This is a genomic window from Streptomyces sp. NPDC088732, from assembly GCF_044751205.1.
Lineage (GTDB): Bacteria > Actinomycetota > Actinomycetes > Streptomycetales > Streptomycetaceae > Actinacidiphila.
This window is the reverse complement of the sequence record NZ_JBIVLI010000018.1, coordinates 54154-167136: the sequence shown is the minus strand read 5'-3', so window position 1 is coordinate 167136 and position 112983 is coordinate 54154. Positions and strand designations below refer to the sequence as shown.

The 112983-nt window shown below is 71.4% G+C and carries 105 protein-coding genes, 2 tRNA genes and 1 pseudogene; 70 read left to right on the top strand and 38 right to left on the bottom strand.

Features of this window, described 5'->3' with window-relative positions; genetic code table 11:
- A complete protein-coding gene (locus ACIP9H_RS28825; protein ID WP_401597495.1) occupies positions 1-1203 on the top strand; it encodes an RtcB family protein in 1203 nt (400 codons plus the stop codon).
- Positions 1204-1260: 57 nt separating this feature from the next.
- On the opposite strand, the gene ACIP9H_RS28820 is transcribed toward ACIP9H_RS28825, so the two are convergent.
- The 4 genes from ACIP9H_RS28820 to ACIP9H_RS28805 form a co-directional block, all read right to left on the bottom strand.
- Positions 1261-2016 carry an SDR family NAD(P)-dependent oxidoreductase gene (locus ACIP9H_RS28820; protein ID WP_401597493.1) on the bottom strand — a complete coding sequence of 252 codons (756 nt, stop codon included), beginning with the start codon at positions 2014-2016 and terminating at the stop codon, positions 1261-1263.
- A gap of 151 nt (positions 2017-2167) precedes the next feature.
- A complete protein-coding gene (locus tag ACIP9H_RS28815) occupies positions 2168-2905 on the bottom strand; it encodes a hypothetical protein (RefSeq protein WP_401961561.1) in 738 nt (245 codons plus the stop codon).
- 537 nt (positions 2906-3442) lie between these two features.
- Positions 3443-4285, bottom strand: a complete 843-nt coding sequence (locus tag ACIP9H_RS28810; protein WP_401597488.1) for a bifunctional 5,10-methylenetetrahydrofolate dehydrogenase/5,10-methenyltetrahydrofolate cyclohydrolase — start codon at positions 4283-4285, stop codon at positions 3443-3445.
- Positions 4282-4902 carry a cyclodeaminase/cyclohydrolase family protein gene (locus tag ACIP9H_RS28805; RefSeq protein ID WP_401961558.1) on the bottom strand — a complete coding sequence of 207 codons (621 nt, stop codon included), beginning with the start codon at positions 4900-4902 and terminating at the stop codon, positions 4282-4284. The genes ACIP9H_RS28810 and ACIP9H_RS28805 overlap by 4 nt, the downstream gene beginning before the upstream one ends.
- Before the next feature lie 65 nt (positions 4903-4967).
- Between ACIP9H_RS28805 and ACIP9H_RS28800 the strand changes: the two genes are divergently transcribed.
- Positions 4968-5951, top strand: a complete 984-nt coding sequence (locus tag ACIP9H_RS28800) for a phosphotransferase family protein (RefSeq protein WP_401597483.1) — start codon at positions 4968-4970, stop codon at positions 5949-5951.
- 2 nt (positions 5952-5953) lie between these two features.
- Here the strand turns inward: ACIP9H_RS28800 and ACIP9H_RS28795 are convergent, their stop codons facing one another.
- Together ACIP9H_RS28795 and ACIP9H_RS28790 are read right to left on the bottom strand one after the other, a co-directional pair.
- Entirely contained in the window at positions 5954-6436 is a 483-nt protein-coding gene (locus ACIP9H_RS28795) for a hypothetical protein (protein ID WP_401961556.1), read from the bottom strand.
- A gap of 146 nt (positions 6437-6582) precedes the next feature.
- On the bottom strand, positions 6583-8409 hold the full coding sequence (locus tag ACIP9H_RS28790; RefSeq protein WP_401961553.1) for a LamG-like jellyroll fold domain-containing protein: 1827 nt from the start codon (positions 8407-8409) through the stop codon (positions 6583-6585).
- A 510-nt stretch (positions 8410-8919) separates the two neighbouring features.
- On the opposite strand from ACIP9H_RS28790, the gene ACIP9H_RS28785 reads away from it, so the two are divergent.
- The 5 genes from ACIP9H_RS28785 (at position 8920) to ACIP9H_RS28765 (ending at position 15724) form a co-directional block, all read left to right on the top strand.
- Complete coding sequence (locus ACIP9H_RS28785) at positions 8920-12846, top strand: Pls/PosA family non-ribosomal peptide synthetase (RefSeq protein ID WP_401595892.1); 3927 nt, start codon at positions 8920-8922, stop codon at positions 12844-12846.
- Entirely contained in the window at positions 12843-14207 is a 1365-nt protein-coding gene (locus tag ACIP9H_RS28780; RefSeq protein WP_401961551.1) for a M1 family metallopeptidase, read from the top strand. The genes ACIP9H_RS28785 and ACIP9H_RS28780 overlap by 4 nt, the downstream gene beginning before the upstream one ends.
- The gene (locus ACIP9H_RS28775) at positions 14204-14482 is read left to right on the top strand and encodes a glutaredoxin domain-containing protein (protein ID WP_401961549.1); all 279 of its coding nucleotides are present in this window, start codon (positions 14204-14206) and stop codon (positions 14480-14482) included. The genes ACIP9H_RS28780 and ACIP9H_RS28775 overlap by 4 nt, the downstream gene beginning before the upstream one ends.
- Positions 14483-14758: 276 nt before the next feature.
- Positions 14759-14917 (top strand): hypothetical protein, encoded by a 159-nt coding sequence (locus tag ACIP9H_RS28770; protein ID WP_401961547.1) that lies wholly within the window; start codon positions 14759-14761, stop codon positions 14915-14917.
- 204 nt (positions 14918-15121) lie between these two features.
- The gene (locus tag ACIP9H_RS28765; protein WP_401961545.1) at positions 15122-15724 is read left to right on the top strand and encodes a hypothetical protein; all 603 of its coding nucleotides are present in this window, start codon (positions 15122-15124) and stop codon (positions 15722-15724) included.
- A gap of 65 nt (positions 15725-15789) precedes the next feature.
- On the opposite strand, the gene ACIP9H_RS28760 is transcribed toward ACIP9H_RS28765, so the two are convergent.
- Complete coding sequence (locus tag ACIP9H_RS28760; RefSeq protein WP_401961542.1) at positions 15790-16371, bottom strand: hypothetical protein; 582 nt, start codon at positions 16369-16371, stop codon at positions 15790-15792.
- Positions 16372-16477: 106 nt separating this feature from the next.
- Here ACIP9H_RS28760 and hemL point away from each other — a divergent pair, with 106 nt between their 5' ends.
- From hemL to ccsB, 8 genes are all read left to right on the top strand, one after another.
- Positions 16478-17791: a glutamate-1-semialdehyde 2,1-aminomutase gene (gene hemL, locus ACIP9H_RS28755; protein ID WP_401595910.1), complete on the top strand. Its 1314-nt coding sequence runs from the start codon at positions 16478-16480 to the stop codon at positions 17789-17791.
- Positions 17788-18462, top strand: coding sequence for a histidine phosphatase family protein (locus ACIP9H_RS28750; protein ID WP_401595913.1), 675 nt, complete (start codon positions 17788-17790; stop codon positions 18460-18462). The genes hemL and ACIP9H_RS28750 overlap by 4 nt, the downstream gene beginning before the upstream one ends.
- Positions 18463-18666: 204 nt before the next feature.
- Complete coding sequence (locus tag ACIP9H_RS28745) at positions 18667-19989, top strand: hypothetical protein (RefSeq protein ID WP_401595915.1); 1323 nt, start codon at positions 18667-18669, stop codon at positions 19987-19989.
- Positions 19990-20039: 50 nt separating this feature from the next.
- A complete protein-coding gene (locus tag ACIP9H_RS28740; protein WP_401961538.1) occupies positions 20040-20612 on the top strand; it encodes a type 1 glutamine amidotransferase domain-containing protein in 573 nt (190 codons plus the stop codon).
- Between the two features lie 87 nt (positions 20613-20699).
- Positions 20700-21314, top strand: coding sequence for a TlpA family protein disulfide reductase (locus tag ACIP9H_RS28735; protein ID WP_401595920.1), 615 nt, complete (start codon positions 20700-20702; stop codon positions 21312-21314).
- A 1-nt stretch (position 21315) separates the two neighbouring features.
- Complete coding sequence (locus ACIP9H_RS28730; RefSeq protein ID WP_401595923.1) at positions 21316-22074, top strand: cytochrome c biogenesis CcdA family protein; 759 nt, start codon at positions 21316-21318, stop codon at positions 22072-22074.
- Positions 22075-22077: 3 nt separating this feature from the next.
- Entirely contained in the window at positions 22078-23874 is a 1797-nt protein-coding gene (locus ACIP9H_RS28725) for a cytochrome c biogenesis protein ResB (RefSeq protein WP_401595926.1), read from the top strand.
- Complete coding sequence (ccsB, locus tag ACIP9H_RS28720; RefSeq protein ID WP_401595929.1) at positions 23871-24950, top strand: c-type cytochrome biogenesis protein CcsB; 1080 nt, start codon at positions 23871-23873, stop codon at positions 24948-24950. The genes ACIP9H_RS28725 and ccsB overlap by 4 nt, the downstream gene beginning before the upstream one ends.
- A gap of 17 nt (positions 24951-24967) precedes the next feature.
- Here ccsB and ACIP9H_RS28715 read toward each other — a convergent pair whose 3' ends face one another.
- The 3 genes from ACIP9H_RS28715 to ACIP9H_RS28705 are packed head-to-tail and all read right to left on the bottom strand — an operon-like array spanning position 24968 to position 26800.
- Positions 24968-25921: an isopenicillin N synthase family dioxygenase gene (locus ACIP9H_RS28715; protein WP_401961533.1), complete on the bottom strand. Its 954-nt coding sequence runs from the start codon at positions 25919-25921 to the stop codon at positions 24968-24970.
- On the bottom strand, positions 25918-26364 hold the full coding sequence (locus ACIP9H_RS28710) for a nucleoside deaminase (protein ID WP_401961532.1): 447 nt from the start codon (positions 26362-26364) through the stop codon (positions 25918-25920). The genes ACIP9H_RS28715 and ACIP9H_RS28710 overlap by 4 nt, the downstream gene beginning before the upstream one ends.
- Before the next feature lie 22 nt (positions 26365-26386).
- Positions 26387-26800 carry a PLD nuclease N-terminal domain-containing protein gene (locus ACIP9H_RS28705; protein WP_401961530.1) on the bottom strand — a complete coding sequence of 138 codons (414 nt, stop codon included), beginning with the start codon at positions 26798-26800 and terminating at the stop codon, positions 26387-26389.
- An 88-nt stretch (positions 26801-26888) separates the two neighbouring features.
- Between ACIP9H_RS28705 and ACIP9H_RS28700 the strand changes: the two genes are divergently transcribed.
- Positions 26889-28340 carry a menaquinone biosynthesis decarboxylase gene (locus tag ACIP9H_RS28700; RefSeq protein ID WP_401595938.1) on the top strand — a complete coding sequence of 484 codons (1452 nt, stop codon included), beginning with the start codon at positions 26889-26891 and terminating at the stop codon, positions 28338-28340.
- The gene (mqnP, locus tag ACIP9H_RS28695) at positions 28337-29260 is read left to right on the top strand and encodes a menaquinone biosynthesis prenyltransferase MqnP (RefSeq protein WP_401595940.1); all 924 of its coding nucleotides are present in this window, start codon (positions 28337-28339) and stop codon (positions 29258-29260) included. Before ACIP9H_RS28700 ends, mqnP begins: the two co-directional genes overlap by 4 nt.
- Before the next feature lie 40 nt (positions 29261-29300).
- Here the strand turns inward: mqnP and ACIP9H_RS28690 are convergent, their stop codons facing one another.
- The 3 genes from ACIP9H_RS28690 to ACIP9H_RS28680 form a co-directional block, all read right to left on the bottom strand.
- Entirely contained in the window at positions 29301-29990 is a 690-nt protein-coding gene (locus ACIP9H_RS28690) for a DUF4870 domain-containing protein (protein WP_401595943.1), read from the bottom strand.
- Between the two features lie 46 nt (positions 29991-30036).
- Positions 30037-30573 (bottom strand): rhomboid family intramembrane serine protease, encoded by a 537-nt coding sequence (locus tag ACIP9H_RS28685; protein WP_401961580.1) that lies wholly within the window; start codon positions 30571-30573, stop codon positions 30037-30039.
- 212 nt (positions 30574-30785) lie between these two features.
- On the bottom strand, positions 30786-31859 hold the full coding sequence (locus ACIP9H_RS28680; RefSeq protein WP_401595945.1) for a hypothetical protein: 1074 nt from the start codon (positions 31857-31859) through the stop codon (positions 30786-30788).
- A 103-nt stretch (positions 31860-31962) separates the two neighbouring features.
- Between ACIP9H_RS28680 and ACIP9H_RS28675 the strand changes: the two genes are divergently transcribed.
- The 5 genes from ACIP9H_RS28675 (at position 31963) to ACIP9H_RS28655 (ending at position 35535) form a co-directional block, all read left to right on the top strand.
- The gene (locus tag ACIP9H_RS28675) at positions 31963-32697 is read left to right on the top strand and encodes a UbiX family flavin prenyltransferase (RefSeq protein ID WP_401595947.1); all 735 of its coding nucleotides are present in this window, start codon (positions 31963-31965) and stop codon (positions 32695-32697) included.
- Between the two features lie 97 nt (positions 32698-32794).
- Positions 32795-33250 carry an Lrp/AsnC family transcriptional regulator gene (locus ACIP9H_RS28670; protein ID WP_360902850.1) on the top strand — a complete coding sequence of 152 codons (456 nt, stop codon included), beginning with the start codon at positions 32795-32797 and terminating at the stop codon, positions 33248-33250.
- 68 nt (positions 33251-33318) lie between these two features.
- Entirely contained in the window at positions 33319-34482 is a 1164-nt protein-coding gene (gene mqnE / locus ACIP9H_RS28665) for an aminofutalosine synthase MqnE (RefSeq protein WP_401595950.1), read from the top strand.
- A gap of 124 nt (positions 34483-34606) precedes the next feature.
- Positions 34607-35125 carry a GNAT family N-acetyltransferase gene (locus ACIP9H_RS28660; protein ID WP_401595952.1) on the top strand — a complete coding sequence of 173 codons (519 nt, stop codon included), beginning with the start codon at positions 34607-34609 and terminating at the stop codon, positions 35123-35125.
- A gap of 113 nt (positions 35126-35238) precedes the next feature.
- Positions 35239-35535: a DUF4229 domain-containing protein gene (locus ACIP9H_RS28655; RefSeq protein WP_401596065.1), complete on the top strand. Its 297-nt coding sequence runs from the start codon at positions 35239-35241 to the stop codon at positions 35533-35535.
- A gap of 185 nt (positions 35536-35720) precedes the next feature.
- On the opposite strand, the gene ACIP9H_RS28650 is transcribed toward ACIP9H_RS28655, so the two are convergent.
- On the bottom strand, positions 35721-35924 hold the full coding sequence (locus ACIP9H_RS28650; RefSeq protein ID WP_018558781.1) for a cold-shock protein: 204 nt from the start codon (positions 35922-35924) through the stop codon (positions 35721-35723).
- Positions 35925-36233: 309 nt separating this feature from the next.
- Between ACIP9H_RS28650 and ACIP9H_RS28645 the strand changes: the two genes are divergently transcribed.
- The 10 genes from ACIP9H_RS28645 (at position 36234) to ACIP9H_RS28600 (ending at position 45103) form a co-directional block, all read left to right on the top strand.
- The gene (locus ACIP9H_RS28645; RefSeq protein ID WP_401595956.1) at positions 36234-37094 is read left to right on the top strand and encodes a menaquinone biosynthetic enzyme MqnA/MqnD family protein; all 861 of its coding nucleotides are present in this window, start codon (positions 36234-36236) and stop codon (positions 37092-37094) included.
- A gap of 81 nt (positions 37095-37175) precedes the next feature.
- The gene (locus tag ACIP9H_RS28640; protein ID WP_401961523.1) at positions 37176-38828 is read left to right on the top strand and encodes a protein kinase; all 1653 of its coding nucleotides are present in this window, start codon (positions 37176-37178) and stop codon (positions 38826-38828) included.
- A 53-nt stretch (positions 38829-38881) separates the two neighbouring features.
- Positions 38882-40081, top strand: coding sequence for a cyclic dehypoxanthinyl futalosine synthase (gene mqnC / locus ACIP9H_RS28635; protein WP_401961521.1), 1200 nt, complete (start codon positions 38882-38884; stop codon positions 40079-40081).
- A 19-nt stretch (positions 40082-40100) separates the two neighbouring features.
- Positions 40101-40505, top strand: a complete 405-nt coding sequence (locus ACIP9H_RS28630) for a hypothetical protein (RefSeq protein WP_401961519.1) — start codon at positions 40101-40103, stop codon at positions 40503-40505.
- 62 nt (positions 40506-40567) lie between these two features.
- Positions 40568-41623, top strand: coding sequence for a calcium-binding protein (locus tag ACIP9H_RS28625; RefSeq protein WP_401595964.1), 1056 nt, complete (start codon positions 40568-40570; stop codon positions 41621-41623).
- A gap of 55 nt (positions 41624-41678) precedes the next feature.
- Positions 41679-42368, top strand: coding sequence for a demethylmenaquinone methyltransferase (locus ACIP9H_RS28620; protein WP_401595966.1), 690 nt, complete (start codon positions 41679-41681; stop codon positions 42366-42368).
- Between the two features lie 62 nt (positions 42369-42430).
- The gene (locus ACIP9H_RS28615) at positions 42431-43723 is read left to right on the top strand and encodes a geranylgeranyl reductase family protein (RefSeq protein WP_360902823.1); all 1293 of its coding nucleotides are present in this window, start codon (positions 42431-42433) and stop codon (positions 43721-43723) included.
- Positions 43724-43855: 132 nt separating this feature from the next.
- Complete coding sequence (locus tag ACIP9H_RS28610; protein ID WP_401961515.1) at positions 43856-44311, top strand: helix-turn-helix domain-containing protein; 456 nt, start codon at positions 43856-43858, stop codon at positions 44309-44311.
- Entirely contained in the window at positions 44308-44670 is a 363-nt protein-coding gene (locus tag ACIP9H_RS28605; RefSeq protein ID WP_401595971.1) for a DUF4180 domain-containing protein, read from the top strand. The genes ACIP9H_RS28610 and ACIP9H_RS28605 overlap by 4 nt, the downstream gene beginning before the upstream one ends.
- A 136-nt stretch (positions 44671-44806) precedes the next feature.
- Positions 44807-45103: a hypothetical protein gene (locus tag ACIP9H_RS28600; protein WP_401595973.1), complete on the top strand. Its 297-nt coding sequence runs from the start codon at positions 44807-44809 to the stop codon at positions 45101-45103.
- Between the two features lie 164 nt (positions 45104-45267).
- Here ACIP9H_RS28600 and ACIP9H_RS28595 read toward each other — a convergent pair whose 3' ends face one another.
- The gene (locus tag ACIP9H_RS28595) at positions 45268-46083 is read right to left on the bottom strand and encodes a C40 family peptidase (RefSeq protein ID WP_401595975.1); all 816 of its coding nucleotides are present in this window, start codon (positions 46081-46083) and stop codon (positions 45268-45270) included.
- A 555-nt stretch (positions 46084-46638) separates the two neighbouring features.
- Here ACIP9H_RS28595 and ACIP9H_RS28590 point away from each other — a divergent pair.
- From ACIP9H_RS28590 to ACIP9H_RS28495, 20 genes are all read left to right on the top strand, one after another.
- Positions 46639-46998, top strand: a complete 360-nt coding sequence (locus ACIP9H_RS28590) for an NADH-quinone oxidoreductase subunit A (protein ID WP_360902808.1) — start codon at positions 46639-46641, stop codon at positions 46996-46998.
- 15 nt (positions 46999-47013) lie between these two features.
- Entirely contained in the window at positions 47014-47568 is a 555-nt protein-coding gene (locus ACIP9H_RS28585) for an NADH-quinone oxidoreductase subunit B family protein (protein WP_319658399.1), read from the top strand.
- Positions 47565-48302, top strand: a complete 738-nt coding sequence (locus tag ACIP9H_RS28580) for an NADH-quinone oxidoreductase subunit C (RefSeq protein ID WP_401595979.1) — start codon at positions 47565-47567, stop codon at positions 48300-48302. Before ACIP9H_RS28585 ends, ACIP9H_RS28580 begins: the two co-directional genes overlap by 4 nt.
- A complete protein-coding gene (locus ACIP9H_RS28575; RefSeq protein WP_360902801.1) occupies positions 48299-49645 on the top strand; it encodes an NADH-quinone oxidoreductase subunit D in 1347 nt (448 codons plus the stop codon). Before ACIP9H_RS28580 ends, ACIP9H_RS28575 begins: the two co-directional genes overlap by 4 nt.
- Positions 49646-49671: 26 nt before the next feature.
- Positions 49672-50499: an NADH-quinone oxidoreductase subunit NuoE gene (nuoE, locus tag ACIP9H_RS28570; protein ID WP_401596067.1), complete on the top strand. Its 828-nt coding sequence runs from the start codon at positions 49672-49674 to the stop codon at positions 50497-50499.
- A 2-nt stretch (positions 50500-50501) separates the two neighbouring features.
- Positions 50502-51833 (top strand): NADH-quinone oxidoreductase subunit NuoF, encoded by a 1332-nt coding sequence (nuoF, locus tag ACIP9H_RS28565; protein ID WP_360902979.1) that lies wholly within the window; start codon positions 50502-50504, stop codon positions 51831-51833.
- A complete protein-coding gene (locus ACIP9H_RS28560; protein ID WP_401595981.1) occupies positions 51830-54313 on the top strand; it encodes an NADH-quinone oxidoreductase subunit G in 2484 nt (827 codons plus the stop codon). The genes nuoF and ACIP9H_RS28560 overlap by 4 nt, the downstream gene beginning before the upstream one ends.
- 26 nt (positions 54314-54339) lie before the next feature.
- Positions 54340-55638: an NADH-quinone oxidoreductase subunit NuoH gene (gene nuoH / locus ACIP9H_RS28555; protein ID WP_401596069.1), complete on the top strand. Its 1299-nt coding sequence runs from the start codon at positions 54340-54342 to the stop codon at positions 55636-55638.
- Positions 55631-56269: an NADH-quinone oxidoreductase subunit NuoI gene (nuoI, locus tag ACIP9H_RS28550; protein WP_401595984.1), complete on the top strand. Its 639-nt coding sequence runs from the start codon at positions 55631-55633 to the stop codon at positions 56267-56269. The genes nuoH (ACIP9H_RS28555) and nuoI overlap by 8 nt, the downstream gene beginning before the upstream one ends.
- Complete coding sequence (locus tag ACIP9H_RS28545; RefSeq protein WP_401595987.1) at positions 56266-57072, top strand: NADH-quinone oxidoreductase subunit J; 807 nt, start codon at positions 56266-56268, stop codon at positions 57070-57072. Before nuoI ends, ACIP9H_RS28545 begins: the two co-directional genes overlap by 4 nt.
- Entirely contained in the window at positions 57069-57368 is a 300-nt protein-coding gene (gene nuoK / locus ACIP9H_RS28540) for an NADH-quinone oxidoreductase subunit NuoK (protein WP_319658407.1), read from the top strand. Before ACIP9H_RS28545 ends, nuoK (ACIP9H_RS28540) begins: the two co-directional genes overlap by 4 nt.
- A gap of 12 nt (positions 57369-57380) precedes the next feature.
- On the top strand, positions 57381-59279 hold the full coding sequence (gene nuoL, locus ACIP9H_RS28535; protein ID WP_401595989.1) for an NADH-quinone oxidoreductase subunit L: 1899 nt from the start codon (positions 57381-57383) through the stop codon (positions 59277-59279).
- An 82-nt stretch (positions 59280-59361) separates the two neighbouring features.
- The gene (locus tag ACIP9H_RS28530) at positions 59362-60957 is read left to right on the top strand and encodes an NADH-quinone oxidoreductase subunit M (protein WP_401595991.1); all 1596 of its coding nucleotides are present in this window, start codon (positions 59362-59364) and stop codon (positions 60955-60957) included.
- Entirely contained in the window at positions 60954-62606 is a 1653-nt protein-coding gene (gene nuoN / locus ACIP9H_RS28525; protein WP_401595993.1) for an NADH-quinone oxidoreductase subunit NuoN, read from the top strand. The genes ACIP9H_RS28530 and nuoN overlap by 4 nt, the downstream gene beginning before the upstream one ends.
- A gap of 425 nt (positions 62607-63031) precedes the next feature.
- Positions 63032-64162, top strand: a complete 1131-nt coding sequence (locus ACIP9H_RS28520) for an ATP-grasp domain-containing protein (protein ID WP_401961509.1) — start codon at positions 63032-63034, stop codon at positions 64160-64162.
- Complete coding sequence (locus ACIP9H_RS28515) at positions 64159-65367, top strand: NAD(P)-binding domain-containing protein (protein WP_401595997.1); 1209 nt, start codon at positions 64159-64161, stop codon at positions 65365-65367. Before ACIP9H_RS28520 ends, ACIP9H_RS28515 begins: the two co-directional genes overlap by 4 nt.
- Positions 65368-65869: 502 nt before the next feature.
- Positions 65870-66856, top strand: a complete 987-nt coding sequence (locus ACIP9H_RS28510) for a polyprenyl synthetase family protein (protein WP_401596071.1) — start codon at positions 65870-65872, stop codon at positions 66854-66856.
- Positions 66857-67104: 248 nt separating this feature from the next.
- Positions 67105-68379, top strand: coding sequence for an outer membrane lipoprotein carrier protein LolA (locus tag ACIP9H_RS28505; RefSeq protein ID WP_401961506.1), 1275 nt, complete (start codon positions 67105-67107; stop codon positions 68377-68379).
- Between the two features lie 72 nt (positions 68380-68451).
- Positions 68452-69417, top strand: a complete 966-nt coding sequence (locus ACIP9H_RS28500; protein ID WP_401961503.1) for an ABC transporter ATP-binding protein — start codon at positions 68452-68454, stop codon at positions 69415-69417.
- A complete protein-coding gene (locus tag ACIP9H_RS28495) occupies positions 69404-70276 on the top strand; it encodes an ABC transporter permease (RefSeq protein ID WP_401961501.1) in 873 nt (290 codons plus the stop codon). Before ACIP9H_RS28500 ends, ACIP9H_RS28495 begins: the two co-directional genes overlap by 14 nt.
- A 21-nt stretch (positions 70277-70297) precedes the next feature.
- Here ACIP9H_RS28495 and ACIP9H_RS28490 read toward each other — a convergent pair whose 3' ends face one another.
- The 4 genes from ACIP9H_RS28490 to ACIP9H_RS28475 all read right to left on the bottom strand — a co-directional run bounded on the left by ACIP9H_RS28490 (position 70298) and on the right by ACIP9H_RS28475 (position 73569).
- Positions 70298-70879: a flavodoxin family protein gene (locus ACIP9H_RS28490; protein ID WP_401961578.1), complete on the bottom strand. Its 582-nt coding sequence runs from the start codon at positions 70877-70879 to the stop codon at positions 70298-70300.
- A gap of 114 nt (positions 70880-70993) precedes the next feature.
- Positions 70994-71443 (bottom strand): VOC family protein, encoded by a 450-nt coding sequence (locus ACIP9H_RS28485; protein ID WP_401596008.1) that lies wholly within the window; start codon positions 71441-71443, stop codon positions 70994-70996.
- A 126-nt stretch (positions 71444-71569) separates the two neighbouring features.
- Positions 71570-72514: an EamA family transporter RarD gene (rarD, locus tag ACIP9H_RS28480; RefSeq protein WP_401961498.1), complete on the bottom strand. Its 945-nt coding sequence runs from the start codon at positions 72512-72514 to the stop codon at positions 71570-71572.
- A gap of 197 nt (positions 72515-72711) precedes the next feature.
- Positions 72712-73569: an SDR family oxidoreductase gene (locus tag ACIP9H_RS28475; protein ID WP_401961495.1), complete on the bottom strand. Its 858-nt coding sequence runs from the start codon at positions 73567-73569 to the stop codon at positions 72712-72714.
- Between the two features lie 106 nt (positions 73570-73675).
- Between ACIP9H_RS28475 and ACIP9H_RS28470 the strand changes: the two genes are divergently transcribed.
- Positions 73676-74068 (top strand): winged helix-turn-helix transcriptional regulator, encoded by a 393-nt coding sequence (locus tag ACIP9H_RS28470; protein ID WP_401596017.1) that lies wholly within the window; start codon positions 73676-73678, stop codon positions 74066-74068.
- Between the two features lie 40 nt (positions 74069-74108).
- Here ACIP9H_RS28470 and ACIP9H_RS28465 read toward each other — a convergent pair whose 3' ends face one another.
- From ACIP9H_RS28465 to ACIP9H_RS28445, 5 genes are all read right to left on the bottom strand, one after another.
- The gene (locus tag ACIP9H_RS28465) at positions 74109-75203 is read right to left on the bottom strand and encodes a 2-oxoacid:ferredoxin oxidoreductase subunit beta (RefSeq protein ID WP_401961492.1); all 1095 of its coding nucleotides are present in this window, start codon (positions 75201-75203) and stop codon (positions 74109-74111) included.
- Positions 75196-77121: a 2-oxoacid:acceptor oxidoreductase subunit alpha gene (locus tag ACIP9H_RS28460; RefSeq protein ID WP_401961489.1), complete on the bottom strand. Its 1926-nt coding sequence runs from the start codon at positions 77119-77121 to the stop codon at positions 75196-75198. Before ACIP9H_RS28460 ends, ACIP9H_RS28465 begins: the two co-directional genes overlap by 8 nt.
- A 208-nt stretch (positions 77122-77329) precedes the next feature.
- On the bottom strand, positions 77330-77989 hold the full coding sequence (locus ACIP9H_RS28455; protein WP_360902967.1) for a response regulator transcription factor: 660 nt from the start codon (positions 77987-77989) through the stop codon (positions 77330-77332).
- 122 nt (positions 77990-78111) lie between these two features.
- Entirely contained in the window at positions 78112-79431 is a 1320-nt protein-coding gene (locus ACIP9H_RS28450; RefSeq protein ID WP_401596075.1) for a sensor histidine kinase, read from the bottom strand.
- A gap of 162 nt (positions 79432-79593) precedes the next feature.
- Positions 79594-80754: a sensor histidine kinase gene (locus ACIP9H_RS28445; protein ID WP_401961487.1), complete on the bottom strand. Its 1161-nt coding sequence runs from the start codon at positions 80752-80754 to the stop codon at positions 79594-79596.
- Positions 80755-80954: 200 nt separating this feature from the next.
- Here ACIP9H_RS28445 and ACIP9H_RS28440 point away from each other — a divergent pair, with 200 nt between their 5' ends.
- The 12 genes from ACIP9H_RS28440 to ACIP9H_RS28385 all read left to right on the top strand — a co-directional run bounded on the left by ACIP9H_RS28440 (position 80955) and on the right by ACIP9H_RS28385 (position 91919).
- Positions 80955-81323: an NADH-quinone oxidoreductase subunit A gene (locus ACIP9H_RS28440; RefSeq protein WP_319658426.1), complete on the top strand. Its 369-nt coding sequence runs from the start codon at positions 80955-80957 to the stop codon at positions 81321-81323.
- Complete coding sequence (locus tag ACIP9H_RS28435) at positions 81314-81919, top strand: NADH-quinone oxidoreductase subunit B (protein ID WP_401596029.1); 606 nt, start codon at positions 81314-81316, stop codon at positions 81917-81919. The genes ACIP9H_RS28440 and ACIP9H_RS28435 overlap by 10 nt, the downstream gene beginning before the upstream one ends.
- Positions 81916-82974 carry an NADH-quinone oxidoreductase subunit C gene (locus ACIP9H_RS28430; RefSeq protein ID WP_401596031.1) on the top strand — a complete coding sequence of 353 codons (1059 nt, stop codon included), beginning with the start codon at positions 81916-81918 and terminating at the stop codon, positions 82972-82974. The genes ACIP9H_RS28435 and ACIP9H_RS28430 overlap by 4 nt, the downstream gene beginning before the upstream one ends.
- Positions 82971-83933 (top strand): NADH-quinone oxidoreductase subunit NuoH, encoded by a 963-nt coding sequence (gene nuoH, locus ACIP9H_RS28425; protein ID WP_401596034.1) that lies wholly within the window; start codon positions 82971-82973, stop codon positions 83931-83933. The genes ACIP9H_RS28430 and nuoH (ACIP9H_RS28425) overlap by 4 nt, the downstream gene beginning before the upstream one ends.
- Positions 83933-84478: a NuoI/complex I 23 kDa subunit family protein gene (locus ACIP9H_RS28420; protein ID WP_401596037.1), complete on the top strand. Its 546-nt coding sequence runs from the start codon at positions 83933-83935 to the stop codon at positions 84476-84478. Before nuoH (ACIP9H_RS28425) ends, ACIP9H_RS28420 begins: the two co-directional genes overlap by 1 nt.
- On the top strand, positions 84475-85047 hold the full coding sequence (locus ACIP9H_RS28415; protein ID WP_401596039.1) for an NADH-quinone oxidoreductase subunit J: 573 nt from the start codon (positions 84475-84477) through the stop codon (positions 85045-85047). The genes ACIP9H_RS28420 and ACIP9H_RS28415 overlap by 4 nt, the downstream gene beginning before the upstream one ends.
- Positions 85047-85427 (top strand): NADH-quinone oxidoreductase subunit NuoK, encoded by a 381-nt coding sequence (gene nuoK, locus ACIP9H_RS28410; protein WP_389254158.1) that lies wholly within the window; start codon positions 85047-85049, stop codon positions 85425-85427. The genes ACIP9H_RS28415 and nuoK (ACIP9H_RS28410) overlap by 1 nt, the downstream gene beginning before the upstream one ends.
- Positions 85424-87427: an NADH-quinone oxidoreductase subunit L gene (locus tag ACIP9H_RS28405; protein WP_401596043.1), complete on the top strand. Its 2004-nt coding sequence runs from the start codon at positions 85424-85426 to the stop codon at positions 87425-87427. Before nuoK (ACIP9H_RS28410) ends, ACIP9H_RS28405 begins: the two co-directional genes overlap by 4 nt.
- 3 nt (positions 87428-87430) lie before the next feature.
- Positions 87431-88996, top strand: coding sequence for a NuoM family protein (locus ACIP9H_RS28400; RefSeq protein ID WP_401961480.1), 1566 nt, complete (start codon positions 87431-87433; stop codon positions 88994-88996).
- A complete protein-coding gene (locus ACIP9H_RS28395) occupies positions 88996-90495 on the top strand; it encodes an NADH-quinone oxidoreductase subunit N (protein ID WP_401596048.1) in 1500 nt (499 codons plus the stop codon). Before ACIP9H_RS28400 ends, ACIP9H_RS28395 begins: the two co-directional genes overlap by 1 nt.
- 119 nt (positions 90496-90614) lie before the next feature.
- On the top strand, positions 90615-91475 hold the full coding sequence (gene htpX, locus ACIP9H_RS28390) for a zinc metalloprotease HtpX (protein WP_401596078.1): 861 nt from the start codon (positions 90615-90617) through the stop codon (positions 91473-91475).
- Between the two features lie 57 nt (positions 91476-91532).
- Positions 91533-91919, top strand: a complete 387-nt coding sequence (locus ACIP9H_RS28385) for a YccF domain-containing protein (RefSeq protein ID WP_401596051.1) — start codon at positions 91533-91535, stop codon at positions 91917-91919.
- A gap of 16 nt (positions 91920-91935) precedes the next feature.
- Here the strand turns inward: ACIP9H_RS28385 and ACIP9H_RS28380 are convergent, their stop codons facing one another.
- The 4 genes from ACIP9H_RS28380 to ACIP9H_RS28365 form a co-directional block, all read right to left on the bottom strand.
- Positions 91936-93318, bottom strand: a complete 1383-nt coding sequence (locus ACIP9H_RS28380; RefSeq protein WP_401596054.1) for an FAD-binding oxidoreductase — start codon at positions 93316-93318, stop codon at positions 91936-91938.
- An 88-nt stretch (positions 93319-93406) separates the two neighbouring features.
- The gene (locus ACIP9H_RS28375; RefSeq protein WP_401596057.1) at positions 93407-93859 is read right to left on the bottom strand and encodes a flavodoxin family protein; all 453 of its coding nucleotides are present in this window, start codon (positions 93857-93859) and stop codon (positions 93407-93409) included.
- A 1-nt stretch (position 93860) separates the two neighbouring features.
- On the bottom strand, positions 93861-95180 hold the full coding sequence (locus ACIP9H_RS28370) for a radical SAM protein (RefSeq protein ID WP_401596059.1): 1320 nt from the start codon (positions 95178-95180) through the stop codon (positions 93861-93863).
- 252 nt (positions 95181-95432) lie between these two features.
- On the bottom strand, positions 95433-95921 hold the full coding sequence (locus ACIP9H_RS28365; protein ID WP_401596061.1) for a YajQ family cyclic di-GMP-binding protein: 489 nt from the start codon (positions 95919-95921) through the stop codon (positions 95433-95435).
- A 187-nt stretch (positions 95922-96108) separates the two neighbouring features.
- Between ACIP9H_RS28365 and ACIP9H_RS28360 the strand changes: the two genes are divergently transcribed.
- Positions 96109-96190 (top strand) — tRNA-Tyr (locus ACIP9H_RS28360).
- Between the two features lie 162 nt (positions 96191-96352).
- Here ACIP9H_RS28360 and ACIP9H_RS28355 read toward each other — a convergent pair.
- From ACIP9H_RS28355 to ACIP9H_RS28330, 6 genes and pseudogenes are all read right to left on the bottom strand, one after another.
- A pseudogene (locus tag ACIP9H_RS28355) lies at positions 96353-97686 on the bottom strand (tyrosine-type recombinase/integrase).
- 392 nt (positions 97687-98078) lie between these two features.
- Entirely contained in the window at positions 98079-98447 is a 369-nt protein-coding gene (locus ACIP9H_RS28350; protein WP_401961474.1) for a mCpol domain-containing protein, read from the bottom strand.
- Between the two features lie 26 nt (positions 98448-98473).
- Positions 98474-99376, bottom strand: coding sequence for a hypothetical protein (locus tag ACIP9H_RS28345; RefSeq protein WP_401961472.1), 903 nt, complete (start codon positions 99374-99376; stop codon positions 98474-98476).
- Positions 99377-99927: 551 nt separating this feature from the next.
- Positions 99928-102882, bottom strand: a complete 2955-nt coding sequence (locus ACIP9H_RS28340) for a tetratricopeptide repeat protein (RefSeq protein ID WP_401961470.1) — start codon at positions 102880-102882, stop codon at positions 99928-99930.
- The gene (locus tag ACIP9H_RS28335; protein ID WP_401961467.1) at positions 102879-103397 is read right to left on the bottom strand and encodes a hypothetical protein; all 519 of its coding nucleotides are present in this window, start codon (positions 103395-103397) and stop codon (positions 102879-102881) included. Before ACIP9H_RS28335 ends, ACIP9H_RS28340 begins: the two co-directional genes overlap by 4 nt.
- A gap of 77 nt (positions 103398-103474) precedes the next feature.
- Positions 103475-105517, bottom strand: coding sequence for a PA14 domain-containing protein (locus tag ACIP9H_RS28330; protein WP_401961464.1), 2043 nt, complete (start codon positions 105515-105517; stop codon positions 103475-103477).
- Between the two features lie 419 nt (positions 105518-105936).
- Here ACIP9H_RS28330 and ACIP9H_RS28325 point away from each other — a divergent pair.
- From ACIP9H_RS28325 to ACIP9H_RS28310, 4 genes are all read left to right on the top strand, one after another.
- Positions 105937-106034, top strand: a tRNA-OTHER gene (locus ACIP9H_RS28325).
- Positions 106035-106246: 212 nt separating this feature from the next.
- The gene (locus ACIP9H_RS28320) at positions 106247-106840 is read left to right on the top strand and encodes a hypothetical protein (RefSeq protein ID WP_401961463.1); all 594 of its coding nucleotides are present in this window, start codon (positions 106247-106249) and stop codon (positions 106838-106840) included.
- A gap of 140 nt (positions 106841-106980) precedes the next feature.
- Positions 106981-107907, top strand: a complete 927-nt coding sequence (locus ACIP9H_RS28315; RefSeq protein ID WP_401961461.1) for a hypothetical protein — start codon at positions 106981-106983, stop codon at positions 107905-107907.
- A gap of 70 nt (positions 107908-107977) precedes the next feature.
- Positions 107978-109951, top strand: coding sequence for a S9 family peptidase (locus ACIP9H_RS28310; protein WP_401596811.1), 1974 nt, complete (start codon positions 107978-107980; stop codon positions 109949-109951).
- A 33-nt stretch (positions 109952-109984) separates the two neighbouring features.
- Here the strand turns inward: ACIP9H_RS28310 and ACIP9H_RS28305 are convergent, their stop codons facing one another.
- The 4 genes from ACIP9H_RS28305 to ACIP9H_RS28290 form a co-directional block, all read right to left on the bottom strand.
- Positions 109985-110773 carry a hypothetical protein gene (locus ACIP9H_RS28305; protein WP_401596813.1) on the bottom strand — a complete coding sequence of 263 codons (789 nt, stop codon included), beginning with the start codon at positions 110771-110773 and terminating at the stop codon, positions 109985-109987.
- Entirely contained in the window at positions 110770-111333 is a 564-nt protein-coding gene (locus tag ACIP9H_RS28300) for a SigE family RNA polymerase sigma factor (RefSeq protein ID WP_401596816.1), read from the bottom strand. The genes ACIP9H_RS28305 and ACIP9H_RS28300 overlap by 4 nt, the downstream gene beginning before the upstream one ends.
- 33 nt (positions 111334-111366) lie before the next feature.
- Positions 111367-112053, bottom strand: a complete 687-nt coding sequence (locus tag ACIP9H_RS28295; protein ID WP_401596818.1) for a hypothetical protein — start codon at positions 112051-112053, stop codon at positions 111367-111369.
- Positions 112054-112324: 271 nt separating this feature from the next.
- The gene (locus ACIP9H_RS28290) at positions 112325-112870 is read right to left on the bottom strand and encodes a hypothetical protein (protein ID WP_401596821.1); all 546 of its coding nucleotides are present in this window, start codon (positions 112868-112870) and stop codon (positions 112325-112327) included.
- Between the last annotated feature and the right edge of the window lie 113 nt (positions 112871-112983).

Below are 112983 nucleotides of genomic sequence, written 5' to 3'. Positions count from 1 at the left end.
ATGTCCACATCCACCTACACCGAGGTCCCCGGCGTCCGGGTGCCGATCCGCATGTGGACCGACCCGGCCGCGGTCGAGGGCGTCGCGATGCAGCAACTGCGCAACGTCTCCTCGCTCCCGTGGATCAAGGGCCTCGCGGTCATGCCCGACGTCCACTACGGCAAGGGCGCCACGGTCGGCTCCGTCATCGCCATGCACGGCGCGGTCTGCCCCGCCGCGGTCGGTGTCGACATCGGCTGCGGCATGAGCGCCGTCAAGACCTCTCTGACGGCCAACGACCTGCCCGGCGACCTGTCGCGGCTGCGCTCCAAGATCGAGCAGGCCATCCCGGTGGGCCGGGGCATGCACGACGAGGCGGTCGACCCGGGCCGCCTGTACGGCCTGCCGGCGAGCGGCTGGGACGGATTCTGGGACGGCTTCGACGACCTCGCCGAGCCGGTCAGGTTCCGGCAGGAGCGCGCGGTGAAGCAGATGGGCACCCTCGGGTCGGGCAACCACTTCATCGAGGTCTGCCTCGACGAGGAGGGCTCGGTCTGGCTGATGCTGCACTCGGGTTCGCGCAACATCGGCAAGGAACTCGCCGAGCACCACATCGGCGAGGCCCAGAAGCTGCCGCACAACCAGGGCCTGATCGACCGCGACCTGGCCGTCTTCATCGCGGACACCCCGCAGATGGCGGCGTACCGGCGCGACCTGTTCTGGGCGCAGGACTACGCGAAGCGCAACCGCGCGATCATGATGGCCCTGTTCCAGGAGGTGCTGCGGCGCGAGTTCCGGAAGGCCAAGGTCACTTTCGACCAGGTCATCTCCTGCCACCACAACTACGTGGCGGAGGAGCGGTACGAGGGCATGGACCTGCTCGTCACCCGCAAGGGCGCGATCAGGGCCGGCAGCGGCGACTACGGGATCATCCCCGGTTCCATGGGCACCGGTTCGTACATCGTCCGCGGCCTCGGCAACCCCGACGCCTTCAACTCCGCCTCGCACGGCGCGGGCCGCAAGATGAGCCGCAACGCGGCGAAGAAGCGGTTCTCCACGCGGGACCTGGAGGAGCAGACCAGAGGCGTCGAGTGCCGCAAGGACTCGGGTGTCGTGGACGAGATCCCCGGCGCCTACAAGCCGATCGAGAAGGTCATCGAGCAGCAGCGGGATCTCGTGGAGGTCGTCGCGAAGCTCAAGCAGGTCGTCTGCGTCAAGGGATGACGCGCGTGCCCCCGGGCCGGCGCCGCCGGTCCGGGGGACGGCCGTGTCCGGCCCGGGTCACGGCTCGCGGTGCACCCGGTGCTGGGCGGCCTGGGCGCGGGGGCGGACGACCATGAGGTCGACGTTCACATGGGCGGGGCGGGTGACGGCCCAGGTGACGGCGTCGGCGATGTCGTCGGAGGTGAGGGGCTCGGCGACGCCCGCGTAGACCGCGGCGGCCTTCTCCTCGTCACCGTGGAAGCGGGTGAGGGCGAAGCCCTCCGACTTCACCATGCCGGGCGCGATCTCCACGACCCGGACGGGCTGCCCGAGCAGTTCCAGGCGCAGGGTGCCGGCGAGGGCGTGCGTGCCGTGCTTGGCGGCGACGTAGCCACCGCCGCCCTCGTAGGGCGTGAGGGCCGCGGTGGACGACAGGATCACCACGGTGCCGTCACCGGAGGCGACGAGCTTCGGCAGCAGCGCCTGCACGGTGTGGAGCACACCCAGCACGTTCACCTCGTACATCGTCCGCCACTCCTCGGGATCGGCGGTCGCGACGGGGTCGGCGCCGAGCGCGCCCCCGGCGTTGGCGAAGAGCACGTCGCAGCGGTCCAGGGACCCGGCGAGCGCGTCGACCGCGGCGCGGTCGGTGACGTCGAGGGCGACGGCGGCGGCGGAGTGGCCGGCCGCGGTGAGCTCCTTGGCGAGGGCGTCGAGCCGGTCGGCGCGGCGGGCGGTGAGCACGACGTGGTAGCCGGCTTCGGCGAGCCGGCGGGCGGTGGCGGCGCCGATGCCGCTGCTCGCTCCGGTGACGACTGCGGTACGGGGGCTCATGTCGTGCTGCCTTTCGCTCTCGCCGGTACGCGGCTGCGCTGCCTGGCCATGAGGGGAGCATAGGCGGGCCGCCGCTGGGGGAGCGCACGGTGGTGGGCCGCCCGAACCACCCGCGCGGGACCGGCGGGGCGCGGCAGGTGGGGCGGCGGGGTCAGGCGCTCTGGTCGCCGGTGGCGGAGGTCGACGCCTTGGCGAGTCCGGCGAGGGCGTCCTTGGCCGCGGCCAGCGCGCCGTCGCGCACCTCGGAGACGCCGGGCGCCTTCTTGGACTCGAAGTCGCTGCCGTTGTAGGTGACGGTCACGACCGCGTTGTCCTTGCGGAAGACCACGACGGCCTCGCGCGTCTGCTGCCCGTCCTCCGTGGTCACCTGGATGGACATGGACGCCTCGTCGCCGATGCCCGCTGCGGTGTTCGGCTTCTTCGAGCGGTCGTACGAGGCCTGCGCCGCCTTCTCGGCGCTCTGCCCGTTGCCGCTCGAGGCGACCTCGAAGGTCACGTCCAGCCAGCGGTAGTCGAAGCCCTTGAGCGCGTTCCAGGAGCAGCCCGTGCGGTGCGAAGGGTCGGTGAGGGCGAGCGACTTGCCCGCCGTCTTGGCCTCCGGCACCAGCTTCTTGATCGTGGCCGCCGTCATCGCCGTGCAGGGCGCGGGCGGTTTGGTGTACGTGATCGCCGGGGCCCCGGAGCTGCCGGGGGACTCCGCTGCGCCGGAGGGGCCGGAGCCGTTCGAGGAGCCGGAACCGCCGGAAGGCGCCGACGGCCGTGACGGGGAACCGCCGGCGGCCGACGGGCTCGCGGCGTCGTGCTGGGACGAGGCCATCGTCCAGCCGACGATGGCGAGTACGGCGGTGGGCAGCAGACGAGCCGCGAGAGTGAGGGGCAGGGGCGCCACAGCGGTCTTCTCTTCGTCGGTCCTGTGAAACAGCGGGACAACAGCCGGGGGAACGCAAGGGAGGGCGGAAAGGGGCGCACGAGGCCGGTGGGGCCTGAGCGTACGACGTGTAGATGAGATTGCCATACGAAAGTAGTCCGGGAACAGAGCAAGTGCGTAGGGCTTGTGCCACCCGGCGTGACGGGTGTAGCCGCGCGCCCCCGTACGGGAGGTCCTGCGGACCGGCTCCACCGCGGCCCCGGGCACCCCGGGGAGGCGCCGCGGTGCCGTCGGCGTGAACTCCCGTACGTAGAACGCCTCGACGCCCCCGCGCGCCACCGGGTCCATGTGCGGTGCGGCGGGCTTTGGACAGAGCGCGGTGCCGCGGGCCGCCGGGGCCCGGCCGGCAGCACCAGCAGGGCGTTGAGGACGCCGCGCGTGCCTGCGGAGCAGTGAGGCGGCGGCCTCCACCTCCGGGGTGGGCGCGTCGCCGGCGCAGGGCAGGACGACGTGCCGAGCGCACGGAGGACGGGCACCCTCCCCTCCAGGGGGAGGACGTCAGTCCGCCGCCCGCACCACGTGCTGGAGCAGGAGCGCGGTGGTCACCGGGCCCACACCGCCGGGGACCGGGGTGAGCGCGCCCGCGTGCGGCATGACCGAGGCGGCGTCCACGTCGCCGACGAGACCGCCCTCGGGGGTGGGGTTGGTCCCGACGTCGATCACGACGGCCCCGGGACGCACATGCGCGGCCGAGATCAGTCCGGGGCGGCCGGCCGCCGCGACGACGACGTCCGCGCCGGCGGTCACGGCGGCCAGGTCGGGGGTGCGGGAGTGGCAGACGGTCACCGTGGCGTCCCGGTCGAGCAGCAGGAGCGCCGCGGGCTTGCCGACCACCGTGGAGCGGCCGACGACGGCGACGTGCCGGCCGGACAACTCGATCCCGTGGTGCTCCAGGAGCGCCACGACCGCCTCCGCCGTCGCCGGGGCGAACGCGGGCAGCCGCGCGGCGAGCCGGCCGAGGCTGACCGGGTTGGCGCCGTCGACGTCCTTGCCGGGCGGAACGGCCGACGCCAGGTCTTCCAGAGCGGCGCCCGCCGGCAGCGGGGTCTGCAGGATGACGCCGTGGACGGCGATGTCCTCGCCGAGCCGGGTGAGTTCGGCGCGCAGGGCGGCCGCGGTCGCCTCCGGGCCCAGGTCGTGGATGTCGCAGACGATGCCGGACGCGGCGGCGGCGCGCGCGATGGAGCGCACGTACCAGGCGCTGGACTCGTCGGCGGTGGCGACGACGACCGCGAGCCGGGGCGGCCGTCCCGCCGCCGTCAGCGCGGCGGCGCGGGCGGTGGTCTCCTCCCGCAGGGCGGCGGCGAGTTCCCTGCCCGACAGGGTGCGTGCGGGGCTCATCGCGCGATCTCCCGGCGTACGGCGGCGGTCACGCGGTCGGCACGGTCCATGAGCGGGCCGGCGGCGCCGGCGGTCGCGGAGAATCCGGCCCGGACGGTGCCGTCCTTGATGCCGCCGAGGTTGATCTCGATGTTGACCCGCGCGGTTCCGGCGGCGGCGCGGGCCGCCTCCGTGGCGGCGGCGACGTCCGACAGGACGTTGCGGTTGCAGATCGGCAGCAGTTCCTCGGCGAGCGCGACCACGCGCTCCGCGACGCCGACGACCTCGGCCGGCGGGCGGGCCGCGCCCTCCAGGGCGGCGGCGACGGCGGCCGAGCGGGCCGTCTTCTCCTCGTCGGTGCCCTTGGGCAGCCGGTAGGCGTCGGTGACGGCGGTGAAGGCGGTGGCGTCCTCGGCGCCCAGGCGCAGGGCGGTCTCGCGCAGTTCGTCGGCGGCCGCGGCGATCCGCCCGACGGCGGCGGCGTGCGCGGCGTACCGCTCGCCCGTGGTGTAGCGGGCGACCATCGCCACGAGGGATGCGCCCTGGGCCGCGTGCAGGGCCGCTGAGGCGCCCCCGCCCGGCGCCGGCACCCGGGCGGACAACTCCTCCAGGAACTCACCGATCGTCTGGTCGCGCATGCCCGCGATCCTTTCACGGCGGCAGGGCCGGACGGATGTGGGAGCGCTCTCCTACGATGCGGGTCATGCGGAGCCTCACCAAGCGCACTCTGACGTCCGATCAGCTCTCCGCCCTGCTGCGCGCGTCGGCCGGGACCGGCTGCCGCGTCGAGGCCGAGCTGACGGACGGCTGGTTCAACGCCGCCTACCGCGTGCGGCTCGACGACGGACGCCCCGCCGTGGTGAAGGTCGCGCCCCCGCCGGAGGCCGCCGTACTGCGCTACGAGCGCGGCATCATGGCGACGGAGATCATGGTGCACCGCCGGGCCGCCGCCCTCGACGGCGTTCCGCTGCCCGAACTGCTCCACGCGGGGCCGGACTTCATGGCGCTGTCCGTCCTGCCCGGAACGCCCTGGGACAAGGCCGCCGACCGCCTGCCACCCGGGCGGCAGGCCGCACTGCGCCGCGAACTCGGCCGGATCGCGGCGCGGCTGCACACCCTGACCTCGCAGGACGGCCGCTACGGCTACCCCGCCCCCGAGGCCGGGCTGTCGGCGGCGGACTGGCCGTCCGCCTTCGCCGCGATGGTCGAGGCGATGCTGGAGGACGCCGCGCGATGGCACTCCCCGCTCGGGGTGCCGGCCGGGGAGATACGGGAGCTGGTCGCCGCCGGCGCGTCGGCGCTCGCCCGGGTCGACCGGCCGCGGCTGGTCCACTTCGACCTGTGGCCCGGCAATGTCTTCGTCTCCGGCGACGGCACCGCCGTCACCGGCCTCATCGACCACGAACGCGCCTTCTTCGGCGACCCGGCGGCCGAACTGGTCTCCCTCGGCCTCGGCGGCGACACCGGCCCGGACAGCGATCTCGTCGCCGGCTACCGCGAGGCCGGCGGGCACCTGGACTTCGGGCCCGGCATGCGGCAGCGGCTGGCGCTCTACCGCCTCTACCTCGGCCTGATCATCGTCGTCGAGTGCGGTCCGCGCGGCTACGGCGCCGACCACCTGCGCAGCTGCCGTGCCGCGCTCGGGCGGTGGGCGGAGGAGGCCAGGGCCGCCGCGGCCGCCCGCTGAGGTCAGCCGGCGGAACCACCGGGCTGCACGACCATGTTGCGGCCGCCGAGCGGGCCGACCCGTCCGGCGTGGTCGGGCTGGTGCGCCGCCGGGGCCGCCCCCGGACCCGTACCGGTGCCGGTCCCGGTCACGACAGGGGGCGCCGCGTGCGCCCCCGAGGAGTGCTGCGCCGTGCCCGGGGTGATCGCCATCGGCGCCGCGGTGGTCGGCACGGCGGCGGCCGGTGCCGTGACAGCGCGGGTGGCGTCGGCCTTGGACTGCTCGTCCTTCTCCGGCGCGTGCGTCACCCCGAACCGGGTCCGCAGATGGTGCCCCGCCGCCTCGTCCAGACTCACCGGGCGCTGCAGCCGCACCGCCAGCCGGCTCGCCTCGCGGCCCAGTGCCGCCAGGTCCTCCCAGCGGAGGTGGACGACCAGGGGCAGTTCCGCCTCGCCGTCGGGAAGTGCCTGAAGTGCCTGGAAGGAGACGTTGCTCTGACTGTTCATCGGCCGGTCCTCACCCTCGTGACGATCTCGGGCAGCTTTTGTGCGGCACCCGCTACGCGAGGGGATACGCAGACCGCGCCCGCGGCGTTCACCCGGCCCGCCCCCGCCCTGTGCGGGCGGGGACGGGCTCAGGGGCGGCCGAGCGGCTACCGCGCGTTCATGAACTCACCGGGCTCCAGGGCGCGTTCGTTGATGCGGACATCGCCGATCCAGCCGTGCAGGAGCTGGTCGAGCTTGCCCCCGTACTCGTAGCCGCCGAGCATCCAGGGCAGGCCCAGGGCGGTGAGGCCGGAGGCGCGGGTGGAGGGGTTGCGGGCGACGGGGCAGCCGTCGACGTACATGGTGGTGTGGCGGCCGTCGTTGACGACGGCGACGTGCCACCAGGTGTCCAGCGGCAGCTCGTGGCCCCAGTTGGTGACCGAGCCGGCGGTGTTCAGCGGGTAGACGCACCACTGGAGCTCGCGCCCGCCGGACAGGCTGAGCGTCACGACCGGCTCGTCGGGGTCGCCCGCGGTCTTGCCGGCCTCGCGGCTGAGCCCCCAGCGGCTGAGCAGGGCGGCCCAGGCGTTGCGGCCCTCGTCCCAGTCGGCGGGGAGCTTGAAGAACGCCTCGAAGGTGTAACCGGAGCGGAACGTCGCCGAGTTGAGCGGGGCGTGGTCGCCGGTGGTCAGGTGGGCGCCGCGCAGCGGGCTCTTGTCGCCGGCGAAGTACAGGCTGGCGTGACCGGGCTGGTCGGGGTGGTGCTCGGCGGACCAGGTCAGGGCGGTCGCCGGGTCGGAGCCGGGCGCGACGACCTTGGTGAGGTCGTTGCCGCGGCCCGTCAGGTCGCGCACCCGGTCGGTGTCGTGGGAGGCGTCGAAGCGCCAGTACGCGACCGTGCCGGGGATCAGCATCCGCGAGGCCGGACGCGACGGGCGCGCGGCGACCGGGGCGAAGCCCGCGAAGCGCTCGGCGAAGTCGATGTCGACGGCGAAGCGGTCCTGCGGGCCCGTCAGCTCGACCTCCTCGCGCTCCAGTGCGTTCAGGCCCTCGCCGGCCCGGCCGAGGATCCAGGGGGAGACGGTCTCGACGTCGATGGTGTTGCGCGCCAGGTCGAAGCGGTAGAGCCGGATCATCGCGGCGCCGCCGTAGTAGCGGTTCTGGTAGTTCGTGATGTGCAGGTGGGTGGCATTGCCCGCGGCGTTGGTGCGGGTGGTCCGGGCGGGCGGCCAGAAGTGCCCGTTCAGGGTGAGGAAGATCTGGTCCGTGTCGTTGATCAGCTCGTCCCACAGCTCCTGGCCGTGGTCGGACAGCTGCGCCTCGTCGCCGTAGGTGTTCGCGTACACGACCTCGTGGGTCGTGAGGACCACCGGCGTGCCGGGGTGCCGCGCGACGACGTCCTTCGCCCAGGCGATGCCGCCCGGCGAGGGCCGCCAGTCCAGGGAGAGCACCATCCACTCGCGGCCGCCCGCGCGGAACAGGTGGTAGTGGTTGTAGCCGTCCGGGCTGGCGCCGCCGAACGTGGGCGCGTCGCGGTAGCGGTCCGGGCCGAAGACGTCCAGGTAGGGGGAGTCGCCCCGCTGGTCGTCGGTGGAGGAGTTGATGTCGTGGTTGCCCGCGACGACGCTGTAGGGCACGCCCTTGCGGTCCAGGATGCGGAACGCGTCGCCGACGGCGGCGAATTCACCGGCCTGGCCGTTCTGGGTGACATCACCCAGATGCGCCATGAAGACGATGTTCTCGTCCTTGCCGTGGTCCAGTAGGTACCGGAACGACGCCTCGACGGGGGCCGGGTGGATGCTCTCGCCGTCGAAGAGGTACTGCGTGTCCGGCATCACGACCAGCGTGAAGCGCGCGTCGTCGGTGTCGGGGCGCCAAGAGCCGCCGTGGCTCGTGCCGGCCGTCGCGGGGCCCGCCAGCCCCGCGCCGACGAGGACGGAACGGCGGCTCGCGCCGAGCTGAGGTCCGTCCGGTCTGTGGTGTGTGTCGCACATGGTGATCCCGCTCTCGGCCGTTGGGCAGCGTCGCCCGGACGCTACGGGCGGATCGCGGGCCCCGGCCCAACCGCCGGGGAAGGACGGGTGAACGGCGTCGGGACCGTCGTGTCGCCTGCGGAAAGGAGGGGTTGACCGAGTGTCGCCGGCTGACGGCCGGTTGTGAGACCAGCCACTTGGCGCCCGTTTCGGCGAGCCGTGCGGATTAACAGCAGGTAAACTCGCTGTTCGCTATTTGTGACGCCAGGTGAAAGGGCCCGTCGCCGTCCGGAACGGACGGGAGCGGAACGGGGATGTGCCAGGCGTATGCCAGTCGCGGGAGTAGCCCGCGAGCGGGGACAGCGCAGTCCCCGGCCGGCCGGTCGAGGTGTTGCCGGCACCGCAGTGGTCCTGAGCTTTTGGAGGGTTTGACATGCGTCGGTTCACGGCCATGAGTGACCGGATCGACCTGTTTGGAGCGTGCTTCGCCGCACCACCGGTGTCCGGTTCGCCCGAGCCGGGGAGCCACGCGTGACACTCGTCGACTCACCGCTCCCGCAGCTGCCCCTGCTGGACGACGCCCTCCACGGCGCCGACGCCGCGCCGGACGAGCCCGTACCGGCGCTCTTCCGCGCCGGCGACGCCGCCGCGGAGCGCACCCTGCTGGACATCCTGGCCGCCACGGCCCGCGCGCACCCCGCCGCGGCCGCCGTCGACGACGGCACCACCGCGCTGAGCTACCGCGCGCTGGCCGCCGAGACCGAGCGGCTGCGCCGCCGCCTGGCCGACGCCGGGATCGGCGCCGGCGACCGGGTCGGCGTCCGTGTTCCCTCGGGCACCGTCGACCTGTACGTGTCGATCCTCGCCGTCCTGGCCGCGGGCGCCGCCTACGTGCCCGTCGACGCCGAGGACCCCGACGAGCGCGCCGAGCTGGTCTTCTCCGAGGCCGGCGTCTGCGCCGTCATCGGCGAGCACCGCACGGTCACCCCGCACGCCGCGCCCCGCGGCGAACCGGGCCGCCGCCCCGGGCCCGGCGACGACGCGTGGATCATCTTCACCTCCGGCTCCACCGGCAAGCCCAAGGGCGTCGCCGTCACCCACCGCTCCGCCGCCGCCTTCGTCGACGCCGAGGCCCGGCTCTTCCTCACCGAGGAGCCGCTGGGGCCCGGCGACCGGGTGCTGGCCGGCCTGTCGGTGGCCTTCGACGCCTCCTGCGAGGAGATGTGGCTGGCGTGGCGGCACGGCGCCTGCCTGGTGCCCGCGCCGCGCTCCCTCGTCCGTACCGGGCTGGACCTCGGCCCCTGGCTGGTCGAGCAGGGCATCACCGTGGTCTCCACCGTGCCGACGCTGGCCGCCCTGTGGCCCATCGAGGCCCTGGACGACGTCCGCCTGCTGATCTTCGGCGGCGAGGCCTGCCCGCCCGAGCTCGCCGAGCGCATGGCCGTCGAGGGCCGCGAGGTGTGGAACACCTACGGCCCCACCGAGGCCACCGTCGTCGCCTGCGCCGCCCAGCTCACCGGCGAGGGCCCGGTCCGCATCGGGCTGCCGCTGGACGGCTGGGAACTGGCCGTGGTGGACACCGCCGGCGTGCCGCTGCCCATGGGCGCCACCGGCGAACTGGTCATCGGCGGCGTCGGCCTGGCCCGCTACCTGGACGCGGCCAAGGACGCCGAGAAGTACGCCCCCCTGCCCTCCCTGAACTGGGAGCGCGCCTACCGCAGCGGCGACCTGGTCCGCGCCGAGCCCGAGGGCCTGCTCTTCATGGGCCGCGCCGACGAGCAGATCAAGCTCGGCGGCCGCCGCATCGAACTCGGCGAGATCGATGCCGCGCTCCAGGCGCTGCCCGAGGTCGCGGGCGCCGCGGCCGCCGTCCGCACCACCCGGGCCGGCAACCAGATCCTCGTCGGCTACGTCGCCGGCACCGACGCCTTCGACCAGACGGACGCGCTGGCCCGGCTGCGCGAGGCGCTGCCCGCCGCCCTCGTGCCGCTGATCGCCGTCGTCGACACGCTGCCGACCCGCACCTCCGGCAAGGTCGACCGCGACGCGCTGCCCTGGCCGCTGCCCGCGCTCGACGCCGCGGCGGCGCTGCCCGGCGACCTCACCGCGACCGAGACCTGGCTCGCCGAGCAGTGGGGCGAGATCCTCGGCGCGCCCGCCACCGGCCCCGACGCGGACTTCTTCGCGCTCGGCGGCGGCAGCCTCACCGCCGCCCGGCTGGTCTCGCAGCTGCGCAGCCGCGTCCCCAGCGCCTCGGTCAGCGACATCTACCAGAACCCCACGCTCGCCGGTCTCGCCGCCCGGCTGGACGAGGCCGACGCCCGCCGCACCGCGGCGCGCACCATCGCGCCGGTGCCCCGGCGCGCGGCCGCCGTGCAGCTCGCCCTGATGCTGCCGCTGCTCACCGTGGCCGGACTGCGCTGGGGTGTGGTGGCCGCCGCCGTCGGCAACGTGCTGACGCTGCTCGGCGCCCCCATCGGCGTGCCCGCGGTGTCCTGGTGGGGGATCGCCGCCGGGTGGGCGCTGCTCATCAGCCCGGCGGGCCGCCTGGCGATCTCCGCGGGCGGCGCCCGGCTGCTGCTGCGCGGCGTGCGCCCGGGAACGTACCCCCGCGGCGGAGGCGTGCACCTGCGGCTGTGGACGGCGGAACGCCTCGCCCACTTCAGCGGCGCCACCCAGCTGACCGGCGCCTGGCTGACCCACTACGCGCGGGCCCTGGGCGCCCGCATCGGCGACGGCGCCGACCTGCACTCCCTGCCGCCGCTGACCGGCCTGCTCAAGCTCGGCCGGGGCAGCGCCGTCGAACCCGAGGTGGATCTCGCCGGCCACTGGGTGGACGGCGACCTGCTGCACATCGGCAAGATCCGGATCGGTGCCGGGGCCACCGTGGGCTCGCGCTCCACGCTCTTCCCCGGGGCCCGGGTCGGCAAGCGCGCCGAGATCGCGCCGGGCTCCGGAGTGAAGGGCGCCGTCCCCGCCGGGCAGCGCTGGGCGGGCGTGCCCGCGACCCGCAGCGGCAAGGCGTCCCACCGCTGGCCCGACAGCCGGCCGCCGCGCAGGCGGCGCTGGGCGCTCGCCTACGAGCTGGCCTCGTTCGCGCTCGGTCTGCTGCCGACCGCGGCCGCGGTCCCCGCCGTGCTCGTCCTCGCCGCCTTCCTGCGCGGTGCCGGGCACGCCTCCCTGGGCGCCGCGCTCTCCGCCGTGCCGCTCGCCACGCTCGCCTGGCTGCTGACGTACGCGCTGCTGGTGCTGGGCGGCGTACGGCTGCTCGGCCTCGGGCTGCGCGAGGGGCACCACCCCGTGCACAGCCGGGTCGCCTGGCAGGCGTGGGCGACCGAACGCCTCATGGACATGGCCCGCGGGCACCTGTTCCCGTTCTACGCGAGCCTGTTCACGCCTGTGTGGCTGCGGGCGCTGGGCATGAAGGTCGGCAGCCGCGTCGAGGCCTCGACCGTGCTCGCGCTGCCCTCGATGACCACCGTCGGCGACGGCGCCTTCCTGGCCGACGACACCATGGTCGGCTCCTACGAGCTGGGCGGCGGCTGGATGCGCATCGCCGGTGCCCGGATCGGCAAGCGGGCCTTCCTCGGCAACTCCGGCATGACCGCCCCCGGCCGCTCGGTGCCCAAGAACGGCCTGGTCGGTGTGCTCTCGTCGACCCCCAAGGGCGCCAAGGCGGGCAGCTCCTACCTCGGCATGCCGCCGATGAAGCTGCCGCGCACCCCCGAGGCCGCCGACCAGAGCCGCACCTTCGCGCCGCCCCGGCACCTGGTGATCGCCCGCGGGGCCGTCGAGCTGTGCCGCGTCGTCCCGCTGATGTGCGCGGCCGCGCTGGCCGTGCTGCTGCTGGCCGGGTACGCCGTGCTGGCGAGCCGGTTCGGCGTCGTGGTGGCGCTGCTCGCCGGAGGGCTGCTGCTGACCGCCGCGGGCGCGGTGGCGTGCGCGGTGGCCATCGAGGCGAAGTGGCTGCTGGTCGGGCGGTTCCGGGCGGTCGAGCGGCCGCTGTGGAGCTCGTTCGTCTGGCGCAACGAACTGGCCGACACCTTCGTCGAGGTGCTGGCCGTGCCGTGGGCGGTCGGCGCGCTCGGCGGCACCCCGCTGATGAGCCTGTGGCTGCGGACCATGGGGGCCGGGATCGGGCGGGGCGTATGGTGCGAGACGTACTGGCTGCCGGAGGCCGACCTGGTCAGGGTCGGTGACGGCGCCACCGTCAACCGCGGCTGCGTCGTGCAGACGCACCTGTTCCACGATCGGATCATGCGCATGGACGAGGTCGTCCTGGAGCCGGGCGCCACGCTCGGCCCGCACGGCATCGTGCTGCCCGGGGCGACCGTCGGCGCGCGCACCACGATCGGCCCGGCCTCGCTGGTCATGCGCGGGGAGAGCGTTCCCGAGGACACCCGGTGGCTGGGCAACCCGATCTCCGCCTGGCACACAGAGGGGGCCCGCAGAGGGTGAGCAACGGCAAGCGCGTGCGTGGCGGGGAGGGCGTCCCCGCCACGCCGGGGGCGGACGTGTCCGCCGACTCCTACTTCCCCGAGCACGGCAACGGCGGCTACCAGGTCGCCCACTACGACCTCGAGCTCGACTACCGCCCGGCGGCCAACCGGCTGTCGGGCCGCGCGCGGATCTCGGCGGTCGCCACCCGCGCGCTGTCCGGGCTGAGCCTCGACCTCGGCCCGTTCCGACTGGACCGGGTCCTCGTCGACGGCCGGCCGTGCCGCTACAGCCACCGGGCGGGCAAGCTGCGGATCAAGCCGCTGAAGACGCTGCCGGCCGGCCCGTTCGAGATCGAGGTCCGCTACGTCGGCAACCCCCGGCCGGTGCGCACCCGCGACTGGGGCGACCTCGGCTGGGAGCAGCTGGAGGACGGCGCCCTCGTCGCCAGCCAGCCGATCGGCGCGCCCTCCTGGTTCCCCTGCAACGACCACCTCGGCGACAAGGCCAGCTACCGGATCACGGTGGCCGCGCCGTCGGCGTACGCGGTCGTGGCCAACGGCAGCCTGGAGTCGTACCGGGTCGGCGCCTCGAGCACGACCTGGGTGTACGAGCAGGCCGAGCCGATGCCGACGTACCTGGCGACCGTCCAGATCGGCGCGTACGAGCTGATCGACCACATCGGCGGCGAGGTGCCGCAGCCCGCCGCCGTCCCCGCGGCGCTGGTGGCGGACTTCGGCCACGACTTCGGCCGGCAGCCGGAGATGATGAGGGCCTTCACGGGGATGTTCGGTCCCTACCCGTTCGCCGAGTACGCGGTCGTGGTGGTCGACGAGGAGCTCGACGTCCCCGTCGAGGCGCAGGCGCTGTCCATCTTCGGCCGCAACCACGTCGACGGCCGGCGCGGCTTCGAGCGCCTCGTCGCCCACGAGCTCGCCCACCAGTGGTTCGGCAACAGCGTCAGCATCGCCGACTGGCAGCACATCTGGCTCAACGAGGGCTTCGCCGCCTATGCCGAGTGGCTCTGGTCGGAGGTCTCCGGCGGCATACCCGCCGCCCGCCACGCCGCCCGCACGCACGCCCGGCTCGCCTCCCTGCCGCAGGACCTGCGCCTGTCCGACCCCGGCGTACGGCGCATGTTCGACGACCGGGTGTACAAGCGCGGCGCGCTCACCCTGCACGCGCTGCGCACCGCCATGGGCGACGCCGCCTTCTTCGCGCTGGCACAGGACTGGACCAGGACGCACCGCCATGGCAGCGTGACCACCGACCAGTTCATCGCACTGGCCCACCGGCACAGCGACCGCGACCTGGACGCGCTGGTGTTCCAACCGTGGCTGCACGGTACGCGGCTGCCACGCCTGGTGAGCGGGGAAGCATGACCGGAGCGGAAGCGCACGGCGACGACGGGGTCGTCGTGTACTGGCGGCCCGGCTGCCCCTACTGCATGCGGCTGCGGCTCTACTTGTTCGTGACCCGGCTGCGCCACTCCAAGGTCAACATCTGGCGGGACCCGGACGGCGCGGCCTTCGTCCGCTCCGTCGCCGGCGGCAACGAGACCGTGCCCACGGTGACCGTCGCCGGCCGCGCCATGGTCAACCCCTCCCCGCGCCAACTGCGCGACGCTGTGCGGACGCACGCCGCGCGACCGCAGTGAACGGCTGACGCCGGGGCTGCGCCTGCGGGCACGGCGGGACAGGACGCGGATCCGGAGGTCATGCGCTTCCTCGGGGCCGGCTCGGCCCGTACCCCGAAGTCGAGGTCCGCGGCACGGATGAACTCGCGGGCAGGGCAGGGCCGGACCGCGCTGACGGTGCCGGCCTTCCTGCCCGGGGTCCGTCCGGGGACGGGCCCGCCGGGGCCGCGGTCGCGCGACCGAAGCCGCCCGTCGGCAACGGAGTTCGCCTTCGCCGGGGCCGGGCCGGACCGGCTCGTGAGCATCTGCCGTGTCGACCGCCACGCCTCCGCCCGCGTCATGGCCGAGCTCGGCATGGCCTTCGAGCGTACGGCGACGGCGCCCGCGCACGGGCAGCCGGTACGGGGCTCGGCGATCACGCGGGAGCAGTGCGCGGCGGCGTCGCACCGGGCGTGACGTCCGGCGCCCCGTCAAGGCCTCCGCACCGGCGACGGATTGGGACCGGGGCGACTGCCCATCGGCCGGGGAACTGCCATAGGGTCGGCGCGGACCGGCCCGTTCGGTCAGTTGCCTTACAGCATTGCGCAGTTCGGGTCAGTACAGGTCAGATCAGGTCACAGTCAGGCAGTCGGCCGACAGGCACGTGCAGGGGAGCACAGCGTGAGTCTCATCAAGAAGGCATTCGAGGTCATCGAGAAGGGCTTTGACGCGGGCGGTGACGCCATCCACGACTTCACCGTCAACCGCCGCACGGCCGAGCTCTTCCTGAAGCTGGGCGTCGCGGTCTACGCCGAGCAGCGCCTCGGCGGCTCGCACGAGCCGGTGGAGAGGATGTTCGAGGCCCTGGAGGGCCACGTCGCCGAGAACGGCGAGGTGGAGCTCGACCACCTCAAGGAGGCCAGCGAGGTCCTGGGCGAGGCGTTCGTGGCCAAGCACACCGCGGAGATCGAGGCCGAGGAGGCCGCCGAGGCCAAGGCCGTCGAGGAGGCCGCCGCCGCAGCAGCGGCCGCCGCTGCGGCTGCCGCCGCCGTGGCTCCCGCCGTGCCTGCCGCGCCCGTTGCGGCCCCGGCGGTCCCGGCCGAGGCCCCGGCCCCGGTCGCCGCCCCCGCGGCTCCCGTCGAGGCGCCCGCGCCGGTCGCGGCTCCGGCCCCCGTCGAGGCTGCGGCCCCCGCCGCTCCGGTCGAGGCTGCCGCCCCCGCCGCTCCGGCGGCCCCCGCCGAGGCGCCCGCCCCGGCTCCGGTGGAGTCCACCCCCGCCAACTGACCCACGCGCGAAGGCCCGGCCGACGTCGTAGCGACGTCGGCCGGGCCTTTCGCGTATCCGGGGGCTCAGGGCCAGACGAGGCAGTACAGCTGGTGCCCGCTCTCGTGGCAGCGCTGGGCGAAGTCCTGCCACTCGTGGAGCATCTTGTAGATCATGAAGGCGTCCCGCGGACCGCGCCGGTCGGGGACGGTGGACCAGATGAACGCGGCGGCGCCGAGGGCCTCCTCGTCGGCCTTGCGCAGCGGCTCCACGACGGAGACGGGCAGCTTGACGACGGCGTAGTCGGGGTGCAGGACGACGAGTTCCAGCGGCGGGACCTTGGCCGGGGGTATGCCCTCGATACCGGTGAGCACCATGGCGGCCATGGTCTCCGGCTTGACCTTGGTGTACATGCCCTGGCCCAGTTCGTCGCCGCCAAGCTCCTCCGGACGCATGGAGATGGGGACCCGCGCGGCGGTTGCACCGTCGGGTGCGCCGAAGTACTTGTAGGTCACCCCCACTCGGCCACCCCTGCTCCCGCGTTTCTCAACGGCCTTGTCGCGCTCTGTTGACGGCCGGCGTCGCCGGCCGGTGGTACGGGCGTGCTCGGGATCGGGGTCGTCGCCCCCGTCGTCCAGATCGCCACCGCGTTCGCCACCGCGCTGCATTCCACTACCCGACCATCCGCAGACCCAACCGCGCAACCCGATCATCGTCTCAGATGCACGGTCGATACCTCATCGCGCAACGCCCGGCATTTGAGAGCATGTGCTTGTGAGCTATCCGTACGCCTACGACGCGCCAGTTTCTCAGACCTTGTTCGATCGAGCAGCCGCCGTGACCCCTGGTGGGGTGAACAGCCCGGTTCGCGCCTTTCGCGCCGTGGGCGGTACGCCCCGATTCATGGTGTCCGGTTCCGGTCCCTACCTCAAGGACGCGGACGGCCGCGAATATGTGGATCTCGTGTGCTCGTGGGGACCGATGATTCTCGGCCACGCGCACCCCGACGTGATCGCCGCCGTGCAGGCCGCGGTCGCCCGCGGTACCTCCTTCGGCACCCCCGGTGAGGGCGAGGTGGAACTCGCCGAGGAGATCGTCGCGCGGGTCGCGCCGGTCGAGCAGGTGCGGCTGGTGTCGTCCGGCACCGAGGCCACCATGTCGGCGATCCGCCTGGCACGGGGATTCACCGGCCGGGCCAAGGTGATCAAGTTCGCGGGGTGCTACCACGGTCATGTGGACGCGCTGCTGGCCGCCGCGGGTTCCGGCGTTGCCACTTTCGGGTTGCCGGACACGCCGGGCGTGACGGGCGCGCAGGCCGGCGACACCCTGGTGCTGCCCTACAACGACCTCGACCAGGTGCGGGCCGCCTTCGCCGCGCACCCCGGTGAGATCGCCTGCGTGATCACCGAGGCCTCGCCGGGCAACATGGGCGTCGTGCCCCCGGCGGAGGGCTTCAACCAGGGGCTCGCGGACCTGTGCCGGGAGAACGGCGCGCTCTTCATCTCCGACGAGGTCATGACCGGCTTCCGTGTGTCGAGGGCCGGCTGGTACGGCATCGACGGCGTCCGCCCCGACCTGATGACCTTCGGCAAGGTCATGGGCGGCGGCTTCCCCGCCGCGGCCTTCGGTGGCCGTGCCGACGTCATGGCGCACCTGGCCCCGGCCGGCCCGGTCTACCAGGCGGGCACCCTGTCGGGGAACCCGGTGGCCACCGCCGCGGGCCTGGCGCAGCTGCGGCTGCTGGACGCCGCCGCGTACGCGACCGTGGACCGGGTCGCCGCCGAGGTGTCCGGCCTGGTGAGCGAGGCGCTGTCCAAGGAGGGCGTCGTGCACAGCCTGCAGACCGCGGGCAACATGTTCTCCGTGTTCTTCACGGAGGGTCGCGTGACCGACTACGACGGGGCGAAGCGGCAGGAGTCGCACCGCTTCACCGCCTTCTTCCACTCGATGCTGGCGCAGGGTGTCTACCTGCCGCCCTCGGCCTTCGAGTCCTGGTTCGTCTCGGCGGCGCACGACGACGCCGCCGTCGAGCGGATCGCCGCCGCCCTGCCGGCCGCCGCCCGCGCCGCCGCGGAGGCCGCCGCATGAGCGAGATCACGGTCGTCCACCTGATGCGGCACGGCGAGGTGGAGAACCCCAGCGGAGTCCTCTACGGGCGCCTGCCCGGTTACCACCTGTCCGACCTGGGGCGGAAGATGGCCGACCGGGTCGCGGAGCACCTGTCGGGGCGGGACATCACCTATGTGGTGGCCTCCCCGCTGGAGCGTGCCCAGGAGACGGCGGCGCCCATCGCCTCCGTGCTCGGTCTGGACGTCGCGCGCGACGAGCGCCTCATCGAGGCGGACAACGCCTTCCAGGGCAAGACCTTCGGCGTGGGCGACGGTGCCCTGCGGCGCCCGTCGAACTGGAAGCTCCTGGTCAACCCGTTCCGGCCGAGCTGGGGCGAGCCGTACGTCGACCAGGTCGTGCGGATGACGAGCGCGCTGGAGGCCGCCCGCGACGCCGCGCGCGGCCACGAGGCGGTCTGCGTCAGCCACCAGCTGCCGATCTGGACCGTGCGCAGTGCCGTGGAGCGGCGCCGGCTGTGGCACGACCCGCGCAAGCGGCAGTGCACCCTGGCCAGTCTGACCACGTTCACCTACGAGGACGACAAGATCGTCTCCGTCGGGTACACCGAACCCGCCCGCGATCTCGTCCCGGCCCACCTGCTGGCCGGCGCGAAGCCGGTCAAGGGCGGCAGCAAGGGCTTCGGGGCCTGAGCCCCCTCGGCGGGCGGCCGGTGCCCCCGGCCGCCCGCCGTCCCGAGCGCCCGCCGTCCGTCCCGTCCGGAGCGCGACCCGCGCACCGCCACCGTGGCCGAATCACTCCGCTTTCCCGGTGAATCCACCGCGCGACGGAGGAGCCCGCCCCCTCGCCATGGCACGAGTGCGAGGAGGCCGCTGCGCGCACGGGATTGGGGCGGAATGCGGGAGATCAGCCGACGTGGAGTGCTGGGCCTGGCGGCCGGTGCCGCCGCCGCGGGCCTGGCGGGGTGTGGCAGGGATCACACCCGGAGCCGCCGCGCGCCCGGCGGGGGGACGGGGCCGACCGGCACGGCGTACAGCGCCCATCCCATCGGCGACGGTTCCACTTCCGACACCGGCCCGCAGCCGCACCAGCCGGTTCCCGACCGGCTGGAGCCGGGGCAGCGGCCCCCGCAGTTCGTGGTGTTCTCCTGGGACGGCGCCGGCGAACTCGACGACGGGCTCTTCTCGCGCTTCCGGAAGGTCGCCGACGACCACGGCGCGAAGATGACGTTCTTCCTCTCGGGGATCTACCTGCTCCCGGAGTCCAGGAAGCACCTGTACCGGCCGCCGAACAACCCCGTCGGGGCCTCCGCCATCGGCTACCTCTCCGACACGCACGTACGCGCCACCCTGGAACAGGTGCGGCTGGCCTGGCTGGAGGGGCACGAGATCGGCACGCACTTCAACGGCCACTTCTGCGCCGGCTCCGGCTCGGTGGGCCGCTGGACCCCGGCGGACTGGCGCAGCGAGATCGAGCAGGCGGTCTCCTTCGTGGAGAACTGGCGCACCAACACCGGCTTCGACGACCTGCCCGCCCTGCCCTTCGACTACCGCAGGGAGCTGACCGGCGGCCGCACCCCCTGCCTGCTCGGCCGCGGCGGACTGCTGCCCACCGCCGCGCGGCTCGGCTGGCGGTACGACGCGAGCGCCCCGGGCGGCCTCCAGATGTGGCCGGGCAGGCTGCTGGGGATGTGGAACCTGCCGTTGCAGTCGGTGCCCTTCCCGGGGCACTCCTTCGAGGTCCTGTCGATGGACTACAACATGCTCGCCAACCAGTCGGCGAACTCCACCCGCGGCAATCCCGCCAACTACCCCGAGTGGGAACGGCAGGCGCGGGACGCCTACCTCTCCGGCTTCCTGCGCGCGTACGAGACCAACCGGGCGCCGCTGTTCATCGGCAACCACTTCGAGCGGTGGAACGGCGGCATCTACATGGACGCCGTGGAGGACGCGCTGCGGCGGATCGCCGATCACGACGAGGTCCGCATGGTGTCCTTCCGGCAGTTCGCGGACTGGCTGGACGTGCAGGACCCGGCGGTGCTGGCGAAGCTGCGCACCCTCGGGCCGGGCCTGCCGCCTCCCGGCGGCTGGCGGCGGTTTCTGGCGCAGGAACGTATCCCCACCCGCGGCGCGGGGTCTGTTTCGCCCGATCCGCTCGGGGAAGGCGATCCCCGGAACGGGGCGTTCCCGCCCGCCGGGACCGCCCCGATCCTCTCCTGAACCGTCGGCGAACGGCTCCTGACCCGCGACCAGGCACCGAAGGGGACCCCATGACCGCACCGCTGCAGGGCAGGAAGATCGCCTTCCTCGTCGCCGCCGAGGGCGTCGAGCAGATCGAACTGACCAGCCCGTGGCGGGCCGTGCGGGAGGCCGGCGGCACCCCGCGGCTCGTCTCCCGCGAACACGGCACCGTCCAGGCCTTCGACCACCTGGACAAGGCCGGCACCTTCCCCGTGGACGACACCCTCGAAGAGGTGGCCTCGGTGGACTTCGACGGCCTCGTGCTCCCCGGCGGGGTCGCGAACCCCGACCAGCTGCGCCTGGACCCCGACGCCGTCCGCTTCGCCAAGGACTTCTTCGACGAGGGCCGCCCGATCGCCGCGATCTGCCACGCGCCGTGGCTGCTGATCGAGGCCGGCGCGGTGCGCGGACGCACCCTCACCTCGTGGCCCAGCCTGTGCACGGACATCACCAACGCGGGCGGCACCTGGCTCGACCAGGAGGTCGTGGTCGACCCCACCGGCCCGAACGTCCTGGTGACCAGCCGCAGGCCCGACGACCTCAAGGCCTTCGAGGAGGCGTTCACCGCGGCGTTCGCCGGACGGGCCCCGGACCGCGATTAGGCGCCGTTTATACGGGGCATTCGCCGCTTTCGGCAAAGGTGTCGGGGGTGCGCAAGATCGCTCGGGACCACATGCGAAACTTTTCACATGAGTCCTACGCGCGCCCTCCGACGCCGCTTGCTCCGCACCACCGCTGCGCTGGCCGGCGCGGCTGCGTTCGCGCTGGCCGTCACGGCCTGCTCGACCTCCTCGGCCTCCTCCAACGGCGCCGGCGGCAGCAACTACGTCGGCGGCACCGGCGAGATCACCACGATCGCGCAGGGGCACCGGACGGCCGCCCCCGAACTGAGCGGCAAGACCGTCGACGGCGCTCAGCTCAGCCTCGCCGACTACAAGGGCAAGGTCGTCGTCGTCAACGTCTGGGGTTCCTGGTGCCCGCCCTGCCGGGCCGAGGCGCCGCACCTGGCCGAGGTCGCGAAGCAGACCAAGCCCCAAGGCGTGGAGTTCGTCGGCATCAACACCCGGGACCTGCAGACCGCGCAGGCCAAGGCGTTCGAGAACGAGTTCGGCATCCCCTTCCCGAGCCTGTACGACCCCGCCGGCGACCTCCTGCTGCGCTTCCCCAAGGGCAGCCTCAACCCGCAGGCCATTCCATCCACCCTGATCCTGGACCGGCAGGGGAAGATCGCGGTGCGCGCCCTCAAGGAGCTGAGCGCGGGCGAACTGCACAAGGCACTCGACCCGGTGGTCGCGGAGAAGTGACGTGAGCACACTCGCTGTCGCCGCCAACCAGACCGTGCTCAACGGCGCTCTGCTCGCCGCCGTGCCGGTCGCGCTGCTCGGGGGACTGGTCTCCTTCTTCTCCCCCTGCGTACTGCCGCTGGTGCCCGGCTACCTGTCGTACGTGACCGGCGTCACCGGCACCGACCTCGCCGAGGCGCGGCGCGGGCGGATGCTCGCCGGGGCCTCGCTGTTCGTCATCGGCTTCACCGCCGTCTTCGTCTCCGGCGGCGCGCTGTTCGGCAACTTCGGCTGGACGCTGCAGGAGCACAAGACGGTCATCACCAAGGTGCTCGGCGCGCTCACCATCGTCCTCGGACTGGCCTTCATGGGCCTGGTCGGCGGCATCACCCAGCGCGAGTTCCGCTTCCACCGCAGGCCGACGATGGGTCTGGCGGGAGCACCGCTGCTCGGTGTGCTCTTCGGTATCGGCTGGACCCCCTGCATCGGCCCGACGCTCGCCGCCGTCAACGCGCTCGCGTTCAACGAGGCCAGCGCCGGCCGCGGCGCCCTGCTCACCGCCGTCTACTGCCTCGGTCTCGGGCTGCCGTTCATAGCGGCGGCCCTCGCCTTCCGCCGCGCCCTCGGGGCCTTCGGCTGGGTCAAGCGCCACTATGTGTGGGTGATGCGGATCGGCGGTGGCATGCTCGTCGCCGTCGGCGTCCTGCTCGTCACCGGCGTGTGGGACCACATCGTGTACCAGATGCAGATCTGGACGACCGGCTTCACCCCAGGGATCTGATCCATGAGCTCCAAGAACAGCGAGACGGCGGCCCCGGGCCGCCCCGCGGAGGCCGAAGCGGGCCCGGACGCGGACACGGGCGCCGACCTGGGGGCCGCCGGCGCCCAGCTGTCGACCGCGCCGGTGGAGGACCTGGGCGAGATCGTGCCCGGCTCCTTCGGCGGCGTGCGCAGGCCCGGCTTCACCGGCGGGCTCGCCTGGACCGTCCGCGAGGTGTGGGGCTGGCTGCGCTGGATGTGGCGGCAGCTGACCTCGATGCGGGTCGCGCTGGTGCTGCTCTTCCTGCTGTCGCTGGCCGCGATCCCCGGTTCCCTGGTCCCGCAGACCAGCGTCGACGCGGTCAAGGCGCAGGACTTCAAGGACGCGCACACCACGGTGGCGCCCCTGTACGAGAAGCTCGGCCTGTTCCACGTCTACAGCTCGGTGTGGTTCTCGGCGATCTACATCCTGCTCTTCGTCTCGCTCGCCGGCTGCATCGTGCCGCGCAGCTGGCAGTTCGTCGGCCAGCTGCGCGCCAAGCCGCCGCTGCCGCCGCGCAACCTCACCCGGCTCCCGGCGTACGCGACCTGGCGCACCGCGGCCGAACCGGACGAGGTGCTCGAAGCGGCACGGCGGGTGCTGCGCGGCCGCCGCTTCCGGACCCGTACGGCCGATTCAGCGGTCGCCTCCGAGAAGGGCTATCTGCGCGAGGCGGGCAACCTGCTCTTCCACGTGGCCCTGTTCGGCCTGTTGATCGCCTTCGCGGTGGGCGGCCTGTTCAAGGCCGAGGGAGGAAAGCTGATCGTCGAGGGCGACGGCTTCAACAACACCCTCACCCAGTACGACGACTTCAAGCCCGGCACCTTCTACAACGCCGACGACCTGGCGAGCTTCGGCTTCAAGCTGGACGGCTTCACCGCCTCGTACGCCCGCTCCGGTCCCGAGAAGGGCACCCCGCGCACCTTCCGCGCCCACATCCACTACTGGACGAGCGCGGACGGCAAGCGGACACCGTCGGCGATCGAGGTCAACAAGCCGCTGGAGATCGGCGGCTCGAAGGTCTACCTCATCGGCCACGGCTACGCGCCCTCGGTCACCGTCCGGGACGGCAAGGGCAATGTGGTCTTCGAGGGCCCGGTGCCCTTCCTGCCGCAGGACGGCAACCTCACCTCGTCCGGCGTGATCAAGGTGATGGACGCCCGCAACCACGCGGACAAGCGGATCCAGTACGGCTTCAGCGGCCTGTTCACCCCGACCTTCGGGCTCAACGCCACGCAGGGACCGCACTCCACGTTCCCCGCCCTGGACTACCCCGCGCTCGTCCTCACCGCCTACTACGGCGACCTGGGCGTGGACGCCGGCCTTCCGCAGAACGTGTACCAGCTCGACACGGCCAACATGAAGCAGTTCAAGGACGCCGGCGGAGAGATCCTCCGCAAGGCCATGAAGCAGGGCGACACGCTGACCCTGCCGAACGGCGACGGCACCCTCACCTTCGACGGCGTCAAGACCTGGGCCAGCTTCCAGGTCTCCCACCAGGTCGGCAACGGCTGGGCGCTGGTGAGCGCGGTGTCCGCGATCCTCGGCCTGGCCGGTTCGCTGTTCATCCAGCGCCGCCGCGTGTGGGTGCGGGCGGTGCGCGGCGCGGACGGTACCACCGTCGTCGAGCTCGCCGGTCTCGGCCGCAGCGAGTCGGTGCGGATCGCCGAAGAACTCGGCGACCTCGCCGCAGACCTCACGTCCACGGCACCGCTGCTGCCCGCGGCGGACCCGGAATCCTCAGAACACCCCCTGCCCGATGACGAAGGAGCGCGCGCGTGACCAGTGCTGCCGCGGTCAACGAGAACGTCGCCCATATCAGCAACTACCTGATCTACTCGGCGATGGCGGTCTACACGCTGGCCTTCCTCGCCTACATCGCGGAGTGGGTCTTCGGCAGCCGCAGCAAGGTCGCCAGGACCTCCGCCGCGCTCGCCGCCGAACCCGCCGCGGACCGGCCCGCGGTGACCGTCACCGTCAAGGGCGGCGGCACCGCCACCCTGCAGCGGCCCACGGTCGTCACCCGTGCCTCCAGCAGCGACCGGGGCTTCGCGGACGGACCCGGCGCCGCCGGCGGCGACCGGCAGGGGGACACCTACGGCCGGATGGCGATCTCCCTCACCGCGCTGGCCTGGGCGATGCACGTGGGCAGTGTCGTCGCCCGCGCGGTCTCGGTGCAGCGCGCGCCGTGGGGCAACATGTACGAGTTCTCGACGACCTTCGGCGCCGTCGCGGTCACCGCGTACCTCGTGCTGCTCGCCCTGGGCAAGAAGGTCCGCTGGATCGGGCTCATCCTGACCACGACGGTCCTGCTCGACCTGGGTCTTGCCGTCTCCGTCCTCTACACCGACAGCGACCAGCTGGTTCCCGCCCTGCACTCGTACTGGCTGTGGATCCACGTCTCCTGCGCGATCATCTCCGGAGCGGTGTTCTACCTGGGCGCGGTCGCCACGCTGCTCTACCTCCTCCGCGACCACTACGAGACCGCCCTCGCCGCGTCGGGCAAGGCCGAGGGCACCTGGGCGGGCATCATGTACCGCCTGCCGGCCGCCGCGAGCCTGGACAAGTTCGCGTACCGGGTCAACGCCATGGTCTTCCCGCTGTGGACGTTCACGATCATCGCGGGCGCGATCTGGGCCGAGGCGGCCTGGGGCCGCTACTGGGGCTGGGACCCCAAGGAGACCTGGTCCTTCATCACCTGGGTCGTCTACGCCTGCTACCTGCACGCCCGCGCCACCGCCGGCTGGAAGGGCCGCAAGGCCGCCTACCTGGCGCTGCTCGCCTTCGCGTGCTTCCTGTTCAACTACTACGGCGTGAACATCTTCATCACCGGCAAGCACTCCTACGCGGGCGTCTGAGCCCGCGCGGGGATCACTCAGTCCACGCTGATCGCGTCCAGCTTGGCCCTCAGGTACGTGTGCGAGTCCACCGGCTCGTACGCGACCCGGCCGACGGGCGCGGGCAGCGGCACGACGCGGGTGCCCGGGTCGCACTCGAAGAACCAGACCAGCGACATCAGCTCCTCCGCCGGCGCGTCGGCCGGCGGGGGCAGCACCCGGTGCCGTCCGGAGCGCCAGCGGTCGCCGGTCCAGCGGGCCATCAGATCGCCGATGTTGACGGTGAACGCGTCCGGGTGCCAGGGGGCGTCCTGCCAGCCGCCGGCATCGGTGTGGACCTGGAGGCCGCCCTTGCCCTGCTGGCGGTCGAGCACGGTGACGGTGCCGAAGTCGGTGTGCGGGCCGATCCGGAACTGGCCCGGCGCGGGCTCCCCGACGACCTCGGTGCCGGGGTACCAGTTGAGGTTCAGGCCCCAGGTGGGATGTCCCGTGTGCCGGGTGAAGAAGTCCGGTGCCACGCCCAGCGCGGCGGCGAGCAGTTCCAGCAGGCGGTCCGACAGCTCGCGCATCCGCGCGATGTACTCCGTCACCAGCGGGCGCAGCCCGGGCACCTGGGACGGCCAGACGTTGGGCAGGAACCACTCGGCGTCCACGGCCGGATCGCCGGTGGGTCGCTCGGCCGCGAACGACCAGGATTCCTTCAGGTCCGGCGGGGTGGGCGTGCCCTCCGCGGAGGCATTGGCCTCCGCGCCCGGGCCCAGCCAGCCGCGGCCGCCGACCCGCACCGCGTACTGCTGCTTGGCGTCGGCGGGCAGCAGGAAGAAGCGGCGGGCGGCCTCCCGGATCGCCGCGCGCAGCCCCGGATCGACCCCGTGCCCGGTGACCAGCAGGAAGCCCGCCGCGCACAGGGCTTCGTCGACGGTGGTGGCGACGCGGGCCCGGGCGGCGGCGTCGCCGGTGAGCCAGGGGCCGAGGTCGATGGTGGGGATCATGCGCCGATGTCCTCGTTCCACAGGTCCGGGCGGGCCCCGATGAAGTCCGTCATCAGCTGCACGCACTCCGGGTCGTCCAGCAGCACGATCTCCACCCCGTGCTCCGCCAGCCAGTCGTGGCCGCCCCGGAAGGTGCGGGCCTCGCCGATGACCACCCGGGAGATCCCGAACTGCCGCACCAGGCCGCTGCAGTACCAGCACGGCGACAGCGTGGTCACCATCGTCGTGCCGCGGTAGGTGCGCTGCCGGCCGGCCGCGCGGAAGGCGGCCGTCTCGCCGTGCGCCGACGGGTCGCCGTCCTGGACGCGGCGGTTGTGGCCGCGGCCCAGGACCGTGCTGCCGTCCGCGGCATAGAGGGCCGCGCCGATGGGGATGCCGCCCTCCGCGAGGCCCGCGCGGGCCTCGGCGACGGCCGTCGTGAGCATCGCCTGTGCGGTGTCCATGACGGCCAGTGTCCCGCAGGGATCAGCCGCGGGGCGGTGTTTCGTCCTGCGTGCCGCCGGAACCGCTCTCGCGGCGCCGCAGTTCCTCCTCGCGGCGGCGCAGGTCGGCCTCCCAACTCTTCAGCAGCTGCTCGTCGCGCTTGTTCTCCTCGCGGAGCGAGTGCAGGAACTGCGGGTTGTCGTCGGGGGCGACCCACTGCGTGCGGTGGTTGCGGTGCCACTCCGCGGGCGTGCTGCCGCCGGCCGGCGCGCCGCGGTGCCTGCCCGCGACCAGCCAGGCGATCGGGCCGACCAGCACCTCGCCGAAGAGCAGGATGATGATGACCCACACCACCTTGGGCAGGCCGCGCACCTGCTCCTCCGGGGTGTTGAGGCAGTCGATGAAGGCGTAGATCCAGAGCGCCAGCACCAGCAGGAACGGGAGAAGCCGGATCATCGCGGGAATGCCCCCCAGGCAGCGACGGCGGGGCATGACGGGGCCCCGGTGACGGGTCAAGAGTAGTGCGTACCGGATACTGGACAGCATGGCTTACGACGATCTTCGCTCGCTGCTGAGGGCCCTGGAGAAGGACGGCGACCTCAAGCGCGTCACCGCCGAGGTCGACCCGTACCTGGAGGTCGGGGAGATCGTCGACCGCGTGAACAAGGCGGGCGGCCCGGCGCTGCTGTTCGAGAACGTCAAGGGCTCCTCGATGCCCCTGGCGATGAACGTGTACGGCACCGACCGGCGGCTGCTGAAGTCGCTGGGCCTGACGTCCTACGCCGACATCGGCGACCGCATCGCCGGGCTGCTCAAGCCGGAACTGCCGCACGGATTCGTCGGGGTGCGCGAGGCCTTCGGCAAGCTCGCCGGGATGACCCACGTCCCGCCGAGGAAGGTGAAGGACGCGCCCGTCCAGGAGGTCGTCCTCACCGGCGACGACGTGGACCTCGACGCGCTGCCCGCGCTGTTCACCTGGCCCGAGGACGGCGGCTCCTTCTTCAACCTGGGCCTGACGCACACCAAGGACCCCGAGACCGGGGTGCGCAACCTCGGCCTGTACCGGCTCCAGCGCCACGACCGCCGCACCATCGGCATGCACTGGCAGATCCACAAGGACAGCCGCAACCACTACCAGGTGGCCCTGCGGCGCGGCGAGCGGCTGCCGGTCGCCATCGCCTTCGGCTGCCCGCCGGCCGTGACGTACGCCTCCACCGCCCCGCTCCCCGGCGACATCGACGAGTACCTTTTCGCGGGCTTCGTCGGGGGCAAGCGGGTGGAGATGGTCGACTGCAAGACGGTGCCGCTCCAGGTCCCCGCCCATGCCGAGGTGGTGCTGGAGGGCTGGCTGGAGCCCGGGAAGACGCTGCCCGAGGGGCCGTTCGGCGACCACACCGGCTTCTACACCCCGCAGGAGCCCTTCCCGGCGCTGACCATCGACTGCGTGACGATGCGCAAGCGCCCGCTGCTGCAGTCCATCGTCGTCGGCCGGCCGCCGACCGAGGACGGCCCGCTGGGCCGGGCCACCGAGCGGTTTTTCCTGCCGCTGCTGAAGATCATCGTGCCGGACATCGTGGACTACCACCTGCCCGAGGCCGGCGGCTTCCACAACTGCGCGATCGTCTCGATCGACAAGAAGTACCCCAAGCACGCCCAGAAGGTGATGCACGCCGTCTGGGGCGCCCACATGATGTCGCTGACCAAGCTGATCGTCGTGGTCGACGCCGACTGCGACGTGCACGACCTGCACGAGGTCGCCTGGCGGGCGCTGGGCAACACCGACTACGCCCGCGACCTGTCGGTCGTCGAGGGACCCGTGGACCATCTCGACCACGCCTCCTACCAGCAGTTCTGGGGCGGCAAGGCGGGCATCGACGCGACCCGGAAGCTGCCCGAGGAGGGCTACACCCGCGACGGCGGCTGGCCCGAGATGGTGGTCTCCGACCCGGAGACCGCCGCGAAGGTCGACCGCCGCTGGAAGGAGTACAACCTGTGAGCGCGGAATCCGCGACCCCGGACCTTTTCGGCCCCTCGCCCCGGCCCGACGGCAAAGTCCGCGCGTTCCTGCGGCTGGTGCTGATCGAGCACTCGGTCTTCGCGCTGCCCTTCGCCTACATCGCCGCGCTCAGCGCGATGTTCGCCGAGGACCGGAGCGTGCACTGGTGGCAGCTCTTCCTGATCACGGTCGCCATGGTGGGCCTGCGCACCTTCGCGATGGCCTGCAACCGGATCATCGACCGCGAGATCGACGCCCGCAATCCGCGCACGGCCGGGCGTGAACTGGTCACCGGCGCCGTCTCGGTGCGCTCGGCGTGGACCGGCGCGCTGATCGCCGTGGCGTTGTTCCTCGGCGCGGCCGCCCTGCTCAACCCGCTCTGCCTGGCGCTCGCGCCGGTCGCGGTGGTGCCGATGGTGGTCTACCCGTACGGCAAGCGGTTCACCGACTACCCGCACGCGATCCTCGGACTCGCCCAGGCCATGGGCCCGGTGGGTGCCTGGCTCGCGGTCAGCGGGACCTGGTCGTGGGACGCGGTGATCCTCGGTCTCGCGGTCGGTGTGTGGATCGGCGGTTTCGACCTGATCTTCGCCTGCCAGGACGTCGCCGCCGACCGCGCCCACGGCGTGCGTTCCGTGCCCGCCCGCTTCGGCATCGACGGCGCGCTGTACGGCGCGCGCGTCAGCCACGTGGTGACCACCGTGCTGCTCGTCTGGTACGGACTGGCCGTGGGCGCCGGTGCCTTCTGGTGGATCGGCATGCTGATCGTCGGCGGCGCGTTCGTCTACGAGCACAGCATCGTCAAGCCGGGCGACCTCAGCCGGCTCAACCGCGCCTTCTTCACGGTCAACGGCTTCATCGGCATGGCGCTGTTCGTGTGCGCGCTGCTCGACCTGATGGTCCGGGGGCTCGGCGTCTGAGCGCCGCCCGCCCCCGGCCCCCGGGCCGGCGAGCTTTCGCTCAGCCCTGCTCGGACTTGACGAACGGCAGCGCGACGAGCCGCGGATAGCGCCACCACTGGCCGCTGTTGGCCTTGGTGGCGGCGATGGCGCAGAAGATGATCCCGAGCAGCATGTGGAGCGCGCACAGCGCGAGCAGGCCGAAGCCGACGATGGCCAGGACGATCGGGCCGTTGTCCTCGCCGTGCCAGATCGCGCCGCCGATGCCGAGGCCGTAGCCCACGCCGCCCAGCAGGACGGTCATGGCGGCGGTGATGCCGAAGTTCATCGCCTGCGCGGAGTGGTGGCGGATGAACGGGTCGTACTTGTTCTGCTCGTTGTTGCGGATGATCAGCGGCGGGATCCAGCCCAGCGCCCAGCCGAGGCAGCAGATGCTGGAGCCCACGAGGACCGTGATCAGGGCGCTCAGGTGCGCCCACATCGCCGGCCCGGTCGGCGGCCGCATCGGCGGCTGCGGGAACGGCGGCGGATAACCCGGGGCGCCCGCCCAGCCGGGGCCCGGGCCGCCGGGCTGCCCGGGGTGTCCGTACGGCGGGGGCGGCGGGGGGAACGGACCGGCCCCGGGGGCGGCGTACGGGCCGGGTCCGGGCGGCGGCGGGCCCTGCGGGGGTCCCTGCGGCGGCCCTTGAGGCGGGCCCTGAGGTGCCATGTCCTGCGGCGGTGTGCTCTCGTGCTTGCTGAAATCGGTCATGCGCGACCGCCCCCCCCGTGATCGTGTTGTCCGGGATCCTACGGCCTCACCGGATCAGCCCGTCGACGGGGCGGTCACGGAACAGGAATGCCGCGGCCACCCCGCCCGCCAGGCCGAAGAGATGGCCCTGCCAGGACACCCCCTGCGCGGTGGGCAGAACCCCCCACAGGATGGAGCCGTACAGCACCGCGACGACCAGGCCGACCGCGATGTCGATCAGCCGCCGGTCCACGAAGCCGCGCACCAGCAGATAGCCGAAGAGGCCGAAGACCAGCCCCGAGGCGCCCGCGGTGTTGGTGTGCGGCGGCGCGACCAGCCAGACCCCCAGGCCGCTGCACAGGATGATCACAAAGGTCACGCTCAGGAAGCGGCGGGTGCCGCGCAGCGCCGCCAGGAACCCCAGCACCAGCAGCGGCAGGCTGTTGGCGGCGACGTGGTCGAAGCCGAAGTGGATGAAGGCCGCCGGGACGATGTCCCGCAACTCCCCTGCCTCGCGCGGCACGATGCCGAAGGTGTCGAGCGCGTGGCCGGTCATGGCGTCGACCGACTCGATCAGCCAGAGCAGGCCCACCCAGCCGAGCATGAGCGCACCGGCCGTACGGGCCCGGACGCCCGGGCCCGGCACGGCGCCGCTGCGGGCGCCGTGCCGGGCGTCACCGGCGTCGTGGCCGGCGATGGGTTCGTACGCCACAGGATCCCCCCTCGTGGTGGTCCACCGTCCGTGCGTCCGTCCGGGTGTCCCCCCGGACTTCCCACGGTAGACAACGACTTGGGCGTACGTGGCGGTTCCGCGCCTTACGCGGCCATTCCGCCCGCCATGAGCTGCATCACGGCGCCCATGATGTCCTGGGGGTTGAGCGGGGTGGCGCCGGCCGGGGCGGCGACGGGCTGCGCGTCGGGCGCGAAGCCGACGGTCAGCGGCAGCGCGCCCTGGATCTCGTTGCCGGTGTCGAACTGGTCGAGGTCCAGGGTGATCCCCGACAGGGCCCCGTCCTTGACGGCCACGTCGACGCTGACGTCCTTGTCCGGCACCGACTGCAGGTCGGCGGTCGAGAACCCGTCCGGCAGCTGGTCCGCCACGGGCTTGAGCGCCTCGGCGAGGGCGTCGGCCGTCTTCCCGGCCGGCAGGGTCACCTTGACGTGGTCGGCGCCGTCCTTGCTGCCGGCGTCGGTGAACTTCGCGTTGTGCTCGACGGCCTCGCGCAGCGCCTTGGTGACCTGCTCCGCCGTCTTGGGGTCCAGGGCCGAGGTGTCCGGCAGCGGCGAACCGCCCTCCTTGGCCATGCTCTTGGAGAACTCCTCGAAGGACTTGACGTCGACGGAGACCCACTTGCCGCCGACCGCGTCCTTCACGGACTTCAGCGAGGAGGGCAGCTTGTCGGCCGCGTCGAGCATCTGCCGGAACTGCTGCAGATCGGCCTTGTCCTCCTTGGTGGCGAGACCGTCGGCGAGCGTCAGGAACTGGCGCAGGTCGGCGCGGAGGTAGACCTGCTTCCCCGCCAGGCTGCGGACCTCCAGCAGGTCCTTGCCCTGGCCGAGCGAGACCCGCAGCGCGACCGAGGCGGGGTCGGTCTTGGTGTCCTTGATGTCCTTGAGCGGCTTGTCGGCGCTCACGGACATCGAGACGTCGAAATCGGCGAGCAGTTTCGCGTAGTCCTGGGTGAAGCCGTCCGAGCCCTTGAGCGCGGTCCAGATCTGCTGCTGGTTCCCGTCGAAGCCCACGGACAGCGTGACGGACTTCTGCTCGCCGAGCCCGTCCAGCGCCTGCTGGACCTTGGCGCCGGCGCTCAGGCTCGTGGTGGTGCCGCACGCGGCGGCGGTGGTGAGTACGAAGGCGGCGCAGCCGGCGGCGGCGATGCCCTTCCGCATGGCGATGATGGTTCTCTCCCCAACCCCTTGGTTGTTACATGAACACCTCATTGACGCATGAGCTGGGCGGAAGGTTGTACGAGGGGCCGGATAGGCTCGCCCCATGGACGAGCGCGGGCGCGGGACGCCCTGGGTGGTCGGGGTCTCCGGGGCCTCCGGGACGCCGTACGCGGCCGCCGTGATCCGGGCGCTGCTGCACGCGGGCGAGGCCGTCGACCTGGTGGTCAGCCGGGCCGCCCGCCTCACGGTGCTGGACGAGACCGGGGCGCCCTTCCGTGACGGCCACTGGCGCGAGGACCTGTCCCGCTGGCTGGCCCGCGGCGCCGACGGCACCCCGGACCGCTTCACGGCCGACGTCACCCGGGTGCGCCACTGGGCCGCCGGGGATCTGGCGGCCGGGCCGAGTTCGGGCTCGTACCCCGTCAAGGGCATGCTGATCGTCCCGGCGAGCACCGCCTGCGTGGCCGGGGTCGCGCTGGGACTCTCCAAGGACCTGCTCCAGCGCGCCGCGAGTGTCACCCTGAAGGAGCGGCGGCCGCTGGTGGTGGCCGTACGGGAGACACCGCTCGGCGGGCAGACCCTCCGGCACCTGGTCGCCCTGGACGAGGCGGGTGCCGTGGTGCTTCCCGCGTCGCCGGCGTTCTACGCGGGCGCCCGGCACATCCAGGACCTCGTCGACTTCGTGGCCGGCCGGGTGCTGGACGCCGCCGGGGTGCCGCACAAGCTCTACCACCGCTGGGAGGGCGAGCTGGGGGCCGCGCGGGCGGCCGCCGGGACTGCTGGGACCACCGGGTTCCCCGGGCCTGCCGGGACTGCTGAGGCGGATGACGGCGGATGAGGCCCCTGCCGCTCGATGCGCAAGGCACATGCCCGCTGATGCCTTAGATTCTTGTCCCGACAGCGCAATCACGGCACGAATGAAGGGGTCCAGTCTGATGGACGCGGTGGACAGGCAGCTCATTCAGGCCCTCCGTGAGAACGGCCGGGCCTCGTACGCCGAGCTGGGCCGGCTGGTGGGCCTGTCCGGCCCCAGCGTCACCGACCGGATCAACCGCCTGGAGCAGGCCGGCGTGATCACCGGCTACCGGGCCACCATCCACCCCGCCGCGCTCGGCCTCGGCGTCACGGCCCTGGTCGGTCTGCAGCTGAGCGACGCCGCCGACCACGAGGACGTGGCCACGCGGCTGCGCGATCTCGACGAGATCGAGGACTGCTGGTTCATCGCCGGCGACGACTCCTACATGCTCAAGGTCCGCGTCCCCGACGTGGACGGCCTGGAGCACACCATCCGCCGGCTGTCCGGCACCAAGGGCGTCGCCCGCACCCGCACCACCATCGTGCTGTCCACCAAGTGGGAGAACCGGGTCGGGGAGCTGCCCGAGTCCGTGTAGGCGTAAGGTCGAGCGGGTTGTCCGCCGGCCGACGGCCGGTCGAGGAAGGTGTGGAGGCGAGGCGAGGCATGGACGCTGGGCTCAAGCGGGAGCTGGAGGAGAAGGTCTACGCGGGTGAGCGGCTGACCCGTGAGGACGGCATCGCCCTCTACGCGTCCGACGACCTCGCCTGGCTGGGCGGCCTCGCCCACCACGTGCGGACGGTGAAGAACGGCGACGTCGTCCACTTCAACGTCAACCGCCACCTCAACATGACCAACGTGTGCACGGCCTCCTGCGCCTACTGCTCCTTCCAGCGCAAGCCGGGGGAGAAGGACGCGTACACGATGCGCATCGAGGAGGCCGTGCGGCTGGCGAAGGAGATGGAGGGGGAGAACCTCACCGAGCTCCACATCGTCAACGGCCTGCACCCCACGCTCCCGTGGCGCTACTACCCGCGCTCGCTCAAGGCGCTCAAGGAGGCGCTGCCGAACGTCTCCCTCAAGGCGTTCACCGCCACCGAGATCCACCACTTCGAGACGATCTCCGGGCTGAGCGCGAGCGAGATCCTGGACGAGCTGATCGAGGCCGGCCTGGAGTCGCTGACCGGCGGCGGCGCCGAGATCTTCGACTGGGAGGTGCGGCAGCACATCGTCGACCACCGCACCCACTGGGAGGACTGGTCGCGCATCCACCGCCTGGCGCACGAGAAGGGTCTGAAGACCCCGTGCACCATGCTGTACGGGCACGTCGAGGAGCCCCGGCACCGGGTGGACCACGTGCTGCGCCTGCGCGAGCTCCAGGACGAGACCGGCGGCTTCCAGGTCTTCATCCCGCTGCGCTACCAGCACGACTTCGTCGACCTCAAGGACGGCAAGGTCCGCAACACCCTCCAGGCCCGCACCACCATGGCCTCCGGCGCCGACGCGCTGAAGACCTTCGCGGTCTCCCGGCTGCTCTTCGACAACGTCCCGCACGTGAAGGTCTTCTGGGTCATGCACGGCGTCCAGACCGCGCAGCTGGCGCTCCAGCACGGCGCGGACGACATGGACGGCTCGGTCGTCGAGTACAAGATCACCCACGACGCCGACAACTACGGCACGCCCAACAAGCTCACCCGTGACGACCTGCTGGAGCTCATCACGGACGCGGGCTTCCGCCCGGTCGAGCGCAACACGCGCTACGAGATCATCCGCGAGTACCCGGGCCCGGACGCCGCGCGCCGCGAGGCGCCGCAGCCGATGCGCTTCTGACCCGTACCGTGCACCGCACGTGGAGCGCGGGCCCCGGCGACCCCGGGCCCGCGCTTCACGTGAATGTCGCCCGGAGTCCGGACCGCCTTCAGGGCCCGTCAGTGGGCGTCCCTAAAGTTGCGCCATGGCACTGCGCTTCACCCTCGACCCCGAGCTCACCGCCGACCTGCGGAGCCAGCTCGTCACCCTCTGGACGGACGTCACCAACGCCGGCGGCGCCGTCGGCTTCGTGGCCCCCGTCACCGCCGCGGACGTGGCCCCGCAGGCGGAGGGCCGCTGCGAGGCGATATCCGGGGGCCGGGCGCATCTGATCGCCGGATTCGAGGACGGGCGCCTGGCCGCGACGGCCTTCCTGACCCTCAACACCCACCGCCTGATGGGGCATTGGGCCTGGCTCTACACCGTCATGGTCGACCCCGCCCACCAGGGGCGCGGGCACGGCGCGGACCTGCTGCGGGAGGCCGAGCGCGCGGCGCGCGAGCTGGGCCTGGAGGGGCTGCGGCTCACCTGCCGCAGCGGCATGGGCCTGGACCGCTTCTACGCCTCCGTCGGCTACAAGGAGGTCGGCAGGACGCCCGGGGCGATCCGCATCGCCGCAGGTGACGACCGGGACGAAATCACGATGTGGCTCCCGCTGCTCTGAGCGTCGCGGCCCCGTGCTTCACTGGTGGGCGAGTACGTCCGGTACGTCCCGTGGGCCGGACCGCCGAACACACCGAAGGAAGTGGCATCGCCGTGAGCTGGAAGCCGAGTCCCATGCTGCGCTACTCCCTGATGCGCCTTGGCCTCTTCGCGGCCTGCTTCCTCGTCATCTGGGGTCTGGTCTACGTCCACGTCCTGCCGGCCGGGCTCGGCGACTCCAACCTGCTGTGGGTCATGCTGCTCGCGCTGGTGATCAGCGCGCCGCTCAGCTTCGTCGTGCTGCGCGGTCTGCGCGAGCAGGCCTCCGTGCAGGTCTCGGCCCGTGTGGAGCGCACCCGGGCCAACCTCGCCGCCAGTGCCGCCCAGGAGGACGAGGCGGACGACGCCTCGCGCGCGGCGACCCGGGGCTGAACCCGGGGGCCGGCTACCCGGTCGCCGGCCGCGGCAGGTTCCGCCGGCACCGCTGCGCGGTGTTCCCGGCCGCATTCACGGAGTAATCCGGCCGTCCCGCACCGGGGAAAAGGCAGGAGCCCCGCACGCTGTGCGGGGCTCCTTGGGTACTGCTTATCGGGTACTACTACACGCTGTCTCCGCAATTAGGCGGGGACGACGTTCTCCGCCTGCGGGCCCTTCGGACCCTGGGTGACGTCGAAGGTCACCGCCTGGTTCTCCTCCAGCGAGCGGAAGCCGCTGGCGTTGATCGCGGAGTAGTGGACGAAGACATCGGGGCCGCCGCCGTCCTGGGCGATGAAGCCGAAGCCCTTCTCGGCGTTGAACCACTTGACGGTTCCGGTAGCCATAAGCCCTCCTTGGGCCAAAGGGTTGCCCTGCTCCAGAACCTGCCCTGCTAACCGCAAGAAGTCTGAAAACTACAAAAGCCCGCGGTCACATGCTCCGCAGGCTTTGTACTGCAAGGGAAACCAAACTGCAACTTGCGACGACAGTAGCACGGAGCATCCTCACCGGGGAAGAGCGGCAAGATCCCCATTCACCCGGACCGCCTAAAGAACGAACGCACGGTGAACCCCTGGCCTCTGGACGGTGCCCGGGACGACACCGCCGAAGGGCCCCGCCGAAAGATCACCGGAGCGGGGGTCTAGCCTCCTGATGTGGACAAAGCTGCGCCTCTTCCCTCCGCCGGTGGTGAGCGCCGGACCCGGCCTCGCGTCGGGCACATCCAGTTCCTGAATTGCGTCCCTCTTTACTGGGGGTTGGCCCGAACGGGTGCCCTGCTGGACCTGGAGCTCACCAAGGACACCCCCGAGAAGCTGAGCGCCCAGCTCGTCTCCGGCGACCTCGACGTGGGCCCGATCACGCTCATGGAGTACCTGCGCCACTCCGACGAGCTCGTCGCCCTCCCGGACATCGCCGTCGGCTGCGACGGCCCGGTCATGTCCTGCGTCATCGTGAGCCAGGTCCCGCTGGGCAGCCTGGACGGCGCCCGGGTCGCCCTCGGCTCCACCAGCCGTACGTCCGTACGACTCGCGGAGCTGCTGCTCGCCGAGCAGTACAAGGTCGCGCCCGACTACTACACGTGCCCGCCGGACCTGTCGCTGATGATGCAGGAGGCGCAGGCCGCCGTGCTGATCGGCGACGCCGCGCTGCGCGCCTCGCTGCACGACGCGCCGCGGCTCGGCCTGGAGGTGCACGACCTCGGCCTGATGTGGAAGGAGTGGACCGGGCTGCCCTTCGTCTTCGCCGTGTGGGCCGCCCGCCGCGACTACCTGGCCGCCCACCCCGAGGCCGTGCACGAGGTGCACCGGGCCTTCCTCGCCTCCCGCGACCTGAGCATGGAGGAGGTGGAGAAGGTCGCCGAACAGGCCGCCCGCTGGGAGTCCTTCGACGCGGACACGCTGCAGCGCTACTTCACCACGCTGGACTTCTCCCTCGGACAGGACCAGTTGACCGGGATCGCCGAGTTCGCCCGCCGCGTGGGGTTCCCGCCCCGGGCACGGGTACACCTTCTCTGATTTCACGGGCTTCCCGTAGGTTGCCCGGCGTATGCGGGGAACTCCCGTTGTTCGACCTTCCGCACCGCGAGAGGCGCGCAGATGCAACCGCTACAGGCGAACGACCCCACGGCGATCGGTCCCTACCGCCTGCTCGGCCGGCTCGGGGCCGGCGGCATGGGCCGGGTCTACCTCGGACGCAGCCCGGGCGGCCGCACCGTGGCCGTGAAGGTGGTGCGCTCGGAGCTCGCCGACGACCCGGAGTTCCGCACCCGCTTCGAGCGCGAGGTGGAGGCGGCGCGCCGGGTCGGCGGCACGTGGAGCGCCCCGGTGCTCGACGCGGACACCGACTCGCCGGTGCCCTGGGTGGCCACCCGCTACGTCGCGGGCCCCGCGCTGTCCGACGCCGTGAAGACCTTCGGGCCGCTGCCCGAGAACGGCGTACGGGCGCTGGCCGCCGGGCTCGCCGAGGCGCTGGAGCAGGTGCACGGGCGGGGCCTGGTGCACCGCGACATCAAGCCGTCCAACGTGCTGCTGTCACTGGACGGCCCGGTACTGATCGACTTCGGCATCGCCCGGGCCATGGACGCCACCGCGGCGCTCACCAGCAAGGGCGTGGTCGTCGGCTCGCCTGGCTACATGGCCCCCGAGCAGGTCACCGGCCGGCCGACCGGGCCCGCCGCCGACATCTTCGCGCTCGGCGCGGTGATCGTCTACGCCGCGACCGGGCAGGGACCGTTCGCCGGCGACAGTGCGGCCGTGCTGCTGTACAAGGTCGCCCACGAGGAGCCCGAGTTCGACGGCATGCCCGCGGGACTGCGCCGGGTCGCCGAGTCCTGCCTGGCCAAGGACCCCGCGGAGCGCCCCACCCCCCGCCGGCTCGCCGAGCTGCTCGCGCCGGACGGCGGGGCCGCGTCCCTGGTGCGCGGCGGCTGGCTGCCCGCGGCGCTGACAGAGGGGCTCGGCCGCCAGGCGGTCGAGCTGCTGGACCTGGAGCCGACGCCGCCGCCGGGCGCGCTCGGAGGCGGTGCGGCAACTCCCGGCGTTGACACGGCCGGCACCGGCTCGCTGTACGGCTCGTACGGCACTTTCGGCCCGCCGCCGTCGCTGACCGGGCAGCCGCAGGACGCGGTGCCGTCCGCGTTCGCCGGCACGCCGCCGCCGGCCGCCCCTCCCGCCGTGCCCCGCGGCGGTGCGCGGCGCGCGGTGTCGCTGGCGGGCGCGGGCGCCGTGCTGGTCGCGGCGGCGGTGACGCTCGGGCTCGTGCTGCACCGGGGCGGGGGCGACGACCAGGGCAAGGGCGGAGGCGATCCGACGTCCTCCCGGTCCACCGACTCGGCGCCCGCGACACCCTCGCGCGGCTCCGCGACGCCCTCCGCACCGCGGCTGGCGGCGCTGCCCGCGGCCTTCGCCGGCACGTGGAAGGGCGACACGGTCACCGCCCACGGTCTGCCCGGCACCTTCGAGATCACGATCACCGAAGGCAAGGTCGGCGCGGTGGTGGGACGCGACAAGAGCGTGCTGTCGCTGCTCGGGGAGACCTACGACTGCAGCGGCCAGTGGAAGCTCTCCACGGCCACCGAGCGGTGGATCGTCCTGGACACCAGCGGCGGCACCAACCCGCATCCCGGGGTCTGTTCGGACGGTTCGGCCGACGAGCGCTTCACTCTCAACGACGACGGCTCGCTGCACTACCGGTCGGGCGACTCCCTGGCCGGGAACCCCGAGGGCGACCTCGCCAAACAGGGCGGCTGACGCCCTGGCGTAGGCTGAGCCAGTCCGTCACAACCCCTCGGAAGGGATGCCCGGTGAGCGAGAACGCCGATCTGCAATCCGTCCTCGACCGTGCCGCCGACGGTGGCCGCATCACCCCCGAGGAGGCGCTCGACCTCTACCGCTCCGCACCCCTGCACGCACTGGGCGCCGCCGCGGACGCGGTGCGCCGCCGCCGCTACGCGGGCGTCGAGCACATCGCGACGTACATCATCGAGCGCAACATCAACTACACCAACGTGTGCGTGACGGCCTGCAAGTTCTGCGCCTTCTACGCCGCGCCCAAGGACACCGCCAAGGGCTGGACCCGCGACCTGGACGACATCCTGCGCCGCTGCGCGGAGACCGTCGAACTCGGCGGCACCCAGATCATGTTCCAGGGCGGCCACCACCCGGACTTCGGCGTCGAGTACTACGAGAAGCACTTCAGCGCGATCAAGCAGGCCTACCCCCAGCTGGTCATCCACTCCCTGGGGGCCTCCGAGGTCGAGCACATGGCCCGGATCTCCGAGGTGCCGGTGGAGGAGGCCATCACCCGCATCCACGCGGCGGGCCTCGACTCCTTCGCGGGCGCCGGTGCCGAACTGCTGCCGGCGCGGCCGCGCAAGGTGATCGCCCCCCTGAAGGAGAGCGGCGAGCGCTGGCTGGAGATCATGGAGACCGCGCACAACCTGGGCGTGGAGTCCACCTCCACGATGCTCATGGGCACCGGCGAGACCAACGCCGAGCGCATCGAGCACCTGCGGATGATCCGCGACGTCCAGGACCGTACGGGCGGCTTCCGCGCCTTCATCCCGTACACGTACCAGCCCGAGAACAACCACTTGAAGGGCCGCACGCAGGCCACGCTCTTCGAGTACCTGCGGATCATCGCCGTCGCGCGGCTCTTCCTGGACAACGTCGCCCACATCCAGGGCTCCTGGCTCACCACCGGCAAGGAGGTCGGCCAGCTGTCGCTGCACTACGGCGCCGACGACCTCGGTTCGGTGATGCTGGAGGAGAACGTCGTCTCCTCGGCCGGGGCCAAGCACCGCTCCAACCGCATGGAGCTGATCCACCTGATCCGCGCCGCGGGCCGGGTGCCCGCCCAGCGCGCCACCACCTACGAGCACCTGGTGGTCCACGACGACCCGGCGAACGACCCGGTCGACGACCACGTCGTCTCGCACCTGTCGTCGACCGCCATCGAGGGCGGCACGGCGCACCCCGAGCTCAAGCTCATCAGCACCTCCTGACCGGCGCCCGCGGTCCGCGATGCTGACGATCCACGCGGGCGCGGACGGCGCGGCCCTGGTGGTCGACGGCGGCACCATCGCCGCCGCCGGCCCGGTCGACCACCTGCGCGCGAGCCGTCCCGGCGCCCGGGTCCGGTCCTGGCCCGGCACGCTGCGGCCCGGGCGGACCCACCAGGGCGAGCTGCCCGCCGCACCCAGTCCGCGCGAGCGGGTGCACGCCCTGCTCAGCCGCGGCGTCACGGCCGTGGCGACCGTTCCCGACGACCCCGCGCTGCGGTCCGCGCTGGACCGCAGCGGCCTGCTGCCCGCGCGCCGGGCACCGGAGCCGGCCCCGGGGGCCCGGGCGGACTTCGCCGTCGTCGACGGGAGCGGCGCCTGCCTGGCCACGGTCGTCGGGGGACGGCTGCTGTACCGCAGGGCGTGAGCCGGTCACCCGGCCGCCGTGCACCGGTGGCCGGCTGACAGCCCGTCGCTTAGGTTCCGGTCATGCCGGACATATCCGTTCCCCGTGCCCTCCCCGGCGGCCTCGCGGCCCCGGTGGTCGCCGTGCTCACGGCGATCGCCCTCGTGGCGCTCCCCGCGACCGCCATCGGCGAGGTGCCCTCCGCGGGGGCGTCCCTCTGCTTCGGCCGCGTGCCGACGATCACCGGCTCCGGCGGCATCCAGGGCACCCCCGGCGACGACGTCATCGTCGGCTCCGCCGGGCCCGACCGCATCGACGGCGGGGGCGGCGACGACCGCATCTGCTCCCTCGCCGGGAACGACCGGGTCAGCGGCGGCCCCGGGAACGACAGCATCGCCACCGGCGCCGGCGACGACCTGGCGGCCGGCGATCTCTTCATCGACCGCGGCGACGCCGTCGGCCAGGGCGACGACCTGCTGATCCTGGGGGAGGGCGACGACCGCGCCGCGGGCGACAACAGCGCCACCGCGGGCGACGCGTTCGGCGGCGGCGACGACCGCATGGACGGCGGTCCCGGCGACGACCTGATGACCGGCGACTCCGCCGCCGACACCGGCAACGCCTTCGGAGCGGGCGACGACGTCCTCAAGGGCGGGGCCGGCGCCGACCGCCTGGTCGGCGACAGCTTCGCCCTCCTCAACGCCGTCGGCAGCGGCGGCGACGACCTCCTCGACCTCGGCGCGGACGGCGGGTTCGCGGCCGTCGGCGACAACTACTCCGTCAGCCGGGGCCGCACCGCGGCGGGTTCCGGGGACGACCGGATCATCGGCGGCGCGGCCGACGAGACCCTGATCGGGGACAACTCCGGCGACCACGTCACCACGGCCGGCAACGACGTGATCACCGGGCACCGCGGCCGTGACACGATCTTCGGGGACAACACCGACGTGGCCCGCGCCGCGAGCAACGGCACGGCCGGCGGCCGCGACCTGCTCGTGGCCGGTCCCGGCGACGACGTAGTCCGCGCGGGCCCGGGCGACGACCGGATCGACGGCGGCGCGGACCGCGACCTGTGCGACGGCGAGGCCGGCACCCGCGACCGCGCCGAGCGCTGCGAGACCTCACCCGGCATCCCGTGACCGCTCGCCCGGGCCCCTGCGCGGGACCCGGGACCGCCGGGTGAACAATGGGGGCGTGACCCGAGCCTCCCTGGACAAGCAGCCGCACGAAGTCGCCGCGATGTTCGACGACGTCGCGGCCAACTACGACCTGACCAACGACGTGCTCTCGCTCGGGCAGGACCGGCGCTGGCGCAGGACCGTCGCGCAGGCCCTGGACGTGCGCCCCGGCGAGCGGGTGCTGGACCTCGGCGCCGGCACGGGCACCTCCTCGCTCCCCTTCGTGCAGGCCGGTGCGGACGTCGTGCCCTGCGACTTCTCGCTCGGCATGCTGCGCGAGGGCAAGCGCCGCCACCCCTCGCTGCCGCTCACCGCGGGCGACGCGACGCGACTGCCGTTCGCCGACGGGGTCTTCGACGCCGTCACCATCTCCTTCGCGCTGCGCAACGTCCACGACACCGACGCGGCGCTGCGCGAGATGCTGCGCGTCACCCGGCCCGGCGGGCGTGTGGTCATCTGCGAGTTCAGCCACCCCACGTGGGCGCCGTTCCGCACCGTCTACACCGAGTACCTGATGCGGGCGCTGCCGCCGGTGGCCCGCGCGGTCAGCAGCAACCCCGACGCGTACGTGTACCTCGCCGAGTCGATCCGCTCCTGGCCCGACCAGCCCGCGCTGGCCGCACGGCTGCAGAAGGCCGGCTGGCAGCGGGTCGCGTGGCGCAACCTGTCCGCCGGGATCGTCGCACTGCACCGGGCGGTGCGCTGACCCGGGGCACCGCCTCATAGACTCTCCACGCCCCTTCCCCACACCGACGGGAGACCCCGACCGTGACTGACACGACCGTCGCCTCCGAGCGCAGTGCCGATGTGATCGTCGTCGGGGCCGGTCCCGCCGGTTCGACGACCGCGTACTACCTGGCGAAGTCCGGTCTGGACGTGCTGCTGCTGGAGAAGACCGCGTTCCCCCGCGAGAAGGTGTGCGGCGACGGTCTCACGCCGCGGGCGACCAAGCAGCTCGTCGCGATGGGCATCGACGTCTCCGAAGAGGCGGGCTGGCTGCGCAACAAGGGCCTGCGCATCATCGGCGGCGGCGTCCGCCTCCAGCTCGACTGGCCGGACCTGGCCTCCTTCCCCGACTACGGACTCGTCCGCAAGCGCGAGGACTTCGACGAAGTGCTGGCCCGCCAGGCCGAGAAGGCCGGCGCGCGGCTGTACGAGCGCTGCAACGTCTCCGGTCCGATCCGCGACGAGCGCACCGGCCGCATCATCGGTGTCGAGGCGAAGCTCGGCGAGGAGAAGACCCCGGTCACCTTCCACGCCCCGCTGGTCGTGGCCGCCGACGGCAACTCCACCCGGCTCTCGCTGGGGATGGGCCTGCACCGCCGCGAGGACCGTCCGATGGGCGTCGCGGTCCGCACGTACTTCACCTCGCCCCGCCACGACGACGACTACCTGGAGTCCTGGCTGGAGCTGTGGGACCGGCGCGTTCCCGGCGACCCCCGCATGCTGCCCGGCTACGGCTGGATCTTCGGCATGGGCGACGGGACGTCCAACGTCGGCCTCGGTGTGCTCAACACCTCCGCCTCCTTCAAGGAGCTGGACTGGCGCGAGATCCTCAAGGCCTGGTGCGCGTCCATGCCGGAGGACTGGGGCTACACCCCCGAGAACATGACCGGCCCCATCCGCGGCGCCGCGCTCCCCATGGCCTTCAACCGCCAGCCGCACTACACCCGCGGACTGCTGCTGGTCGGCGACGCGGGCGGCCTGGTCAACCCGTTCAACGGCGAGGGCATCGCCTACGCGATGGAATCCGGCCGGATCGCCGCCGACGTCATCGTCCAGGCGCACGCCCGCGGCACCGCGGCGCAGCGGGAGCTGGCGCTGCACCACTACCCGCGCATCCTGAAGGACACCTACGGCGGCTACTACACGCTCGGCCGCGCCTTCGTGAAGCTGATCGGCAACCCGAAGGTGATGAAGCTGGCGTCGCAGCGCGGACTCAGCCACCCGGTGCTGATGCGCTTCACGCTCAAGCTGCTGGCGAACCTCACCGACCCGACCGGCGGCGACGCGATGGACCGCGTCATCAACGGCCTGTCGAAGGTGGCCCCGCGGTCGTGACACCGCCCCGCTGAACCCGGCGTGGCCGCCCTCCTCGGGGCGGCCACGCTTCTTTTTTGCTGCCCCTCACTCCACAACGGTGATGCACTCAACCTTCCCTTTCTTTACGTATGAAGGGTAGGATGCGTAAATATGGAGCAGGATTGGTACTCGGTGGAGCAGGTGGCCGAGCGGCTCGGACTGCATGTGCGGACCGTGCGCGGCTACATCCGCGACGGGCGGCTGAAGGCCGTGCGCATCGGCAAGCAGTACCGCGTCGCCGCCGCCGACCTCGACGCGCTCACCGGCCGGCCGGCCCCCGCACCGCCTCCCCGGCGGGCCGAGGTCTCCGCCATCGTCGAACTCGAGGGCATCGGGGCGGCGGCCGCCGACCGCCTGACCACCCTGCTCTCCGCCGGGGCCCGGATGCCGCGCGACGACGCGGAGCCGTTGCGCATCCAGACCGTGCACGACGGGCCGCGGGCCCGGCTCAAAGTGGTCGTCCTGGGCGGACTCGCCCCCACGGCGGACGTCCTCGCCACCATCGACGGCATTCTCGGAGCGGAGAACGGCATGTTCCAAGGCGATCCCGAAGGCGGGCCGCAGTGACTGACGTGGTGACCGAACGCGCCGGGGTGCCCGTGCTGGTCGTCGGCGAGGACGGCCCCGGCATCGCCGGCCCGCAGGACGCGCTCGACCTGATCGGCGCCGCCTTCTCCCGCGCGGAGGTGGTGGCCGTGCCCGCCTCCCGGTTCGACGAGCGCTTCTTCGCGCTGCGGACCGGGGTGGCCGGCGAGATCCTGCAGAAGTTCGTCAACTACCGGCTGCGGCTGGTGGTCGTCGGCGACATCTCCGCCCGCACCGGGGCCAGTACGGCGCTGCGCGACCTGGTGCGCGAGTCCAACCGGGGCAACCAGGTGTGGTTCGTGTCCGATCTGGCAGAACTCGACGCCCGGTTGGCGGGTTGACGGGGACGTCTGACATCGATGTCACCTGTGGCGAGGGGGCGTTGGGGGTGCAAGCCCGAAATGCGTCATTCGCGATGGTGTGCCCATACTTTTGCACACCCCACCGGGGACACCGTCAACGGGAGGAAGGCGCATCATGAACCTCTTCACGAAGTCCCTTGTCACCGCCGCCGTCACTGTTCTGCTTGCGGGCGGCGGGATGATCGCTACCACCGCCGCCTCCGCCGCCCCCTCGGGGCACGGCAAGAGGCTCCACTGCACCTGGCACAAGGGGTACTGGACGTTCCGCCACGCCTCGGGCCGCAACGACCACGGCGACCACGGCGGCCGGGACGACCGCGACCGCCGCGGCGGACACGCCGGTTCGTCCCACGGCTCCCTGCGCTGGGAGCGGGTCTGGCACCCGGCCCACAAGGTCTGCGTGCGCCGCTGACCCCCGTTCACGCCCCCGTAACCGCCTCTTCCCGAGCCCGGCCCACCGCCACTGCGGCGGGGCCGGGCTCGGCCTCGTACGGGCGCGTGAGCGCCTTCACGAGCGCGGGCGCCGCGCGGTACGGCACCGCGGACCTGCCGACCCGTGGGGACGGGGTCGCGGGATCAGGCCACGCGGACGGCGGAGGTGGGCATGTAATAGGCCATCTGCTGGATGACGACACCCTTGCTGGGGTTGGCCGCGTCCAGGTACTGGCCGTCGCCGACGTAGACGGCGACGTGGTAGGCGGAGCCGACGCCGCCCCAGAACAGCAGGTCGCCCGGCTGGACCTCGCTCACGGGGACCGGGGTGCCGACGGTCGACTGGGCCTGGGAGGTGCGCGGCAGCTCGACGCCGATGGTCCGGAAAGCGGCCTGGGTGAGGCCGGAGCAGTCGTACGCGCTGGGGCCCGTGGCGCCGTACACGTAGGCCTTGCCGACCTGTGCCTTGAGGAAGCTGAGCACAGAAGCGACGCTGCCGCTCGCGGCCGACGTCGACACCGACTGGGCCGAGGGCGCGGAGGCGGACGTGGCCAGCGCGGTGCGCCCGGCCGAGCGGGACGCCGTGGCGGACTCCCGGGCCTCGGCGGCCTTGGCGGTGGCGGCCCTGCGGGCGTCGGCGGCGGCCTTCTTCTTGGCGGCGGCCTTCATCGCCTGGTGGCGGGCCTCGTCGCGGGCCGCGTCCAGTTGCTGCTCGACGACGGTCTCGTCGAGGGCGGCGGCGGCCTGCGCGGCGGCCGCCTCGGTGGAGAGGGCGGGGATGACCGGGATGCTTCCGGTGGTCGCCGGGTCGGCGGCCGTCGGTTCGGCGTTCGCCGGGGCGGACATTCCAGTGAGGGCGAGCGTTCCGATGACGCCGCCGGCGACTCCAGCGCGGCGCACCCAGTTGGTGCTCTGCGTGGCGCGTCGCCGGCGGCGTATATGCGAGATCTGAAGGGGCATGCGCTCTTGGGTATCAGGCGGAATCGGTTCCGTTCAACAAAAGTGTGATGCGCCACAGTTGGCGCCACCCCAGTGCTATTGTCCCTTTTTTGATCTTCCTTTTTCGGGATGAATCGGATATCCAAGTCCATTTCCTCGTGCGCGCGTTCACGTGGCTCCGGCGGTCGTCAGCACGGACTTTCCAGGCTCACCCGGACGGGCGGCGGTGCGCTATCACGAGGTCCGGGGGAGCTCCAATTTGCTTTGAGCCGCGATGGCCTGATAGTGGGCCACCCCCTCTGGCCAGCGATAACGCGAGCAAATATGACTTCTGGTGATCATTAGAGATACCTGCGTGAGAAGATCACGCCTCATCCGGAACGGTCACCCTCGGCCGGGTGGTGTAGATCACAAAGTCCAGTGGGAACCCCGTGTCGCAGATCACAGACCAGGAGGCATAAGATGCGGGCAGTTCGGGCTTGTGAACTGCCTCACATAGAGAGGATCTAGGTGGCGTGGCGCATATGCCCGGGCACGGTCCGTCATCAGTCACCGTCGACTGGAAGGAGCGGGGACGTGAATGCCTACGCGCCCATCCTCGTGCTGGGCGGCCTCGCGGCCGGCTTCGCGATCTTCTCCGTGGTCATGGCCTCAATTATCGGCCCAAAACGGTACAACAGGGCTAAATTGGAGGCGTATGAGTGCGGCATTGAGCCGACTCCGCATCCGGCCGGTGGTGGCCGTTTCCCGATCAAGTACTACCTGACGGCGATGCTTTTCATCGTCTTCGACATCGAGATCGTCTTCCTCTACCCCTGGGCTGTCTCGTTCGACTCCCTGGGGATCTTCGGGCTCGTCGAGATGCTCCTCTTCGTGCTCACCGTCTTCGTCGCGTACGCCTACGTCTGGCGTCGCGGCGGTCTGGAATGGGACTAGGGGCGGAGAAAAGCCATGGGTATTGAAGAGAAGCTGCCGAGCGGATTCCTGCTGACGTCGGTCGAGACCGCCGCGGGATGGGTGCGGAAGGCGTCGGTCTTCCCCGCCACCTTCGGTCTGGCCTGCTGCGCCATCGAGATGATGACCACCGGTGCCGGGCGGTACGACCTGGCCCGATTCGGGATGGAGGTCTTCCGCGGTTCCCCGCGGCAGGCGGACCTGATGATCGTGGCCGGCCGGGTGAGCCAGAAGATGGCGCCCGTCCTGCGCCAGGTCTACGACCAGATGCCCAACCCCAAGTGGGTCATCTCCATGGGCGTCTGCGCATCCAGCGGCGGAATGTTCAACAACTACGCAATTGTGCAGGGTGTTGACCATGTGGTGCCTGTTGACATTTATCTTCCCGGATGTCCGCCCCGTCCCGAAATGCTGATGGACGCCATTCTCAAGCTCCACCACAAGATCCAGCACAGCAAGCTCGGCGTGAACCAGGAACAGGCCGCGCGCGAGGCGGAGGAGGCGGCGCTGAAGGCGCTGCCGACGATTGAGATGAAGGGGCTTCTCCGATGACGGATTCCCCGGACACCCCGAACCCGGACAAGGACGCGCAGGCGAGCGGTCTGCCCGGTCAGCGCGGGGACCACGGCGAGGCGATCCGCGTCCAGCACGGCATGTTCGGCGCCAACAACGGCGGCGACACCTCCGGGTACGGCCGGCTGGTGCGCACCGTGCGCCTGCCGGGAGCCTCCAACCGGCCCTACGGCGGCTGGTTCGACGAGGTCGCCGACGAGCTGGAGGGCGCCCTGGAGGAGCAGGGCCTCGTCCCCGCCAACGCGATCGAGAAGGTCGTCGTCGACCGCGGCGAGATCACCTTCCACGTCGCGCGCGAGCACCTGCTCCTGATCGCCCGGACGCTGCGCGACGACCCCGCGCTGCGCTTCGAGCTCTGCACCGGGGTGAGCGGCGTCCACTTCCCCGAGGACAAGGGCCGCGAGCTGCACGCCGTCTACCACCTGCGCTCGATCACCCACAACCGGCTGATCCGGCTGGAGGTGAGCGTCTCCGACGCCGACCGGCACGTGCCGTCGCTGGTCGAGGTCTACCCGACCAACGACTGGCACGAGCGCGAGACGTACGACTTCTTCGGCATCGTCTTCGACGGCCACCCCGCCCTGATGCGGATCATGATGCCGGACGACTGGCAGGGCCATCCGCAGCGCAAGGACTACCCCCTCGGCGGCATCCCCGTCGAGTACAAGGGCGCCCAGATCCCGGCTCCGGACCAGCGGAGGTCGTACTCGTGAGCACGCACGGCACATCGCACGCCGCACCCCGGCAGGCCGCGGAGCGGGACACCACCGAGGGCCGGGTCTTCACCGTCACCGGCGGCGACTGGGACGAACTGTCCGAGACCGTCGGCAAGGCCGACGACGAGCGCATCGTCGTCAACATGGGTCCGCAGCACCCGTCCACCCACGGAGTGCTCCGGCTGATCCTGGAGATCGACGGCGAGACGGTCACCGAGGCCCGCTGCGGCATCGGCTACCTGCACACCGGCATCGAGAAGAACATGGAGTTCCGGACCTGGACCCAGGGGTCCACGTTCGTGACGCGCATGGACTACCTGACGCCGTTCTTCAACGAGACGGCGTACTGCCTGGCGGTGGAGAAGCTGCTCGGCGTCACCGAGGAGGTCCCCGACCGGGCCTCCGTCATCCGCGTGATGCTGATGGAGCTGAACCGCATCTCCTCGCACCTGGTGGCCATCGCCACCGGCGGCATGGAGCTCGGCGCCACCACGATCATGATCTACGGTTTCCGCGACCGCGAGATGATCCTGGACATCTACGAGCTGATCACCGGCCTGCGGATGAACCACGCGTACATCCGCCCCGGCGGCCTCGCCCAGGACCTGCCGCCCGGCGCCGTGGACCAGATCCGCGAGTTCGTGAAGAAGTTCCGCAAGAACCTCCCCGAGTACGACAAGCTCGCCACCGGCAACCCGATCTTCAAGGCCCGGATGCAGGACGTGGGCTACCTGGACCTGGCCGGCTGCATGGCGCTCGGCGCCACCGGCCCGATCCTGCGCTCCACGGGCCTGCCGCACGACCTGCGCAAGTCGCAGCCGTACTGCGGTTACGAGAACTACGAGTTCGAGGTCCCGACCGTCGACACGTGCGACTCCTACGGCCGCTTCCTCATCCGCCTGGACGAGATGCGCGAGTCGCTGAAGATCGTCGAGCAGTGCCTGGACCGGCTGCAGCCCGGCCCGGTCATGGTCGCCGACAAGAAGATCGCCTGGCCCGCGCAGCTGGCGCTCGGCCCGGACGGTCTCGGCAACTCGCTGGACCACATCAAGAAGATCATGGGCACCTCCATGGAGGCCCTGATCCACCACTTCAAGCTGGTGACCGAGGGCTTCCGGGTGCCGCCCGGCCAGGCGTACGTCGCCGTCGAGTCGTCCAAGGGCGAACTCGGGGTCCACGTGGTCAGCGACGGGGGCACCCGCCCCTTCCGCGTCCACTTCCGGGACCCGTCCTTCACCAATCTGCAGACCATGGCGGCGATGTGCGAGGGCGGCCAGGTCGCCGACGTCATCGTCGCGGTGGCGTCCATCGACCCCGTGATGGGAGGCGTCGACCGGTGACTGAGGTATCACTCGGCATCCCCGCGATGCCCGCGCCGGACTACCCGGCCGACGTACGGCAGCGCCTGGAGACGGACGCGCGCGAGATCATCGCGCGCTACCCCAGCAGCCGCAGCGCCCTGCTTCCGCTGCTGCACCTGGTGCAGGCGGAGGAGAGCCATGTCTCCCGTACCGGGGTCCGCTTCTGCGCCGAGATGCTCGGGCTGACCACGGCCGAGGTGACGGCGGTGTCGACCTTCTACACCATGTACCGCCGGGCGCCGTCCGGCGAGTACCAGGTCGGGGTCTGCACCAACACCCTGTGCGCGGTGCTCGGCGGGGACGCGATCTTCGAGGAGCTCAAGGAGCACCTCGGCGTCGAGAACGGCGGCACCACCGAGGACGGCAAGGTCACGCTGGAGCACATCGAGTGCAACGCGGCCTGCGACTTCGCCCCCGTGGTGATGGTCAACTGGGAGTTCTTCGACAACCAGGACCCGCAGTCGGCCAAGCGGCTCGTCGACGACCTGAGGGCCGGCCGGACCGTCGAGCCCACCCGGGGCGCTCCGTTGTGCACGTACAAGGAGACGTCCCGGATCCTCGCCGGGTTCCCCGACGAGCGCCCCGGCGCCGTCGAGGCGAGCGGCGGCGCCGGCCCGGCCTCGCTGGCCGGGCTGCGGCTCTCCCGCGGCGAGGCCCTGCCGGGGTCCGGCGGCGGCGTGCCGCGGCAGACCTCCGCCCCGCCGCGCGACGAGGTGCCGCCGGCGCACACCAGCTCCCACGACGCCCCGCAGGAGTCCGCGGTCTCCGACCCGGACCACCCCGCCGGGCCCGTCACCGAGCAGCGCACGAACGAAGGCGAGGGGGAGCAGTGACGATGGTTGACTCGGCGGAGAAGGTGCTCGCACCCGTTCTGTCGGCCTTCTGGGACGACCCGCAGTCCTGGACACTCGGCACGTACCGCCGGCACGAGGGCTACGAGGGCCTGCGCAAGGCGCTCGCGATGCCCCCGGACGACGTGATCGCCTTCGTCAAGGACGCGGGTCTGCGCGGCCGCGGCGGCGCCGGCTTCCCCACCGGGATGAAGTGGCAGTTCATCCCGCAGGGCGACGGCAAGCCGCACTACCTCGTCGTCAACGCCGACGAGTCGGAGCCGGGCACCTGCAAGGACATCCCGCTGCTCTTCGCCAACCCGCACTCGCTGATCGAGGGCATGGTGATCGCCTGCCACGCGATCCGCTCCAACCACGCCTTCATCTACCTGCGCGGCGAGGTCGTCCCCGTGCTGCGGCGGCTGCACCACGCGGTCGCCGAGGCGTACGAGGCGGGCTACCTCGGCAAGAACATCCTCGGCAGCGGCTTCGACCTGGAGCTGACCGTGCACGCCGGAGCCGGCGCGTACATCTGCGGCGAGGAGACGGCGCTGCTCGACTCGCTGGAGGGCCGGCGCGGCCAGCCCCGGCTGCGGCCGCCCTTCCCGGCGGTCGAGGGCCTGTACGCCTGCCCGACGGTGGTCAACAACGTGGAGTCCATCGCCTCGGTGCCGGCGATCCTGCACAAGGGCAAGGAGTGGTTCCGCTCCATGGGCAGCGAGAAGTCCCCGGGCTTCACGCTGTACTCGCTCAGCGGCCACGTCGCGAACCCCGGCCAGTACGAGGCCCCGCTCGGGGTGACCCTGCGCCAGCTGCTCAGCCTCAGCGGCGGCATGCGCCCGGGCCACAAGCTCAAGTTCTGGACGCCGGGCGGCTCTTCGACCCCGATGTTCACCGACGAGCACCTCGACGTCCCGCTGGACTACGAGGGCGTCGGCGCCGCCGGCTCGATGCTCGGCACCAAGGCGCTGCAGTGCTTCGACGAGACCACCTGCGTGGTGCGCGCCGTCACCCGCTGGACCGAGTTCTACGCCCACGAGTCCTGCGGCAAGTGCACCCCCTGCCGCGAGGGCACGTACTGGCTCGTCCAGTTGCTGCGGGACATCGAGGCGGGCAAGGGGAGCCTGGCCGATCTCGACAAGCTCGCCGACATCGCGGACAACATCAACGGCAAGTCCTTCTGCGCCCTCGGCGACGGAGCGGCCAGCCCGATCTTCTCCTCCCTCAAGTACTTCCGCGACGAGTACGTGGAGCACCTGGAGGGCCGCGGCTGCCCCTTCGACCCGTCCAGGTCCACGGTCTGGGCCGACAAGTCTCACCTGGAGGTGAACGCGTGACCGTCACCACGAACGCCGCTTCCGGAGAGGCAGCGGTGCCGCCCGAGGACCTGGTGTCCGTCACCATCGACGGCGTCGAACTGTCCGTGCCCAAGGGCACGCTGGTGATCCGGGCCGCCGAACTGATCGGGATCGAGATCCCGCGCTTCTGCGACCACCCGCTCCTGGACCCGGTCGGCGCCTGCCGGCAGTGCATCGTCGAGGTCGAGGGCCAGCGCAAGCCCATGGCGTCCTGCACGATCACCTGCACCGACGGAATGGTCGTGCGGACCCAGCTCACCTCCGGTGTCGCGGAGAAGGCCCAGCGCGGGGTGATGGAGCTGCTGCTCATCAACCACCCGCTGGACTGCCCCGTCTGCGACAAGGGCGGCGAGTGCCCGCTGCAGAACCAGGCGATGTCCGCCGGCCAGGCCGACACCCGCTTCGAGGGACGCAAGCGGACCTACGCCAAGCCCATGCCGATCTCCACCCAGATCCTGCTGGACCGCGAGCGGTGCGTGCTGTGCGCGCGCTGCACCCGCTTCTCCGAGCAGGTCGCGGGCGACCCGATGATCGAACTGCTGGAGCGCGGGGCGCTGGAGCAGGTCGGCACGGGGGAGGGCGACCCCTTCCAGTCGTACTTCTCCGGCAACACCATCCAGATCTGCCCGGTCGGCGCGCTGACCTCGGCGGCCTACCGCTTCCGCTCCCGCCCCTTCGACCTGGTCTCCTCGCCGAGCGTGTGCGAGCACTGCGCCGGGGGCTGCGCCACCCGCACCGACCACCGGCGCGGCAAGGTCATGCGGCGGCTCGCGCAGGACGACCCCGAGGTCAACGAGGAGTGGATCTGCGACAAGGGCCGCTTCGGCTTCCGCTACGCGCAGCGCCCCGAGCGGCTGACCACGCCGCTGGTGCGCAACGCCGACAGCGGTGAACTGGAGCCGGCGAGCTGGCCCGAGGCGCTGGAGGCGGCGGCCCGCGGGCTCGCCGCGGCCGGCGGCCGCACCGGCGTACTGCCCGGCGGCCGGCTCACCGTCGAGGACGCGTACGCGTACGCCAAGTTCGCCCGCGTCGCCCTGGACACCAACGACGTCGACTTCCGGGCCCGCGCGCACTCCGCCGAGGAGGCCGACTTCCTGGCCGCCGCCGTGGCGGGCCGCGGACGGGACCTGTCGGGCGACGGCGTCACCTACCGCCTGCTGGAGAGCGCCCCCGCGGTGCTGCTGGCCGGGCTGGAGGCCGAGGAGGAGGCGCCCGGCGTCTTCCTGCGGCTGCGCAAGGCCTGGCGCAAGCACGGGCAGAAGACCTTCGCGCTCGCGCCCTTCGCCACCCGCGGACTGGGCAAGGCCGGCGGCACCCTGCTGCCCGCCGCGCCCGGCACCGAGACCGAGTGGCTGGACGCGCTCGCCGGCGGCGTCGGCCTGGACGCCAACGGCCGCGCGGCGCACGAGGCGCTGCGCGCCGAGGGCGCGGTCGTCCTGGTCGGCGAGCGGCTGGCGGCCGTGCCCGGCGCGCTGACCGCGGTGCTCCGGCTGGCCGGTGCCACCGGCGCCCGCCTGGCGTGGATCCCGCGCCGGGCCGGTGAGCGCGGCGCGGTCGAGGCCGGCGCCCTGCCGGGGCTGCTGCCCGGCGGCCGCCCGGTCGCGGACCCCCGCGCCCGCGACGAGGTCGCCTCGGTCTGGGGCGTGGCCACGCTCCCGTCCCGCTTCGGCCGCGACACCACCGCGATCCTGGAGGCGGCGGCGGCCGGCGAACTCGGCGCGCTGCTCGTGGGCGGCGTGGAGGTCGCCGACCTGCCCGACCCGGCCATGGCCCGCGCGGCCCTGGACGCGGTCGGCTTCGTGGTCAGCCTGGAGCAGCGGCCGAGCGAGGTCACCGGGCGGGCGGACGTCGTCCTGCCGGTGGCCGCGGTCGCCGAGAAGGCCGGCACCTTCCTCAACTGGGAAGGCAGGGCACGCCCGTTCGAGACCGCGATCAAGCCCGCCCAGCAGGTCCAGCGCCACCAGTTCCCGGACGCCCGGGTGCTGACGATGCTGGCCGACGCGCTCGACGTCCCCCTCGGCCTCGCCGATGTGAAGGCGGCGCGCGCGGAACTCACCCGGCTCGCCCCGGTGGACGGTCCGCGGGCCGCCGCGCCGCGCGAGACCGGCCGCCCGATCCCCAAGCCGGGCGTCGGCGAGGCCGTTCTCGCCGGCCACCGGCTGCTGCTCGACCAGGGCCTGCTCCAGCAGGGCGACGACGCCCTCGCCGGCACCCGCCACCCGGCGGTCGCCCGCCTGTCGGCGGCCACGGCGGAGGAGATCGGCCTCACCGACGGCGCCGAGGCCGAGATCTCCGGCCCCGCGGGCGCCGTACGGCTCCCGCTCCAGGTGACCGAGATGCCCGACCGCGTCGTGTGGCTGCCGCTGAACTCCGTGGGCGGCGGTCTCGCCTCGGACACCGGCGCCCTGCCCGGCCAGGTCGTCACGGTGGCCGCGCCCACGAAGGAGGTGGCCCAGTGACGACCCTGTCCGTCGAGGACCTGTCCATGTTCGGGCGGGACCCGTGGTGGCTGATCGCGATCAAGGCGGTCTTCTGCTTCGCGTTCCTGATGCTGACCGTGCTGTTCTCCATCGTGTGGGAGCGCAAGGTCGTCGCCTGGATGCAGCTGCGCATCGGCCCCAACCGGCACGGCCCCTGGGGCATGCTCCAGTCGCTCGCCGACGGCGTGAAGCTGATGCTCAAGGAAGACCTGATCGTCAAGAAGGCCGACGCGGTCGTCTACGTGCTGGCCCCGATCGTCGCGGCCATCCCGGCCTTCATGGCGATCGCGGTGATCCCCTTCGGGCCTGCCGACAACGAGGTCTCGATCTTCGGCACCCGCACGCCGATGCAGCTCACCGACCTGCCGATCGGCATCCTGTTCATCCTGGCCACCGCGTCCGTCGGCATCTACGGCATCGTGCTGGCCGGCTGGTCGTCCGGTTCGACGTACCCGCTGCTCGGAGGCCTGCGCTCCTGCGCGCAGATGATCTCGTACGAGATCGCGATGGGCGTCGCCTTCGCCTCGGTGTTCCTCTACTCCGGCTCGATGTCGACCTCGCAGATCGTCGCCCAGCAGCACGACCGCTGGTACATCGTGCTGCTGCCGGTCTCCTTCATCATCTACATCGGCACGATGATCGGCGAGACCAACCGGGCCCCCTTCGACATGCCCGAGTCCGAGGGCGACCTGGTCGGCGGCTTCAACACCGAGTACTCCTCGATCAAGTTCGCGCTCTTCATGCTCGCCGAGTACGTGAACATGGTGACCGTCTCGGCGGTCGCGACCACGCTCTTCCTGGGCGGCTGGCGGGCCCCGTGGCCGATCAGCACCTTCTGGGAGGGCGCCAACCACGGCTGGTGGCCGCTGCTGTGGTTCGTGGTCAAGGTCCAGTTGCTGCTCTTCCTCTTCATCTGGCTGCGCGGCACGCTGCCCCGCGTGCGCTACGACCAGCTGATGAAGCTGGGCTGGAAGGTGCTCATCCCGGTCTCCGTGGTGTGGCTGATGCTCGTCGCCACCGTCCGGGCACTGCGCAACGCGAACTACGACTTCCAGTCGATCGTGCTCTACGTCGGCGGAGCCGTCGTCCTGCTGCTCCTGGTCTCCCTCGCCTTCGACGTCCTGCGGGACCGCGGCGAGAAGGAGAAGGAGGCGGCCGCCGCGGCGGGGCCGCCCGAGCAGTTCGACCCCATGGCGAGCGGGTACCCCGTGCCGCCGCTGCCCGGCCAGGAGCTGCCGCCCGTCCCGCGGCGGCCGTCCCGTGCGGAGCGTCAACTCGTAGGCAAGGAGGCCGACGATGCCTGAGTTCCTGGGCCCGGTCGCGGGCTTCGGCGTGACCTTCAAGGCCATGTTCAAGAAGCGGCTGACCGAGCAGTACCCCGAGGAGAAGAAGCCGACCGCGCCGCGGTTCCACGGCCGCCACCAGCTCAACCGGCACCCGGACGGGCTGGAGAAGTGCGTCGGCTGCGAGCTGTGCGCATGGGCCTGTCCGGCCGACGCGATCTACGTGGAGGGCGCCGACAACACCGACGAGGAGCGCTACTCGCCGGGCGAGCGCTACGGCCGCGTCTACCAGATCAACTACGCCCGCTGCATCCTGTGCGGGCTGTGCATCGAGGCCTGCCCGACACGGGCGCTGACGATGACCAACGAGTACGAACTCGCCGACAGCAGCCGCGAGTCGCTGATCTTCACCAAGGAGCAGCTGCTCGCCGGCCTGGACGAGGGCATGGTCGAGGCACCGCACTCGATCTTCCCCGGCATGGACGAGGGCGACTACTACCGCGGCGCGGTCACGCACGCGGCCCCCGGCACCGTCCGGCAGGTCGCGGTCTCCAAGGGCGAGAAGCCCGACGAGACGGTCCAGGGCGAGCCGGCCGTGGACGTTCCCGCGACGGGCGGTACCACTCCCGCCGGAACCGGAGGCGAGGCATGAACGGGCTGAGCACGCTGACCACCGCGGCGGCGTACACCACCTCCACCGGGGAGGCGGTCCAGTTCTGGGTGCTGGGCACTGTCGCGGTGCTCGGCGCACTGGCGACCGTGCTGATGAAGAAGGCCGTGCACAGCGCACTGTCGCTCGCCGGGACGATGATCGTCCTGGCGGTCTTCTATCTGGCCCAGGGCGCCTACTTCCTCGGCGTCGTCCAGATCGTCGTCTACACCGGCGCGATCATGATGCTCTTCCTCTTCGTCGTCATGCTGGTCGGCATCACCGCCGCCGACTCGCTCAAGGAGACGCTGAAGGGGCAGCGCTGGCTCGCCGCCGCGGCCGGTATCGGCTTCGGCGTCCTGCTGATCGCGGGCATCGCGAGCGCCTCGCTCAAGCAGTTCACCGGGCTCGGCCAGGCCAACGCCGGCGGCAACGTCGAGGGACTGGCCTCGCTGATCTTCACCAAGTACGTGTGGGCCTTCGAGATCACCGGCGCGCTGCTGATCACCGCGGCCGTCGGCGCGATGGTCCTCACCCACCGCGAGCGCACCGAGGCCCGCGCCACCCAGCGCGAACTGGCCGAGCAGCGGGTGCGCGAGGGCAAGCAGCTCCCCCCGCTCCCCGCGCCGGGCGTCTACGCCCGCAACAACGCGGTCGACGTCCCCGGCCTGCTGCCGGACGGCACGGTCTCGGAGCTCAGCGTCAGCCCGACGCTGCGCGCCCGCGGCCAGTACCGCGACATCTCCGCCGAGGCGGTCGCCAAGGTCGCCGAGCTGGAGCAGCGCACTGAGGAGGCGTCGAAGTGAACCCGGTCAACTACCTGTACCTGGCGGCGCTGCTGTTCACCATCGGCGCGGCCGGGGTGCTGATCCGGCGCAACGCGATCATCGTCTTCATGTGCATCGAGCTGATGCTGAACGCCTCCAACCTGGCGTTTGTCACCTTCTCCCGTATGCACGGCAACCTCGACGGCCAGATCATCGCCTTCTTCACGATGGTCGTCGCCGCCGCGGAGGTGGTCGTGGGACTCGCGATCATCGTGACGATCTTCCGCTCCCGCCACTCGGCCTCGGTCGACGACGCCAGCCTGATGAAGCTCTAAGGGGTAGCGACAGTGGACTACTTGATCGGATGGCTCGTCCTCCTGCCGCTGCTGGGCGCCGGTGTGCTGCTCACCGCCGGCCGGAGGCTGGACCGTACGGGCCACTGGATCGGCACCGTGCTCGCGGCCGGCTCCTTCGCCGTCGCGGCGGTGCTCTTCTTCGACATGCTCGGCCGCAGCGGCGAGCAGCGCGCGCTGCACTCGACCGCCTTCACCTGGATCTCGGTCGGCGGCTTCCACGCCGACGTCGCCTTCCAGCTCGACCAGCTGTCGATGACCTTCGCGCTGCTGATCACGGGTGTGGGCACGCTGATCCACATCTACTCGATCGGCTACATGGAGCACGACGAGCGGCGCCGCCGCTTCTTCGGCTACCTCAACCTCTTCCTCGCGGCGATGCTCCTGCTGGTCCTCGCCGACAACTACCTGCTGCTGTACGTCGGCTGGGAGGGCGTGGGCCTGGCCTCGTACCTGCTGATCGGCTTCTGGCAGCACAAGCCCAGCGCGGCGACGGCGGCCAAGAAGGCGTTCATCGTCAACCGCGTCGGTGACGTCGGCCTGTCCATCGCGATCATGCTGATGTTCACCACCTTCGGCACCTTCTCCTTCGAGCCGCTCTTCGGCCAGGTGGACAAGGCGGGCCAGGGCATCCTCACCGGCATCGGCCTGATGCTGCTGCTCGCCGCCTGCGGCAAGTCGGCCCAGGTCCCGCTCCAGTCCTGGCTCGGCGACGCGATGGAGGGCCCGACCCCGGTCTCGGCCCTGATCCACGCGGCGACCATGGTGACCGCGGGCGTCTACCTGATCACCCGCTCCGGCGTGATCTTCGACGCCGCGCCCACCGCCCAGGTGGCCGTGGTCACGGTCGGCGCGGTCACGCTGCTCTTCGGTGCGATCGTCGGTTGCGCGAAGGACGACATCAAGAAGGCGCTGGCCGGCTCGACGATGTCGCAGATCGGCTACATGGTGCTGGCCGCGGGCCTCGGCCCGATCGGCTACGTCTTCGCGATCATGCACCTGGTCACCCACGGCTTCTTCAAGGCGGGGCTCTTCCTCGGCGCCGGATCGGTCATGCACGGCATGAACGACGAGGTGGACATGCGCAAGTACGGCGCCCTGCGGAAGTACATGCCGATCACCTTCGTCACCTTCGGCCTCGGCTACCTCGCCATCATCGGCTTCCCGGGACTGTCCGGCTTCTTCTCCAAGGACAAGATCATCGAGGCCGCCTTCGCCAAGGGCGGCACCGAGGGCTGGATCCTCGGCGGCGCGGCCCTGCTGGGCGCGGCGATCACCGCGTTCTACATGACCCGCGTGATGCTGATGACCTTCTTCGGCGAGAAGCGCTGGCAGCCCGACGCGGACGGCCACGAGCCGCACCCGCACGAGTCGCCGAAGTCGATGACCATCCCCATGATCGTCCTGGCCTTCGGCTCGGTCTTCGCCGGCGGGCTGTTCAGCTGGAACGAGTCCTTCGTGAAGTGGCTGGAACCCGTCACCGGTCACGAGGAGGGCCACCCGCCGATCGGCGCGGGCGCGGTCACCGGCGCCACGATGGCGGTCATGGTGCTCGGCGTCGCCCTCGCCTGGGCCGTGTACGGGCGCCGCCCGGTCCCGGCCGTCGCCCCGCGCGGCAACCTGCTCACCCGCGCCGCCCGGCGCGACCTGCTCCAGGACGACTTCAACCATGTCGCCCTGGTCCTGCCCGGCGAGTACCTCACCCGCGGCCTGGTCTACGTCGACCACAAGGGTGTGGACGGCGTCGTGAACGGCACGGCGGCCGCCGTCGGCGGCCTCTCCGGCCGGATGCGCCGTCTCCAGAACGGCTATGTGCGCAGCTACGCCGTGTCGATGCTGGCCGGCACCGCGGTGCTGGTGGCGGCGACGCTGCTGATGCGGGGGGTGGCGTGATGCGGCTCCACCGGCCCGGCACGGCAGCCGTACCCGTCCTCCCGGCCGCCCAGCGGCTCCCGCTCATGAGGGGTGTTGTCTGATGTCCTTCCCCCTGCTCACCGTGACCGCCGGGCTCCCGGCGCTCGGGGCGATCGCCACGGCCGCCGTCCCGGCGGCCCGGCGAGGGGCCGCGAAGTGGCTCGCGCTGGGCGTGTCCCTGGCCACGTTCGTGCTCGCCGCGCTCGTTGTCGCCCGGTTCGAGCCGGGCGGCGCGCGCTACCAGCTGACCGAGTCGCACCCCTGGATCGCCAGCTTCGGCGTCCGCTACGAACTGGGCGTCGACGGCATCGCGGTCGCGCTCATCGGGCTCACCGCGCTGCTCATCCCGTTCGTCATCGCGGCCGGCTGGCACGACGCCGACCCGCTGGAGGAGAAGAACCCCAACCGCCGCTGGCGGCCGACGCAGGGCTTCTTCGCGCTGATCCTGCTGGTCGAGGCGATGGTGATCATCTCCTTCGAGGCCACCGACGTCTTCCTCTTCTACATCTTCTTCGAGGCCATGCTCATCCCGATGTACTTCCTCATCGGCGGCTTCGGGGACCGTGCCCACGAGCACGGCGAGGAGGAGGCGGCCCGCCAGCGCTCGTACGCGGCCGTGAAGTTCCTGCTCTACAACCTGGTCGGCGGACTCATCATGCTCGCCGCCGTCATCGGGCTGTACGCGGTCACCGCCGACCAGCTCGGCCAGGGCACCTTCTCCCTCCAGGAGATCCTCAACGCGCGGGCGGCGGGCAAGCTGGACATGTCGGCGACCGCCGAACGCGCCCTGTTCCTCGGCTTCTTCTTCGCCTTCGCCGTCAAGGCCCCGCTGTGGCCGCTGCACACCTGGCTGCCCAACGCGATGGGGGAGTCCACGGCGCCGGTCGCCGTGCTCATCACCGCGGTCGTCGACAAGGTCGGCACCTTCGCGATGCTCCGCTTCTGCCTCCAGCTCTTCCCGGAGGCCAGCAGGTGGGCGACGCCGGTGATCCTGGTGCTGGCGGTGATCAGCATCATCTACGGTGCCCTGCTCGCCATCGGCCAGCGGGACATCAAGCGGCTGGTCGCCTACGCGTCGATCTCGCACTTCGGCTTCATCGTCCTCGGCATCTTCGCGATGACCACCCAGGGCCAGAGCGGGTCGACGCTCTACATGGTCAACCACGGCATCTCCACCGCCGCGCTGATGCTGGTCGCGGGCTTCCTCATCTCGCGCCGCGGCTCCCGGCTCATCTCCGCCTACGGCGGGGTGCAGAAGGTGGCCCCGGTCCTGGCCGGCACCTTCCTGATCGGCGGTCTGGCCACCCTCTCGCTGCCGGGGCTCGCGCCCTTCGTCAGCGAATTCCTCGTCCTGGTGGGCACGTTCAGCCGCTACCCGGCGCTCGGCATCATCGCCACCGTCGGCATCGTGCTGGCCGCGCTGTACGTCCTGGTGCTCTACCAGCGCACGATGACCGGCCCGGTGAAGGCCGAGGTCGAGGGCATGCCCGACCTCAAGGTCCGCGAGATCGCCGTCGTGGCCCCGCTGATCCTGCTGCTGGTCTTCCTGGGCGTCTACCCCAAGCCGGTGACCGACATCGTCAACCCGGCGGTCCAGCAGACGCTGTCCGACGTGCACAAGACCGACCCCAAGCCGGCGCTGGAGGCCTCCAAGTGAGCAGCACAGTTGCTGTCCACAGCCTGTGGACAACGGCGGCCCCGCTCGCCGCCGACAAGATCACCGCGCCGAAGATCGAGTACGCCCAGCTGGCGCCGGTGCTGATCGTCTTCGGCGCCGCCGTGCTCGGCATCGTCGTCGAGGCCTTCCTGCCCCGCCGGGCGCGCTACACCGCCCAGGTCGGGCTCGCCGTCATCGGCATGGCCGCCGCCTTCGCCGCGGTCGTGGCCCTCGCGGCGGGCGGCTACGCGACCACGAAGGCGCACATCGCCGCCATGGGCGCCGTCGCCGTCGACGGTCCCGCGCTCTTCCTCCAGGGCACCATCCTGCTCGTGGGCCTGGTCGGGGTGTTCACCTTCGCCGAGCGCCGCCTCGACCCCAAGGCGCACGGCCGGCACGTGGACTCCTTCGCCGCGCAGGGCTCCGCCGTACCCGGCAGCGACCAGGAGAAGGACGCCGTCCGGGCGGGCTTCACCACCACCGAGGTCTTCCCGCTGCTGCTGTTCGCCGTCGGCGGCATGCTGGTCTTCCCGGCCGCCAACGACCTGCTGACGCTCTTCGTGGCGCTGGAGGTCTTCTCCCTGCCGCTGTACCTGCTCTGCGCCCTGGCGCGGCGCCGGCGCCTGATGTCGCAGGAGGCCGCGGTCAAGTACTTCCTGCTGGGCGCCTTCTCCTCCGCCTTCCTGCTGTTCGGCATCGCCCTGCTGTACGGCTACGCGGGCACCGTCTCGTACTCCGGCATCGCCTCGGTCGTGGACGGCACTGCCAAGCTCACCCCGGCGCTCGCCGGCTCCTCCGGCAACGACGCGCTGCTGCTGATCGGCTCCGCGCTCGTCGGCATGGGCCTGCTGTTCAAGGTCGGTGCCGTGCCCTTCCACATGTGGACGCCGGACGTCTACGAGGGCGCCCCGACCCCGGTCACCGGCTTCATGGCCGCGGCCACCAAGGTCGCCGCCTTCGGCGCGCTCCTGCGGCTGCTGTACGTCGTCCTGCCCGAACTGCGCTGGGACTGGCGGCCGGTGCTGTGGGGCGTCGCGATCCTCACGATGCTGGTCGGCGCGATCGTGGCCGTCACCCAGACGGACGTGAAGCGCCTGCTGGCGTACTCCTCCATCGCCCACGCCGGCTTCATCCTCGCCGGCGTCATCTCCACCTCGCAGGAGGGCGTCTCGTCGGTGCTCTTCTACCTGGCGGCCTATTCGTTCGTCACGCTGGGCGCCTTCGCGGTCGTCACGCTGGTGCGCGACGCGGGCGGCGAGGCCACGCACCTGTCGCGCTGGGCGGGCCTGGGGCGGCGCTCCCCGCTGGTCGCCGCGGTCTTCGCGGTCTTCCTGCTGGCCTTCGCGGGCATCCCGCTGACCTCGGGATTCGCGGGGAAGTTCGCGGTCTTCAAGGCCGCCGCGCAGGGCGGCGCGGTGCCGCTGGTGATCGTGGGTGTCCTGTCGTCGGCGATCGCGGCCTTCTTCTACATCCGCGTGATCGTGCTGATGTTCTTCAGCGAGCCCAAGGCGGACGGCCCCTCGGTCGCGGTGCCCTCGCCGCTCACGTCGACCGCGATCGCCATCGGCGTCGCCGTCACGGTGGTCCTGGGTGTGGCACCCCAGTACTTCCTGGATCTGGCCAACCAGGCGGGCACCTTCATCCGCTGACCCCCGTACGGTCCCGTACCGTCCCGAAGCGCCCCGGAGCCCGGCAGGCTCCGGGGCGCTTCGGCGTCCGCGGGGCCCCGGGCACCGCCGGGAGCACGGCAGGCCTCCGCGCGCCCCTCCGGGCCGGTCCGCGCGGCACCCCTGTGACCTGCGGCGGAGCGGCGCCGAGCGGACCGCCGGGCGTTGCCTAAAGAGTTCGCAATGTCCGGAAAAGTCTTGCCGACGCGGTCAATTCGGGCTTAGCTTCCTTTCAGGTCACGGTCGGGGTGGGCCGATGAAACCGTGATCATTGGGGGGATTACGTGGTGAGGTCCGCGTTCGCGATCGATCCTGCCGTGCCCGGATTGATCGTGAAAATCGGCAACTATCCGCTGCATCACGGCGGGGTGGGAGCGATCCGGAGTCTGGGGAGGCTCGGCGTCCCCATGTACGCCATCACCGAGGACCGGCGGACTCCTGCCGCCGCCTCGCGGTACCTGCGCGACCGGTTCGTCTGGCCGACCACCGGACTGGAGCCGGCGGAACGGCTGGTGGAGGGGTTACGCCGCATCGGCCGCCGGATCGGGCGCCCGACGGTGCTGTTACCGACCGACGAGGAGGCGGCCGTGCTCATCGCCGAGCACGCCGACGAACTCGCCGAGTTCTTCCTGTTCCCGCGCACCGAGGACCCGCGGCTGTCGCGCCGGCTGGCGAGCAAGCAGGGGCTGCACGAACTCTGCGTCCAGTACGGCGTGCCGTCGCCGCAGGCGTCCTTCCCGGACTCCTACGAGGACGTGGAGAAGTTCGCGGCCACCGCGCGCTTCCCCGTCGTCGCCAAGAACCGGGAGGCCTTCGTACGGCGGCGAGCACCCGCCGTACCCGGCACGACCCGGATCGAGGGCCCGCGGCAGCTGCTGGAACTGGCCCGCGGCTGGGGGCCGAAGCCCGGCGTCATCCTCCAGGAGTACCTGCCGCGCGAGGAGGCCGAGGACTGGATCGTGCACGCGTACTTCGGCGCGGGCGAACCGGTGCTGTTCACCGGGGTCAAGGTCCGTTCCTGGCCACCGCACGCGGGGATGACCGCCTGCGCCTATGTCGTCGCCAACCCCGAACTCGCCGCGCTGGCGGCCCAGTTCTGCAAGAGCGTCGGCTTCCAGGGGATCGCCGACCTGGACTGGCGCTACGACCGCCGCGACGGCCGCTACAAACTGCTCGACTTCAACCCGCGCATGGGCGCCCAGTTCCGGCTCTTCGAGTCCGCGGTCGGGATCGATGTCGTCCGGGCCCAGCACCTGGACCTCACCGGCCGCGAGATCCCGCGCGCCGGCCAGCTGGAGGGCCGCCGCTTCGTCGTGGAGAACATCGACCTGCCCGCGCTGCTCGCCTACCGGCGCAGCGGCTACACCACACCCCACGCACCCGCCCGCGCCAGCGGCACGGAGCTGGCATGGCTGGCCTCCGACGACCTCAAGCCCTTCGTCACCATGCTCGCCCGCTTCGTCCGCCCGGGCGCGCGGCACCTGATCCAGATGTACCGGTCACGACGTCGAACCGCGCTGCGAAAGGACCCCTCATGACGACGCCCGTAGCCGTGATCGGAGCCGGGCCGTACGGCCTGTCCATCGCCTCCCACCTGCGTGAACGCGGTGTGCCCGTACGCACCTTCGGTGATCCGATGGTCAGCTGGCGGGAGAACATGCCGGCCGGCATGGTCCTCAAGTCCACGCCGCCCGCCTCCAACATCTCCACCGGCCGCAAGGGGTTCACCCTGGCCGACTTCGGCCGGGAGATGGGGGAGCGGCCGCTGGTCACCGACTGGGACCTGATTCCCTCCGAGACCTTCGTCCGGTACGGGCAGTGGTTCCAGCAGCAGCTGGTCCCGGACCTGGAGCAGGTGCGCGTGGTCTCCGTCGACCGGCGGCCCGGCGGCGGCTTCGACCTCAAGCTGGACTCCGGGGAGCAGTTCCAGGCGCGGGCCGTCGTCGTCGCCAGCGGTCTGCTCGGCTTCGCCCACACCCCCGACCTGCTGCGCGGCCTGGCGCCGGACGGGCCCTCGGCCACCGGGCCGGTCTCGCACAGCTCCCAGCACACCGACCTCGCCCGGTTCGCCGGACGTGAGGTGACCGTCGTCGGCGCCGGCCAGTCCGCGCTGGAGAGCGCGGCCCTGCTGGCGGAGGCGGGTGCGACCGTGCGCCTGCTGGCCCGCGGACGGCGCGCGGTCGGCTTCGGCGACCCGCCGGACCGCCAGCCGCGGCTGCGGCCCGAGTCGCCCTTCGGGCGGGCCTGGTCGCTGTACGCCTTCTCGTACCACGCCCAGTACTTCCGCCCGCTGCCCGCGTCGCTGCGGCTGTACCTGGTGCGGCGCGTACTGGGGCCGCTCGGGGCGTGGTGGCTGCGCGAGCGCTTCGAGGGGAAGGTCGCGGTCAGCGAGGGGCACGCGCTGCGCAGCGCCCGCCTGGACGGCGAGGGCAAGGTCGTGCTGTCCACCGCGGCGCCCGGCGGACGCGCCGCCGAGTTCGCGGCCGACCACGTCATCGCCGCCACCGGCTACCGCGTGGACCTGGACGCCCTCGACTTCCTCGCCCCTGAGCTGCGTGCCGCGCTGGCCCGCACGGGCGGGTCCCCGCGGCTGGGCGCCGACTTCGGCTCCTCGGTGCCGGGGCTCTACTTCACGGGGCTGCCCGCGGCGGCCACCTTCGGGCCGGTGCTGCGCTTCGTGTGCGGCACGGAGTGGGCATCACCGCGACTGGCCCGGGCGGTGACGGCGGCGCACGGGCGCTGATCGGCGTTCTCCGCGCGGCGGGCCGGGTCAGGACTCCTGACCCGGCCCGCCGTCGTTCCGGGTGCGGCCGCCCCCGCGTACGTGCCTGCCAGGGCGCACCAGGACGCCCGCTGCCGCCCTCCGGTCATCCGGGTGGCCCAGTGTGCCCGCCCGTCCGGCGTCGGGCCTCCCCGCGGCTCCGGGGCGCACCGGTGACCACGCATGCGCAGCGCCGTGCCGGGGAAGGCGGGAGAGCGGTGGCAGATGCCGCCGGGAGGCGCCGGCCGGCGTTCCGAGGCCGGGACCGGGCACCGGCGAGGGCCGCCCTCCGGGGCCGGGCGACCCGAACAGCCGGGCAAAACCGGCTGTAGTGGCCCGAGGGGGCCATGCCCCCGCAGTGATCGAGAGGGGACCGGTTACGCTGCCGGTGTAGTGCTGCGCCACGCCACACGCCGCAGAAGTGATCTCAGCGACAGGAGAATCCCAGGTGACGACCGTCGTCGGGCCCTTCGGGCTGAGCGTTATGGACGAGGTACTCGAGGCCGATGTCCGGGCCGGGCTGTCGGCCGTGGAGGAAGGCATCCTCGAGGCGACGAAGAGCGATGTGCCCTTCATCACAGAGGCGGCGCGGCATTTGGTGCATGCCGGCGGAAAGCGGTTCCGGCCGCTGCTGGCGATGCTGGCCGCGCAGTTCGGTGACCCGCACGCGCCCAAGATCGTGCCGGCGGCCGTGGTGGTCGAGCTGACCCACCTGGCGACGCTCTACCACGACGACGTGATGGACGAGGCCGCGGTGCGGCGCGGCGTGCCGAGCGCCAACGCCCGCTGGGACAACTCGGTTGCCGTACTCACCGGCGACTTCCTCTTCTCCAAGGCCTCCCACATACTGGCCGACCTCGGGCCGGAGGCCGTACGCATCCAGGCCGAGGCCTTCGAGCGGCTGGTCACCGGGCAGATTCTGGAGACCGTCGGCCCGCGCGACGGGCGGGACCCCATCGAGCACTACCTGGAAGTCATCGCCGGCAAGACCAGCTCCCTGATCGCCGTCTCCTGCCGCTTCGGCGCGATGATGTCGGGCGCCGGCGAGGCGGTCGTCGACATCCTCACCCAGTACGGGGAGCGGGTCGGTACCGCCTTCCAGCTCGCCGACGACGTCCTGGACATCGCCAGCGACTCGCACGAGTCCGGCAAGACCCCGGGCACGGACCTGCGCGAAGGTGTGGCGACCCTGCCGGTGCTGCACCTGCGTGCGGCCGTGGCCAACGCCGGCGGCTACGCGCCGTCCGACGACCGCCGGCTGTGCGAACTGCTCGACGGGGACCTCACGGACGACCTCCGGCACGCCGAGGCGCTCGCCCTGATGCGGGCCCACCCCGCACTGCAGCAGGCCCGGCGGGACACCGTCCGGTACGCGGACGAGGCGCGGGCGCTGCTGGCCCCGCTGCCGGACTGCGCCGCCAAGCAGGCCCTGGAGGGGCTCTGCGACGCGGTGGTGCACCGCGCGGGCTGACCGGCGCCCGTCCCTCCCCGTCCGGACGCGAGGTCCGCGCACCGCGCCCTGAGCCGCCCTCAGGGGCCTCCTCCCAGAGGTGTACGCCGAGTTGATCCCGCCGGGTGATGTGCCCGGCCGGCCGGATTGATGGGATGGGAAGCACCCACCACACGGCGGATCGGGTGACAATGGCCCAATAGGTGGACGAGTGCGACCGAGTGCGACGCTGACGACAACCCGCCGTTGACAACGGAGGTAGGGACGTAATGGCACCGACTCAGCCCATGGACGACGACCGGGACCGCCGGCGCCGGACCAAGGCGATACGTTACGCGGTTCCGGTCCTGGCGGCCGGTGCCGCCGCGGCCACCATAGGGCTCGTACCGGCGCTGGCCAGCGCGGGCAGCCCGGAGCTGCCGAAGATCACCGCCGAGGAGCTGATCGCCAAGATCGCGGCCTCGGACACCCAAACGGTCTCCGGCTCCGTCCGGATCACCACCGATTTCGGGCTCCCGTCCTTCCTGTCCGGATCCGGCGGCCCCTCCGGCCTCTTCGGCGGCGGTGGCGGTGGACGGGACGAGAGCCGCGGTGGGGACTCTTCTTCCTCCGCCGCACCCGAGGAGCAGCTGACGCAGCTCCTCGCCGGCTCCCACACGCTGCACATCGCGGCCGACGGTCCCGCCCGGCAGAAGGTCTCCATCGTGGAGGACGCCGCCGAGTACAGCCTCATCCACAACGGTGACGAGGTCTGGGCCTACGACAGCGCCACCAACTCCGCCTACCACCTGACCGATGTGCCGCAGGAGTCCGGCGCCGCCAAGGACAAGGGCGAGCACAAGCTGCCCGAGGGCTGGCCCACGAGCCCGCAGCAGGCGGCCAAGCAACTCCTCGACGCGGTGGACGGCACCACCACCGTGTCGGTGGACGGCACGGCGCGTGTCGCGGGCCGCAGCGCCTACCAGCTCGTGGTCACGCCCAAGGCCAAGGACTCGACGGTCGGCTCCGTCCGGATCGCCGTCGACTCCGCGACCGGCGTGCCCCTGAAGTTCACGCTGGCCCCCCACGGCGGCGGCAAGGCCATCGTCGATGTCGCCTTCACCAAGGTGGACTTCGCCAAGCCCTCGGCCGCCACCTTTGAGTTCACGCCGCCCAAGGGCGCCAAGGTGACGACGGAGAAGGCGGGCAAGCACGCCGCGGACGGCGCGCACGGCACCCACCCGGCGCCCGGTGAGCTCCCCGGACTCGACGGGCTCGACGGGCTCGACGGCATCGGCGTGCTCGGCAAGGGCTGGGACTCGATCGCCGAGCTCCAGCTGCCGAAGGACGCCCTGAACCAGGGCCCCGGCAAGGCCGAGGGCCAGGACCTCGGGGGCCCGTCGCTGCTCGGCTCCTTCGGCAAGGACGTCAAGGGCGACTTCGGCACCGGCACGGTCGTCGGCACCCGCCTGGTCAACGCCCTGATCACCGACAGCGGCAAGGTCTACGTGGGCACCGTGAACCAGGACGCCCTGATCAGGGCCGCCAACGCCGGGGCCCGGTAGGGCTCTTGCGGCCGACGGGCCGACGGGCCGACGCGACGGGGCACGAGCAGGTCAGCGAGAAAGGGAGCGCCGATGGGGGAGCCGTCCGCCGACGCCCGTGAGGAAGCGATCTCCACGAGCGGCCTCACCAAGCGGTACCGCGGCGGGCAACTCGCCGTCGACGGACTCGACCTGACCGTTCCGCGGGGCAGTGTGTTCGGCTTCCTGGGGCCCAACGGCTCCGGGAAGACGACCACCATCCGCATGCTGATGGGTCTCATCGAGCCGACCTCCGGCACGGCGCGGGTCCTGGGCGAGCCCATGCCCCGCGCCGTGCGCGGCGTGCTGCCCCGGGTCGGCGCGCTGATCGAGGGCCCCGCCCTGTACGGCTTCCTGTCCGGCCGGGACAACCTGCTGCGCTTTGACTCCGCCGACCCGACCGCCGACCCGCGCACCCGCAAGGCCCGGGTCGGCGAGGCGCTCGAACGCGTCGGGCTGTCCGCGGCGGCGGGCAAGAAGGCACGCGCGTACTCGCTCGGCATGAAGCAGCGGCTCGGACTGGCCTCGGCCCTGCTGCGGCCGCGCGAGCTGCTGGTGCTGGACGAACCGACCAACGGCCTGGACCCGCAGGGCATGCGGGAGATCAGGGCGCTGGTCCGCGAACTGGCGGCGGACGGCACCACGGTCTTCCTCTCCTCCCATCTCCTCGACGAGATCGAACAGGTCTGCACGCACGCCGCTGTGATGTCCCGCGGCCGGCTGCTCACCCAGGGCCCGGTCGAGGCACTGTCCTCCGGCGGCCGGCTGGCGGTCAGCACGCCCGACCCCGCCGACGCCGTACGCGTCCTGAAGGAGCAGGGCGTGACCGGCCTGGCCGCCGACGGCGAACGGGTCACCGGCGACCTGCCGGCCGACCCGGCCGTGCTGCCGGATCTCGCCGACCTCAACGCGGCACTCGTCGGGGCCGGCGTACGGGTACGCGGCTTCGGCGTCGAACGCGCCTCACTGGAGGACGCGTTCGTCGCCCTGACCGGAGAGGGATTCGATGTCGCAGGCTGACACCGCCACCGGGACCGCGGGGCGGCCGCTGTGGTCGCTCGGGCTGCTCCGCAACGAGCTGGTCACCGTGCTGCGCCGCTGGCGCACCCTCGCGCTGCTGGCGGTCCTCGCCGGGGTACCGGTCCTGATCGGCATCGCGGTGAAGATCGAGACCGGCGACGGCGGCAGCGCGGGCAGCGGAGGCGGCGGCCCCGCCTTCATCGCGCTGATCACCAACAACGGCCTGTTCCTGGTCTTCACCTCACTCGCGGCGACACTGCCCTTCTTCCTCCCGATGGCGATCGGGGTCGTCGCGGGCGACGCCATCGCCGGCGAGGCCAATGCGGGCACCCTGCGCTACCTGCTGGTCGCCCCGGCCGGGCGCACCCGGCTCCTGTTGTCCAAATACGCCTCCGTTCTCGCCTTCTGCCTGCTGGCGACCCTTGTCGTGGCGGCCTCGGCGCTGATCACCGGCGCGCTGCTGTTCCCCCTCGGCGATGTGACGCTGCTGTCCGGCACCAGCATCTCCTTCTCCGAGGGCCTGCTGCGCGCGCTGCTGGTCGCCCTCGCCGTAGCCGCCTCGCTCACGGGGATCGCGGCCCTCGGCCTGTTCATCTCCACGCTCACCAGCAGCGGCATCGCCGCCATGGCGACCACCGTCGGTCTGCTGATCACCGTGCAGATCGTGGATACGATCCCCCAGCTGCACACGATCCAGCCCTACCTCTTCCCGCACTACTGGCTGAGCTTCGCCGACCTCGTCCGCGACCCGGTCTACTGGGACGACCTCCGCCGCAACTTCGAGCTCCAGGCCCTGTACGTCGCGGTGTTCGGCTCCGCGGCCTGGGCCCGTTTCGCCGCCCGCGACGTCACCGCCTGACACGGCGGACGGCCCGGGGCGTCACGCGAAGAAGGATTTCGCCCGGCTCAGCGCCGCGGCGTCCCGCAGCACGTCCCCCGGTCGCGTCCCGTTGCCGAGCAGCGCTCCGCCCCAGCGCATCCCCGCGTACGCGGCGGTGTGGCGCAGCGTGCCCACCAGGGGCGCCGCCGTCGCCGGGTCCTGACCGCCGTGCACGGTCACCGACCACAGGGTCTTGCCGCGCATCCGCTCCAGGAAGTCCAGGCCCGGTACGCGCATCCAGCCAGACCAGTGGTCGAGATAGAGCTTGAGGCTGGTCGAGACGGTGTACCAGTGCAGCGGTGACACGATCACCAGGTCCGTCGCGCGCAAGGTGGCGTCGAGCAGTTCCGCGGCGTGCCCGGTCGGCGGCGGGTAGCTCCCGTCCCCGTCGTGCCGGTGGTCCTCGAAGAGCGGGAGCGGCAGATCCCTCAGGTGCATCCACCGCCGGTCCACCGAGGCAGGCAGTTGTTCGGCGGCCCGCCGCGCCAGCGTCTCGGTGTTCCCCTCGGCGCGAGTGCTGCCCACCAGGAACAGGAACGTGCGCTCTGTCTCCGACAACCCGCCATCTCCTTGCGCGTGCATAAATTGCGTACGCATGGAGACTTTTCCATTGCGGCCGTCCCGTCGTCAAGGCGGGCTGCTCACGCCGTCCGTCCGCCCGGGACCGCGCCGGCCGCCCGGCCGCTCGGTCGCCCGTTACGCGACGTCGAACTCGTTGCCCTCCGGGTCGGCCATCGTGACCCACTCCCCGGAGGGCTCCTTTATCCGCCGCAGCACGGTCGCTCCCAGCCCCTCCAGCCGCACGACCTCCGCGTCCCTGCGGTCCGGCCCGGGGTGCAGGTCGAGGTGCAGCCGGTTCTTCGCCGTCTTGGCCTCGGGCACGCGCTGGAAGAGGATGCGCCGCCCCCGGCCCGTGCCGCTCTCCTCCTCGTACGGGTCCTCGGGGTGGCGCACCGCCGCGAGATCGCGCCAGGCCTTCCGGCCGCCGGTCTCGGCCAGGAGCTCCGGCGTCACCGCGCCGATCCCCAGCAGCCGCTCGATCAGCGCGCTGTGGTCCTCGTTCTCGTACTCGAGCGCCGCCGCCCAGAAAGCGGCCTGCCCGTGCGGGTCCGCCGCGTCGATCACGAGCTTCCAGTGCACCGCCATGATTCGCTCCCCTGTTCGATGTGGAACCAGTTGTATGGGTTCCCCGCCGGGGCGCGCAATGGGACCGGACCCTCATTCACCCGAAGGTGTTGTGCACCGCTACCGGCGATGCGGCGGCGGTGCGGCTCAGCTCGCGACCGCCCCGCGCGGCGCGGCCTCGTCGGCCGGTACGGCAGTGTCGCGCAGCGCGATCCGCCCCCGGCGGGCGTTGCGCAGCGCGTCCCAGGTAAGCAGGGCGAGGGCCAGCCACACGAGGGCGAAGCCCGCCCAGCGCTCGGGCGGCATCTCCTCGTGGAACCAGAGCAGGCCGAGCAGGAACTGGAAGACCGGAGCGAGGTACTGCAGGAGGCCGATCATGCTCAGCGGGATGCGGATCGCGGACGCGCCGAAGAGGATCAGCGGCACGGCGGTCACGATCCCGCAGAGCGCCAGCAGGGAGGCGTGGCCCGCCCCGTGCGAGCCGAAGGTGGCCTCGCCCCGGTTGCCCAGCCAGAGGAGGAAGCCCATCGCGGGCAGGAACTGCATGGCGGTCTCGGCGGCCAGCGACTCCAGGCCGCCCATGCCGACCTTCTTCTTCACGAAGCCGTACGTGGCGAAGGAGCAGGCCAGCGTCAGCGCGATCCACGGCAGCCGGCCGTAGCCGATGGCCAGGACCAGCACGGCCGCGGCGCCGATGCCCACCGCGGCCCACTGCGCCGGCCGCAGCCGCTCGTGCAGCACCACGACGCCGAGCCCGATGGTGACCAGGGGGTTGATGAAGTAGCCGAGCGAGGTCTCGACGACGTGGCCGCTGTTGACGCCCCAGATGTACAGGCCCCAGTTGACGGAGATGACCGCCGCCGCCAGGGCGAGCAGGGCGAGTTTGCGCGGTTGGCGCAGCAGTTCGGGTATCCAGGCCCAGTGGCGTGTCGCGAGCAGGATCAGCGAGACGACGGCCAGCGACCAGACCATGCGGTGGGCGAGGATCTCGCCCGCGCCCGCGGGCTCCAGGAGCGGCCAGTAGAGCGGGAAGAGTCCCCACAGGCCGTAGGCGGCGAATCCGTACAGCAGTCCCGCGCGCTGTTCACTCACTCGATTCCTCCCCTGGGCGCCGTCCGACTGTTGCGAAGGTAGCGCGGGGGGACTTCATTCGTCATCTGCGTATCGCATGACGGTCATGACAGGCAGCTGCCTGCCCGTACCGGTGCCGGTGGTGCCGGTGGTGCCGACGGGGCGTGGGCCCCGCGGCCGGAGGGGAAGCCGCCGCGGGGCCCGCCGGAACCGCCGGTTCAGCCCTTGAGCGCCTCCGCGACGGTGTCCGCCAGCGGCGTGGTCGGGCGGCCGATCAGCCGGCTCAGGTCGCCGCTGCCGCCCTCCAGCAGGCCGAGGGCGATGCCGTGCGCGTCGCAGTCGGCGTAGATCGCGGCGACGGGGGCGGGCAGGCCGGCGCCGACGAGGACCTCCGCGAACGCCGCCTCCGGCAGGTCGGTGTAGGCGACCGTCCGGCCGGACTGCCGGGACAGCTCGGCCGCGTACTCCGCGAGCGTCCAGGCCTGGTCGCCGCTGAGCTCGTAGGCCTTGTTCCCGTGGCCCTCGCCGGTCAGGACGGCGGCCGCCGCGGCGGCGAAGTCGCGGCGGGGCGCGGTGCCCAGCCGGCCCTCGCCCGCGCTGCCGAAGACGCCGTGCTCCAGCTGGACGGGGATCTGGGCCGTGTAGTTCTCGGTGTACCAGCCGTTGCGCAGCAGGGTGTACGTCAGCCCGGAGTCGAGCAGCACCCGCTCGGTGGCCTTGTGCTCGTCGCCGAGCGTGAAGTCGGCGGCCGGGCCGCCCAGGATGCCGGTGTAGACCAGGCGTGCGACGCCCGCCTCCTTGGCGGCGTCGATCACGGCGGTGTGCTGCGCGACCCGCTGCCCGACCTCGCTGCCGGAGATCAGCAGGACGACGTCGCCCTCCTGGAAGGCGCCCTTGAGGGTGGCGGGGGCGCTGTAGTCGGCGACCCGCAGCTCCACGCCGCGCGCGGCGATGTCCGAGGCCTTCTCCGCGTCGCGCACGACGGCGACGACCCGGTCGGCCGGGACCTCGGCCAGCAGCTCGTCGATGACGAGACGGCCCAGATGTCCGGTGGCTCCGGTGACGACGATGCTCATGAGGGGTTCACTCCAGTCGGGCGGGTTCATTGCGTGCGAATGCGAAGCTCACCCTAGGTGGGGTACTAACTCGGCGAAAGTACCCACTTCTGGGTAAGGTAGTGGCATGGACGTAAGGGAAGAGCTCGCAGCCGTAGTGGGGACGCCGGACGTGAATGCCCGCACCTGCCCCTCGCGCGTGATCCTGGAGCACGTCACCAGCAGGTGGGGCGTCCTCGTGCTGGCCGCGCTGATCGACGGCACCCGGCGCTTCAGCGAGCTGCGGCGCACGGTCGGGGGCGTCAGCGAGAAGATGCTCGCGCAGACCCTTCAGACCCTGGAGCGCGACGGCTTCGTGCACCGCGAGGCGTACCCGGTGATCCCGCCGCGCGTCGAGTACACGCTCACCCCGCTCGGCCAGGAGGCCGCCGAACAGGTGTGGGGGCTGGCCCGGTGGGCGGAGAGCCGCACCGAGCAGGTCGCGGTGGCCCGCGAGGCATACGACGGGGCCCGGGCCTGATCGACAGGCCCGGGCCCCGGAGTGGAGCGGGGACGGCGTGTCAGCCGACGACCGTCCAGGTGTCGCCGCCGGCCAGCAGCGAGGACAGGTCGCCCTTGCCCCGCTGCTCGACGGACCGCTCCAGTTGCTCCGACATCAGGTCGTCGTAGACCGGCCTGACGACGCTGCGGAGCACGCCGATCGGCGTGTGGTGCAGTGTGTCGGGGTCCGCGAGCCGGGACAGGGCGAAGGCGGTGGTGGGCGAGGCCGCGTGCGCGTCGTGCACCAGGAGGTCGCCCTCATTGGCCTCGGTCGCCTCGACCACCTTCAGGTCCCCGGTGGCCCGGTCGCGCACGACGCCCTTGGCGCCCCCGGCGCCGAAGCGCACCGGCTGCCCGTGCTCCAGCCGGATCACCGCCTCCTCGGCCGTGGCGCGGTCCTTGAGCGCCTCGAAGGCGCCGTCGTTGAAGATGTTGCAGTTCTGGTAGATCTCCACGATCGCGGTGCCCGGGTGCGCCGCCGCCTCGCGCAGCACGCCCGTGAGGTGCTTGCGGTCCGAGTCGATGGTGCGGGCGACGAAGGAGGCCTCCGCGCCGAGCGCCAGCGACACCGGGTTGAAGGGCGCGTCCAGCGAGCCCATCGGCGTCGACTTGGTGATCTTCCCGAGCTCGGACGTCGGGCTGTACTGCCCCTTGGTGAGGCCGTAGATCCGGTTGTTGAAGAGCAGGATCTTCAGGTTCACATTGCGCCGCAGCGCGTGGATCAGGTGGTTGCCGCCGATCGACAGCCCGTCGCCGTCACCGGTGACGACCCACACCGACAGGTCGCGCCGCGAGGCGGCGAGCCCGGTCGCGATGGCCGGGGCACGGCCGTGGATGGAGTGCATCCCGTAGGTGTTCATGTAGTACGGGAAGCGGGAGGAGCAGCCGATCCCGGAGACGAAGACGATGTTCTCCCTGGCCAGGCCCAGTTCGGGCATGAAGCCCTGTACGGCGGCGAGGATCGCGTAGTCGCCGCACCCGGGGCACCAGCGCACTTCCTGGTCCGACTTGAAGTCCTTCATGGACTGCTTGGTGTCGGACTTGGGCACCAGCGACAGCGCTGACTGCGCCGGCGCCCCCGGTCCCGGATGGTCGACGGCTGGAGCCTCAGACATCTGCGCTCTCCTCCTGGATGGCGGCAGCGAGCTGCTCGGCCTTGAACGGCAGGCCGGTGACCTGGGTGTGGGAGCGGGCGTCGACCAGGTACTTCGCCCGCAGCAGGTGGGCGAGCTGGCCGAGGTTCATCTCCGGCACCACCACCTTGTCGTAACGCTTCAGAACCTCTCCGAGATTCCCCGGGAAGGGGTTCAGATGGCGCAGATGGGCCTGGGCCACCGCGCCCCCTGCGCCCCTGATGCGCCGTACGGCCGCCGTGATCGGCCCGTAGGTCGAGCCCCAGCCGACGACCAGGGTGCGCGCGGCGCCACCGTGGTCGTCCACGGTCACGTCCGGCACCTTGATGCCGTCGATCTTGGCCTGTCGGGTGCGCACCATGTGGTCGTGGTTGGCCGGGTCGTACGAGATGTGGCCCGTGCCGTCCTGCTTCTCGATGCCGCCGATCCGGTGCTCCAGCCCCGGTGTGCCCGGCACCGCCCAGGGGCGGGCCAGGGTTTCCGGGTCGCGCTGGTAGGGCCAGAACTCCTCGGTGCCGTCCTCGGCCACATGGTTGGGGGTGGTGGCGAACTGCACCCGCAGATCCGGCAGTTCGTCCAGCTCGGGCACGCGCCACGGCTCGGAGCCGTTGGCCAGGTAGCCGTCGGAGAGCAGCAGCACCGGCGTCCGGTAGGTGAGCGCGATCCTGGCCGCCTCCATGGCGGCGTCGAAGCAGTCGCCGGGAGTGCTGGGCGCCACGATGGGCACCGGGGCCTCGCCGTTGCGGCCGTACATCGCCTGCAGCAGGTCGGCCTGCTCGGTCTTGGTCGGCAGGCCCGTCGAGGGACCCCCGCGCTGGATGTCGATCACCAGCAGCGGCAGTTCCAGCGACACCGCGAGGCCGATCGTCTCCGACTTCAGGGCCACGCCGGGGCCGGACGTCGTGGTGACGGCCAGCGAGCCGCCGAAGGCCGCGCCGAGCGCCGCGCCGATGCCGGCGATCTCGTCCTCGGCCTGGAAGGTGCGCACGCCGAAGTTCTTGTGCTTGCTCAGCTCGTGCAGGATGTCCGAGGCCGGGGTGATCGGGTACGAGCCCAGGAACAGCGGCAGGTCCGCCTGGCGGCTCGCGGCGACCAGGCCGTAGGACAGCGCCAGGTTCCCGGAGATGTTGCGGTAGGTGCCCGCCGGGAAGGCCTGCTGCGCCGGGGCCACCTCGTAGCTGACGGCGAAGTCCTCGGTGGTCTCGCCGAAGTTCCAGCCCGCGCGGAAGGCGGTCACGTTCGCCTCCGCGAGCTCGGGCTTCTTCGCGAACTTCTTGCGCAGGAAGTCCTCGGTGCCCTCGGTGGGCCGGTGGTACATCCAGGAGAGCAGCCCGAGCGCGAACATGTTCTTGCTGCGCTCGGCCTCCTTGCGGCTGAGCGGGAAGTCCTTGAGCGCCTCCACCGTGAGGGTGGTCAGCGGCACCGGGTGGACCGCGTAGGCCGACAGCGAGTCGTCCTCCAGGGGGGAGGCGGCGTAGCCGACCTTCGTCATCGCACGGGTGGTGAATTCGTCGGTGTTGACGATGATCTCGGCACCGCGCGGCAGATCGCCGATGTTCGCCTTCAGCGCCGCCGGGTTCATCGCGACCAGGACGTCGGGGGCGTCACCCGGGGTGAGGATGTCGTGGTCGGCGAAGTGCAGCTGGAAACTCGAGACGCCCGGCAGGGTGCCTGCCGGCGCCCGGATCTCGGCGGGGAAGTTCGGCAGCGTCGACAGATCGTTGCCGAACGACGCCGTTTCCGAGGTGAACCGATCTCCCGTGAGCTGCATGCCGTCGCCGGAGTCCCCCGCGAAACGGATGACGACCCGGTCGAGTTTCCTGGTCTCCTTGGCCGGTTTCCGCTGCTCGCCCAGAACGGGCTGATCGGTGCCTGACGCGCTGCTGACCTGGCTGGTCACTGAATCGGACCTCCTTCGAGGCGGCGGCACACGGCCGGGGCCGCGACCTTTTGTCCCACGGGGCCATCGTACGTGGGTAAGGGTCGCCTTCCCGGGTGTTCCCACAGGGTGGGACCCGCGTGGGACACGAAGCCCCACGCCCGTGGAGGCCTGTCGTCCTCCCCGCAGTTCCGCAGGCCCGCGACCAAATCTGACAATATGTCAGAGGCTACGAGTTCAGGTACGTCAGCACGGCCAGCACACGCCGGTGGTCCCCGACGCTGGGCGCCAGCCCCAGCTTCAGGAAGATGTTGCTGACGTGCTTCTCCACCGCGCCGTCGCTCACCACGAGCTGCTTGGCGATCGCCGAGTTCGTCCGCCCCTCCGCCATCAGCCCCAGGACCTCGCGCTCGCGCGGCGTCAGCCCCGTCAGCACGTCCTGCTTGCGGCTGCGGCCCAGCAGCTGGGCCACCACCTCGGGGTCCAGCGCGGTGCCGCCCCCGGCCACCCGGACCACGGCGTCGACGAACTCCCGGACATCGGCCACCCGGTCCTTGAGCAGGTAGCCGACACCGCGGCTGCTGCCCGCCAGGAGCTCGGTGGCGTACTGCTCCTCCACGTACTGCGACAGGACGAGCACACCCAGCCCCGGGTGGTCGCGGCGCAGGCGCACCGCCGCGCGCACGCCCTCGTCGGTGTGCGTGGGGGGCATCCGCACGTCGGCGACGACGACATCGGGCAGGGCGTCCTCCGCCGCGAGCTCCGCGATCACCTTCAGCAGCGCCTCGGCGTCGCCCACTCCCGCCACCACGTCGTGCCCCCGGTCGGTGAGCAGCCGGGTCAGCCCCTCCCGCAGCAGCACCGAGTCCTCGGCGATGACCACGCGCACTCTGTCCTCCACGACTTACGGCCCCCATGTCGACGTCGACGTGTCCCTCCCCAGCATCCCAGTTTCCGGCGGAAGGCACACGGCCTTGCCGCGCCGGGGAGGGCGGGGGGCCGGTTCGTCGCTCAGGTGCGCCAGGGCAGTTCCGCCGCGACGGTCGTCGGGCCGCCGGCCGGGGAGTCCACCGCCAGCACACCGTCCACCGCGCCCAGCCGCTCGGCGAGCCCGGCCAGACCGCTGCCCTTCGCCGTGCTCGCCCCGCCCCTGCCGTTGTCGACGACGTGGATCATCAGCCGGTCGCCGGAGCGCCACAGGTCGACGCTCGCCCGCGAGGCACCACTGTGCTTGCTGATGTTCTGGAGCAGTTCGGAGACGGTGAAGTAGGCGATGCCCTCGATCGCCGGGACCGGGCGGGCCGGCAGGTCCACGCTCACCTGCACGGGCACGGTGCAGCGTGCGGCCACCGAGGACAGGGCCGCGTCCAGGCCGCGGTCGGTGAGGACCGCCGGGTGGATGCCGCGGGCCAGGTCGCGCAGTTCCTGGAGGGCGAGCTTCACCTCGCCGTGCGCCTCCTCGACCATGGTCGCGGCGGCCTCCGGGTCCTCCAGCAGCTTCTCCTTGGCCAGGCCCAGGTCCATGGCCAGGGCCACCAGGCGGGCCTGCGCGCCGTCGTGCAGGTCGCGCTCGATGCGCCGCAGGTCCGCGGCGGCGGTGTCCACGACCACCCCGCGGTCGCTCTCCAGCTCCGTGACCCGGCTCGCCAGCCGGGACGGGCCGAGCAGCCCGGAGACCAGCCCCCGGTCGACGTACGCCATGCCGCGGATCAGCCACGGCGTGACCAGCACCAGCAGCAGCCCCACCGCGGAGGTGGCCGCCAGCTCGAAGGGGGAGTCCAGGTACCAGCCGCGGCCGTGCCCGTCCCCGTACAGCTGCAGGCCCGGCTGGTCGGTGTACGCCGGGAAGACCCACCGCCACAGCGGGTAGGTGAGCATGCCCCACCCGTAGGTGAAGAAGGAGATCGCCACGGAGAAGGTGAAGACGCCCCACGGGAAGTGCACGAAGCAGTAGAGGACGTGCCGCCAGGACGTGCCGTTGCTGAGCTGGCCGCCCAGCCACGCCAGGAAGCCCTGCCCGGGCTTCCGCCGCGGCCACGCCGGCTCGGCCACGTCCAGGTGCAGGCACTTGCGGGCCCGCTCGCGCTCCACCACGCCGAGGCCGCGGCACCCGGCCAGCGCCACCGCGAGGACCGGCAGGCCCAGGAAGGTCACCAGCAGACCGGCGCCCAGGGACAGCATGGTCACGGCGAAGACGAAGCCGATGATCCCCATCGGCAGGTTGAGCAGCAGATACAGGAGCTCACGCCAGGTGCGCGCCTCGATCGGCGCTCGCAGCGCCGCGGGCAGCCGGTGCTGGTGCTCTCGCGGCTCCGGGAAACCGTATGCCATGGTCACGTCGTTCCTCTCCCTGTGCCTGTGGTGCCCTCGTGCCACTGTTCTGTGCACGCTTCCAGCCTCGCCGCCCGGGACCGCCCGCCCCATGGTGCCGATCGGCCTCTTCCACCTGGGGAAAACCCCACCCCGGCCCTGGGGGCGCCACCGGTCCCGCGGTCAGCCGCGGTCGCGCCAGGGCAGCTCGGCGGTCACCGTCGTGGGGCCGCCCTGAGGGGAGTCGACGACCAGCAGGCCGTCCACGGAGCCCAGCCGCTCGGCGAGCCCGGCCAGACCGCTGCCGTTCGCCGTGCTCGCCCCGCCCCTGCCGTTGTCCCGCACCTGGATCATCAGGCGTCCGTCGGACCGCCACAGCTCCACCGCGGCACGCTCCGCACCACTGTGCTTGCTGATGTTCTGGAGCAGTTCGGAGACGGTGAAGTAGGCGATGCCCTCGATGGCGGGCGCCGGGCGGGCCTGCAGGTCCACGCTCACCTGCACGGGCACGGTGCAGCGTGCGGCCACCGAGGACAGGGCGGCGTCCAGGCCGCGGTCGGTGAGGACCGCCGGGTGGATGCCGCGGGCCAGGTCGCGCAGTTCCTGGAGGGCGAGCTTCACCTCTCCGTGGGCGTCGCCGACCATCCTGGCGGCCGCCTCCGGGTCCTCCAGCAGCTTCTCCTTGGCCAGGCCCAGGTCCATGGCCAGGGCCACCAGGCGGGCCTGCGCGCCGTCGTGCAGGTCGCGCTCGATGCGCCGCAGGTCGGCGGCGGCGGTGTCCACCACGGTGCCCCGGTCCGACTCCAGCTCGGCGATACGGCGCTCCAGCTCGTCCGAGGGCGACAGCAGCCCGCGCACCATCGCCCGGTCCGCGTTCGCCAGCCCCCGCGCGATGAACGGCAGCACAGGCCACGCCACGAACAGCGAGGTCAACGTGATGGCGAAGGTCGCGATGCCCCACGGCAGCCGGGCGAGGAAGTACAGCGCGTGCCGCCACGCCACCGGGTCCTTCAGCGACGTCCACAGCCATGGGAAGAAGCCCATCCGCCCCGGCCGCAGCCGGCGCGGCTCGTCCACCGCCACCCCGAGCAGCCCGCGCGCCCGGATCCGCTCCAGCCACCCCAGCAGCCGGCAGCCGGCCAGGCCCAGCGCCAGCAGCGGCAGGCCGACCACCGTGACCGACAGGCCGATACCCAGGGACAGCACGACGACGACGTAGACGAAGCCCGCGATGTCGACCGCCAGATTCGTCAGGAGGTACGCGATCTCCTTCCACGTCGCCGGGTCGAAGGCCAGCCGCGCCGGCGGGAGCGGGGTGTCCCCGCGCTGGGAGTTGGTGGTCATGGCGCCAAGCCTGCCGGTGGGCGGGGGGTTGCCGCCATGGGGTGCGCCCGCGGGACAAGGTGGGGTTATCCGCACCCCGTCCTGGAGGGGTGCCTGCGGCGCCTGGGGCAGGGCCTAGACTCCGTTCGTACAGATCGTCTAAAGATCCACCGGGATCGCTGGACAACGCGTGAACGACGAGAGACGAGGGGCGGACGGACGTGGACTACTTCCACGGCTACTCGGTCGTCGGCCTGGTCGCGGTGCTCGGGGTGCTCTTCGTGGCCGTGGCCTTCGGGGCCGGCCGTCTGCTGCGGCCGGTCGTGCCCACGCAGGAGAAGATGCTCACGTACGAGTGCGGCGTCGACCCGGTCGGCGAGGGCTGGGCGCACACCCAGATCCGCTACTACGTCTACTCCTTCCTGTACGTGATCTTCGCGGTCGACGCGGTCTTCCTCTTCCCGTGGGCGACGGTCTACGCGGCCCCGGGGTACGGCGGCACGACGCTGGTGGAGATGTTCGTCTTCCTCGGCTTCCTCGCCGTCGGCCTGCTCTACGCATGGAAGAAGGGGGTCCTGGAATGGACGTGACCACCCCCGAGCCCCAGTACCTGCCCGAGCCGCGCCGGCTCGGCACACTGGCCCGCCTCGCACCCGAACCCATGAAGGTGGTCCTCAACTGGGGCCGCCGCTACAGCCTGTGGGTCTTCAACTTCGGCCTCGCCTGCTGCGCCATCGAGTTCATCGCCGCCTCCATGGCCCGGCACGACTTCATCCGGCTCGGCGTGATCCCCTTCGCGCCCGGCCCGCGCCAGGCCGACCTCATGATCGTGTCGGGCACGGTGACCGACAAGATGGCGCCCGCCGTCAAGCGGCTGTACGAGCAGATGCCCGAACCGAAGTACGTCATCTCCTTTGGAGCCTGCTCCAACTGCGGCGGGCCCTACTGGGACTCGTACGCCGTCACCAAGGGCGTCGACCAGATCATCCCCGTCGACGTCTACGTGCCCGGCTGCCCGCCGCGGCCCGAGGCGCTGCTCCAGGGCATCCTCAAGCTCCAGGAGAAGATCGCCCGCGAGTCGCTGGGCGAGCGGTACGGCGAGGGCGGCACCCCGCAGCCCTCCGCCCGCGCGCTGCGCAGCGGCCTGGTGCAGGCACCGCCGCCGCCCGGGGAGGCCGCGCAGTGACCACCCCCTTCGACCGGCTGCCCGACCCGGCCGCCGTCGCCGAGGTCTTCGGCCCGGAGGCCACGGCGGAGGAGACGTACGGCCTGCTCACCGTGGACGTGCCCGCCGGAGCCTGGACCGGCGCCCTGCGGGCCGCCCGCTCCGTGCTCGGCTGCACCTTCTTCGACTGGCTCAGCGCGGTCGACGAGCCCGGCACCGGCTTCCGGGTCTGCGCCCATGTCGTGGCGCCGTCGCCCGGATCGGTGCGGCGGCTGCTGATCCGCACCACCGTCCCGCACGAGGCGCCGGTGCTGCCGACCGCCACCGAGGTCTGGGCGGGCGCCGCCTGGCACGAGCGCGAGACCCACGAGATGTTCGGGATCGGCTTCACCGGCCACCCGCACCTGGCGCCGCTGCTGCTGCCCGACGGATTCGAGGGGCACCCGCTGCGCAAGGACTTCGTGCTGGCGGCGCGCGTCGCCAAGGCCTGGCCGGGAGCGAAGGAGCCGGGGGAGCCCTCGGCGGGAGCGGCGCACGGCGGGCCCAAGCGCCGCCAGATGCTGCCCCCGGGCGTGCCCGACCCCAACGACTGGGGTCCGCTGAAGGGCCAGCTCCCGCCCGCCCCTGCCCGGCCCGCCCGTACCCCGCGGGCCGCCGGCGCCGGTGCGGCCGGTGCGGCCGCTCCGGCCGAGCGCCCCGCGCGGCGCACCCGCAGCGTCAGCGAGGGCTCCACGAGCCAGGGCGCCGCGGCCCCGGCCGCGCCCCCGCGCCGCACCCGCTCTGCGGACGACGGCCCCGTCAGCCGGACCGGCGCCGCCGGGACCCCGGAGGCGCCCGCGGCTCCTGCCGCCGAGCCCCCCGCGACGCCCCGCAAGCGCACCCCGGACGCCCCCTGGGACGTCCCCCGTGACACGCCCACCACGGTCCCGGCGCCGGAAGCGGCCCCGCAGGAACCCGCGGCGGCCGAGCCCCCCGCGGACTCGCCGGCCGCGGAAGGGCAGCCCGATGCGAACGGGCAGCCCGGCACCGCCGGCAGCCCCGGCCAGGACGACGCAGAAGGAGGCGGCACCCCGTGAGCGACGCACTCGACGTGATCCTCCGGCTGCTCGCCGTCCTCGTCGTCTTCCTTGTGCTGCCTCTCGTCGTCGGCCAGACCGAGCACAAGGTGATGGCCCACATGCAGGGCCGGCTCGGCCCGATGTACGCGGGCGGGTTCCACGGCTGGGCGCAACTCGTCGCCGACGGCGTGAAGTTCGCGCAGAAGGAGGACGTGGTCCCGGCCGACGCCGACCGCAAGGTCTTCCAGATGGCGCCGGCCGTCGCGCTGCTGCCCTACCTCCTCGTGCTCGCCGCGATCCCGCTCGGGCCGAACGGCCTCGTGGGCCAGACCATCGACGCGGGCCTGTTCTTCGTGCTGGCCGTGATGGGCGTCGGCGTGCTCGGCTCGCTCATGGCGGGCTGGGCCTCGGCCAACAAGTTCTCCCTGCTCGGCGGCCTGCGGACCGCCGCGCAGCTGATGTCGTACGAGCTGCCGATGCTGCTGGCCGCCGCGTCCGTCGCGATGGCCGCCGGGACGCTCTCGCTGCCCGGCATCGTGGAGGCGTACCAGTGGTGGTGGACGCCGTGGCAGCTCATCGGCGCCGTCGTCTTCTTCACCGCGGGCCTGGCGGAGCTCCAGCGGCCGCCGTTCGACATGCCGGTGGCCGACTCGGAGATCATCTTCGGGGCGTACACGGAGTACACGGGCCTGCGCTTCGCCCTGTTCCTGCTCGCCGAGTACGCGGGCATCGTCGTGCTGTGCGGGCTGACCGCCGTCCTCTTCCTGGGCGGCTGGCACGGCCCGTGGTCCGGCAGCCTCGGCTGGTTGTGGACGCTGGTCAAGACCGGACTGCTGGCCTTCGTCGTCATCTGGCTGCGGGTCACCTACCCCCGCATGCGCGAGGACCAGTTGCAGCGCTTCGCCTGGACCTTCCTCATCCCGCTCGCCCTCGCCCAGATCGCGCTCACCGGCGTGGTGAAGGTGGTGATCTCCTGATGGGCATCCCCGGTACCGGCCTCGCCAAGGGCCTGGCCGTCACCCTCCGCACGATGACGCGGCGCTCGCACACCGCGCAGTACCCGGAGGCGCAGCCCGAACTCCCGCCGCGCAGCCGCGGCGTGATCGCGCTGTTCGAGGAGAACTGCACGGTCTGCATGCTGTGCGCGCGCGAGTGCCCCGACTGGTGCATCTACATCGACTCCCACAAGGAGACGATGCCGGCCGCCGTGCCCGGCGGCCGCGAGCGCAGCCGCAATGTGCTCGACCGCTTCGCCATCGACTTCTCGCTCTGCATGTACTGCGGCATCTGCATCGAGGTGTGCCCCTTCGACGCGCTGTTCTGGTCGCCGGAGTTCGAGTACGCGGAGACCGACATCCTCGACCTCACCCACGAGCGCGACAAGTTGCGCGACTGGATGTGGACCGTGCCCGCCCCGCCACCGCTCGACCCCGCCGCCGAGGAGCCCAAGGAGCTCGGCGCGGCGCGCAAGGCCGCCGAGAAGGCCGCGGCCGCCGCCGAGCAGGCGGAGGGCGACGCGTGAACCTCCGTGAGAACCTCGCCGCCGGGGCCCACCCGGGCTTCCTGTCCCCGACGGGCGTCGAGATCGTCTTTGTGCTCGTCGGCATCGCCACGCTCGCCGCGGCGGTGGTGAGCGTCACCACCAAGCACCTGGTGCACGCCGCCCTGTGGCTGGTCGTCGCGCTCGGCGGCGTCGCCGTCGAATACCTCCTGCTCACCGCCGAGTTCATCGCCTGGGTGCAGGTGCTGATCTACGTCGGCTCCGTCGTCGTCCTGGTCCTGTTCGGCCTGATGCTCACCAAGGCGCCCACCGGCGCCTCGCCCGACGCCGACTCGGGCAACCGGATCGCCGCGCTGACCGTCGGCATCGCGTCCGCGGGCACCTTGGTGTGGCTGGTCGTCGACGCCTTCCGGGCCACCTGGATCGACGTGGACCGCGGAGTGCAGGGCTCCACCAAGGTCACCGGCCAGATCCTCTTCCGGCACTGGGTGCTGCCGTTCGAGGCGCTGTCCGTGCTTCTGCTGGCCGCGCTCGTCGGCGCCGTCGTGCTGTCCCGCAAGCCGTCCCGTCAGCAGCCCGGGGAGCGCTGATGCATCTCGCCTATCCCGCGGTCCTGGCCGTCCTCCTGTTCTCCGTCGGCCTGTACGGCGTCCTCGCCCGGCGCAACGCGATCCTCGTCCTGATGTCGGTCGAGCTGATGCTGAACGCGGTCAACCTCAATCTGGTCGCCTTCGACGTGTGGCTGCGCGACACCCTGCACGCGGGGCAGGCGCTGACGCTCTTCGTGATCGTCATCGCCGCCGCCGAGATCGGCATCGGGCTCGCCATCGTCCTGCTCGTGTACCGCAACCGGGGCACCTCGGACATCGACCGGCTCACCGAACTCGCCGCAGGGGACGGCGAGGACGATGGGGGCGTGTCCACCGCCGCACCCGAGACGCCCGAGAAGAACGCCGAGGCCGCCGCGTGACCCTGACGACCCTCGCCGTCCTCGTCCCCCTGCTTCCCTTCCTCGGCGCCGCCGGCGCCCTGCTGCTCGGCCGTACCGCGCCCGGTTTCGTCCGGCCGCTGGCCGTCCTGCCGACGGCGACCGCCTTCGTGCTCGCCGTGATCGTCGCCACGCGCCAGGGCAGCGGCGCGGCCACCGACGCGGCCACCCGGCTGACGCCGACCGGTTCGGTCCCCATCGACCTCGCCCTGCACCTCGACGGCTTCTCGGTGCTGATCGCCGTGCTCGTCGGCCTCGTCGCGACCTGCGTCCAGCTGTACTCGACGGCCTACCTGCGCGACGACCCGCGCTACGCCTCCTACTCCGCGCTGGTCTCCCTCTTCACCGCCGCCATGTTCCTGGTCGTCTACACCGGCGACCTGATGGTGCTGCTGGTGGGCTGGGAGATCATGGGCATCTGCTCGTACTTCCTGGTCGGCCACTACTGGGAGACCGAGGTCGCCCGCGCCGCCTCCCTCAAGGCGTTCCTGATCACCAAGCTCGGCGACGTCCCCTTCCTGATCGGCGTCTTCGCGCTGGCCGCCGACGCCGGGACGTTCCGGATCAACGGCATCCTCACCGCGGCGACCCACGGCGGACTCGGCCACCCGACCGTGATCGGCCTGCTGCTGCTCGCCGGTGTGGCGGGCAAGTCCGCGCAGTTCCCGCTGCACACCTGGCTGCCGGACGCCATGGCCGGCCCGACGCCGGTGTCCGCGCTGATCCACGCCGCCACCATGGTCGCCGCCGGCATCTACCTCGTTGCCCGGCTGCTGCCGGTCTTCGAGGCGTCCGCCGCGGTGCTCGCGGTACTCGGGGCGATGGCCGCCGTCACCATGGTCGGCTCGGGGCTCGCGGCGTTCGCCCAGGACGACATCAAGCGCGTCCTGGCGTACTCCACGATCGGCCAGCTCGGCTACATGGCCGGCGCCCTGGCCGTCGGCGACCGCGGCGCCGCCGTCTTCCACCTCCTGTCGCACGGCGCCTTCAAGGCCCTGCTCTTCCTCGCCGCGGGCGTGGTCATCCACGCCGCCGGCACCAACTCGCTCGCCGCCATGTCCCGCATGGGCGACGTCGCCAAGCGCGCCCCCGACGCCATGTGGACCATGGGCATCGCCCTGGCGGCCCTGGCCGCGATCCCTCCCTTCTCCGGCTTCTTCTCCAAGGAGTCCGTGCTGCGCGCCGCCGAGCACGCCTCCTCCGGTCACGCCGAGGGCGTCCCGGCGGCGGTCGGCTGGCTGGTCCTGGTCGCCGCCCTGGTCACCGCCGTGCTGACCGCGGGCTACGCCACCCGGCTCTTCCTGCTCGCCTTCCGCGGCCACGGGCCCGCCGCCCCCGAGGCCCACGCCAAGGAACCGGCCGTGATGAACGCCGTGCTGTGGGTGCTGGCGGTCCCCACCCTCGCCTTCGGCGCTGTCTCCCTGGTGCCCTCCCTCCTCGACCTGCCCGCCTGGTTCGACGGACGTGAACTCGCCCCCACCCTCGTGACCTCGATCCTCGGCGTCGGCCTCTCCCTCGTCGGAGTGATCGCCACCTATGGCGCCTGGCAGGCGATGTCCGCCCGCCGCCGCGCACCGCTCGGCGCGGTCGTGACCGCCGAGGCGGCCGAGGCGGAGCCCGCCCTCACCGAGGCCGCCGCACTGCAGACGCACGAGCAGGTCTACGGGGACGTCGCCGCCGCGCACGACCCCGCCGACCCCGGACGCCTGCTGCTCGGCCCGCTCTTCGGCCCCGCCTCGCGCGGCTTCCACCTCGACGCCGTCTACTCGGCGCTGTTCGTCCGCCCGACGCTGGCCGCGGCGGGCCTGGTGCGCTTCCTCGACCGGGAGGTCGTGGAGACGTACGTGCGCGGCGCGGGCGGCCTGCCCCGGCTGCTCGGCGCGGCCGTGCGCCGCGCCCAGACGGGCAATGTGCAGACCTATGTCAGCGTGCTGCTGGCCGGCTCCGTGATCCTCGCCGTCCTCGTCGCCGTCGGAGCGTGAGCCGTGAACGACACCGTCCTCCAGTACGTCCTCGCGGCCGTCGTCGTCCTGCCGCTGCTCGGCGCCGTCGGCGCCCTGCTGCCGCCCCCGCCCGGCCTGAAGGGCAAGAGCCCCGACCAGGCCGTGCTGCGCCACGGTGTGACCGTCACCGGTCTCGTGCTCGCCCTCACCGTCGTCCTGGCCGCCGGCTTCGACCACGGCAGGCCGGCGACGATGCAGGCCACCACCGACATCAACTGGATCCCGGCGCTCGGCATCCACCTCCACCTCGGTGTCGACGGCATCAGCCTCCCCCTCCTCGTCCTGACCGCGCTGCTGACCTTCCTCTGCGCGCTCTACAGCTACTTCAAGATGCCCGCGGGCCCCTCCCCGAAGGCGTTCGTCGCGCTCCTGCTCCTGCTGGAGTCGGGCACGCTGGCGACCTTCGCCGTGCTCGACCTGGTGCTCTTCTTCCTGGCCTTCGAGACGGTCCTGATCCCGATGTACTTCCTCATCGCCCGCTGGGGCGGCGAGAACCGGGAGAAGTCCGCCCTGCGCTTCATCCTCTACACGCTGCTCGGTTCCGTGGTCATGCTGCTCGGCCTGCTCCTCATCGGGGTGAAGGCCGGCACATTCGACATGGTGGCACTCGCCACTGACAACGCGTCACCGCTCAGTCACTCCACGCAACTGATCGCCGTCCTCGCCATCGGCATCGGCCTCGCCGTGAAGGCCCCGATGTGGCCCCTGCACAGCTGGCTCCCCGACGCGCACACCGCGGCCCCCACCGTCGGCTCCGTGCTGCTGGCCGGCGTCCTGCTGAAGATGGGCACCTACGGTTTCGTGCGCATCCTCCTGCCGGTCGCCCCCGACGGCATGCGGACCTTCGCGCCCTACCTGGCCGCCTTCGCCGTCGTCGGCATCATCTACGGATCGCTGGCGTGCCTGGCGCTGGCCCGCAGCGGCTCCGGCGGCGACCTCAAGCGCCTGATCGCGTACAGCTCCGTCGGCCACATGGGCTTCGTCCTGCTGGGCATCGCCACGCTGACCCCGACCGGCGTCAACGGCGCGCTCTTCGCCAACATCGCGCACGGCCTGATCACGGGCCTGCTCTTCTTCCTGGTCGGCGCGCTGAAGGACCGCTACGGCACGACCGACCTGGACGGCCTCGCCGGCCGGACCGGCGCCGCGCTGTACGGCCGCGCCCCCCGGATGGGCGGCCTTCTGGCCTTCGCCGCCGTCGCCTCCCTCGGCCTGCCGGGCCTAGCCGGCTTCTGGGGCGAGATGCTGGCCATGTTCGGCTCCTTCAAGCCCGCCGCGGGCCTGGACCGGGGCGCGTACCTGACGTTCACCGCGATCGCCGCGTTCGGCACCCTGCTGACCGCCGCGTACCTCCTGGTCGTCGTGCGCCGCGTCTGCATGGGCGACCGCGACACCGTCACCGGCGCGCCGGCCCTCGCCGACGTCCGGGGCTACGAGTTCGCCGCATGGACCCCGCTGGTCGCCCTCACCGTCCTGGCCGGCCTGTGGCCCGCCGTCCTGCTCGGCCTGACCGACCCGGCCGTGCGCTCCCTGCTCGGAGGCAGCTGATGAGCCCCCTCGCCACCTCCGTCATCCAGTCCGTCGACTGGGCGGCGATCGCGCCGCCCACGATCGTCGCGGCGGCCGCGCTGGCCGTCCTCGTGACCGACCTGTTCCTCCCCGAGGGCCGCAAGCAGGCGCTCGCCTGGATCACCGCCGGAGGTCTCGTCCTGGCCGGGCTCGGCCTGCTGCCGCTGCTGGACGGCGACCGCACCACGTTCTGCCTCGTCGGCAGCCCCCGCGAGTGCTCCTACGTCGCCGACCACTTCACGCTGGTAATCCAGCTGCTGGTGCTGGCCGGGGCACTGGTCGCCGCCCTGCTCTCCGTGCACCTGATGGAGCGGATGCCGGCCGGCGAGTTCTGGTTCCTGCTGCTGTCCTCGGCCGCCGGTGCCGCCCTGCTGCCCGCCTCCCGCGACCTGGCGACCCTGGTCATCGCGCTGGAGGTCACCACGCTGCCGTCCTTCGCCCTGGTCGGCCTGCGCCGCGGCGACCGGCTGTCGGGCGAGGCGGCCCTGAAGTTCTTCCTCACCTCCGTCGCCGCGACGGCGGTCACCCTGCTGGGCGTCAGCTTCGTCTACGCCGCCACCGGCACCCTGCACCTGTCGGCCGTCGCCCGGGGCCTGGACACGGTCGATCCCCGCCTGGACACCCTCGCCGCCGCAGGCGCCGCGCTCACCGTCGTCGGCTTCGCCTTCAAGCTCGCCGTCGCCCCCTTCCACTTCTGGGTGCCCGACACCTACACCGGCGCCCCGCTGCCCGTCGCGGGCTACCTCTCCGTCGTCGGCAAGGCGGCCGGCTTCTCCGGCCTCATCCTGGTGACGGTCGTCGCCTTCGAGCCGTACGCGCACGTGTGGGGCCCCGCCATTGCGGTGCTGGCCGCGCTCACCATGACCGTCGGCAATGTCGCCGCCCTGCGTCAGCGCCCCGGCCAGTCGCGCAGCGCGGTACGCCTGCTGGCCTGGTCCTCGATCGGCCAGGCGGGCTACCTCCTGGTGCCGATCGCCGCCGCCGCGTACGCCGACCCGCAGCGCCAGGTCGGCATCACCCTGGCGTACGCGCTGATGTACGGCGCCGTGAACCTGGGCGCCTTCGCCGTCGCCGCCCTCGTCGGCCGCACCGCGCCCGGCAACCGGCTCACCGACTACCGCGGCCTGTACGCCCGCCAGCCGTTCGCGGCGCTCGCCATGGCCTTCTTCCTGCTCTGCCTGGCCGGCCTGCCGCCGGGCGTCATCGGCCTCTTCGCCAAGGTCGCCGTCTTCTCCTCCGCGGTCGACGCGGGCCTGGGCTGGCTGGCCGCCGTCATGGCCGTCAACGTCGTCATCGCCCTGGTGTACTACCTGCGCTGGACGGCCGTGCTCTTCACCCGTGCGGAGGCCCCGGCCGCCGAGCGCACCCGTACGCCCGCGCCCCTGACGGCCGCCATCGCGCTCACCGCCGTCGTCGGCATCGCCCTGTCGGGCGCGCCGCAGCTCGTCCTGCGCTTCGCTTCGAGCACGCTGCTCTGAGCGCTCTGTGAAAAGCGCACAAGGGAACTAACGTCCCCCCGGTGGCGTTGGCCCTTGCAGGAGGTTCTCCTAGGAAAACGGAGAAAACGTCTTCCTGCTGCACATCTTGGAGGGTGACCGTGCACCGCCGGCACAACGGGCTGAAGACCGCCGCGCTCCTCGGCGGACTGTCGGCACTCATCCTGATCATCGGCAGTTTCTTCGGGCGTACGGGACTGATCGTCGCGCTGGTCATCGCGCTCGGCACCAATGCGTACGCCTACTGGAACAGCGACAAGCTCGCCCTGAAGGCGATGCGCGCGCGGCCGGTGAGCGAGTTCGAGGCCCCGGCGCTCTACCGGATGGTCCGCGAGCTCTCCACCGCCGCACGGCAGCCGATGCCCCGGCTCTACATCTCGCCGACCGAGGCACCCAACGCCTTCGCCACCGGCCGCAACCCGCGCAATGCCGCCGTGTGCTGCACCGAAGGCATCCTGCGCATCCTGGACGAGCGCGAGCTGCGGGGCGTCATCGGCCACGAGCTCAGCCACGTCTACAACCGCGACATCCTCATCTCCTCGGTCGCCGGCGCCCTGGCCTCCGTCGTGATGTTCCTGGTCAACTTCGCCTGGCTGATCCCCATCGGCCGCTCCGACGACGACGAGGGCCCCGGCCTGCTCGGCATGCTGCTCCTGATGATCCTGGGCCCGCTGGCCGCGTCCCTGATCCAGCTCGCCGTCAGCCGCTCCCGCGAGTACGAGGCCGACGCCTCCGGCGCCCGCCTCACCGGTGACCCGTTGGCCCTGGCCTCCGCCCTGCGCAAGCTGGACGCGGGCACCAAGCGCCTGCCGCTGCGCCCCGAGCCGCGGCTGGAGACCACCAGCCACCTGATGATCGCCAACCCGTTCCGCCCGGGCGACGCGTCCAAGCTCTTCTCGACCCACCCCCCGATGGCCGAGCGCATCGCCCGGCTGGAGGAGATGGCCGGCCCCCGCCGCTGAGCGCCGGCCACCGAACCCGCGCGGGCCGTGCCCGCGCTCCCGTGGGAGGCTGACAGCATGAAGACGATCAACCTCATCCTCAACGTCCTGTGGCTGATCATCTGGGGGCTGTGGATGGCCATCGGCTACGCCCTGCTGGGCCTGCTGATGTTCATCTTCATCATCACGATCCCGTGGGGCATCGCCTCCCTGCGGATCGCCAACTACGTGCTGTGGCCGTTCGGCCGCACCACGGTGCAGCGCCCGGACGCCGGCGTCGCCTCGACGCTCGGCAACATCATCTGGCTGATCTTCGCGGGCATCTGGCTCGCCATCGGTCACATCGTCGCGGGCGTCGGCTTCTGCCTGACGATCATCGGCATCCCCTTCGGCATCGCCAACTTCAAGATGGTGCCGATCTCCCTGCTGCCGCTCGGCCGCGAGATCGTCCCCGTCGAGGAGTAGCGCCCCGGGGGAGGGCTCAGCCCGGCTCGATGTTGTGGTTGAGCCGGAAGACGTTGCCCGGGTCGTACTCGGTCTTGACCCGGGCGAGGCGGCTCAGATTGTGCGCGCCGAACCCGGCGATGACCCGGCCCTCCCCCTCGTCGCCGATGAAGTTGAGGTAGACCGCGCCGATGGACCACGGCTTCATGTCCTCGCGCACGTCGTGGGCCCACTGCCGGCCGCGGCCGTCGTCCGCGGGACTCTCCCACATGCCGAAGGGATGGGCGACCCAGGCGGCACGGCGCCAGGGCAGCGGGTAGTCGTCCGGGCCGTGCGCCATGGCACCGCCGCCGGGGAAGAGGGCCTGCTGCGAGGGGGAGGGGACCACCATCGCCCGGGAGCGGGCGCAGAAGCGCTCCACGGCCTCGTCGGGCAGCGCGGAGAGGTACTCCGCGGACCAGTAGTTGCGGTAGCCCGCAGGGGCGTCCAGCAGGCACTGCAACTCCGCGTACGGAAGCTCGGCGATCGCGCTGCCCTCGGGGGAGAGGGCCAGCAGCGGCGCGATCAGCTCCCGCGCCGGTTCCTCCTGGCCGATGTACGTCACCAAGGTGGCGGCCACCAAAGTGCCCGCCATGTGCGGCGGAACGAAGTCCTCCGGCGGGGCCGTCACATAGAGCACGGCCCCGCCGACCTCGGGCGGCGCCGACTCCATGAAGTCCCGGTAGGCACACAGCACTTCGGGACCCGTCGCCGACGGCCACAGCAGCAGGGCGGCGGTCATCCGCGGCACCTGGTGCAGCCGCAAGGTCAGGGAGGTGGCGACACCGAAGTTGCCGCCGCCACCATGCAGAGCCCAGAACAGCTCGGGGTTCTCGTCCTGTGCGGCGCGCACCATGGTGCCGTCGGCGGTGACGAGTTCGACCTCCTCCAGGCTGTCGCAGGCGAGCCCGAACCGGCGCTCCAGCCATCCCGAACCGCCGCCCAGGGCGAAACCGCCCACCCCGGTCGTCGACACCCGGCCGCCGGTCGTGGCCAGGTCGTACGGCTGGGCCGCGCGGTCCAGATGGGTCATCAGGGCGCCGCCCCCGACCCGCGCCGTACGCGCCCGGGGATCGACCACCACCGCGTGCATCCGGCGCAGGTCGACCACGAGACCGCCGTCGTTCAGGGCGTTGCCGGCGACACTGTGCCCGCCACCGCGGACCGCGACCTCCAGGTCGCGCTCCCCGGCGAAGCGGAGCGCCGACGCCACGTCCTCGGCCGACTCGCAGAGCGCGACGACCGCCGGACGCCGGTCGATCATCGCGTTGAAGACGGTGCGGCTCTCGTCGTACACCGGGTCGCCCGGAGTGACGACCTCGCCGCCGAAGCCGGAACGCAGCGCGTCCAGTGCCGTGTCGTCGAGTACCCGGGGTGCCATGGAGTGCCCCTCTCTCCTCCTCCACGGTAGGACGGGGGTACGGCCGGGGCACGTCGGGCCGCAGGCCGCCCCCGAGGGGCGAGCGGGCCTAGCCGGACAGCCCTGCCGCCAGCGTCGCCCCGAGCTCCCAGCAGGCCTCCAGATCGGCCTTGGAGGGCTCACCGGTGACCGTGACCTCCGCGGCCGCCTGCTCCCACCCCAGGCCCGTGGTGATCGACCGGATCCCGCGCACGGTGCCCGTGACGTCGCTCCCGCCGTGCACCCAGTACCCGAAGGGACGTCCGCGCGTGGCGTCCAGGCACGGGTAGTAGACCTGGTCGAAGAAGTGCTTCAGCGCCCCCGACATGTAGCCGAGGTTCGCGGTCGTGCCCAGCAGGTAGCCGTCCGCCGCCAGCACGTCGGAGGCCGTCGCGGACAGCGCCGGCCGCCGCACGACGTCCACGCCCTCGATCTCGTCCGTCGTGGCCCCCGAGACGACCGCCTCGAACATCGCCTGCAGATTCGGCGAGGGCGTGTGATGGACGATCAGGAGCGTGGCCACCTCAGCCGACCACGGCCGGCGCGGCGGGAATGCTGTCCATGAAGGAGCTGACGGAGAACACGGCGTTGCCCGGGCCCGCCGGACCGTACCCGGGCGGCGAGGACAGCCCGAACTCCTCCAGCGTCGCGCGGTACACGTCCAGCAGCCGGATGTGGTACTCCAGCGGCGCACCCTCCGGGTTGGCCTTGCCGAGCGGCGTCGTCGGCTCGGGGCACCATGTGGTGAAGCGCGGCGTGATGCCCCGCGACATGAAGAAGCGCAGCCCCTCGGCGGTGGAGTCGATCGCCTCGCCGACACTGGTGAAGCCGAACGGCTCGGCCATCTCCACACCCGCCACGAAGTTCGGGATCACATTGCGCGGGCCGAAGATCTCGGCGGAGTCCAGGATGCGGCGGTGCCACTCGTCACGGCCGACGTGCTGCTCCTTGCCGGGGCAGTACAGCTCGAACAGCCGCCGGTCCCACACCTCGTAGTTGGGGTGGTAGATCTGCACGCCGTAGTCCTTGAAGCGCTGCACGTCCTCCTTGGGCAGCGCCTGGGCGACGACCTTGCCGATCCAGCGGCCGGGGAAGCGCTCCTCGATCGCCTTGGCGTAGTGCCCGTAGAAGTCGGCCTCGTCGCGCCCCGCCACCTTGCCGGTGATCGCGCCACCGGTGAGGGTGTACGCCGTGGAGGTCTTCGCCGTGTCGTACTTGTCGATGATCTCCAGCGCCTCCAGCACCTCCTCGACCGGCTTCACGCCCGTGTAGGGACGGCCGGCCGCCTTGTGCTGGCGCCAGTTGTGGTTGATGTCGCAGTACTGGCACTCCTGCTTGACGCCGAAGTACTGGCAGACGCGGAACACCGTCAGATAGACGAGATAGCCCCACTGGATCGTCGGCGCGACCTCCATCACCGACTTCCCGTTCTCCAGGGTGTGCCGGTAGTAGTCCGGCATCGGCGGCAGGCCCACGTCCGCGATGCGCACCCCGTCCAGGTACAGCCCGAGCACCCCGCGGCCCCCGGCCTGCACACGGTACGGCGACGCCGGGTTGACGCGCACCGACACCACCGTGCGGCGCAGGTCGTACGGGCCGCCGGTGAGCACGATCTCCTCGGGCGGGCGGTTCAGCGCGGCGGCGCCCAGCTCCGGCAGCGTGCGGTGGTCGAAGGAGAAGATGAAGTACGACTTCGGTTTCACGTCGCCGTCGTCGCCACCGCTCAGCGCGGAATCGTCGAACGCGATCCCGCCGCGCAGCAGGTCCTCCTTGATGACCGCTTCGCGTGGCACGTGCGGGAAGCGGCCCATCAGGTCTTCCACCACAGCGGTGCGGTTCTGCATTGCCCGGCTCCATCCTCGAGACGACTGCCCGGGTCCCACATGGGGGGTGGGCCCGAGGAGACCTTCAACGAAAGACCCTACGCATGCCGGGGCGTTTCCGATGGGGGCCCCTCCCGTTCACCCGGTGTCAGGTTCGTGGTGAAACCCACTCAAACCCATCCGCGCCGGCGTGCCCGGCGCCCCCGCGGACCCATCGGCCTACGACAAAGGTCCCGGCCGCCTCCTCCGGCCGGGACCTCGGCGTGCCCGCGGTCAGCGGTAGTTCACGAACTGCAGGGCGAAGTCCAGGTCCTTGCCCTTGAGCAGCGCGATGACCTCCTGCAGGTCGTCCCGGCTCTTCGAGCTCACCCGCAGCTCGTCGCCCTGCACCTGCGCCTTGACGCCCTTCGGCCCCTCATCGCGGATGATCTTGGCGACCTTCTTCGCGTTGTCCTGGGAGATGCCCTCCTCGATGGACGCGAAGATCTTGTACTCCTTGCCGGACAGCTGGGGCTCGCCCGCGTCCAGCGCCTTCAGCGAGATCCCGCGCTTGACCAGCTTGGTCTCGAAGACGTCGAGGATCGCCTTGACCCTCTCCTCCGAGTTGGCCTGCATCGCGATCTTGTCCCCGGACCACCCGATCGAAGCGCCGACGTTCTTGAAGTCGTAGCGCTGCGAGATCTCCTTCGCGGCCTGGTTGAGGGCGTTGTCGACCTCCTGCCGCTCGACCTTCGAGACGATGTCGAAACTGGAGTCGGCCATCTTCTGTTGGCTCCTTGGCTCTGATCCGTCAGGTCCGCGACCCGCCACCGGGCCGCTCCCGCAAGCCTAGCCATCCGACCCGCCGGAGGCGCTGATCAATAGGGTGGCGGAGCACCCCCGGGCATCGGGTATTGTTTACGACGTCGCCACGGGGACCACGCACAACGGCCCCTGGAGACACTTCCCAGGCGGTGTGCCCGAGTGGCCAATGGGAGCGGACTGTAAATCCGTCGGCTTAGCCTACCCAGGTTCGAATCCTGGCGCCGCCACAGTGGAAGAAACCCCCGTTGAACTGCGGAAACGCGGTGCAACGGGGGTTCTTTTTTGAGGCAAGCCCCTTCGCCTGGAATGCCGGGTTGGTCCCATTGTGTCTCACCTGAAATCGCATGCTGACCAGCGCCTGTGGGGCATGCGTGGGGCAGCCTTGGCGATCACTCCCAGGTTTTCAGCGCAGCCTCGATCCGGGCGTTGGCCATGGCTGTAGCACCGTCCAGGCACTTGGCGTAAACCTTGAGCAGTACCGCGACCGTGTGGCCGGCGCGCCGGGCGACCTCCACCGGGTCCACCCCTGAATTCAGCCACAGAGATACGCACGCGTGGCGCAGGTCGTACGGGCGAGAGCCCAAGGGGGAGGCTTGCTGCTCAGGCGACAGTGCCCGCCTGCGGGCCCGTGCCCAGACCTCCCCATAGCCACTCTCCTGTACCAGCTCTCCGCGGGCCGTTTGGAACAGCCGTCCGTCTGGGGCCGTGCCGTACGTCTCCAGGTGCTCGCGGAGCATGAGCACAAAGCCAGGCGGGATGGGGACGTGCCGCACGTCCTTGCGGGGGCGCCACTTGAGACCGCGCTCATCATGGGCGGTGCCGGAGTCGGTCCAGGAGCTCCCAACGCGAGGCCGTGAACCGTCGAGGTGGAGCGTCCCCCACCCTTCGAGTGGGAGTTCACAGTTCGTTCGGCGCAGCCACACGGCTTCCCCGGGTCGAAGCCCTGCGTGATACAGGCAGCCGAAGAACGCCCGCAGGTGCTTTCCACGCTCACCCTGCTCCGCCACGGCATCAAGTAGCCGCCGGGCCTGCCGAGGGTTGACGACGCATCCCGGGTCCACCTGTTCGACCGGATTCGGGATCGCCCACTGCACCTGGGGGAGCGGGTTCACGGTCAGCCGACGGGCCTCCACTGCGAAGCCGAGGGCGTTGTGGAAAATGGCGCGCTTACGACGGACAACGGACGCGGCGGCCGGCTGGCCGTCCAGGCGCACTGTGAAGCCCGTGAGCACCTTCCGGAGCAGCAGCGGGTCTTCCAAGGCACTCATGGGTACCGTGTGCCGCTCGACCCAGTCGAGGACACGCTGAACTTCGTCAGGGGGTTCGTCTCGCCAACGGTTCTTGTTGAACGCCCAGCTGTACAGCGCGCGTCGGAGTTCCCGGGCCTCCGGCATGCCGCGGTGTGTTGATACCAGGGCAGGCGTGGCGCTCACCATCGCCTCCGCCAGGGTGGTTCGCGTCTTTGCCGGGGCGGAGGGCCACTTCATCTCGATGTAGTCGCGGGCGTGCTGGTACCAGTTCACGTCATTGCGCCTGCGCAGCTCGGACATGGGCAGGCCGGTGGCTTCATCGAAGGGTTCGCCGTTCTTTACTGCAGTGAGCAGCTCCGCGCGCGGCGACCATCGGCCAGGGTCTTCGTGCGGAAGGTCTGGGAGTGGGGCACGTTGCCTACCTTCCAGCGCACTTCTGTGGACGTCTGGCCCCGGTCTTTGCGCTTCGCGATTCTTCGCTGTCATGTAAGCCGCAGAGCAATTCACCCCCTAGGGCAGCTGACCAGCAACGGTGCGACGGTGTAGGGCTTGTGCCGGGCTCGGTGGTCCGTATACCAACCACCCAGCCCTGGCTACCCTCCGCCTGGGCTGGCTCCATGACACTCCCCGGCCCAGGCGGATGCGGCGACCGATGAGTAAGGTGAGGTCGGGGTCAGCGGTTTCCAGAAGTGTGGCGGCGAGGCCGTGGAGTTGGACGGGGGTGGCCAAGTTTCCGGTAGTGGGGCGTTCGGTTTGGAGGGCTAGGGTCCACCGGGCAGGCATCAGGACTTTCTCTCGGCATGAACGGGTCGTGTAGGCGACGAGCCGCAGGACCAGGCAAAGTCACCATCGATGAGCGACATGGCTAACCCAATTCCTCTGGGAAAGCCACGATTCTGCATTTTCCGGAAGACTTGGCCATTCGCAGAGCTACGAAACTCTCCCGAAGCGTCGTACCGACGCCAGCCGAAAAGGTGAGACGTTCCGGCCTCTGGAGGCCGGTCAATGTGTTGATCAGTTCATCCATGGCATCGCTTCGGAACTCTGTCAAGATACTGTCACCCCCTACGGCGATAACTTCGGCGCCGGCTATTTTTCCTAGTTCTTCGGCCAGTTCTTCAATGGAGTCGGCGATCATTCTGGAAGCTTCGGTGAACGCGGAGACATTATTGGATAGCAGGTGCCTCTCTACCTTGCTCCCGACGTCGTCGCCGTCGATGATTGCGAACGGCAAAGAGTCCTCCCTCTTTCGGTGATGGGTCAGATGTATTCGATTACTGATGTAGATGCGGGCAACAGGGCTCCCAATGAGAAGGCCAACGAACTTGGTGCCGAGATGAAGAGGCGCCCCTCGGGGATCGATCCGTGGGGACTCGCCTGGGTGGATAGATAGAAACCCCAATACTGCACAATGTCTTTCAGTAATTCATTATAGGCGGACCTATCGTCTGGGAATCTCGTGGTCGTACACTGGTAGATCAGTGCCGTGCTGCACACATCGTTGATGCCGACCACGTACCTGCCGTGACTTCCCTGTGTGCCCTGGGCTGCTTGTGTGGCCTCGGTCACCATGTTCGGATTATTGGTGATGTTGAGAATCAAGGCGTGTCTGTTCGCCAGTGGGTTGCTGGCCGGGGAGAGGCGAATGGTGTCGCGACGGATGATTGGGGTGAGTTGGTAGCTTCCCTGGGTCGTTTGCGGGCCGCCGGGAGTTCCCTCAAGTACGAGCGGAGGGAGCGGCGTGTTGGGCCCTGAGCCAGACACTTGATGAACTGATATTTCCTTGAACTCAAAGATTCGGAGCTGTGCCCCCTGGGTGCCATTGAAGATTTGCTGGCCAAGTTTGAATGCGTTGGCTAGGCTGCAGGTCAAGTAGAATGCGATGTGGCTTGAGCTCTTCGCTTCCTCTTCTTTGAGTCTCGCTTCGATGACGCGCTGGGTAAGGCTGGCTCTAGCGTCAGCGGTCAAGCCAGGCTGTAGCTCATCAACATTTACGTAGAAATAGCTGACATGGCGGCTTCTTGCTGCCGATGAGTGTTCAAGTAGCCTCGCATCGGACCACCCCGATGTAGGTGTGGGCTGGAGAAATACAGCCACCCCCACGCCCGTACGGCCGTTCAGGCTGATCCAACTGACCGCCAGGATGGCGAATCCGACAAACATTATTGCGGCAAGTGTTTTGATTCCCCCGGGGATTAGCTTGAGTAGCTCAGGCAGTGTGCCGGCTACCAAGGTGGAACCGAGGGCCGCGATTAGGGCCGACAGAATGGCCCTGTCTTCATTTATCCGTCGGTAACTTCTCCGGATCCGACCGGCCACCAGTCACGCCTCCGAGGGTGCCGCCTGCTTAGCTAGAGGGCCAACGTATCGGTTCAGTGCTACTTGCGTGGCAGTAGCCGCACGCGACTTGGCGCAGGGGCCGCGTCTTGAGGCGTCACCTAGAAAGTCCGACGCACTGGCTGCTCCTCGTGGGCCAGCTCGCTTGCGCAGGCCGTCCACCGACCGTCCCTGTGGGACAGACGTGGGGCAGGTAGACACGCATGCAGGGTTTCCGCTGGTGAGGGCCGCTCGGCCGCGCGGTCTGTAAAGCCGACCGTCAATCGGAATCTGATGGTCCCCGCATCGGATGGCGGTGTTGCCTCTGCTGACGTTGGGGGCAAGCGGTTCTGCTCTCATGGGGTCTTGTCGCGCCGCGCGGGAGGGGCGGCCAGGCGTCATGCCTCAGGACCGTCTTCCCCCTGCTGCTCCAACCACCGATAGAGAAGCTCCTGGAGCTCGCTCTCAGGCCCCTTTCGTTCTACCCAGGGAACGAGTAGTTCTTGGAGCTCCTGGAGCCCACGGCTCGCGCCCATACGGCGGAAGAGTTCGGTGAGGGCTTCGGCAGCGCCCGAGGCGTCGCCTGCCTCTCGCCGCCAGTGGGCCAGGCTATCGAGGCTGGACAAGGTGAAGTGATGGTTGATGCCAAACGCTTGCTCGAGACGGGGACAGAGTTTGGTGAGGGCTTCGGCAGCGCCTGCAGCGTCGCCCGATTGTCCCAGCCAGTCCGCAAGATTATTGTGAGTGATTAGCGTAGATGAGTGGTCATGGCCGAGAACTTGCTCTTTATGAGTGAGAAGCTTGGCGTATGCCTGTGCAGCCCCGGCGTGATCCCCCGCCTCTCCGCGCGCGTCGGCAAGCTTGCTTCGGAGTACAAGGGTTTCCGGGTGATCTGGGCCGAGGACACGTTCGACGTCAATGAGGATTTCAGTGAACGCTTCCACCGCGCTGGCCGCGCCCTGAAGTTTTCCTCGCGCCTCGGCTAGGTTGACCCGCACCACAAACGTCTCCGGGTGATGTGGACCGCGGGCATGTTCAAATAGGGGAAGGAGCTTAGCAAGCGCTTCCGCTGCGCCAGCGTGGTCTCCCTCCTGGGCGCGCGCCGAAGCTAGATTGAGGCGAACGATCAGAGTTTCGGGGTGATTCGGCGGGAGCCGGCGTTGCTGGCTAGACAAGATGTCAGCAAATGTTTGTGCTGAGGAGTCAGTCAAGCCTGCCAGCATTCGCAAGGTCGTGAGGTTCTGGCGGATAAGGACCGTGGTCTGATCGTCGTGTCCGAGGATCTGTTCCGCGTCGACGAGGGTTTCACCGCAAGATTCGGTGGCCCCCAACAGGTCTCCCGCGCGCCCGCGCCACTGGGCGATATTGCTACGCGTGATGAGGGTATCGCGATGACCAATGCCAATGCGTTGTTGATCAGACAGGAGATCGGCGAAAGCCTGCGCTGCGCCAGCCGCGTCCCCTGACCGCCCCTGCCAACTCGCCATATGGTTGCGGGTGGTGAGGGTGTCTCCATGGTCAGGACCCAAAGAAGCAGTGACAATCGGGAGTAGTCGAGCGAAAAACTCCCAAGTAGCTCGAATTTTACCGCTTCCGCCGATACTATTGCCAGCCCTCCAAAGGAGTGGGTGGACGTCCGGGCGGCAAAGCATGGGTCCGCAGTGGCGCATCAGGATCACCGTGCTGTCTTCCATGGCACGGGCAAATTGAGAATCGTTAGTATCGCCAGCCCATGCTTGTTGGACTGCGTCAGCTACCGCGTAGGCCTCATTGTATTCAGCGGGGAAGGTTTCGCGAATAGTGCGCGCAGTTAGAGTATGGATGTAAACCGAGCGGTACGAATCGGATTCCACGTGTGTGAGCAGGCTGAACCGGTGCAGGATCCGAAGCGTATCGCGCACCTCTTGCTGCTCAACTTTGACCGGCGCTGCTTGCATAGCTCGGGCCACAGCGTCCCGGAAAGGGTTAGTTTGTGGAAGGCCGGATTGTGTAAAGTGAGTACGAATCTTCTTTTCGAGTTCCTTCTGTTCGTCGGGACTTAGTCTGTCGTTCCAGACGAATTGGGCCTCGATTTGGCGGGGGTGCTGTCGCCTTGGTCGTTGTGGCTTCTTTTTCTTGGCTCCCTGCGGTCGGAGCGCGCTGGGAAGGAGGGTGTCAAGCCTATTCGAGGTGTCTTTGCGGAGTTGATTGCCGAGGTATTGGTGTAGTGCTTTGGTGGTCCAGAGGACCTCTGGGTGTCCTGCAGGGTCTAGCAGTGCGCAGATCTGGAGCATGTAGCGGGCGAGCCCAGAGTGGGGGCACCGCTGGTCGGCGGCGTGGAGGTTAAGCAGAAGGGCTGTGGTTACGGTTCGGCCGTATCCGTCGACATCTGCATCGGCAGGCAGTAGTTCGTCTAGGCGGCGCTCACTACTCAGAAGGAGGCGGAGGTAGCGACTGGCGGTGACGCCTTCGTTTACGAGATACGCCGCGGCGTGACCCAAGGCGAGGGGAAGGTAGCCGAGAGCTTCCGCCATTGCATCGCATTGGTTGTCGGCGAGATGCTGGGCCTTTTCCGCTTTGAGGCGCTGAGTCAGGTAAGTGCGGGCCTCGTCCGTCGTGTACAGGTCAATTTTAATACGTCGACGGCCCGCGCCTTGCGCGTCACGGCGTCGGGTGGTGGCCAGCACCCAACCTCGGTCGCTTCGGCCCACAGGCCACCAAGAAGTAAGGGCTGCGGGATCATCGACGTTGTCTAGAACGATCAACCAGGTTCGATCCGTGGCAGCGAGCCATTCCAAGAAGGCCCGTGCGTCGTCTTCGACGTCTTGGTATCGAACTCCGGGGGCGTCAACTAGCTGGGCGGCACGCGCGTAATCAGTCACCACCTGAGACACGTCGCTGGCAATGACCCACAGAACCAGCTCGGTCTCGGCGCGGCGGGCGTATGAGGCAGCCAGTTGGGTCTTACCGACACCGCCTTCGCCAACGAGCACTAGCGTGCGGAAGGTGCCCTCTGACGGCGCAGCATCAATCTGTTTGCGTAATGCAGGACGCTCTTGGAAAGCTGAAGCGAGCGGAGGCACGGCGCCGATCTGCATCGGCCATCGCACTTCCGGCGGGCTCTGGATGACGAACTCGTTGTGGACCTGCGAATAGTCTCCGAGTGCGCTGCCGATGGCATCACCGGCGATGTAGATACCCCGGCCGCGGACGTTGACACGAACTGCCGCCTGGTCCTCGCCGAGCCGACCCCGGTCCGGCGAGGATTGTCGTTGATGGCCCTCAGTTTCAGCTAGCTGCTTCCTGATGGCTTCTTCAACGTGGCCAGTGGCTTCGTGGTAGCTATCTTCGCTGCCGCTTCCCATATTGCTCATCGGCGGATGCTGTCGTCGCCGAGAGCGCTGTCGCGCACGTCACCGCCAATGGCCTTGCCGTGACGTCCCGCCTTGACGTCTGGTCCAACCCGGCGACGCTGCCTGGAAGTAGTAGGTGTGCCATGGCTACCTGTCACGCGGGAGCGATCACCAAGAGCACTGCCCACTACGTCGCCTCCAATAGCGATTCCGCGGCCTCCCGCCCGCACCCGCCCGCCTCCCGCACCACCGCTGCCGCCAGCGCGGTAGAGGGCGATGACACTCACCACGGCCATGGCGAGAGCCACGACAGTGCCGATAACGCTGGCGACCTCGGCGGTCTTGCCTAGATCAGCAACCATCAACATCACGAGCAGGCCTCCGCTGACCAGCGCTGCCACGATCGCGGTCACCTTGACCACGAGCCGCCCCGTTCCTGTCATGGGATCCTCTCTCTGCCACTCCCGCGTTGTGGTGTTGCTGACATCTTCCTCGCTCGCCCCCGAGCGCGCGAAGGAAAGCTGGGTCTGCTGCACGATCGGGTGCCATCTTGACCTGTCACCCAACTCTGCACCGGACCCAATTGGCAAAGCTTTAGGTGAATGACCTCCAGCTAGACGCGGTCCTGGAAGACGGTGTACCAGGGGTACGTCCCCACCACGGCGCCGTCGGCCGTCAGGGCCTCCAGCGTGTAGAAGTATGTGTTCCCCTTTGTCGCCGTGGCGTCCTCCCATGTCCGGGCGTCCGCCGGGAGCAGTCCGTCGTGCTGAGGCTCGTAGGCCTTGGTCACCGGGTTCCACCGGCTCACGCGGTAGCCGGTGACCGTGGCGCAGCGGGCCGTGTCGGTGCACTGCCAGTCGACGGACGGACGAGTGGCCGTCCGGTTGTGGCCCAGGCTGCCGAGGCTCCAGTCCCGGGTGACGGTCACGGACGGCCGGACGTCGAGCTCGGTGGCTTCGACCACGGTGACCTTCGGGTCGCTCGGGTGCAGCGTGTTGCCCCAGTGGTCCTTGGCCATCACCGCGTACACGTGCGCCTCGCCGTCCGGCAGGTTGCCGCAGAGGATCGCGAGCCAGTTGCTCGTGCCATCCAAGCAGGTGTCGGGGCCGAGCCACTTGACCGTGCCGTCGGCCTGCCGGACGCCCTTCCACACCACGTACTCGTCGATGTCGTCCTCGGGCGAGGCGGCCCAGCTCACCAGCATGCCGTCGTTGCGCGGGGTGACCTTCACGCCGGTGACCGGGCCGGGCGCCACGGTGTCGCCAGTGCGGACGACGACCGGCGCGGAGTACGCCGACTCGTTGCCGTACGGGTCCACCGCCGTGACGGCGTACGTCACGTACGTGTTTGCGGGCATGTCCACGTCGTGGCAGTTGCCGCCGTTGCTCGCCTCGTCGCTCTCCTCCGCGACGCAGGTCACCTGGGTGCGCGCGGTCGGGTCGAACGTCTTGCCGGGCGAGCGGTACACGCGGTAGTGCCCGCCGTTGTCCCAGTCCTCGTAGAAACCGTCGTCCTGGCTCCAGTACACGTTGGTGTAGCCGGGACGGGCGATGACGGTGACGCTCGTCGGGGACTTCGGTGGCATCCGGTCGACGCCGTCGCTGGTGACCGCCGCGTACGCCCCCGGGTTGCCGGCTGCGTCGAGGGCCCGGACCCGATAGTACGTGTTCGTGTTCACGGCGCCGCTGGTCCGGTACGACGTCGTGGTCGTCGTACCGCGCAGCTCGAACGGTCCGGCGGCCGCGGACGAGGCATACACCTCGTACTTCGCCGCCTCGGCGACTCCCTGCCAGTTCAGGGTGTCCCACCACCCGTCGCCGGTGGCGACCGTGAGTCCGGTGGGGGCGGCCGGCCCGGTGCGGTCGACGGTCTTCGCCGTCACGTCCGGGCTGCCGGTGGACTCGTGCCCGGCCTTGTCGACGGCGCGGACCTCGTACAGGAAGGTCTGACCGGTGGCGGGCGGGGCGTCGACGAAGGACCCGGTGGTCAGCAGGGACGTCCCGCTGACCTTGGCCCAGCTGGTGGCGCTCAGCCGGCGGTACACGCGGTACCCGGCGAGGTCCATCTCCTTGTTGGAGGTCCAGCGCAGGGTGGTCCTGGCCGTCCTCAAGTCGTAGGCGGCGGTGAGGCCGGTCGGGGCGAGCGGCTTGACCTTGTCGACGGCGGCCTCGGTGCGCGGGGTGTACGTGAAGGCGGCGTTGGCGACGCCGGTCCAGGCGACGTAGTCCACGCGGATCGTGTGCTTGCCGGCCGGGATGGTCAGGTCGACGGTCTTGCGGGCGGTGGTGGAGACGTTCTTCCACAGGTCGATCTTCCGCACACCGTCGACGTAGACGCGCATGCCGTCCTGCGTGGCGGCGGAGAGCCGGAAGGGGCCGCCGGAGCCGAAGTCACGGGTGAGCGACCAACGGACGGAGAAGTTGTCCTTGGGCAGCGTGACGCCGGCCGGGTCGCCGGACCCGTAGTTCTCGCTGATGGCGGTGTCGCAGGCGGTGAGCTTCGGCGTGCCGCTGAAGGTGGAGTTGCCGAAGTACTGCGCCCTCCAGACAGGAGAGGTGCAGGTGACCGCCGCGGAGGCGGGGGCGGCGATGATCAGGCCGCCGGTGGTGGCGAGCGCCGCCGTCGCGGCCAGCGCGGACAGCCGGGTACGAGTCATCACAGAGAGTGGGCCCCTTCTGGACCAAGGGAAGGCATGTGAAACGGGCGACGCCTGTGTGACTCATGAGGCGGAGGCAGGGTTGCCTCGCCCGCTCATCATTTTTTGACGGACGTTCGACACACGTCGGCCGTACCGGTGGACGTCAATGGAAAGCACTGACCTGCCGAGATGCCGGACAGGCAACGGGCCTGCGGAGCCGCTGCTGTACAGCAGCGAAGTACAGCAACCACACCAACCGGCCTTGTCGGGTGGCGTCTTCCAGGGCCGAAGCACGACCGGTATACCGGTATGACCTTCGCGGACCAATCTCCGTAGAGCTACGGATCGGAAGGCGCCTGACAACTATCCCTGGCATCAACATGGTTGGACGACGACGGAGACCCGGCCGCACGCGTGGGGCCGGTGTGGGACGGCGGGGCGGCGTCAGTGGAAAGTGCCGGCTCAGACGCTATGAGCCGCGCGGTCTGTACATCCGTCGGCTTTGCCTGCCCAGGTTCGAATCCTGGCGCCGCCACAGTGGAAACACAGCCCCTGAGCTGCGGAGACGCGGCGCTGGGGCTGTTTTGTCTGCCCGGGCGGGCGCGGGCCGTCGTCTTGCTCTGTGCCGTTGCGGAACGCTCTCCACCAGCGCCTGCGGACGGGAATCCCGCACCTGACCTGGGACCGCGGGGCCCCTTGACGCCGACCGGGTCCCGGTCTGTGAGCGGTTTGATCTACGGTGTGCGCATGTCCGGGACGCCGTGGTTCATGCTGGATGACCCCGCTGATGACCTGGAGCTGGACGACGCGGAGCTTGCGTTCATCGTCAGGTTGCAGGAACTGGCCCAATCCTGGGCCGTTCCGTATGAGCACAGTTGGGCCGAACGGTCCGAGGAGGAATCGCTTCTCGCCTGCGTCGGACTGTCGGATGACGAGCGGGCGATGTCGCTGCTCCAGGTCGGCGTCCATGTGACTGACGGGTCCATGAAGGGCGACCGGCTTCACAATCAGCTGCACTTTCTGCCGGACGAGCCTACGGATCTTGCGATTGAGGCGGTGGGCACTCCCGACGAACTGGCTGAGCGGGCAGCCTCATGGTTCGAAACCGTGTTGCGCAGGCCGGTAGCTCGGTGCGAGTGGGTACACGCGGGGCAGGTCTACGCAACGGAGTGGAGGTTCTGGGACACCGGAGAACCACTTGTGCGCGGACGCGACCGCAGGCCGGCTCCCCCTCCGGGCGACGACGAGGGTAAGGGCCCGGGCGGCTTCTGGGCGAACCTTGGCAGACCTGATCGTGTGGTGATGGTCCGCTCCGCGGATGCGACGAAGTCGGCAACGTGAGCGACCAAGGGAGCCCCCGCAACGGAGGTCGCCCGGACTTGTCGGACCGAGAGGGCGGAGCCCCCTTCGCGGTACGGTGACGTTCCGGTCCCACAGCGAGCACCGAGGTCTCCGCATGACGCAGATCCGATCGAGCAGCCGTGGCTGACGCGGCCTCACGCGCGGAGGAGCGGGTCGCGCGCGTACGGGACGATCCGGCCGGGCGGTACGCGCTGGCGGAGGAGTTCTACCGGCTCGCGACGGGGCCCCGGCGCCGGTACGGCTGTGCCGAACTGGGTTTCATGCGCTGGTCGCTCGCCCGCGGCGTGCTCGCGCCCGAGACGTCCGAGCGGCCCGGCAGTCCCTGGTGGCGGGCCGTGAACGAAGGCCTGCTGCGCGACAAGACCGAGGCCCATCTGCTGACCAGCGGGGCGATGGCCCCGGGCACGGCCGCCGGCTCCCGCAGTGTCGAGTTCTGGGTGGACTTCATCCGCGCGCCCGGCCCCGGCCGCTGGTACCGGGCGCACAACGCGAGCATTGTCGCCGGTTATCTGCGCCACGAGGACCTGGCCGCCGCCGAGTCGCGGGTGGAGCGGTTCATGATGAACGTCGCGCTGCTCCGCGTCCTGTTCACGCACGCCATGCTGGTGCGGCCGCGACTCGCGCTCGGCCGGGCGGCCGCGTTCGGGCCCCTGCTGGCCGACCCGCGTCACCGGGCGGTGCGGATGTTCCTCGACCTCGGCCGGTCCTTCCCGCCCGACTACCCGGTGACCACGCCCGTCGACGCGACCGTCCTCGACGAGCACGCCCTCGCCCGCATGCTCGACTACGGGCTGATCGTCCCGCGGCTGCCCGCGCTCTACGCGTTCTCGGCCGAGTCGCTGGAACAGCCGCGGCTGACCGCCCTGCTGGACGACGGTGTTCCGGCCTATGTCTGGCCGCGTACGGAACGGAGCACCTGGTACGTCGGCAACACGGGCCCCCATCTGCGCGCGATCGCCCGTGCCAGCGGGTCGCGCCTGTCCTGGGAACCGTCACCCCTGGCGCCCGCGCGCCGCCGCAAAACACGCATTCGGCCGGGTCGCTGACGGCGGCACCGCCCGAACGCTAGGAAGGTCGCGTGCAGTCGGGCTGTTACGGACGGACGGAGTGGGCGAGTTGAGCGAAATACCCGGGACGGCATCGGCGCCGTCGGCCGAGTTGATCGTGGACAGTGTCGCGCCGCGGTTTCCGGTGGTCTCGCCGGACGGTGGCGCGGTCGCCTTCCTGGCGAGCACGGTCGGCCTCCGGGAGCGCCCGTTCACCACCTTGTGGCTGTCGGCCGCCGACGGGAGCGCGGCGCCGCGGCGGCTGACCGAAGGCGCGGGCTGGTACGGCAGTCCCCGGTGGGCGCCGGATGCGGGGTCGGTGTTCTTCACGTCGGGCGGACAGTTGCACCGCGTGTCCGTCGACGGCGGGGAGGTGGAGATCCTGACGTCCTGGCCGGGCGGCATCGCGAGCCAGGTGCCGCTGGCCGACGGCCGGACCGTCGCCGTGATCGCGGGGGACGCGCCGGACGCGGAGGACGAACGCCGCGAGGCCGAGGGGGACGACGCCGTGGTGTGGGGCGAACGGATGCCCTGCGCGCGCCTGCGGCTGCTCGATCTCGCCAGTGGTGAACTGCGCCTGGTGGACGGGCTGGACGACCGGCACGTCGTGCACATGGCGCAGCGCCCGGACGGCGGCCCGCTGGCGGTGGTCAGCTGGTCGAACCCGGACATCGATCCCGGTGTGCTCACCGCCGAGCTGCACGTCGTGGACCCCGCGACGGGGGCCGTGCACGACCTGGGCCCCGCGGGGCTCGATGCCTGCTCGCCGACCTGGTGGGCCGCCGACGACGGCTGGCACCTGGCCTACCTGACCACCACCCCTCCCGGCCCCGTGGGCGGCCGCGCGGTCCTGGACGTCGCCGTTCCGGAGGCCGGACCCGCCGCGGAGCACCGCAATCTGACGGCGGACACGGCCGTCTGCCCGACCGAACTGGTGCAGGCCGCCGACGGCCCGCCCTGGGCGCTGTTCGCCGACGGCCTGGACACCGCGCTGTTCCGGCTCGACCCGCGGGACCTGCGGTTCCGGCGGCTGTTCGGCAGGCAGGGCATCGTCCACGCGCTCAGCGTGAGCCGGTCCGGTGGGACGATCGCCGTGCTGGCGGGCACGGCCCACGAGCCGAAGGACGTCCACGCCGGGCCTCCCGTGGGCCCGTTGACCCGGGTCAGCGACACCAGACCGCACCTGCGGGAGGTCGCGTGGGGGAGTCAGGAACGGCTGTCGTACAAGGCGTCCGACGGCCTCGCCCTGGACGGACTGCTGCTCCTGCCGCCGGGCCGGAGCCGCGAGGACGGCCCGTTCCCGCTCGTCACCCTCGTGCACGGCGGCCCGTACGGGCGGTACGCCGACGGGTTCCAGTTCCACATCGACCTGCCTCCGGGGCAGTGGCTCGCGACCGCCGGCTACGCCGTCTTCCTGCCCAACCCCCGCGGCGGCGAGGGCCGTGGCCACACCTTCGCGGCCATGGCGGCGGGGGCGGCCGGCGGCGGCGAGTGGACCGACATCACCGAGGGCGTCGACCTGCTGATCGCGGAGGGCGTCGCGGACCCGGACCGGCTCGGCATCGGCGGCTGGAGCCACGGCGGGTACATGGCGGCCTGGGCGGTGGGGCAGACCGACCGCTTCAAGGCCGCGGTGATGGGTGCCGGGGTCAGCGACTGGGGCATGCTCGCCGCGACCGGCGAGTGGGGCCCGGCCAACGAGTCCGGCGTCAGCGGCAGCGTCGGCTGGGAGGGACCCGGCCCGCACCCGCACGACCGGGTCAGCCCGATCTCGTACGCGTCCAGGATCCGCACCCCGGTGCTGATCCTGCACGGGGAGGAGGACACCAACGTGCCCATCGGCCAGGCCGTCCTCTTCCACCGGGCGCTGCGGCACTTCGGTGTGGAGCACGAGTTCGTCACCTACCCGCGCGAAGGCCACATGATCGCCGAACGCGCACACCAGCTCGATCTGCTCCGGCGCACGCGCGCGTGGTTCGACCGCCTGCTGGGCGGCCCCGGCCCGGAGGGGCGTCCTGCGGGCGGAAGCGGCGGACCGGCCTGACCCGTTGCGCCGGAGGCGTCCTCGCCAGCCGGCTCAGCGCCACTCGGTGGAGTGGCCGAGCCGGTGGTCGAGGGCGTCGTACTCGTCGACCGAGGTGATCGTCCGCCCGTCGGGGACGGCGGCGGCCCAGGCGCCGTACCCGGTGCCGGGAACAGTGGCCACGGGGGCCTTGACCCGGCTGCCGTCGGAGAGGTGGACCACTCCGTAGGCGACCTCCCGCTCGGGGTTGGCGACGACCAGGCGGGTGCCGGCGGTGCCCTTGTCGTGCAGGCCCCACAGGCCCGTGTTCCCGTTGCCCTGGGGGTCGTGCGTGCCGGTGACGGGCTGGCAGTCGGTCCAGGGGCCGCCCTGGTGGTCGATGCGCACGCCGCCGATGTACATGCGCTGGCACAGCAGTGCGTCGCCGGGCGCCGTCGTGCCGTCGGGGAGGACGAGCCGGGTGTAGCCCTTCGGCATGGCGCGATGGAACTCCAGGGCCACGGACCATCGCTGACTGTCTGTCACGCCTTCGGCGACGCGGACGGTGACCGTGTCCGGTGTACGGGGCGTCCCGGTGGCGGTGACGGTGGGGCTCGCGGCGGGGGAAGCGGTGTGCGCCGGCCCGGTCGAGGGGTGCGGACCGAGGAACGGCAGCGTCAGGGCCGCGGTGAGGACGCACGCGGCACCGGCCACCGCGGCGGCGGTCACGGCGCGCACACGGCGCCTGCGGGTGCGCGCGACCGTCAGGATGCGCTCGACGGGTGGCGGTGAGGAGGGGTGGGCGTCGCGTGAGCGGGCGAAGGCGGCACGCAGCCGGTCCTCCTGCTCGGGGTCGGGAGTCATCGCGCCTCCACGGGGCGGCCGGGAGGACGGGGGTGGGGTTGGACGGGACCGGCGTCGGTGCGCAGTTTGGCGAGGGCCCGGGACGCCTGGCTCTTCACGGTGCCGACCGAGCAGCCGAGGACGTCCGCGACTTCCTCGGCGGACAGGTCCTCGCAGTAGCGCAGCACCACGACCGCCCGCTGGCGCTCGGGCAGCACGGACAGCATGCGGGTCAGGGCGTCGTTCCCCTCCACGCCGCCGACGCCCGCCCCGTCGTCGGGGACGGGGCGGGTGTCGGGCACGGAGGCGAAAAGCAGATGGGCGATCCTGCGGCGGCGGTGCCGGCTGCGGTTGGTGTTGACCAGCGCACGCCGTACGTACTGCTCGGCGGACTCGGGCCGCAGCCGGTGCCAGTGCGGGTACACCCGGGCAAGCGTCGTCTGCACCAGGTCCTCCGCCTCGTGGAAGTCGCCGGTGAGCAGGTACGCGGTGTGGGTCAGGGATCGCCAGCGGGCGGCGACGAAGCGGGAGAACTCCGCGTCGGGTCCGCTGTCGGTGGCCCTGGTGTCACGTGGCTGCACAGCAGGAGCTGTCCGTCCTTCGCCTCGGGGGTGTCAGCGCCAGTAGGTGTCGTGGCTGAGCCGCTTGCCGTGGGCGTCGAACTGGTCGACCGCCTCGATGGTCTTCCCGTCGGCTATGGGAGCGGCCCAGGCGCGGTAGCCGGTGCCGGGAACGGCGACGGTGTTCGCCCGCACCCGCGTGCCGTCGGAGAAGTGGAGCACTCCGTAGGCGACCTCGGCCTCGGGGTTGGCGACCATCAGGCGGGTGCCGGTGGTGCCCTTGTCGTGCAGGCCCCACAGGCCCGTGCTGCCGCTGCCCTGGGGGTCGTTGGCCCCGGTGACGGCCTGGCAGTCGCTCCAGGGGCCGCCCTGGTGGTCGATGCGCACACCGCCGATGTACATGCGCTGGCACAGCAGCGCGTCGCCGGGGACCGTGCTGCCGTCGGGACGGGTCGGCAGGGTGTAGCCCTTGGGCAGGGTGGGGTGGAACTCCAGGGTCACGGACCAGCGTTGGCCGTCCACGCGCCCCTTGCCGATCAGCTGGGTGACGACCCGCGGCGCCTGCCGGTGGGCGGTGGCTGCCTTCTGGGCGGTGGCGGGGGCGGCGGCCCGGTGGGTGGCCGGCACCGGGGCGGCCGGGCCCGACGGCGCCGCGATCGCGGAGGCGCCGAACGAGACCGCGCCGATCGCGGCGGCCATGACGGCCGCCACGCCTGCCTTCCTTGCAGTACTGAGAGCCATGGGCAGTTTCTCCTTGCAACCGGTGCCCGGCACCGCGCCGGGCGGTCCTCGACGGCCGGCGCGCTGGGCCCGCGCGCCGGCCTGCGGCGGCCACCGGGTGGTGGCCGCCGCGGGGACGTCCGTCCTTAGGTACTCCCAAAACTGCGCGGAGGGTTGCATGCCCCGTACGACAGAAAAGTTCTGCGCCCGGGCACGCGGAAGCCCGGCCCGTGCGAAGTCCGCCGGACGCGGGGGGAGCTGACGCGGAAAAGGCCGGCCGACGGCGTACGGCCTACGCCCGCAGCGAGGGGTCGCCCGTCGGGTCGGCGTGGAGGAGGCCGAGCAGGCTCTCGCGGTGCAGGCCGGCGATGGGGCCGAGGAGATCGGGGTGGCGGAGCAGCGGGGCCGCGCTGTGGTCGCGGGGGCTGGGGATCGTCAGGCGGCGGGCGTCGCCCACGTCGCCGGAGCCGCCCGCGCCGTGGTGGGTCGCGGCCAGGCAGGCCGCCGCGGTCGCGGCGAGCTCGACGTCGGCGAGCAGGCAGGCGGCCCAGCTGACGATCGTCTCGTCCACCCAGGTGCGCCAGACCTGGTCGTCGTCCGCCGGCGGGTGGACGTCGGCTCCGGTGACGGCGTCCAGCCGGCCGGAGCCGCCGGGACCGAGCACGGCCAGCAGTTCGGCGTCGAGCGAGGTGGGGTAGCGGAGCGCGGCCGCGATGGTGGCCGCCTGCCACGCCTGCGCCTCGGCCAGGGCGTGGTTGAGCGCGCCGGCCGCCGGCGGGAACGCCGAGAGCAGCCAGCGCGTGGCGGCGGTGATGAATGGCGAGAGATCAGCGGGCATCGTGAACCGTCCTTCACAGGTGCCCGCCGTGGTCCTCTGCCGGCGCGTCATTGCGGTCGCGAGCACTGGCGCGCCCACGGGGGGCGCGCCTGGCAGGCCAGCGTAGGGCGGTC

Bases quoted from the DNA above. Each gene is read 5' to 3' on its own strand.
- ACIP9H_RS28825 (WP_401597495.1), top strand. From the start codon at position 1: ATGTCCACATCCACCTACACCGAGGTCCCCGGCGTCCGGGTGCCGATC.
- ACIP9H_RS28820 (WP_401597493.1), bottom strand. From the start codon at position 2,016: ATGAGCCCCCGTACCGCAGTCGTCACCGGAGCGAGCAGCGGCATCGGC.
- ACIP9H_RS28810 (WP_401597488.1), bottom strand. From the start codon at position 4,285: ATGAGCCCCGCACGCACCCTGTCGGGCAGGGAACTCGCCGCCGCCCTG.
- ACIP9H_RS28805 (WP_401961558.1), bottom strand. From the start codon at position 4,902: ATGCGCGACCAGACGATCGGTGAGTTCCTGGAGGAGTTGTCCGCCCGG.
- ACIP9H_RS28800 (WP_401597483.1), top strand. From the start codon at position 4,968: ATGCGGAGCCTCACCAAGCGCACTCTGACGTCCGATCAGCTCTCCGCC.
- ACIP9H_RS28795 (WP_401961556.1), bottom strand. From the start codon at position 6,436: ATGAACAGTCAGAGCAACGTCTCCTTCCAGGCACTTCAGGCACTTCCC.
- ACIP9H_RS28790 (WP_401961553.1), bottom strand. From the start codon at position 8,409: ATGTGCGACACACACCACAGACCGGACGGACCTCAGCTCGGCGCGAGC.
- ACIP9H_RS28775 (WP_401961549.1), top strand. From the start codon at position 14,204: ATGACCGGAGCGGAAGCGCACGGCGACGACGGGGTCGTCGTGTACTGG.
- ACIP9H_RS28760 (WP_401961542.1), bottom strand. From the start codon at position 16,371: ATGCAGCGCGGTGGCGAACGCGGTGGCGATCTGGACGACGGGGGCGAC.
- ACIP9H_RS28750 (WP_401595913.1), top strand. From the start codon at position 17,788: ATGAGCGAGATCACGGTCGTCCACCTGATGCGGCACGGCGAGGTGGAG.
- ACIP9H_RS28745 (WP_401595915.1), top strand. From the start codon at position 18,667: ATGCGGGAGATCAGCCGACGTGGAGTGCTGGGCCTGGCGGCCGGTGCC.
- ACIP9H_RS28740 (WP_401961538.1), top strand. From the start codon at position 20,040: ATGACCGCACCGCTGCAGGGCAGGAAGATCGCCTTCCTCGTCGCCGCC.
- ACIP9H_RS28735 (WP_401595920.1), top strand. From the start codon at position 20,700: ATGAGTCCTACGCGCGCCCTCCGACGCCGCTTGCTCCGCACCACCGCT.
- ACIP9H_RS28725 (WP_401595926.1), top strand. From the start codon at position 22,078: ATGAGCTCCAAGAACAGCGAGACGGCGGCCCCGGGCCGCCCCGCGGAG.
- ACIP9H_RS28715 (WP_401961533.1), bottom strand. From the start codon at position 25,921: ATGATCCCCACCATCGACCTCGGCCCCTGGCTCACCGGCGACGCCGCC.
- ACIP9H_RS28710 (WP_401961532.1), bottom strand. From the start codon at position 26,364: ATGGACACCGCACAGGCGATGCTCACGACGGCCGTCGCCGAGGCCCGC.
- ACIP9H_RS28705 (WP_401961530.1), bottom strand. From the start codon at position 26,800: ATGATCCGGCTTCTCCCGTTCCTGCTGGTGCTGGCGCTCTGGATCTAC.
- ACIP9H_RS28700 (WP_401595938.1), top strand. From the start codon at position 26,889: ATGGCTTACGACGATCTTCGCTCGCTGCTGAGGGCCCTGGAGAAGGAC.
- ACIP9H_RS28690 (WP_401595943.1), bottom strand. From the start codon at position 29,990: ATGACCGATTTCAGCAAGCACGAGAGCACACCGCCGCAGGACATGGCA.
- ACIP9H_RS28685 (WP_401961580.1), bottom strand. From the start codon at position 30,573: ATGCTCGGCTGGGTGGGCCTGCTCTGGCTGATCGAGTCGGTCGACGCC.
- ACIP9H_RS28680 (WP_401595945.1), bottom strand. From the start codon at position 31,859: ATGCGGAAGGGCATCGCCGCCGCCGGCTGCGCCGCCTTCGTACTCACC.
- ACIP9H_RS28675 (WP_401595947.1), top strand. From the start codon at position 31,963: ATGGACGAGCGCGGGCGCGGGACGCCCTGGGTGGTCGGGGTCTCCGGG.
- ACIP9H_RS28670 (WP_360902850.1), top strand. From the start codon at position 32,795: ATGGACGCGGTGGACAGGCAGCTCATTCAGGCCCTCCGTGAGAACGGC.
- mqnE (WP_401595950.1), top strand. From the start codon at position 33,319: ATGGACGCTGGGCTCAAGCGGGAGCTGGAGGAGAAGGTCTACGCGGGT.
- ACIP9H_RS28660 (WP_401595952.1), top strand. From the start codon at position 34,607: ATGGCACTGCGCTTCACCCTCGACCCCGAGCTCACCGCCGACCTGCGG.
- ACIP9H_RS28655 (WP_401596065.1), top strand. From the start codon at position 35,239: ATGCTGCGCTACTCCCTGATGCGCCTTGGCCTCTTCGCGGCCTGCTTC.
- ACIP9H_RS28650 (WP_018558781.1), bottom strand. From the start codon at position 35,924: ATGGCTACCGGAACCGTCAAGTGGTTCAACGCCGAGAAGGGCTTCGGC.
- ACIP9H_RS28640 (WP_401961523.1), top strand. From the start codon at position 37,176: ATGCAACCGCTACAGGCGAACGACCCCACGGCGATCGGTCCCTACCGC.
- ACIP9H_RS28630 (WP_401961519.1), top strand. From the start codon at position 40,101: ATGCTGACGATCCACGCGGGCGCGGACGGCGCGGCCCTGGTGGTCGAC.
- ACIP9H_RS28625 (WP_401595964.1), top strand. From the start codon at position 40,568: ATGCCGGACATATCCGTTCCCCGTGCCCTCCCCGGCGGCCTCGCGGCC.
- ACIP9H_RS28610 (WP_401961515.1), top strand. From the start codon at position 43,856: ATGGAGCAGGATTGGTACTCGGTGGAGCAGGTGGCCGAGCGGCTCGGA.
- ACIP9H_RS28600 (WP_401595973.1), top strand. From the start codon at position 44,807: ATGAACCTCTTCACGAAGTCCCTTGTCACCGCCGCCGTCACTGTTCTG.
- ACIP9H_RS28595 (WP_401595975.1), bottom strand. From the start codon at position 46,083: ATGCCCCTTCAGATCTCGCATATACGCCGCCGGCGACGCGCCACGCAG.
- ACIP9H_RS28585 (WP_319658399.1), top strand. From the start codon at position 47,014: ATGGGTATTGAAGAGAAGCTGCCGAGCGGATTCCTGCTGACGTCGGTC.
- ACIP9H_RS28580 (WP_401595979.1), top strand. From the start codon at position 47,565: ATGACGGATTCCCCGGACACCCCGAACCCGGACAAGGACGCGCAGGCG.
- nuoE (WP_401596067.1), top strand. From the start codon at position 49,672: ATGCCCGCGCCGGACTACCCGGCCGACGTACGGCAGCGCCTGGAGACG.
- nuoF (WP_360902979.1), top strand. From the start codon at position 50,502: ATGGTTGACTCGGCGGAGAAGGTGCTCGCACCCGTTCTGTCGGCCTTC.
- nuoH (WP_401596069.1), top strand. From the start codon at position 54,340: ATGTTCGGGCGGGACCCGTGGTGGCTGATCGCGATCAAGGCGGTCTTC.
- nuoI (WP_401595984.1), top strand. From the start codon at position 55,631: ATGCCTGAGTTCCTGGGCCCGGTCGCGGGCTTCGGCGTGACCTTCAAG.
- ACIP9H_RS28545 (WP_401595987.1), top strand. From the start codon at position 56,266: ATGAACGGGCTGAGCACGCTGACCACCGCGGCGGCGTACACCACCTCC.
- ACIP9H_RS28530 (WP_401595991.1), top strand. From the start codon at position 59,362: ATGTCCTTCCCCCTGCTCACCGTGACCGCCGGGCTCCCGGCGCTCGGG.
- ACIP9H_RS28520 (WP_401961509.1), top strand. From the start codon at position 63,032: ATGTACGCCATCACCGAGGACCGGCGGACTCCTGCCGCCGCCTCGCGG.
- ACIP9H_RS28515 (WP_401595997.1), top strand. From the start codon at position 64,159: ATGACGACGCCCGTAGCCGTGATCGGAGCCGGGCCGTACGGCCTGTCC.
- ACIP9H_RS28510 (WP_401596071.1), top strand. From the start codon at position 65,870: ATGGACGAGGTACTCGAGGCCGATGTCCGGGCCGGGCTGTCGGCCGTG.
- ACIP9H_RS28505 (WP_401961506.1), top strand. From the start codon at position 67,105: ATGGCACCGACTCAGCCCATGGACGACGACCGGGACCGCCGGCGCCGG.
- ACIP9H_RS28500 (WP_401961503.1), top strand. From the start codon at position 68,452: ATGGGGGAGCCGTCCGCCGACGCCCGTGAGGAAGCGATCTCCACGAGC.
- ACIP9H_RS28495 (WP_401961501.1), top strand. From the start codon at position 69,404: ATGTCGCAGGCTGACACCGCCACCGGGACCGCGGGGCGGCCGCTGTGG.
- ACIP9H_RS28490 (WP_401961578.1), bottom strand. From the start codon at position 70,879: ATGCACGCGCAAGGAGATGGCGGGTTGTCGGAGACAGAGCGCACGTTC.
- ACIP9H_RS28485 (WP_401596008.1), bottom strand. From the start codon at position 71,443: ATGGCGGTGCACTGGAAGCTCGTGATCGACGCGGCGGACCCGCACGGG.
- ACIP9H_RS28475 (WP_401961495.1), bottom strand. From the start codon at position 73,569: ATGAGCATCGTCGTCACCGGAGCCACCGGACATCTGGGCCGTCTCGTC.
- ACIP9H_RS28470 (WP_401596017.1), top strand. From the start codon at position 73,676: ATGGACGTAAGGGAAGAGCTCGCAGCCGTAGTGGGGACGCCGGACGTG.
- ACIP9H_RS28465 (WP_401961492.1), bottom strand. From the start codon at position 75,203: ATGTCTGAGGCTCCAGCCGTCGACCATCCGGGACCGGGGGCGCCGGCG.
- ACIP9H_RS28450 (WP_401596075.1), bottom strand. From the start codon at position 79,431: ATGGCATACGGTTTCCCGGAGCCGCGAGAGCACCAGCACCGGCTGCCC.
- ACIP9H_RS28445 (WP_401961487.1), bottom strand. From the start codon at position 80,754: ATGACCACCAACTCCCAGCGCGGGGACACCCCGCTCCCGCCGGCGCGG.
- ACIP9H_RS28435 (WP_401596029.1), top strand. From the start codon at position 81,314: ATGGACGTGACCACCCCCGAGCCCCAGTACCTGCCCGAGCCGCGCCGG.
- ACIP9H_RS28420 (WP_401596037.1), top strand. From the start codon at position 83,933: ATGGGCATCCCCGGTACCGGCCTCGCCAAGGGCCTGGCCGTCACCCTC.
- nuoK (WP_389254158.1), top strand. From the start codon at position 85,047: ATGCATCTCGCCTATCCCGCGGTCCTGGCCGTCCTCCTGTTCTCCGTC.
- ACIP9H_RS28395 (WP_401596048.1), top strand. From the start codon at position 88,996: ATGAGCCCCCTCGCCACCTCCGTCATCCAGTCCGTCGACTGGGCGGCG.
- ACIP9H_RS28385 (WP_401596051.1), top strand. From the start codon at position 91,533: ATGAAGACGATCAACCTCATCCTCAACGTCCTGTGGCTGATCATCTGG.
- ACIP9H_RS28380 (WP_401596054.1), bottom strand. From the start codon at position 93,318: ATGGCACCCCGGGTACTCGACGACACGGCACTGGACGCGCTGCGTTCC.
- ACIP9H_RS28370 (WP_401596059.1), bottom strand. From the start codon at position 95,180: ATGCAGAACCGCACCGCTGTGGTGGAAGACCTGATGGGCCGCTTCCCG.
- ACIP9H_RS28365 (WP_401596061.1), bottom strand. From the start codon at position 95,921: ATGGCCGACTCCAGTTTCGACATCGTCTCGAAGGTCGAGCGGCAGGAG.
- ACIP9H_RS28345 (WP_401961472.1), bottom strand. From the start codon at position 99,376: ATGTTTGTCGGATTCGCCATCCTGGCGGTCAGTTGGATCAGCCTGAAC.
- ACIP9H_RS28340 (WP_401961470.1), bottom strand. From the start codon at position 102,882: ATGAGCAATATGGGAAGCGGCAGCGAAGATAGCTACCACGAAGCCACT.
- ACIP9H_RS28330 (WP_401961464.1), bottom strand. From the start codon at position 105,517: ATGACTCGTACCCGGCTGTCCGCGCTGGCCGCGACGGCGGCGCTCGCC.
- ACIP9H_RS28320 (WP_401961463.1), top strand. From the start codon at position 106,247: ATGTCCGGGACGCCGTGGTTCATGCTGGATGACCCCGCTGATGACCTG.
- ACIP9H_RS28305 (WP_401596813.1), bottom strand. From the start codon at position 110,773: ATGACTCCCGACCCCGAGCAGGAGGACCGGCTGCGTGCCGCCTTCGCC.
- ACIP9H_RS28295 (WP_401596818.1), bottom strand. From the start codon at position 112,053: ATGGCTCTCAGTACTGCAAGGAAGGCAGGCGTGGCGGCCGTCATGGCC.
- ACIP9H_RS28290 (WP_401596821.1), bottom strand. From the start codon at position 112,870: ATGCCCGCTGATCTCTCGCCATTCATCACCGCCGCCACGCGCTGGCTG.